Annotated in this window: 110 protein-coding genes and 1 tRNA gene (2 of these 111 running past the window's edge); 55 read left to right on the top strand and 56 right to left on the bottom strand. The window is 61.0% G+C overall.

The window, feature by feature from the left end; genetic code table 11:
* The 5 genes from Q1A91_RS09630 to Q1A91_RS09610 all read left to right on the top strand — a co-directional run.
* Positions 1-301, top strand: the final stretch of a protein-coding gene (locus Q1A91_RS09630; RefSeq protein ID WP_299876092.1) for an aminotransferase class I/II-fold pyridoxal phosphate-dependent enzyme. 842 nt of this gene lie to the left of the window's left edge; 301 of the gene's 1,143 nt are visible here — the last part of the coding sequence; its start codon lies beyond the left edge, outside the window; it ends in the stop codon at positions 299-301.
* A 66-nt stretch (positions 302-367) separates the two neighbouring features.
* Positions 368-1,576: an N-acetylmuramoyl-L-alanine amidase gene (locus Q1A91_RS09625; protein WP_299876090.1), complete on the top strand. Its 1,209-nt coding sequence runs from the start codon at positions 368-370 to the stop codon at positions 1,574-1,576.
* A 96-nt stretch (positions 1,577-1,672) separates the two neighbouring features.
* Entirely contained in the window at positions 1,673-4,225 is a 2,553-nt protein-coding gene (locus tag Q1A91_RS09620; protein ID WP_299876088.1) for a penicillin-binding protein 1A, read from the top strand.
* 88 nt (positions 4,226-4,313) lie between these two features.
* The gene (gene prfB / locus Q1A91_RS09615) at positions 4,314-5,438 is read left to right on the top strand and encodes a peptide chain release factor 2 (protein WP_299876086.1); all 1,125 of its coding nucleotides are present in this window, start codon (positions 4,314-4,316) and stop codon (positions 5,436-5,438) included.
* Between the two features lie 81 nt (positions 5,439-5,519).
* Entirely contained in the window at positions 5,520-6,929 is a 1,410-nt protein-coding gene (locus Q1A91_RS09610; protein ID WP_299876084.1) for an amidase, read from the top strand.
* Here the strand turns inward: Q1A91_RS09610 and Q1A91_RS09605 are convergent.
* The 3 genes from Q1A91_RS09605 to Q1A91_RS09595 form a co-directional block, all read right to left on the bottom strand.
* Positions 6,922-7,164: a hypothetical protein gene (locus Q1A91_RS09605; protein ID WP_299876082.1), complete on the bottom strand. Its 243-nt coding sequence runs from the start codon at positions 7,162-7,164 to the stop codon at positions 6,922-6,924. The two genes, Q1A91_RS09610 and Q1A91_RS09605, sit on opposite strands and share 8 nt — an antisense overlap.
* Complete coding sequence (locus Q1A91_RS09600; RefSeq protein WP_299876080.1) at positions 7,161-8,321, bottom strand: aromatic ring-hydroxylating dioxygenase subunit alpha; 1,161 nt, start codon at positions 8,319-8,321, stop codon at positions 7,161-7,163. Before Q1A91_RS09600 ends, Q1A91_RS09605 begins: the two co-directional genes overlap by 4 nt.
* A 116-nt stretch (positions 8,322-8,437) precedes the next feature.
* On the bottom strand, positions 8,438-9,238 hold the full coding sequence (locus Q1A91_RS09595; protein WP_367278662.1) for a helix-turn-helix domain-containing protein: 801 nt from the start codon (positions 9,236-9,238) through the stop codon (positions 8,438-8,440).
* Between the two features lie 230 nt (positions 9,239-9,468).
* On the opposite strand from Q1A91_RS09595, the gene Q1A91_RS09590 reads away from it, so the two are divergent.
* On the top strand, positions 9,469-9,840 hold the full coding sequence (locus Q1A91_RS09590) for a hypothetical protein (protein WP_299876078.1): 372 nt from the start codon (positions 9,469-9,471) through the stop codon (positions 9,838-9,840).
* Positions 9,841-9,898: 58 nt separating this feature from the next.
* Here Q1A91_RS09590 and ilvN read toward each other — a convergent pair whose 3' ends face one another.
* From ilvN to Q1A91_RS09570, 4 genes are all read right to left on the bottom strand, one after another.
* Positions 9,899-10,459 carry an acetolactate synthase small subunit gene (gene ilvN, locus Q1A91_RS09585; protein WP_299876076.1) on the bottom strand — a complete coding sequence of 187 codons (561 nt, stop codon included), beginning with the start codon at positions 10,457-10,459 and terminating at the stop codon, positions 9,899-9,901.
* Between the two features lie 71 nt (positions 10,460-10,530).
* On the bottom strand, positions 10,531-12,282 hold the full coding sequence (locus Q1A91_RS09580; RefSeq protein WP_299876075.1) for an acetolactate synthase 3 large subunit: 1,752 nt from the start codon (positions 12,280-12,282) through the stop codon (positions 10,531-10,533).
* Positions 12,283-12,598: 316 nt separating this feature from the next.
* Complete coding sequence (locus Q1A91_RS09575) at positions 12,599-13,258, bottom strand: response regulator transcription factor (protein ID WP_299876073.1); 660 nt, start codon at positions 13,256-13,258, stop codon at positions 12,599-12,601.
* Positions 13,255-14,697: a cache domain-containing protein gene (locus tag Q1A91_RS09570; protein WP_299876071.1), complete on the bottom strand. Its 1,443-nt coding sequence runs from the start codon at positions 14,695-14,697 to the stop codon at positions 13,255-13,257. Before Q1A91_RS09570 ends, Q1A91_RS09575 begins: the two co-directional genes overlap by 4 nt.
* A 251-nt stretch (positions 14,698-14,948) precedes the next feature.
* Between Q1A91_RS09570 and Q1A91_RS09565 the strand changes: the two genes are divergently transcribed.
* The 4 genes from Q1A91_RS09565 to Q1A91_RS09550 all read left to right on the top strand — a co-directional run bounded on the left by Q1A91_RS09565 (position 14,949) and on the right by Q1A91_RS09550 (position 20,117).
* Positions 14,949-16,037 (top strand): TRAP transporter substrate-binding protein, encoded by a 1,089-nt coding sequence (locus tag Q1A91_RS09565; protein WP_299876069.1) that lies wholly within the window; start codon positions 14,949-14,951, stop codon positions 16,035-16,037.
* A gap of 216 nt (positions 16,038-16,253) precedes the next feature.
* Positions 16,254-17,135, top strand: coding sequence for a C4-dicarboxylate ABC transporter permease (locus Q1A91_RS09560; RefSeq protein ID WP_299876067.1), 882 nt, complete (start codon positions 16,254-16,256; stop codon positions 17,133-17,135).
* A complete protein-coding gene (locus tag Q1A91_RS09555; protein ID WP_299876065.1) occupies positions 17,135-19,489 on the top strand; it encodes a TRAP transporter large permease subunit in 2,355 nt (784 codons plus the stop codon). Before Q1A91_RS09560 ends, Q1A91_RS09555 begins: the two co-directional genes overlap by 1 nt.
* 163 nt (positions 19,490-19,652) lie before the next feature.
* On the top strand, positions 19,653-20,117 hold the full coding sequence (locus Q1A91_RS09550) for a DUF6404 family protein (protein ID WP_299876063.1): 465 nt from the start codon (positions 19,653-19,655) through the stop codon (positions 20,115-20,117).
* A gap of 56 nt (positions 20,118-20,173) precedes the next feature.
* On the opposite strand, the gene Q1A91_RS09545 is transcribed toward Q1A91_RS09550, so the two are convergent.
* From Q1A91_RS09545 to Q1A91_RS09530, 4 genes are all read right to left on the bottom strand, one after another.
* Entirely contained in the window at positions 20,174-20,995 is an 822-nt protein-coding gene (locus Q1A91_RS09545; RefSeq protein ID WP_299876186.1) for an arginyltransferase, read from the bottom strand.
* A gap of 71 nt (positions 20,996-21,066) precedes the next feature.
* Positions 21,067-21,504: an RDD family protein gene (locus Q1A91_RS09540; RefSeq protein ID WP_299876060.1), complete on the bottom strand. Its 438-nt coding sequence runs from the start codon at positions 21,502-21,504 to the stop codon at positions 21,067-21,069.
* Positions 21,505-21,574: 70 nt separating this feature from the next.
* Complete coding sequence (locus Q1A91_RS09535; RefSeq protein WP_299876058.1) at positions 21,575-21,985, bottom strand: DUF2852 domain-containing protein; 411 nt, start codon at positions 21,983-21,985, stop codon at positions 21,575-21,577.
* A gap of 136 nt (positions 21,986-22,121) precedes the next feature.
* Positions 22,122-22,598, bottom strand: coding sequence for a YbaK/EbsC family protein (locus Q1A91_RS09530; protein WP_299876056.1), 477 nt, complete (start codon positions 22,596-22,598; stop codon positions 22,122-22,124).
* 28 nt (positions 22,599-22,626) lie between these two features.
* On the opposite strand from Q1A91_RS09530, the gene Q1A91_RS09525 reads away from it, so the two are divergent.
* The 5 genes from Q1A91_RS09525 to Q1A91_RS09505 all read left to right on the top strand — a co-directional run bounded on the left by Q1A91_RS09525 (position 22,627) and on the right by Q1A91_RS09505 (position 28,311).
* Positions 22,627-25,425 (top strand): glutamine-synthetase adenylyltransferase, encoded by a 2,799-nt coding sequence (locus Q1A91_RS09525; RefSeq protein WP_299876054.1) that lies wholly within the window; start codon positions 22,627-22,629, stop codon positions 25,423-25,425.
* Complete coding sequence (locus tag Q1A91_RS09520; protein ID WP_299876052.1) at positions 25,422-25,694, top strand: hypothetical protein; 273 nt, start codon at positions 25,422-25,424, stop codon at positions 25,692-25,694. Before Q1A91_RS09525 ends, Q1A91_RS09520 begins: the two co-directional genes overlap by 4 nt.
* A gap of 159 nt (positions 25,695-25,853) precedes the next feature.
* Complete coding sequence (locus Q1A91_RS09515; protein ID WP_299876050.1) at positions 25,854-26,462, top strand: DUF6778 family protein; 609 nt, start codon at positions 25,854-25,856, stop codon at positions 26,460-26,462.
* A 74-nt stretch (positions 26,463-26,536) separates the two neighbouring features.
* Complete coding sequence (locus tag Q1A91_RS09510; RefSeq protein WP_299876049.1) at positions 26,537-27,760, top strand: RSP_2647 family RNA methyltransferase; 1,224 nt, start codon at positions 26,537-26,539, stop codon at positions 27,758-27,760.
* The gene (locus tag Q1A91_RS09505; RefSeq protein WP_299876047.1) at positions 27,757-28,311 is read left to right on the top strand and encodes an RSP_2648 family PIN domain-containing protein; all 555 of its coding nucleotides are present in this window, start codon (positions 27,757-27,759) and stop codon (positions 28,309-28,311) included. Before Q1A91_RS09510 ends, Q1A91_RS09505 begins: the two co-directional genes overlap by 4 nt.
* Before the next feature lie 25 nt (positions 28,312-28,336).
* Here Q1A91_RS09505 and Q1A91_RS09500 read toward each other — a convergent pair whose 3' ends face one another.
* The 6 genes from Q1A91_RS09500 to Q1A91_RS09475 form a co-directional block, all read right to left on the bottom strand.
* Complete coding sequence (locus Q1A91_RS09500; protein WP_299876045.1) at positions 28,337-29,020, bottom strand: M48 family metalloprotease; 684 nt, start codon at positions 29,018-29,020, stop codon at positions 28,337-28,339.
* An 81-nt stretch (positions 29,021-29,101) separates the two neighbouring features.
* On the bottom strand, positions 29,102-30,259 hold the full coding sequence (locus Q1A91_RS09495) for a cytochrome P450 (protein ID WP_299876043.1): 1,158 nt from the start codon (positions 30,257-30,259) through the stop codon (positions 29,102-29,104).
* 23 nt (positions 30,260-30,282) lie between these two features.
* Positions 30,283-31,470: a VWA domain-containing protein gene (locus tag Q1A91_RS09490; protein ID WP_299876041.1), complete on the bottom strand. Its 1,188-nt coding sequence runs from the start codon at positions 31,468-31,470 to the stop codon at positions 30,283-30,285.
* Positions 31,471-31,480: 10 nt separating this feature from the next.
* A complete protein-coding gene (locus Q1A91_RS09485) occupies positions 31,481-31,654 on the bottom strand; it encodes an apolipoprotein acyltransferase (protein WP_299876039.1) in 174 nt (57 codons plus the stop codon).
* A 15-nt stretch (positions 31,655-31,669) separates the two neighbouring features.
* Positions 31,670-33,028 (bottom strand): DUF2927 domain-containing protein, encoded by a 1,359-nt coding sequence (locus Q1A91_RS09480; protein WP_299876037.1) that lies wholly within the window; start codon positions 33,026-33,028, stop codon positions 31,670-31,672.
* 273 nt (positions 33,029-33,301) lie between these two features.
* Positions 33,302-34,141 (bottom strand): MoxR family ATPase, encoded by an 840-nt coding sequence (locus Q1A91_RS09475; protein ID WP_299876035.1) that lies wholly within the window; start codon positions 34,139-34,141, stop codon positions 33,302-33,304.
* 133 nt (positions 34,142-34,274) lie between these two features.
* Here Q1A91_RS09475 and dksA point away from each other — a divergent pair, with 133 nt between their 5' ends.
* Entirely contained in the window at positions 34,275-34,730 is a 456-nt protein-coding gene (dksA, locus tag Q1A91_RS09470; protein ID WP_299876033.1) for an RNA polymerase-binding protein DksA, read from the top strand.
* An 82-nt stretch (positions 34,731-34,812) separates the two neighbouring features.
* Positions 34,813-35,979, top strand: a complete 1,167-nt coding sequence (locus tag Q1A91_RS09465) for an FAD-dependent monooxygenase (protein ID WP_299876031.1) — start codon at positions 34,813-34,815, stop codon at positions 35,977-35,979.
* Positions 35,980-36,192: 213 nt separating this feature from the next.
* On the opposite strand, the gene Q1A91_RS09460 is transcribed toward Q1A91_RS09465, so the two are convergent.
* On the bottom strand, positions 36,193-37,242 hold the full coding sequence (locus Q1A91_RS09460; protein WP_299876029.1) for an ornithine cyclodeaminase: 1,050 nt from the start codon (positions 37,240-37,242) through the stop codon (positions 36,193-36,195).
* Between the two features lie 12 nt (positions 37,243-37,254).
* A complete protein-coding gene (gene rocF / locus Q1A91_RS09455; RefSeq protein ID WP_299876185.1) occupies positions 37,255-38,175 on the bottom strand; it encodes an arginase in 921 nt (306 codons plus the stop codon).
* A gap of 106 nt (positions 38,176-38,281) precedes the next feature.
* Here rocF and Q1A91_RS09450 point away from each other — a divergent pair, with 106 nt between their 5' ends.
* A complete protein-coding gene (locus Q1A91_RS09450; RefSeq protein ID WP_299876027.1) occupies positions 38,282-38,707 on the top strand; it encodes an Lrp/AsnC family transcriptional regulator in 426 nt (141 codons plus the stop codon).
* Here the strand turns inward: Q1A91_RS09450 and Q1A91_RS09445 are convergent.
* Both Q1A91_RS09445 and Q1A91_RS09440 read right to left on the bottom strand, forming a co-directional pair.
* Positions 38,704-39,171 (bottom strand): disulfide bond formation protein B, encoded by a 468-nt coding sequence (locus Q1A91_RS09445; protein ID WP_299876025.1) that lies wholly within the window; start codon positions 39,169-39,171, stop codon positions 38,704-38,706. The two genes, Q1A91_RS09450 and Q1A91_RS09445, sit on opposite strands and share 4 nt — an antisense overlap.
* Entirely contained in the window at positions 39,168-39,746 is a 579-nt protein-coding gene (locus Q1A91_RS09440; RefSeq protein ID WP_299876023.1) for a VTT domain-containing protein, read from the bottom strand. The genes Q1A91_RS09445 and Q1A91_RS09440 overlap by 4 nt, the downstream gene beginning before the upstream one ends.
* A gap of 141 nt (positions 39,747-39,887) precedes the next feature.
* On the opposite strand from Q1A91_RS09440, the gene Q1A91_RS09435 reads away from it, so the two are divergent.
* Both Q1A91_RS09435 and Q1A91_RS09430 read left to right on the top strand, forming a co-directional pair.
* Positions 39,888-39,971 (top strand) — tRNA-Leu (locus tag Q1A91_RS09435).
* Positions 39,972-40,828: 857 nt separating this feature from the next.
* Positions 40,829-44,083 (top strand): tandem-95 repeat protein, encoded by a 3,255-nt coding sequence (locus Q1A91_RS09430; RefSeq protein WP_299876021.1) that lies wholly within the window; start codon positions 40,829-40,831, stop codon positions 44,081-44,083.
* Positions 44,084-44,362: 279 nt separating this feature from the next.
* Here Q1A91_RS09430 and Q1A91_RS09425 read toward each other — a convergent pair whose 3' ends face one another.
* The 3 genes from Q1A91_RS09425 to Q1A91_RS09415 all read right to left on the bottom strand — a co-directional run bounded on the left by Q1A91_RS09425 (position 44,363) and on the right by Q1A91_RS09415 (position 47,933).
* Entirely contained in the window at positions 44,363-44,962 is a 600-nt protein-coding gene (locus Q1A91_RS09425; RefSeq protein WP_299876019.1) for a nucleotidyltransferase family protein, read from the bottom strand.
* A 28-nt stretch (positions 44,963-44,990) separates the two neighbouring features.
* On the bottom strand, positions 44,991-47,408 hold the full coding sequence (locus tag Q1A91_RS09420; protein ID WP_299876017.1) for an FAD-dependent oxidoreductase: 2,418 nt from the start codon (positions 47,406-47,408) through the stop codon (positions 44,991-44,993).
* A 117-nt stretch (positions 47,409-47,525) separates the two neighbouring features.
* Positions 47,526-47,933 carry a universal stress protein gene (locus tag Q1A91_RS09415; protein WP_299876015.1) on the bottom strand — a complete coding sequence of 136 codons (408 nt, stop codon included), beginning with the start codon at positions 47,931-47,933 and terminating at the stop codon, positions 47,526-47,528.
* 191 nt (positions 47,934-48,124) lie between these two features.
* On the opposite strand from Q1A91_RS09415, the gene Q1A91_RS09410 reads away from it, so the two are divergent.
* Complete coding sequence (locus Q1A91_RS09410) at positions 48,125-50,548, top strand: FAD-dependent oxidoreductase (protein ID WP_299876013.1); 2,424 nt, start codon at positions 48,125-48,127, stop codon at positions 50,546-50,548.
* A gap of 439 nt (positions 50,549-50,987) precedes the next feature.
* On the opposite strand, the gene Q1A91_RS09405 is transcribed toward Q1A91_RS09410, so the two are convergent.
* Both Q1A91_RS09405 and Q1A91_RS09400 read right to left on the bottom strand, forming a co-directional pair.
* A complete protein-coding gene (locus Q1A91_RS09405) occupies positions 50,988-52,061 on the bottom strand; it encodes a Hint domain-containing protein (RefSeq protein ID WP_299876011.1) in 1,074 nt (357 codons plus the stop codon).
* 191 nt (positions 52,062-52,252) lie between these two features.
* Positions 52,253-52,357 (bottom strand): transporter associated domain-containing protein, encoded by a 105-nt coding sequence (locus Q1A91_RS09400; protein WP_299876009.1) that lies wholly within the window; start codon positions 52,355-52,357, stop codon positions 52,253-52,255.
* Here Q1A91_RS09400 and Q1A91_RS09395 point away from each other — a divergent pair.
* Positions 52,347-52,505: a hypothetical protein gene (locus Q1A91_RS09395; RefSeq protein ID WP_299876007.1), complete on the top strand. Its 159-nt coding sequence runs from the start codon at positions 52,347-52,349 to the stop codon at positions 52,503-52,505. The genes Q1A91_RS09400 and Q1A91_RS09395 overlap by 11 nt on opposite strands.
* A 25-nt stretch (positions 52,506-52,530) precedes the next feature.
* Here the strand turns inward: Q1A91_RS09395 and Q1A91_RS09390 are convergent, their stop codons facing one another.
* From Q1A91_RS09390 to Q1A91_RS09370, 5 genes are all read right to left on the bottom strand, one after another.
* Positions 52,531-53,520 carry a hypothetical protein gene (locus Q1A91_RS09390; protein WP_299876005.1) on the bottom strand — a complete coding sequence of 330 codons (990 nt, stop codon included), beginning with the start codon at positions 53,518-53,520 and terminating at the stop codon, positions 52,531-52,533.
* A gap of 111 nt (positions 53,521-53,631) precedes the next feature.
* The gene (locus tag Q1A91_RS09385) at positions 53,632-54,939 is read right to left on the bottom strand and encodes an HlyC/CorC family transporter (RefSeq protein WP_299876003.1); all 1,308 of its coding nucleotides are present in this window, start codon (positions 54,937-54,939) and stop codon (positions 53,632-53,634) included.
* Positions 54,940-55,056: 117 nt separating this feature from the next.
* The gene (locus Q1A91_RS09380; RefSeq protein ID WP_299876001.1) at positions 55,057-56,022 is read right to left on the bottom strand and encodes a site-specific tyrosine recombinase XerD; all 966 of its coding nucleotides are present in this window, start codon (positions 56,020-56,022) and stop codon (positions 55,057-55,059) included.
* A complete protein-coding gene (locus Q1A91_RS09375) occupies positions 56,019-57,581 on the bottom strand; it encodes a hypothetical protein (protein ID WP_299876184.1) in 1,563 nt (520 codons plus the stop codon). Before Q1A91_RS09375 ends, Q1A91_RS09380 begins: the two co-directional genes overlap by 4 nt.
* Before the next feature lie 3 nt (positions 57,582-57,584).
* Positions 57,585-57,734: a hypothetical protein gene (locus Q1A91_RS09370; RefSeq protein WP_299875999.1), complete on the bottom strand. Its 150-nt coding sequence runs from the start codon at positions 57,732-57,734 to the stop codon at positions 57,585-57,587.
* Positions 57,735-57,814: 80 nt separating this feature from the next.
* Here Q1A91_RS09370 and Q1A91_RS09365 point away from each other — a divergent pair, with 80 nt between their 5' ends.
* The gene (locus tag Q1A91_RS09365; protein ID WP_299875997.1) at positions 57,815-58,411 is read left to right on the top strand and encodes a shikimate kinase; all 597 of its coding nucleotides are present in this window, start codon (positions 57,815-57,817) and stop codon (positions 58,409-58,411) included.
* Positions 58,404-59,519 (top strand): 3-dehydroquinate synthase, encoded by a 1,116-nt coding sequence (gene aroB, locus Q1A91_RS09360; protein ID WP_299875995.1) that lies wholly within the window; start codon positions 58,404-58,406, stop codon positions 59,517-59,519. Before Q1A91_RS09365 ends, aroB begins: the two co-directional genes overlap by 8 nt.
* Here aroB and Q1A91_RS09355 read toward each other — a convergent pair.
* Positions 59,516-59,941, bottom strand: coding sequence for a GNAT family N-acetyltransferase (locus Q1A91_RS09355; RefSeq protein ID WP_299875992.1), 426 nt, complete (start codon positions 59,939-59,941; stop codon positions 59,516-59,518). The two genes, aroB and Q1A91_RS09355, sit on opposite strands and share 4 nt — an antisense overlap.
* Before the next feature lie 6 nt (positions 59,942-59,947).
* Positions 59,948-60,454 carry a single-stranded DNA-binding protein gene (gene ssb / locus Q1A91_RS09350; RefSeq protein WP_299875990.1) on the bottom strand — a complete coding sequence of 169 codons (507 nt, stop codon included), beginning with the start codon at positions 60,452-60,454 and terminating at the stop codon, positions 59,948-59,950.
* 205 nt (positions 60,455-60,659) lie between these two features.
* Between ssb and Q1A91_RS09345 the strand changes: the two genes are divergently transcribed.
* Entirely contained in the window at positions 60,660-61,256 is a 597-nt protein-coding gene (locus Q1A91_RS09345; protein ID WP_299876182.1) for a lytic transglycosylase domain-containing protein, read from the top strand.
* Positions 61,257-61,414: 158 nt separating this feature from the next.
* Positions 61,415-61,927 (top strand): hypothetical protein, encoded by a 513-nt coding sequence (locus Q1A91_RS09340; protein WP_299875988.1) that lies wholly within the window; start codon positions 61,415-61,417, stop codon positions 61,925-61,927.
* 37 nt (positions 61,928-61,964) lie between these two features.
* Here Q1A91_RS09340 and Q1A91_RS09335 read toward each other — a convergent pair whose 3' ends face one another.
* The 5 genes from Q1A91_RS09335 to miaA all read right to left on the bottom strand — a co-directional run bounded on the left by Q1A91_RS09335 (position 61,965) and on the right by miaA (position 68,809).
* Positions 61,965-64,055, bottom strand: coding sequence for an ABC transporter ATP-binding protein (locus Q1A91_RS09335; protein WP_299875986.1), 2,091 nt, complete (start codon positions 64,053-64,055; stop codon positions 61,965-61,967).
* A 108-nt stretch (positions 64,056-64,163) separates the two neighbouring features.
* Positions 64,164-65,630, bottom strand: coding sequence for an ABC transporter permease (locus Q1A91_RS09330; protein WP_299875984.1), 1,467 nt, complete (start codon positions 65,628-65,630; stop codon positions 64,164-64,166).
* 10 nt (positions 65,631-65,640) lie between these two features.
* A complete protein-coding gene (locus Q1A91_RS09325; protein WP_299875982.1) occupies positions 65,641-66,729 on the bottom strand; it encodes an ABC transporter permease in 1,089 nt (362 codons plus the stop codon).
* A gap of 307 nt (positions 66,730-67,036) precedes the next feature.
* Positions 67,037-67,831: an AraC family transcriptional regulator gene (locus tag Q1A91_RS09320; RefSeq protein ID WP_299875980.1), complete on the bottom strand. Its 795-nt coding sequence runs from the start codon at positions 67,829-67,831 to the stop codon at positions 67,037-67,039.
* An 84-nt stretch (positions 67,832-67,915) separates the two neighbouring features.
* Complete coding sequence (gene miaA, locus Q1A91_RS09315; protein ID WP_299875978.1) at positions 67,916-68,809, bottom strand: tRNA (adenosine(37)-N6)-dimethylallyltransferase MiaA; 894 nt, start codon at positions 68,807-68,809, stop codon at positions 67,916-67,918.
* Between the two features lie 89 nt (positions 68,810-68,898).
* Between miaA and pyrH the strand changes: the two genes are divergently transcribed.
* From pyrH to lpxB, 14 genes are all read left to right on the top strand, one after another.
* Positions 68,899-69,630, top strand: a complete 732-nt coding sequence (pyrH, locus tag Q1A91_RS09310; protein WP_299875976.1) for a UMP kinase — start codon at positions 68,899-68,901, stop codon at positions 69,628-69,630.
* A 105-nt stretch (positions 69,631-69,735) separates the two neighbouring features.
* The gene (locus Q1A91_RS09305) at positions 69,736-70,401 is read left to right on the top strand and encodes a hypothetical protein (RefSeq protein ID WP_299875974.1); all 666 of its coding nucleotides are present in this window, start codon (positions 69,736-69,738) and stop codon (positions 70,399-70,401) included.
* Between the two features lie 174 nt (positions 70,402-70,575).
* Positions 70,576-71,139, top strand: a complete 564-nt coding sequence (frr, locus tag Q1A91_RS09300) for a ribosome recycling factor (protein WP_299875972.1) — start codon at positions 70,576-70,578, stop codon at positions 71,137-71,139.
* Positions 71,140-71,241: 102 nt separating this feature from the next.
* On the top strand, positions 71,242-72,009 hold the full coding sequence (gene uppS / locus Q1A91_RS09295; RefSeq protein ID WP_299875970.1) for a polyprenyl diphosphate synthase: 768 nt from the start codon (positions 71,242-71,244) through the stop codon (positions 72,007-72,009).
* 11 nt (positions 72,010-72,020) lie between these two features.
* Complete coding sequence (locus Q1A91_RS09290; RefSeq protein ID WP_299875967.1) at positions 72,021-72,815, top strand: phosphatidate cytidylyltransferase; 795 nt, start codon at positions 72,021-72,023, stop codon at positions 72,813-72,815.
* Between the two features lie 2 nt (positions 72,816-72,817).
* Positions 72,818-73,993 carry a 1-deoxy-D-xylulose-5-phosphate reductoisomerase gene (gene dxr, locus Q1A91_RS09285; RefSeq protein WP_299875965.1) on the top strand — a complete coding sequence of 392 codons (1,176 nt, stop codon included), beginning with the start codon at positions 72,818-72,820 and terminating at the stop codon, positions 73,991-73,993.
* Between the two features lie 4 nt (positions 73,994-73,997).
* Entirely contained in the window at positions 73,998-75,353 is a 1,356-nt protein-coding gene (gene rseP, locus Q1A91_RS09280; RefSeq protein ID WP_299875963.1) for an RIP metalloprotease RseP, read from the top strand.
* 146 nt (positions 75,354-75,499) lie between these two features.
* Positions 75,500-75,625 (top strand): hypothetical protein, encoded by a 126-nt coding sequence (locus tag Q1A91_RS09275; protein WP_299875961.1) that lies wholly within the window; start codon positions 75,500-75,502, stop codon positions 75,623-75,625.
* Positions 75,626-75,875: 250 nt separating this feature from the next.
* Positions 75,876-78,134, top strand: coding sequence for an outer membrane protein assembly factor BamA (bamA, locus tag Q1A91_RS09270; protein ID WP_299876180.1), 2,259 nt, complete (start codon positions 75,876-75,878; stop codon positions 78,132-78,134).
* A gap of 3 nt (positions 78,135-78,137) precedes the next feature.
* Positions 78,138-78,734, top strand: coding sequence for an OmpH family outer membrane protein (locus Q1A91_RS09265; RefSeq protein WP_299875959.1), 597 nt, complete (start codon positions 78,138-78,140; stop codon positions 78,732-78,734).
* 66 nt (positions 78,735-78,800) lie between these two features.
* Complete coding sequence (fabZ, locus tag Q1A91_RS09260; RefSeq protein ID WP_299875957.1) at positions 78,801-79,271, top strand: 3-hydroxyacyl-ACP dehydratase FabZ; 471 nt, start codon at positions 78,801-78,803, stop codon at positions 79,269-79,271.
* A complete protein-coding gene (lpxA, locus tag Q1A91_RS09255; RefSeq protein WP_299875955.1) occupies positions 79,268-80,050 on the top strand; it encodes an acyl-ACP--UDP-N-acetylglucosamine O-acyltransferase in 783 nt (260 codons plus the stop codon). Before fabZ ends, lpxA begins: the two co-directional genes overlap by 4 nt.
* The gene (locus tag Q1A91_RS09250; protein ID WP_299875953.1) at positions 80,047-80,847 is read left to right on the top strand and encodes an LpxI family protein; all 801 of its coding nucleotides are present in this window, start codon (positions 80,047-80,049) and stop codon (positions 80,845-80,847) included. The genes lpxA and Q1A91_RS09250 overlap by 4 nt, the downstream gene beginning before the upstream one ends.
* Positions 80,844-81,995 (top strand): lipid-A-disaccharide synthase, encoded by a 1,152-nt coding sequence (gene lpxB, locus Q1A91_RS09245; RefSeq protein WP_299875951.1) that lies wholly within the window; start codon positions 80,844-80,846, stop codon positions 81,993-81,995. Before Q1A91_RS09250 ends, lpxB begins: the two co-directional genes overlap by 4 nt.
* Before the next feature lie 111 nt (positions 81,996-82,106).
* Here lpxB and mnmA read toward each other — a convergent pair whose 3' ends face one another.
* On the bottom strand, positions 82,107-83,249 hold the full coding sequence (gene mnmA, locus Q1A91_RS09240; RefSeq protein ID WP_299875950.1) for a tRNA 2-thiouridine(34) synthase MnmA: 1,143 nt from the start codon (positions 83,247-83,249) through the stop codon (positions 82,107-82,109).
* Between the two features lie 133 nt (positions 83,250-83,382).
* Here mnmA and Q1A91_RS09235 point away from each other — a divergent pair, with 133 nt between their 5' ends.
* From Q1A91_RS09235 to Q1A91_RS09215, 5 genes are all read left to right on the top strand, one after another.
* Positions 83,383-83,670: a DUF1153 domain-containing protein gene (locus Q1A91_RS09235; RefSeq protein WP_299875948.1), complete on the top strand. Its 288-nt coding sequence runs from the start codon at positions 83,383-83,385 to the stop codon at positions 83,668-83,670.
* 113 nt (positions 83,671-83,783) lie between these two features.
* Complete coding sequence (gene ctrA / locus Q1A91_RS09230; RefSeq protein ID WP_299875946.1) at positions 83,784-84,491, top strand: response regulator transcription factor CtrA; 708 nt, start codon at positions 83,784-83,786, stop codon at positions 84,489-84,491.
* Positions 84,492-84,572: 81 nt separating this feature from the next.
* Positions 84,573-86,693 carry an NAD-dependent DNA ligase LigA gene (gene ligA / locus Q1A91_RS09225; protein WP_299875944.1) on the top strand — a complete coding sequence of 707 codons (2,121 nt, stop codon included), beginning with the start codon at positions 84,573-84,575 and terminating at the stop codon, positions 86,691-86,693.
* Positions 86,690-88,780 (top strand): ATP-dependent DNA helicase RecG, encoded by a 2,091-nt coding sequence (recG, locus tag Q1A91_RS09220; RefSeq protein ID WP_299875943.1) that lies wholly within the window; start codon positions 86,690-86,692, stop codon positions 88,778-88,780. Before ligA ends, recG begins: the two co-directional genes overlap by 4 nt.
* A gap of 97 nt (positions 88,781-88,877) precedes the next feature.
* On the top strand, positions 88,878-89,006 hold the full coding sequence (locus Q1A91_RS09215; RefSeq protein WP_299875941.1) for a hypothetical protein: 129 nt from the start codon (positions 88,878-88,880) through the stop codon (positions 89,004-89,006).
* 187 nt (positions 89,007-89,193) lie between these two features.
* Here Q1A91_RS09215 and Q1A91_RS09210 read toward each other — a convergent pair whose 3' ends face one another.
* Positions 89,194-89,643 carry an iron-sulfur cluster assembly scaffold protein gene (locus tag Q1A91_RS09210; protein ID WP_299875939.1) on the bottom strand — a complete coding sequence of 150 codons (450 nt, stop codon included), beginning with the start codon at positions 89,641-89,643 and terminating at the stop codon, positions 89,194-89,196.
* A 73-nt stretch (positions 89,644-89,716) separates the two neighbouring features.
* Between Q1A91_RS09210 and hisI the strand changes: the two genes are divergently transcribed.
* Complete coding sequence (gene hisI / locus Q1A91_RS09205) at positions 89,717-90,061, top strand: phosphoribosyl-AMP cyclohydrolase (protein WP_299875937.1); 345 nt, start codon at positions 89,717-89,719, stop codon at positions 90,059-90,061.
* A 3-nt stretch (positions 90,062-90,064) separates the two neighbouring features.
* On the opposite strand, the gene gluQRS is transcribed toward hisI, so the two are convergent.
* From gluQRS to Q1A91_RS09185, 4 genes are all read right to left on the bottom strand, one after another.
* Positions 90,065-90,922, bottom strand: a complete 858-nt coding sequence (gene gluQRS / locus Q1A91_RS09200; protein ID WP_299875935.1) for a tRNA glutamyl-Q(34) synthetase GluQRS — start codon at positions 90,920-90,922, stop codon at positions 90,065-90,067.
* The gene (locus Q1A91_RS09195) at positions 90,919-91,533 is read right to left on the bottom strand and encodes a methyltransferase domain-containing protein (protein WP_299875933.1); all 615 of its coding nucleotides are present in this window, start codon (positions 91,531-91,533) and stop codon (positions 90,919-90,921) included. Before Q1A91_RS09195 ends, gluQRS begins: the two co-directional genes overlap by 4 nt.
* A 38-nt stretch (positions 91,534-91,571) precedes the next feature.
* Positions 91,572-92,909, bottom strand: coding sequence for a methylenetetrahydrofolate--tRNA-(uracil(54)-C(5))-methyltransferase (FADH(2)-oxidizing) TrmFO (gene trmFO, locus Q1A91_RS09190; protein ID WP_299875931.1), 1,338 nt, complete (start codon positions 92,907-92,909; stop codon positions 91,572-91,574).
* 319 nt (positions 92,910-93,228) lie between these two features.
* Complete coding sequence (locus Q1A91_RS09185) at positions 93,229-94,014, bottom strand: enoyl-CoA hydratase (RefSeq protein WP_299875929.1); 786 nt, start codon at positions 94,012-94,014, stop codon at positions 93,229-93,231.
* Positions 94,015-94,071: 57 nt separating this feature from the next.
* Here Q1A91_RS09185 and Q1A91_RS09180 point away from each other — a divergent pair, with 57 nt between their 5' ends.
* The gene (locus Q1A91_RS09180) at positions 94,072-94,506 is read left to right on the top strand and encodes a PaaI family thioesterase (protein ID WP_299875927.1); all 435 of its coding nucleotides are present in this window, start codon (positions 94,072-94,074) and stop codon (positions 94,504-94,506) included.
* Positions 94,507-94,520: 14 nt separating this feature from the next.
* Here Q1A91_RS09180 and Q1A91_RS09175 read toward each other — a convergent pair whose 3' ends face one another.
* Both Q1A91_RS09175 and Q1A91_RS09170 read right to left on the bottom strand, forming a co-directional pair.
* The gene (locus Q1A91_RS09175) at positions 94,521-95,396 is read right to left on the bottom strand and encodes a phytanoyl-CoA dioxygenase family protein (protein ID WP_299875924.1); all 876 of its coding nucleotides are present in this window, start codon (positions 95,394-95,396) and stop codon (positions 94,521-94,523) included.
* A gap of 250 nt (positions 95,397-95,646) precedes the next feature.
* A complete protein-coding gene (locus Q1A91_RS09170) occupies positions 95,647-95,877 on the bottom strand; it encodes a DUF1127 domain-containing protein (RefSeq protein WP_299875922.1) in 231 nt (76 codons plus the stop codon).
* Between the two features lie 96 nt (positions 95,878-95,973).
* On the opposite strand from Q1A91_RS09170, the gene Q1A91_RS09165 reads away from it, so the two are divergent.
* From Q1A91_RS09165 to rpsI, 3 genes are all read left to right on the top strand, one after another.
* Positions 95,974-97,407 (top strand): PLP-dependent aminotransferase family protein, encoded by a 1,434-nt coding sequence (locus Q1A91_RS09165; RefSeq protein WP_299875920.1) that lies wholly within the window; start codon positions 95,974-95,976, stop codon positions 97,405-97,407.
* 151 nt (positions 97,408-97,558) lie between these two features.
* Positions 97,559-98,020, top strand: a complete 462-nt coding sequence (gene rplM, locus Q1A91_RS09160) for a 50S ribosomal protein L13 (protein WP_299875918.1) — start codon at positions 97,559-97,561, stop codon at positions 98,018-98,020.
* A 2-nt stretch (positions 98,021-98,022) separates the two neighbouring features.
* Complete coding sequence (gene rpsI / locus Q1A91_RS09155; RefSeq protein WP_299875916.1) at positions 98,023-98,529, top strand: 30S ribosomal protein S9; 507 nt, start codon at positions 98,023-98,025, stop codon at positions 98,527-98,529.
* Positions 98,530-98,730: 201 nt separating this feature from the next.
* Here rpsI and Q1A91_RS09150 read toward each other — a convergent pair whose 3' ends face one another.
* Genes Q1A91_RS09150 through metA form a run of 4 tightly spaced genes read right to left on the bottom strand, consistent with a single transcriptional unit; the run spans position 98,731 to position 102,152 of the window.
* Positions 98,731-99,348: a TetR/AcrR family transcriptional regulator gene (locus Q1A91_RS09150; RefSeq protein WP_299875914.1), complete on the bottom strand. Its 618-nt coding sequence runs from the start codon at positions 99,346-99,348 to the stop codon at positions 98,731-98,733.
* The gene (gene ppk2 / locus Q1A91_RS09145; protein WP_299875912.1) at positions 99,341-100,210 is read right to left on the bottom strand and encodes a polyphosphate kinase 2; all 870 of its coding nucleotides are present in this window, start codon (positions 100,208-100,210) and stop codon (positions 99,341-99,343) included. Before ppk2 ends, Q1A91_RS09150 begins: the two co-directional genes overlap by 8 nt.
* Before the next feature lie 50 nt (positions 100,211-100,260).
* Positions 100,261-101,223 carry an alpha/beta hydrolase gene (locus Q1A91_RS09140; protein WP_299875910.1) on the bottom strand — a complete coding sequence of 321 codons (963 nt, stop codon included), beginning with the start codon at positions 101,221-101,223 and terminating at the stop codon, positions 100,261-100,263.
* 8 nt (positions 101,224-101,231) lie between these two features.
* Positions 101,232-102,152: a homoserine O-succinyltransferase gene (gene metA, locus Q1A91_RS09135; RefSeq protein ID WP_299875908.1), complete on the bottom strand. Its 921-nt coding sequence runs from the start codon at positions 102,150-102,152 to the stop codon at positions 101,232-101,234.
* A gap of 248 nt (positions 102,153-102,400) precedes the next feature.
* Between metA and Q1A91_RS09130 the strand changes: the two genes are divergently transcribed.
* On the top strand, positions 102,401-102,940 hold the full coding sequence (locus tag Q1A91_RS09130) for a hypothetical protein (RefSeq protein ID WP_299875906.1): 540 nt from the start codon (positions 102,401-102,403) through the stop codon (positions 102,938-102,940).
* A 31-nt stretch (positions 102,941-102,971) separates the two neighbouring features.
* Here Q1A91_RS09130 and Q1A91_RS09125 read toward each other — a convergent pair whose 3' ends face one another.
* The 5 genes from Q1A91_RS09125 to guaA are packed head-to-tail and all read right to left on the bottom strand — an operon-like array spanning position 102,972 to position 107,517.
* Positions 102,972-103,823 carry an ATPase gene (locus tag Q1A91_RS09125; protein WP_299875904.1) on the bottom strand — a complete coding sequence of 284 codons (852 nt, stop codon included), beginning with the start codon at positions 103,821-103,823 and terminating at the stop codon, positions 102,972-102,974.
* Between the two features lie 31 nt (positions 103,824-103,854).
* Positions 103,855-104,769 carry a DMT family transporter gene (locus Q1A91_RS09120; protein WP_299875901.1) on the bottom strand — a complete coding sequence of 305 codons (915 nt, stop codon included), beginning with the start codon at positions 104,767-104,769 and terminating at the stop codon, positions 103,855-103,857.
* Between the two features lie 41 nt (positions 104,770-104,810).
* On the bottom strand, positions 104,811-105,674 hold the full coding sequence (locus Q1A91_RS09115; protein ID WP_299875899.1) for a DMT family transporter: 864 nt from the start codon (positions 105,672-105,674) through the stop codon (positions 104,811-104,813).
* Positions 105,671-105,949: an antibiotic biosynthesis monooxygenase gene (locus tag Q1A91_RS09110; protein ID WP_299875897.1), complete on the bottom strand. Its 279-nt coding sequence runs from the start codon at positions 105,947-105,949 to the stop codon at positions 105,671-105,673. The genes Q1A91_RS09115 and Q1A91_RS09110 overlap by 4 nt, the downstream gene beginning before the upstream one ends.
* Positions 105,940-107,517 (bottom strand): glutamine-hydrolyzing GMP synthase, encoded by a 1,578-nt coding sequence (gene guaA / locus Q1A91_RS09105; RefSeq protein ID WP_299875894.1) that lies wholly within the window; start codon positions 107,515-107,517, stop codon positions 105,940-105,942. Before guaA ends, Q1A91_RS09110 begins: the two co-directional genes overlap by 10 nt.
* A gap of 269 nt (positions 107,518-107,786) precedes the next feature.
* Here guaA and Q1A91_RS09100 point away from each other — a divergent pair, with 269 nt between their 5' ends.
* Positions 107,787-109,325 (top strand): trimethylamine methyltransferase family protein, encoded by a 1,539-nt coding sequence (locus tag Q1A91_RS09100; protein WP_299875892.1) that lies wholly within the window; start codon positions 107,787-107,789, stop codon positions 109,323-109,325.
* Here the strand turns inward: Q1A91_RS09100 and Q1A91_RS09095 are convergent.
* Positions 109,318-109,641 (bottom strand): DUF6477 family protein, encoded by a 324-nt coding sequence (locus tag Q1A91_RS09095; protein WP_299875890.1) that lies wholly within the window; start codon positions 109,639-109,641, stop codon positions 109,318-109,320. The genes Q1A91_RS09100 and Q1A91_RS09095 overlap by 8 nt on opposite strands.
* 232 nt (positions 109,642-109,873) lie before the next feature.
* On the opposite strand from Q1A91_RS09095, the gene Q1A91_RS09090 reads away from it, so the two are divergent.
* The 3 genes from Q1A91_RS09090 to lipA all read left to right on the top strand — a co-directional run.
* Positions 109,874-110,980 carry a DUF6456 domain-containing protein gene (locus tag Q1A91_RS09090; protein ID WP_299875888.1) on the top strand — a complete coding sequence of 369 codons (1,107 nt, stop codon included), beginning with the start codon at positions 109,874-109,876 and terminating at the stop codon, positions 110,978-110,980.
* Positions 110,981-111,065: 85 nt separating this feature from the next.
* The gene (locus Q1A91_RS09085) at positions 111,066-111,521 is read left to right on the top strand and encodes a hypothetical protein (protein WP_299875886.1); all 456 of its coding nucleotides are present in this window, start codon (positions 111,066-111,068) and stop codon (positions 111,519-111,521) included.
* A 197-nt stretch (positions 111,522-111,718) separates the two neighbouring features.
* Positions 111,719-112,341, top strand: partial view of a lipoyl synthase gene (lipA, locus tag Q1A91_RS09080; RefSeq protein ID WP_299875884.1) — the 5' portion only. Its footprint extends 328 nt past the window's final position; only the first 623 of its 951 coding nucleotides appear in the window; it begins with the start codon at positions 111,719-111,721; its stop codon lies beyond the right edge, outside the window.

The raw sequence follows: 112,341 nt of genomic DNA, 5'->3' as shown, positions 1-112,341 counted from the left end.
CAACATGACCGTCTATCACGCAAATCGTGATCTGATGATTGCGGGGCTTAAGGACGCAGGGTTCACGGATATCGCGCCACCGGATGGCGCTTTCTATGTTTATGCGGATGTGTCGAAGATCACGGATGACAGCCGCAGCTTCGCCGCTGAAGTGCTTGAAAAGGCGGGCGTTTCCGTGACGCCGGGCTTGGATTTTGATCCCGTGCGGGGGCATCAGACGCTCCGGTTTTCCTATGCCCGCAGCACTGCGGATATTGAGGAAGGTCTGGCGCGGCTCAAGGCGTTCATGGCCGCGCGGTAACGCTGGATTGGGCGCCTGAGACCTGATACCCTTCATGCCAACAACTTGCGTAAAGCGGGGACAGGCATGCGGGCGATCCTTCAACTGGTGGTGGCATTCATTTTTTGCGCGCAGATGGCTGCGGCGCAGGATCTGACGGCGCTGGCGCGGGTGGATGCGGCGCGCAGCTCTGTCACCGATGGCTGGTTTGGCAAGACAACGATTGAAGTGGGGTTAAGCCAGGGTGTCCCGTTCCGGGTGTTTCTGCTGGATGATCCCGCGCGTCTGGTGGTTGATTTTCGCGAAGCTGATTGGGCGGCTGTCAGGGCTGATGCCTTGTTGCCCGCACCCGGACGGGTTGCAGAGGTCCGCTTTGGCGCGTTTCAACCGGGTTGGTCGCGTCTGGTGGCGGATTTGTCCGTGCCGATGCTCCCGCGTGAAATCGGGATGCCCATTGATGACAGCAGCGGGCAGGCCCTGTTGCAGATCATGCTTGAAGAGGTTTCGGCCGAGGAATTTGCCAAGGCCGCAGGCGCGCCGGTCGATCCTGCCTGGACAAAGGCTCTGACCCAGCCGGCCCGCAAACCGGATGACGGGGTGTTTACCGTGGTGCTGGATCCCGGTCACGGGGGCATTGATCCCGGCGCGGAACGTGAAGGGGTGAATGAAAAGGAACTGATGCTGAGTTTCGCGCGCGAGTTGCAGGAGGCGCTCAGGCGGAGCGGGGTGGAGGCGGTGCTGACCCGCAATGAGGATGTGTTTGTCGCCCTCGAACGGCGCGTGGCGATTGCCCATCAGGTGGAAGCGGATCTGTTCATCTCGCTCCATGCAGACAGCCTGACGCAGGGCGGGGCCAAGGGGGCGACGGTCTATACCCTGTCGGATGAAGCGAGCGACGCCGCCACGGCGCATCTGGCCGCGCGCCACAACCGGGCTGACATCATTGCGGGTGCGGACCTGACCGGGTCCGACGATCAGGTGACAAGCGTCCTGCTTGATCTGGCGCGGCAGGAGACCGAGCCACGGTCCGACGCATTGGCACAGGCGCTGGTGGCAGAGATGACGGCAGCGGGGGGGCCGATGAACCGCAGACCGCTCAGAAATGCAGGTTTCTCGGTGCTGAAGTCGGCGGATATCCCGTCGGTGCTGGTTGAAGTGGGGTTTCTGAGTTCGGACCGCGATCTGGCGAATGTGCGCGATCCGGTGTGGCGGTCGGTGATGGTAGGCGCGATGGCGGATGCGATTCTGAAATGGCGCGATCAGGATGCCGCACGGCGCGCGCTGGTGCGGCAATGACCTGCGCGAAGAATGGCCCAATCCCCGTCATACGTGTTTTGACCCTGCCGTGCGGAGACCATATATAGATGTCATATCTTGTGAGGGTTTAGAGCTGTGTTTCGTTTCATCCTGTCGTTCTTTGGCGGCATCTTTACCACCCTGACCATGGGCATCTTCATGGTGGCCCTGACTGTTGGTGCGGTGTTCTGGATGTATGGCCGTGATCTGCCCAGCCATGAGAGCCTGGCGCAATACACGCCCCCCACAATCAGCCGGATCTATTCGGGTCAGGGTGACCTGATTGATGAATTCGCCAAGGAGCGTCGCTTGTTTGCGCCGGCAGACACGATCCCGCCGCTGGTGAAACAGGCGTTTATCTCGGCCGAGGACAAGAACTTCTATCAACATGATGGCTATGACCTGCGCGGCATTGGGGCTGCGGCCGTGGATGCGGTGCGATCACGTGGGCGGGACGTGCGCGGGGCCTCGACCATCACGCAGCAGGTGATGAAGAACTTCCTGCTGTCCGGGGACCGCCGTGCGGAGCGCAAGATCAAGGAGATCATTCTGGCCGCACGTCTGGAGCAGACCCTGGATAAAGAGCAGATCCTTGAGCTCTATATGAACGAGATTTTTCTCGGCCAGAACTCTTACGGTGTGGCGGCGGCCAGCCAGACCTATTTCAACAAGACCCTTGGCGAATTGGCTCCGCATGAGGCGGCGTTTCTGGCCTCCTTGCCAAAGGCACCCTCGGACTACCATCCTGTCCGCCGCAAGGAACGTCTGATGCAGCGCCGCAATTTCGTGCTGCGGGAGATGAACGAGAACGGGTATATCTCGGACGCGGTCTATGCCGAGGAAAAGGCGCAGCCGCTCCGCTCTGTTCAGAACGGGGACTTTGAAAGCTTCAAGGCGGAACTGCCGCCGCGCGACTACTTCACCGACGAAATCCGCCGTCAGTTGAGCCGTGACTTTGGTGAGGGGGAGTTCTTTACCGGCGGTCTGACCGTGCGCGCGACCATCGACAATGAAATGCAGCCTATTGCGGCCAATGCGCTCCGGCGACAGTTGGAGCAGTACGACCGGGGCCGGGGCGTCTGGCGCGGCACACGGCAGACGCTGCCAGCAGAAGCACTGGAGACCGAGGAAAGCTGGCGCGCCGCGCTGGCGGACCTGCGGGTGCCCCGCGACATTGATCTGGAAAACCAGTGGTATCCGGCGGTGGTGCTGGAACTGGGCAGCAATGACGCGCGGATCGGCATTGAAGGGGTTGAGGATGACGAGGACGGTCATTGGATCCCGGCCAAGGACGTTCAGTGGGCGCGCAAGCTGAACGAAGACGGATCGCTGGGCCGCAAAGCGCGGGTTGCGGGCGATCTGGTCAGCGTTGGCGATGTGGTGCTGGTGCGCCGGATGACGGCGGACGACGGCGGGGAGTTTATCCGCTGGACCCTGCGTCAGGTACCCGAAGTGCAGGGCGCGTTTGTCGCCATGGACGTGGACACGGGCCGGGTGATCGCCATGCAGGGCGGCTTTTCCTACCAGTCGAGCGTGTTCAACCGCGCCACGCAGGCCAAGCGGCAGCCGGGGTCGAGCTTCAAACCGTTTGTCTATGCCTCGGCCTTGGACAGCGGCTATTCGCCTGCGACCATCGTTGTGGACGCCCCGATTGAGATCAACACGCCGCAGGGCGTGTGGCGGCCCAAGAACGCGTCGAACCGGTTCTATGGCCCCACGCCGTTGCGCACCGGAATTGAGCAATCGCGGAACCTGATGACCATTCGTCTGGCGCAGGAGGTCGGGATGGATGTGGTCGGCAGCTATGCCGAGCGGTTTGGCGTTTATGACGACCTGTCGCCGGTTCTGGCCAATGCGCTGGGATCGCAGGAGACGACGCTTTATCAGATGGTCAGCGCCTATGCGATGTTCGCCAATGGCGGGGAGCGGGTGCAGCCCACGTTGGTGGACCGGGTGCAGGACCGCTATGGCCGCACGGTCTATCGCCATGATGAACGGATCTGTAACGACTGTCAGACCGCGAGCCTGGCACCGGGTGTGGCGCCCAAGATCATCTCCAACCGCGAACGGGTGATGGACCCGGTGACGGCGTATCAGCTGACGTCGATGATGAAGGGCGTTGTGGACCGGGGCACGGCGCGCAAGGCGATCAATCTGGGCGTGCCTGCTGCGGGCAAGACGGGCACGACCAACGATGAGAAAGACGCCTGGTTTGTGGGCTTCACCAGCAACATCGTGGCGGGATGCTATATCGGTTTTGACACGCCGCGCCCGATGGGCCGGGGGGCAGGCGGTGGTGCGCTTTGCGCGCCGGTGTTCCAGCGGTTCATGAGCCAGGCGGTGAAGAAATACGGCGGTGGGCCATTCGAAGTGCCGCAGGATTGTACCTTCATCAAGATTGACCGTTTCACCGGTGCCCGGCTGAGTGATGCCGCCTCTGGCGACAACGTGGTGGCGGAATGCTTCCGTTCTGGTGAAGAGCCGATCTTTGGCATCATGTTCGACGGTGGCTTTGCCATGGGGGCGGATTTGCCGCTGGTCGAGGAAATCGGCGGCGGCGCACGTGAAGTGACTACATCGACCGGCCGCAAGGCGACTGTTGGACCGAAGGCAAGCTTTGGCACGCTGTCCTCAGGTGGGTTGTATTAACGCGCAGGCGGGGTGAACCCCACCCGACGGGTTGTTCGCGCGGCGGTGCTGGTCTATCTCGGACAAAAGTAGTTTCGAGGCAGATACCATGCGTGCAGAGGCACAGAACATCGCAGATCAGATCGGCAAGTCGCTGGAGTTGCTGGCCCAGCGGCTGGACGTGGAGACGGCTTCGCACCGGTTGGAGGAGTTCAACGCGCGGGTGGAGGACCCCAACCTGTGGGATGATCCTGATGCAGCGCAAAAGCTGATGCGCGACCGGCAGATGCTGGTGGATGCGATTGCGACCTATGAAGGCATCAAGCAGGACCTCAATGACAACATCGAGCTGATAGAGCTGGGTGAGATGGAAGAAGACGACGAAGTCGTGGGCGACGCTGAGGCGGCGTTGAAGGCGCTGGCGGAGAAAGCGGCGCAGAAGGAACTTGAAGCCTTGCTGGACGGCGAAGCGGACGGCAATGACACCTTTCTTGAGATCAACTCAGGTGCCGGCGGCACGGAAAGCTGTGACTGGGCGGCGATGCTGGCGCGGATGTATACCCGCTGGGCCGAAAAGAAAGGCTACAAGGTTGAGTTGCAGTCGGAGAGCGCGGGCGAAGAGGCGGGCATCAAATCCGCGACCTACAAGATCAGCGGGCCCAACGCCTATGGTTGGCTGAAGTCGGAAAGCGGCGTGCACCGGCTGGTGCGGATCAGCCCGTTTGACAGCGCGGCAAAGCGGCACACCTCCTTTACCTCGGTCGGGGTCTATCCGGTGGTGGATGACAATATCGAAATCGAAGTGAACCCGGCGGACATCCGCATTGATACCTATCGGTCCTCCGGGGCAGGCGGGCAGCACGTAAACACGACCGATTCCGCTGTGCGTATCACCCACGCGCCCACGGGCATTGTGGTGACGAGTTCAGAGAAATCCCAGCACCAGAACCGCGACATCGCGATGAAGGCGCTCAAAAGCCGTCTATATCAGATGGAGCTGGACCGCCGGAACGCCGCCGTGAACGAGATGCACGAGAACAAGGGCGACGCGGGCTGGGGCAACCAGATCCGGTCCTATGTCTTGCAGCCCTATCAGATGGTCAAAGACCTGCGCACAAACTTTGAAACGTCCGATACCAAGGGCGTGTTGGACGGAGACCTTGACGGGCTGATGGGCGCAACACTGGCGCTGGCTGTCAGCGGAAAGAGCCGGGCCGAAGCACAGGGCGAGTAACGCCGGTCTCTGGCCGGTGCCCGCGTGAGCGGGTCGGAAATACCCCTTGCCACTTTTGAAAGCGGTTGATTTAGTCCAGCAATGGATATTCTCAACATGAGCGCCCTTGAGCAGTCCTCTGCGATTGAACGCAAGACACTGGGCGTCGCTGAATTGATGCAGGCCACGCTGGACCGGATTGATGCGGTCAATGGCACTGTGAATGCAATCGTATCGCTGCGCGATCCGGATGACCTGATGGCAGAGGCACGGGCGGTGCAGGATGCGCCGCGCAAAGGCTGGCTGCATGGTATTCCGATTGCGATCAAGGATCTGGCGAATGCCAAGGGGTTGCCCAACTCGGGCGGCTCACCCTTGTTTGCCGATCAGATCGCGCAATACGATGAACCTGTGGTCAAACGGTTGCGGGACGCAGGCGCGCTGATCATCGGCAAGACCAATACGCCGGAGTTTGGATTGGGCAGCCACACTTTCAACCCGGTGCACGGGTTGACCCGCAACCCCTATGACACCTCCCGAAGTGCCGGAGGCTCCTCTGGCGGGGCGGCAGTGGCGCTGGCCACGCGGATGCTCAGCGTGGCGGACGGGTCAGACATGATGGGTTCGCTGCGCAACCCGGCGGGATGGAACAACGTCTATGGTGCGCGGCCGACGTGGGGGTCTGTGCCCTCGGACCCGCGGGGGGATGTGTTCATGCACCAACTGTCCACCTCTGGCCCAATGGCGCGCAACCCGGCTGATCTTGCGATTTTGCTGGATACGATCACCGGCCCTGACGAACGCCAGCCCCTTGGCAAGATGCCCGGTCAAGCGGTGCCGATGCTGGCGCAACCCCTGCCGCAGCAGCGCATTGCCTGGCTGGGAGACTGGGGCGGCGCGCTGCCTTTTGAGGATGGCATTCTTTCGCTGAGTGAGGCGGCGATGACCCAGATGGCAGGGCTAGGCCATCTGGTCAGCGCGCTGGACGCCCCGTTTGATGCGGATGAGATGTGGGAGAGCTGGATCACCCTGCGCTCGTTCTCGGTCGCGGCGGGTTTGCATCCGATCTATGCCGATCCGGAAAAGCGCGCATACCTCAAGCCGGCCGCGCAATGGGAGGTGTCACGGGGCGTTTCCATGTCAGCGATGGATTTGCACCACGCCAGCCTGTCGCGTTCCGACTGGTTCCGCAAGACCAGCGCGTTGTTTGAGGATTTTGATGTGCTGGTGCTGCCCTCTGCGCAGTGCTGGCCGTTTGACGCGACCCTGGATCACCCGACCGAGATTGCCGGCGTGACGATGGACACCTATCACCGCTGGATGCAGGTGGTGATCCCGGCCAGTCTGGTGGGGCTGCCGGTGATCAATATCCCCATCGGTTTCGGGGAGAACGGTCTGCCCGCCGGGCTGCAACTGATTGGACCGCGCGGCGGGGCCGGGCGGTTGCTGCAACTGGCGCAGGACTGGCACAAAATGACCGATTGGCCAAACAAGCGTCCCCCCGCTATCTGAGCGGCGGTCGGGGTGGACCCAGCGGGGCCTCGCGGCCCATCTCGATCAGCCGCGCGCGCAGGGCGTCGCGGTCGGGATGGTTGATCTCCATCGCGAAGACATGGGCGTGGGTCAGGTAGAACGCCACAGCCTCTGTGTTGTTCGCCTGTGCGGCGGCCTGTTGGTAGAGCGTGACCAGACTGGCTGCATCGCCCTGTGCGTGGGCGTGCAGCAGGTCGGCGTCAAGTGTGCTCACTCAGCTGCTCTTGGGGTGGCGCGGGCGCGCTCCAGCTGGGCCGCGACCCAGTCATGGAACATATGTGTGGGCCCGTCCATCGCCGGAGAGAACCGCCCGCCATCAAAGATCGGCGCATGACGTCCGCGCTGCATGCCTTCCACCACAAAGACGTCTTCGGTGAAGACTTCCTTCCACTGAACCGCATTGCGAACGCGCAGGTCTTCGTCTGTCTCAGAGGACGCGTAATAGATGTTCACATGTTCCAGCGTCTGTTCGGTGCTCTGCGGTACCAGAATGATGGAGTAGGCGTGATCGCGGTGCACCCCCAGAAGGACGTTGGGATAAACGGTGATGTATTCAGCCGCCGTGTCCCATTTGTCGGACAGGTCGGCAAAGTCCGGGAACGTCGTGCCCGCTTCGTCTTTCAACTGGCGGTAGACCAGCGTGCCCTGGCCTGAATACTTCAGCGGCGCTTCGATGTGGTAATGGTCTTCGAGCCGGGAATAGCTGTTGAGACCGGGATGGACCCAGGGCAGGTGATAGCTTTCGCAGTAGTTCTCAACCGCCAGCTTCCAGTTGCAGGCCACATCCAGCGTGAAGCTGCTTTCCGCGCCGCCGTGGTGCAGGGGTTTGTCGAATTCAGCCCAGCGCGCCAGCAGGTCGGCATGCACTTCTTCAAAGGGCAGGGCGGTGCCGGAGACGTTGATATAGATCACATCCATCCAGATGTGGCTGCGGATTTCGATGAGGCCCAGCAGGGCGCGGTCGATGCCTTCGTGGGTGTTCTGGCCGGGGCCGCCCACATGGGGCGTGCTGACAAGGCGGCCATCGGTGGAATAGCACCAGCTATGATAGGGGCAGCGAATGGCCCCTTCGATGCGCCGGGGTTCTTCGATCAGGATCATGCCACGGTGACGGCAGGTGTTCTGGAAGACGCGAACGTTGTCTTCGCGGTCACGCACAATGAAAAGCGGCATGCCAAGGAATGTCAGAGGCACCGCATCGCCCACTTCGGGGACATCAGCGGCAACGGCAAGACCCGCCCAATTGTCAAACAGGACCGCATCGCGTTCCTCCGCAAAGGTCGCGGGATCGATGTAATGGGCGTTGGGAAGACCGTTGGCCTTGGCAATGGGCTGGCGCACGGCGCTCAGATCAGTGGGGTGATCCTGCATGGCTGTCTCCTGTTCCTTGTGCGGTCCAGCCTAGCGGCCTCGCATGGGCCTATGCCCTTCATCCGCGACATCGACTTTTTCAGGGGCGACATGTTGTTCAGGCGCATGCGGGCCGGTCAGGCGAAGGGAACCTCAACCCGTAACAATCTGCGATGGAAGGGCGGCAGCTCATCTGCGCTGCAATAGCCTGCTGCGCGGGCGGCAGGCAGGACAGGGGCCATCTCCCTGCCGAGGTATTCATAGACCAGACGGGTTGCACGCACCTCGCCGGTGACCTCGGGAACGGTGCGGGTGACATATCCAACCCAATAGTTGTTCTCAAAGGATGCAACCCGGCTGAGGTAATTGAACGAGCATGTCATCGCATTGTGGCGCGATACGAACAGGCCGATGCCGTCTTCCTGCTGCATGACAAGGCCGCGATACTCCCGCGATTTGGGAGAGATTGGCAGCGCCTGCAATTGCATCGCCTCGCGGGTTTCAAAACCGCGCATGCAGGTGGTCTTGCCCTGTCGGCTGACATGCACCAGCGCGGTCATGAAGACGGTCTGCTTGACAAAGCTGCGGCGGGAGAAGCGGTAAAATCCGGTGGGAAAGATGTCTTCGGGCACGTCCTGCGCGCCTGCGCCAACATACTCCCGCAAGAACGGATTGCTGATCGGATCGTCGGTGTTGGCGATCTTGTCAACCGGTTCAAGCAACACGCGACCGTCAACATCGAAGAAGGCGCAGATGCGGGCCAGCACATCAGGGCGGGGAAAACTCTCTCCGCTGAGGTAACGGTTGAACTGGGTGCGGTTGATGTTGAGCTGTCTGGACAGGTCAGAGATCGACGTGTACCCCGCAGCCAGCCGCCGCAGGTTCGCGCCAAACATGGCGCGCAGTTCGGCCGGAGAAGACTGCTTTTGCGTGATCAATGTGTTAGGATTCTCTTTACCACTCTTGCTTAAGTAGAACCACGCGATCACTTTCCGTGCTAAGGTTTTAGCATGACGCTTGAGTGCTACGAAGCTGACGCTAAAGCGCAACAAGTGCCCTTGTCAACGACACAAAATACGCGGGATCTGGATCATAAAACCCATATCCTTCCACACCGCGTTGTTGATAACGTCCACTAATACGAAGAAAAAGTTGCAGGTGACGTAGAATGATTGGTGTTGTGCTTTGGAGCGATCCTGACGGGAACTCAGCCGTTTTCTGGTGTGAGGATCAGGGCGATCTGGCCTATTTTGAGCGGACCGGCGATGTTTTCGTTGGCGGGTCGCTGTTTGTGGCCGGTGACATGGTGCAATTCGACATCCGCTATGACGGCAAGATGCGCTGCGCGATTGAACCGCGTCTGCTACAGGAACAGGTGTGTCAGAGCCTGCCGTCGCGGTTGCGTCAGACGGCGCAGGCGCAGCCATCACAAACGACCGGCACCACGGGGCAGGCCACAGGCCGGTCCGCGAAGGTGGTGCCATTTGAAGGGCGCAGGGCAACAGCTGCAAAACCGCAACTGCATGCTGTCAAAGCCTGATCAGGCGTGGCCCCCCGGAGCCTGATCGCGCGTCTTCAAATTTTCCAGCCTGCCGGGGTCAGTCGCCCCGTGACAGCGCCGCAACACCCGTCCGCGCAACCTCCGTCAGGCCAAGGGGCCGCATCAGGTCCGCGAAGGCGTCGATTTTCTCCGGCGCGCCGGTGATTTCGAAAATGAAGCTTTCCAGCGTGCTGTCGACCACATTGGCGCGGAAGATATCCGCCAGCCGCAAAGCCTCGACCCGGTGATCGCCTTTGCCTGCGACTTTGAACATGGCCAGCTCGCGTTCGACCGATGCGCCTTCAACGGTCAGGTCATGCACTTCGACGACCGTCACGATCCGACCCAGCTGCGCCTTGATCTGCTCAATCACCTGCGGCGTGCCGGAAGTGACGATGGTGATGCGGCTCAGATGCCCGGTGTGATCCACTTCGGCGACGGTCAGGCTGTCGATGTTGTAGCCGCGCCCGGAGAACAGGCCAATGACACGGGCCAGCACACCCGGTTCGTTTTCGACCAGCACGGCAAGGGTGTGGCGTTCAACAACGTCCGAGAAGTTGGGCCGTAGGTTATAGGCGGAGTGGCTGGTGGCGCCTTTTTTGATTTTTAGGGCTGACATGTTTCGTATCCTTCATTTCCTGCATCGGAAATTTTGAAAATTTCCGTCCGTTTTCTTTCAAAGAAAACGATTTAGACCAACACCTTCCCCTCAGCATCAATCGCCGTGGACGTGTCCACCTCACCCATGATCATCTCATTGTGCGCCTTGCCCGAGGGGATCATCGGGAAGCAGTTTTCGTGCTTTTCCACCAGACAATCAAAGATCACCGGACCATCGTGGTTCAGCATCTCCATGATCGCGTCGTCCAGGTCGTCGGGGTCCTGACACAAGATGCCCTTCGCGCCAAAGGCTTCGGCCAGTTTCACGAAATCGGGCAGGGATTCAGACCATGACGACGAATACCGCTCCCCGTGCAACAGCTCCTGCCACTGGCGCACCATGCCAAGGCGTTCGTTGTTCAGGATGAACTGCTTGACGGGCAGATTGTACTGCATCGCCGTGCCCATTTCCTGCATGTTCATCAACCACGAGGCTTCGCCGGCCACGTTGATCACCAAGGCCTCAGGGTGCGCCATCTGCACACCGATCGAGGCGGGGAAGCCGTAGCCCATGGTGCCCAACCCGCCGGAGGTCATCCAGCGGTTGGGGTCTTCGAACCCGAGATACTGCGCGGCCCACATCTGGTGCTGGCCCACTTCGGTGCAGATATAGCGGTCGTGATCCTTGGTCAGGGCCTCAAGCCGCGCCAGCGCGTATTGGGGTTTGATGACCTTGCCCTTCTGGGTGAACTTCAGGCAGTCCACGCTGCGCCATTCGTCGATCTGTTTCCACCACTTCGCGACAGCCTCGGCATTGGTCTTGCGGCCACGGGACTTCCAGACCTTCAGCAGGTCTTCGAGCACATGGCCCACGTCGCCCATGATCGGGATGTCGACGCGGATCACTTTGTTGATCGACGACGGATCAATGTCGATATGCGCCTTGATGGACTTGGGGCTGAAGCGGTCGACCACGCCAGTGATCCGGTCGTCAAAGCGGGCGCCGATGTTGATCATCAGATCGCAGTCGTGCATCGCCATGTTGGCTTCATAGAGCCCGTGCATGCCCAGCATGCCGACCCATTTGTCACCAGACGCGGGATAGCACCCCAGACCCATCAGAGTGGATGTGATCGGGAAACCTGTCGCCTCCACCAATTCACGCAGCAATTGCGAGGCACCGGGGCCGGAGTTGATCACCCCGCCGCCGGTATAGAAAATCGGCCGTTTGGCTTTTTCCATCGCCGCCACAAGTTCGGTGATCGCTTCCAGATCGCCTTTCAGCTGCGGCTGATAGCGGGAAGTGGAGCGGGCCTTGGGGGCATAGGTGCCGGTGGCGAATTGCACATCCTTGGGAATGTCCACCAGCACAGGGCCGGGACGGCCCGAGGTCGCCACGTGGAACGCCTCGTGGATCACACCGGCGAGTTTGTCGGTCTCTTTCACCAGCCAGTTGTGTTTCGTACAGGGGCGCGTGATGCCCACGGTGTCGGCTTCCTGAAAGGCGTCAGAGCCGATCATGAAGGTTGGCACCTGACCCGTCAGCACCACCAGCGGGATACTGTCCATCAGCGCGTCCGTGAGGCCCGTCACCGCATTGGTCGCACCGGGGCCGGAGGTCACCAGCACAACGCCGGGCTTGCCGGTGGCGCGGGCGTAGCCTTCGGCGGCGTGCACGGCACCTTGTTCATGGCGCACAAGGATGTGCTTGATGGAGTTCTGCTGAAAGACCTCATCGTAGATGGGTAGGACAGCGCCGCCGGGATATCCGAATACGGTGTCGACACCTTGATCGATCAAGGCTTGGACGATCATTTTGGCTCCGGTCATTTGGCGTGTCATGGTCTGTCTCCGTCGGGCAGATGGTGTTGTGGTCGTTCGTTACGTTTACGCATAAAAAAGCCCCCGGTTGTGAAACGGGGGCGCATGGGTCTGATTGTGGTCAACCGTTACCGGCCCATGCGCGTGGTTCCTACAATGACGACTAGCGTGGTCATGAATTCTTGCTCCTTCAGCGTGCGGCGACATTATGAGCGGCTTGCGGGAGCGTCAACAGGCAATTCAGCGAAAAATGTGTCCGCGGGGCGGAAAATTGCGACATATTGTTGCGTCTGACCTGTGTTGCTCGACATTTTCGTGAATTCAGGCCGGTGTCAGATCAGAAATCGCCACCGGTGCCCTGTAACACACCATGTTCCATCGCATAGCGCGTCAGCCCTGCCGTGCTGGAGATGCCCAGCTTGCGTTTGATGTTCTTGCGGTGGGTTTCGACCGTGCGGACAGAGATATCGAGGACATTCGCCACTTCCTTGTTCGACTGCCCCTGTGCCAGTTGCAGCAGGATGGTCTGCTCGCGTTCGGTCAGGGCCTCGCGGGCGGGGGTGTCCTTTGGCGCGATGGAGCCTTGCGCGCCTGTGCAGAGATAGCGCTGCCCGCTCATCACGACGTCGATGGCTTTCTTGATCTCATCGGTGGGCACGTCTTTGAGCAGATACCCCATCGCCCCGTGGCTGAGCGCGGAGGAGATGTATTCTGCGTTGTCGTGCATCGACAGGATCAGCACGCGGGTGTCGGGGCGGTGTTCCAGCACAATCTCGGTGGTGCTGAGGCCGCCCATCTCCGGCATGTTGAGGTCCATAAGAATTACGTCGGGGGCCAGCGTCTCCAGTTGGTCAATCACCGCGCGGCCATTGCTGAGGGTGCCAATCACGCAGATGTCGTCATAGCTTTCGAGGATGGACTGGATGCCTTCGGCCACCATCGGGTGATCGTCAACGATCAGGACGCGGGCCGGGGAGGGATCGGGCAGGGCGGTCATTCGGCAGCTACTTTCGGGTTTGCTTTGGGGGCGGGAGCGGATTTGCTTTGCGGAGTGAGCATATGGCTGAGCGGAACCGTGGCTGCAATGGTTGTCCCGCCGCCCTGCGTTTCCGAAATGTCGAGCCGCCCGCCCAATTGTTCCATCCGTTCCTGCATATTGCGCAGTCCAAGACCGGCTGAGCCGCGCGCGTGGTTCTTGTCTGCCAGCCCGCGTCCATTGTCGCTGATCCTCAGCGTGGCACCCTTGCGGTGGCCACGGATGTCGACGGCGACATGGGTCGCGCCCGCATGTCGTTCGACGTTGGTCAGCGCTTCCTGGGCGATCCGGTACAGCGCGATGCGCGCGTCATTGTCCAGCCGGTTGCGGAAGACCACCGTTTCAAAGGCGCAGGTGATGCCGGTGCGGGTGGCGAAATCTTCGGTCAGGGTCTTGATCGCGGGGCCAAGGCCCAGATCATCCAGCACGCCGGGGCGCAGATCACGGCTGATCCTGCGGACTTCGGTGATGGCTTCGCCCAGCGAGGCGATACCTTTCTCAAGCGGCTCCTGCGCGCCGTCCTTGCCGCCGGCCAGCCGCAACCGGGTGTTTTCCAGCGCATATCTGACGCCGACGAGGATCTGGCTGATCCCGTCGTGCAATTCCCGCGCAACGCGTCCGCGTTCCTCTTCCTGCGCGTCAAACACCCGTTGGGTGAGGCGTTTCAACTTGGCATCGGCCAAGCGGCGTTCGCGCAGGTTGATCAACATGCCGGTGCCAAAGACCACGAACAGGGCGGCGAGGGTGATGGCGCCGATATAGACAAAAGTGCGCTGAATGCGGGTTTCCACATCCGCGCGGGCCGCCGCGACCGATGCCAGAACGTCATCAATGAACACGCCTGTGCCCACCGCCCACTGCCAGGACGGGAAGGAGGTCACATAGGTGATCATCCGCGCTTCTTCACCAGTGGTGGTCTTGGGCCAGAGATAGCTGTGAAAACCGGCACCGTCGCGCGCAATGCGGATCAGTTCATCGACAACGGGCGTGCCTTCGCTGTCGGTCTCTCCGCTGCGGTTGGTGTTGATGCGGTCGGTCTGACGCGGGCTGACGAGCGCTGTGCCATCGTAGTCGTAGACAAAAAACTGGCCTTCCTCGCCAAAGATCATTGCAGAAAGAATCTGGGCGACCTGCGCTTTGGCGGCACTGTCATCGGGGGCGGCGTTGCCGTAGATGAAGTAGAAGCCGTTGCGGGCCTGGGTGACGTAATTGCGCAACTCGGCCTTCTTGGCCTCGATCAACTGGTTTTCCAGCAGACTGATCTCCCGCTCCGCCAAGGCGCGCGATTGCAGGGCGACGACCACGGCGATCATCGCCACCGCCACAATCAGCGGCACGGCAGCCAGCAGCGTCAGCTTTTGGGCATAGCTGAGGGCGAGTTGGGGCAGGCGACGTAACATACCTTTGATTCGATACGCTGAAACGGGCGCGAATCAAAGTCTCTCGCCCTCTGGACGGCTTTGGGCAGTGGACAATGCGCCAATATCCGGGGCAATACTGGAAAAAATCAATAAAAATCGGGTGGATGCGCCTCCCTACGCAGTAGTTGGTATTCCCAATTGCAAAGCTGGCGCTACTGTTACGCCACTGTAATCGTGCCCGTGCGCCATGGAAAATGGCGAAGCGGGACTTCCTTGGGAGGAAAACACCTATGGATCGTCGTTCATTTCTGAAGACATCTGCGCTTGGCGGTACGGCCGCTGCAGCATCCACACTGGCAGCCCCTGCATATGCAGCAGGCCACCGCACCCTGACAATGGTCACATCCTGGCCGCGCGGCTTCGCCGTGCTGGACGATGCGGCGACATATCTCAACACCATGGTTGATGAGATGTCTGACGGCACGCTGACCATCGACAAGAAAGCCCCCGGCGAGTTGGTCGGCGCGTTCGAGGTTTTTGACGCGGTATCTTCTGGTCAGGCCGATATGTATCACTCCGCTGACTACTACTTCATCGGTCAGCACCCTGCCTACGCCTATTACACAGCCGTGCCTTTCGGCGGCACAGCGCAGGAACTGACAAACTGGTACCACCACGGTGGCGGCCATGAGCTCCACAATGAGCTGGGCGAAGTCTTCAACCTGAAGTCCTTCCTCGCGGGTAACTCCGGTTCCCAGTCCGGTGGCTGGTTCCGCAATGAAATCGGCTCTGCGGCTGACTTCAATGGTCTGAAGTTCCGTATGCCCGGTCTGGGCGGCAAGGTGCTGGGCAAGCTCGGCGCATCCGTGCAGAACATCCCCGGTGGTGAACTCTATCAGGCGCTGTCTTCGGGTGCTCTAGACGGTCTGGAGTGGGTTGGTCCCTTCGCGGACGAACGCGCGGGTTTCCAGGAAGTTGCCAAAGTCTACTACACAGCGGGTTTCCACGAGCCAGGCTCCGGTCTTGCGGCTGCGGTCAACCTTGATGTCTTCAACGAGCTGTCCACAGCGCACCAGAAGATCATTGAGTATGCAGCGATGGCGACAACCCACGTGCAGCTGGCACAGACGCTGGCCAACAACGGTGCCGCACTGGGCCGTTTGCAGCAGCAGGGTGTGAAAACCATGCAGTTCTCCGATGATGTGTGGGATGCCTTCGGCGCCGCCTCTGCCGAGGTGATGGACGAAAACATGGGTGATGAGCTGTTCGCCCGGACACGCGAGAGCTTTGAAGCGTCGCTGACGTCTTCGGCTGAGTGGCTGTCCAAGTCCGACGCCTTCTATGTTGAGCAGCGTGAGCGCGTGCGCAACAAGGCGTAAGCCTTTCTAAAGACACGTGTTGAGGGCCGCATACCAGCGGCCCTTGACGCACATCAAAAACGGCCATCGGGAGAGGCCGAATAAGCGTGCAACAACAGTGCGCAGCCCAATAAACAGGGGGGAACACCAATGGCAGATGACGTGGTATGTGAGGGATTTTTCCGTGCAGCTGAGGGCGCAAAGCTCAGCTGTCTCGACAAATTCCAGGACAGCGGCATGGTCCAGTTTGTTTTGGGCAATCTGCTTGAGGCACCTTACAACTTCTTCGCGGCGCTGTTTCAGCCGCAGTTGTGGTTGAACTGGTCCAACCCCGAGGCGCTGATGCGCTTCATCTACTACGGTGGTTCGGTTGAGTTCTTCTTTGTCTGCGCGATGATGCTGGTCATTCTTACGGCAGTGGGCATATGGAAGCGGTCGGTGATGTGGGGCTGCGTGCGCGGCCTTGAGGGGTTTGGCAACTTCATGGGCCGACTCTTTGCCTGGGCGGGCCTGATCATGGTGATCCAGCAGATCATCATCGTGTTCATGCAGCGGATCTTCACCCGACCGGATATCTCCATCGGCTTTGGTATCCCGCTGCAATTCGACATCTCGTGGTTCGCAGAAGAGTTGAAGCTTTTCAACGCCATGGTCGTCTGTCTGTGCGTGTCCTACACGTTCATTCAAGGCGGGCATGTGCGGGTGGACCTGTTCTATGCCGGGGCCAAGTTCCGCACGAAAAAGATCGTCGACATGTTCGGCGCGCTGTTTTTCATGATCCCTTTTGCAGTGGTGACATGGCTTTACGGGTGGTTCTTCATGTGGCGTCATCTGGTGACACCGAACCCCTCCGCCTCTGACCGATTGGAGCTTTTGCTGCGCAAATCGCGCCTGTTGAAGTGGAATGTGGAGACGATCGGCTTTTCGCCAAACGGCTTCAATGGATACTTCATCTTCAAGGTGCTGCTATGCATGTTCTGCGTGATGGTGATCCTGCAAGCCATCGCATTGTTCTATCGCAGTTGGTGCGAGATGCGCGAAGGCGAGGATTCTGCGGGCAAATACCTCGACAAGGACACGTTGGGCGAAGGCGAAGAAGCCTATGAGGGGACACACTGATGTTTTTTGGTCTTGATGGGGTCGAGGTTGGCCTGATTATCGTATTCATCTGCCTTTTTGGCGGTATCCTCTCCGGCTTCCCGGTGGCATTTGCCATTGGGGGTGCGGGCATCATTTCCTTCGGGATCATTGCGGCCATGGACAGCGCGGGTTTGCTGATCCACGCGGCGATTGATACCGGGTCGCAGGCCTACCGCGATCTGGTGAATTCCGGGATAAAACCCGATACCGTCTCGATCTTCAGGTATCCGGAATTGCCGCGCATTGCGGAGCCTGTCTTCCCATCAGGTTGGGAAGTGGCCCTGGACCGCAACGTGTCCTTCATCGTGAACCGCATGAATGAACGTGTGCTGGCCGGTCAGTCGATTGAGACGCTGCTGGCGGTGCTGATGTTCGTTCTGATGGGCATCACGCTCGAACGCTCCAAGATCGCTGACGATCTGCTGACCACCATGGCGAAGGTCTTCGGACCACTGCCCGGCGGTCTGGCCGTGTCGGTTGTGGTTGTGGGGGCGTTTCTGGCGGCGTCCACCGGCATCGTGGGGGCGACGGTGGTGACGATGGGCCTGCTGGCCCTGCCGACCATGCTGCGCAACGGCTATTCGCCCGAGATTGCGACCGGGGTCATTGCGGCCTCCGGCACGTTGGGGCAGATCATTCCGCCGTCGATTGTGATCGTTCTGCTGGGGACATTGGCCGGTGATCTGTATTCCGCAGCACAGGAAGCCCGCGCGCAGACGGCGGGCTGTACGGATGCGCTGACGCTGCTGGGTGAACCGGCGGTGGTATCTGTGGGCACGCTCTTTCAGGCGGCCTTGCTGCCGGGGATCATGCTGGCGCTGCTCTATGCGCTTTATGCCTTTGGCTATGCGTTGTTGAACCCGGACAAGGCGCCAGCGGTTGAAATGGGGTCCACAAACTCCGAGCCGATCACCCGCGGCGAAGCCTTCACATGGTTTCTTGGTGCGCCTGCCTTGCTGATTGTGGGCACGATCCTGCTGGGCAACCTCAACGTGGTGGGCAGCCAGAGCACGACCATCTCCAGCTTCTCTGATATCGGGCAGGCGGCAAGCCTGCGCACGAACGTCAGCGAGGAATGCAAAGCGTCGATGATTGACCTGCATGGTCAGGACAAGTGGGACCGTGCGGTTGAAGAGCAGAAGGTCATCGACGATGCCGGCGGTCTGGCGCAATCCGAAAAACTGAGCATTGAGGCATTGGAAGAGCGTCTGGCCGATAAGATCAGCAGCGCCGCACCCATCGGAACGGGCGTTGCGATCCTGATCGTGATGATGGGCCTGTTCATGACCACCGCGCGCGGTGTGTCGCCTTCGTCAGAAACGCGCCCGCTGATCATCGGGGGTATCGGTCTGGTGCTGATGGCGCTGGTGGATATTGTGGTCGTTGGACCAACCATGTCTGCAGGGGTCACCTGCGTTGTGATGGCCGTGCCGTTTGCGCTGGCGATGTATGGCGTGTTCTACGCCACGCGGCTCTGTGCCGCGAATGAGCTCATTCGGGTGGTCTTTCCACCACTGATGCTGATCGTGGCGGTGCTGGGCTCCATCCTTGGCGGTATCACCAACCCGACGCCCGCAGCGGCGCTGGGGGCGGGTGGTGCGATCATGCTGGCGGCGTACCGCAAGCTCAAGGACGAGGACCGGTCGCCGAAGGTGATCATCTGGTCAACGCTGGCGATCATTGTCTGCATCCTTGTGGGCGTGAACTTTGATCTGCGCATCAATCAGGACGATGTGGGCTTTGAGAACTGGGTGGCGTTCTTCATCGCCTATGGTGCCTACCTTTACGCGATCTTTGGTCTGCTGTTCTCCTGCTACATCCTGTATACCTCCGGTGTGCTGACGCCGGTGGTGCGGGAGACGGCCAAGGTCACCTCGATGGTGTTTACAATCCTCATCGGGTCGCAGCTTCTGAACCTTGTGGTGATCAGCTTTGGCGGGGAACACTACATCCAGCAGTTCCTGAAGTCGTTTGATAACGAATATACAGTGTTCCTGCTGGTGATGCTGGTGCTCTTCGTGCTGGGCTTTGTGTTGGATTTCCTTGAGATCATCTACATCGTTGTCCCGATTGTGGGGCCGGTGATCTACGGCGGGTCGTTTGATCCCAAGTGGGTGACGATCATGATCGCGGTGAACCTGCAAACCTCGTTCCTGACGCCGCCCTTTGGCTTTGCGCTGTTCTATCTGCGCGGCGTCGCCCCGGCGAGCGTGACAACAGCGCATATCTATCGCGGGATCGTGCCCTTCGTGCTGATACAGGTGGCAGGACTCGCGGTGCTGTTTTTCCTGCCGGGCATCGTGACCATCGTGCCAGACCTCATTCCGAACTAGGAATCGACGAAAAACCGCCGATACATCGGCAAGAAATGGCCACTCCATCCGGGGTGGCCATTTTGTTTTGAACCTTTACCAACTCTCGCAACAAAGACGTCAGAATTTTGCCCGGTTTCACCGCTACCTCTGCCTGCATGAACCGCATCCGTCGAGAAAACGCATGAGCGATCGCAATCTGGAGGCCCGTCTGAGCCGTCTGAATGCGCAGGCCGCTGCCCCCAAGAAGGCGCGGCTTGAAAAGCCTGTGAAGATGGACCGGCACCAGAAGCGCCGGGACCGGCTGGCGCGCGCGTTGCGGCTGCTGAACGAGGCCGGCGTCAGAGGCAACTATGCCTATCCCTTGCCCTTCCGGCTGTTGTCGAAGGTTGGCTACATCCTGAAGCCGCTGCACTTTCACTCCTGGGCCAGCTTGACCATCTTTGCGATGGCGATGTTCACCGTGATCTTTCTGGGGGCTGTGTCGATTGCCAATGCGATTGGTTACATGCCGGCTCCGCTGGCGCGGGTCATTGAAGTGGGACCTGCGATGTTTCTTGGTGTGAACATCGGGTTCAGCGTCACCTTCGCCGCGATCTACAAACGCAAGGCTGAGCGGATCGGCTTGCCCCGCTGGCGGGAACTCTAAACAGCCAATCCAAAACCTGAAGCACTCAGTTGCGCAGAAAGGCCCCGTGATACGCCTCAGCGGCTGCGCGGGCCGACATCCGGTAGCGAGATATTGGCAACCTGTTCGGCAATCGGATCGTTGCTGAGTGGGTGCTGCTTGAGCTCGAACGTCTCGGGATCTTTCAGCTTTTGCCACGCCCCGCCCATGTAGACCTCCAGCCCGGCAAAGTTGGCCTTGTACCCCATCTTCTGGCTGCCGGGCACCCAATAACCCAGATAGACGTAAGGAAGGCCCGCTGCACGGGCGATTTCCACATGATCGAGAATGATGTAGTTTCCAAGGCTCGCCCGTGGGCGGTCAGGGGTGTAGAAGGAGTAGACCATGCTGACCCCGTCCCCCAGCACATCTGTCAGGCAGACGCCAATCAGCTCTCCGCTTTCGATGTCGTGGTATTCGATCACGCGGCTGCGGATCGGGGTTTCCTCGATCATGGCGGCGAATTCGAAGACATCCATATCCGCCATGCCGCCATCTGCGTGACGGCTGTCGAGGTATTTGCGGAAGAGGGCGTATTGGTCTTCGGTCGCCCAGGGGGAGGTGGCGCGTCTGTTCAACCCCTCGTTGCGCTTGATGGTCCGCTTTTGGCTGCGCGACGGCGCGAATGCGGAAACATCTATTCGGGCTGACAGGCAGGCCGCGCAATCGGCGCAAGACGGCCGATACAGAACATTCTGGGAGCGGCGAAAACCCTGCGCTGAAAGGCTGTCGTTCAACTCAGCCGCGTTTTCCCCTTGAAGGGCCGTAAACAGCTTCCGCTCCATCCTGCCCTCCAGATAGGGGCAGGGTTGTGGGGCAGTCACGTAAAACTGCGGGGTCAGGGGCAGACTGTGGCGCATGGAATCCGTTCCGGTTTCGCAAATGATAGCCATGCCGGACCCTTGCGCCAAGGGTGCTTTTAATAAAATGGTTACGTTCTTTGGCGCCGGTTCATCGGGACGGTGCCAAGGAACATGTCCGTGAGGCCCTGCGCCCGCGCCGAGGTGCACATGAACACAATCGAAACAACCTGAACGATGGTCAGTGTCACCGACAGACTATACCCTAGCGTGTGCAAAAAAGCGAGGCCGAGGCTCAGCGGCTGGTCCTGTGCATCGCGGATTTCCATGGACATGATCCGCATGCCCCATGTGGCCGATCCATTGGCCAAGGTGATCACCCGGTAAGCAAAACCAACCACGATCAGCAGAAAGCCGAAAAAGAAAATGCCGGTGAATGCAGTGAAGGGCACGATCAGCACACAGATCAGGGCGATCAGACCGGTGTCAATCATCCAGGCAATCAGACGTTTGAAGGGGACGCCTTCGTAAAACTCAGGCTGGTGATGAGGATCGGGAGATGCGGTCATGGGTCTTTCTCAATGTTGTGCCTCCCGGCGGAAAACCGGGAGGCGGGGGAGACGCTGGTGCAGCCGGGGCTTACGCCTCCGCCGTGTCGTCGTTCTTGCGGGCACGTTCGTCCATGAACTGGTCAAACTCTGCCTTGTCCTTGGCTTCGCGCAGGCGGGCCAGGAAGCTTTCGAAGTTGCTCTGCTCTTCTTCCAGACGGCGCAGCGTGTCTTCTTTGTAGGCGTCAAACGCGGCGTTGCCGGTCTTGCTGGTGGACATCATCGAACGGGTGCGCCGGGTTGCGCAGGATTTGCCAGAAAACATACGTTTGCTCCAGATCATGTAAGCGAGAAGGGCGAGGCCGACTGGCCAGAAAAGGATAAAGCCGAGGACCATCGCGGCGATCCAGGCACCTTTGCCTTTGTCATCCAACCAACGCTCGGCGCGGGTCAGCCAGCTGTCGCGCGGTGCATAGCTGTGGTCTTGGGTCAGAGTGGTCATGGTCAAGCCTTCCAGTTGGTCAGGCCTGTTTCGCGGCCCGGTGTGAAGTGAGAGGTCTTATGTGAATGCCTTTCACATCAATCAAAATGGCCATTACCCGCCGCTTTGCAAGAGATGATGTGAATAGTTTTTACATTTATTTTGAAAGCGATTTGAATTCAGATACTTGCGCGCCTGAGATCTGTAGCATTTCTTGTGGCGGAAGGCCAAAAACATGATGCGGCGTGCCCGCGGCAGCCCAGATTTGATCGAATTTGAGCAGCGTTTCGTCAAACCACGCACGGCATGGTGTCAGATGCCCGACAGGGGAAACCCCGCCAATCGCAAAGCCGGTTTGCGCGCGCACAAGGGCCGCATCTGCCTTGCCCAGTGGGGCGCCCGCAAGGTCCGCTGCACGGGCCAGATCGACCTGATTGCCGCCAGCGGTGATAAAAAGAACGGCTTCTTCGATGTCTATGGTTTGCAGCACAATCGACTTGGCGATCTGATCCACCGTGCATCCCAGGGCGGTCGCTGCATCCTGTGCCGTGCGGGCGAGGGCGGTTTCACGCACATCGACAGGGACTCCGGCGCTTTCAAGTGCAGCGCGGACACGTTTCAGGCTCTTGCTCATGGCGCGACACTGTCGCAAAGCTGGGGGCATGACAATGCCTCTCGCCGCTCAGATCACCCGCACGCCCCGCCGCTTTGACGATGCCCTTGCCGTTGAGGCGGAGGCACAAGTGCCAGACCTGCCGCCGGAGTTGCGTGCGCTGGTGGGCGGAGCGGCGTCCTGCGCGCCTTATCTGGCGGCTTTGATCAGCAAGGAGGCTGCGTGGCTGCAAGACGCCGTCGCGGCACCGGCGGCGGCGGTGGCGGCGGTGATCGACACCGCGCGCCACTATGAAGGGGCCGATCTGGCGGATGCGCTGCGGCAGGCCAAGCGCCGGGTGGCCCTGATGACAGCGCTGGCGGATCTGGGCGGGGCTTGGACGTTGGAACAGGTCACCACGGCACTGACCGATTTTGCCGATGCGGCCTGTCAGGCGGCCTTGCGCGCAGGCCTTGGCGCGCAGATCAAGCGGGGCAAGCTGCCCGGCATGACGCTGGATGATCTGGCGGATGCGGCGGGCATGGTGGTGCTGGCCATGGGCAAGATGGGCGCGGGGGAGCTGAATTATTCATCCGACATCGACCTGATCTGTCTTTTCGACGAGACGCGGTTTGAAGCGGACGATTTCCACGATGCCCGCACCGCCTTTGTGCGTGCCACCCGCGCGATGTCTGCCACATTGAGCGATCTGACAGCCGAGGGGTACGTTTTCCGCACGGACCTGCGCCTGCGCCCGGACAGCGGTGTCACGCCGGTCTGCATGGCGATGGAAGCGGCGGAGCGGTATTACGAATCCCTTGGTCGCACCTGGGAAAGGGCAGCCTACATCAAGGCGCGCGCGGCCGCAGGCGACATCGCGGCGGGCAACAGGTTTCTCAAGACCCTGACGCCGTTCGTCTGGCGCAAGCACCTTGATTTCGCGGCCATTCAGGACGCCCACGACATGCGGCTGGCGATCCGCGCCCACAAGGGTCTTGGCGGGCCGATCACCCTGCCGGGGCACAACATGAAACTGGGGCGCGGCGGCATTCGGGAGATCGAGTTTTTCACCCAGACCCGCCAGTTGATCGCCGGAGGGCGCGATGTCGATCTGCGTGTGCGCGGCACCTGTGACGGCTTGCGCATACTGGCAGAGCGCGGATGGGTGCCACAGGATGCGGCAGAGACGCTGGTGGATCACTATGCCGCGCACCGCACCGTCGAACACCGGCTGCAAATGCTGCGCGACGCGCAGACCCACGATCTGCCGCAAAGCGCCGAAGGGTTTGCCCGGCTTGCGGCCTTCATGGACAGCGATGTGGACGATCTCAAAAAGGATCTGCACCGCAGGCTCAGTGCGGTGCATGATCTGGCAGAGGGGTTCTTTGCCGGGTCTGGCGCGCAGCCGACGGCGGCGCCTGCGGCGTCCCATGCGTTTGATGAAACGGTGCTTGACCGGTGGCTCAGCTACCCGGCACTGCGCAGCCCGCGCGGCGCGGCGTTGTTTGAGCAGCTCAAGCCCGACCTGCTGGCGCGGCTGGCGCAGGCCTCCAAACCAGATGAAGCGCTGCTGGCGTTTGATGGTTTCCTGTCCGGCTTGCCTGCGGGGGTGCAGCTTTTCTCGCTCCTTCAGGCCAATCCGCAACTGGCTGACCTGCTGATTGAGACGATCAACACATCGCCCGCCCTTGCCGCGCATCTGTCGCGAAATGCAGGCGTGTTTGATGCGGTGATCGGGGGGGATTTCTTCTCTGACTGGCCGGGAGAGGGGGAGCTGACCAGACTGCTGGCCGCACACCTTGAAGAGGCGGGGGATTATGAGACGCGGCTGGATGAAACCCGACGCTGGGCGCGCGAATGGCATTTTCGGATCGGGGTGCACCTGCTGCGCGGATTGACCGGGCCTGCGCAGGCAGGTCGGCAGTACGCTGATCTGGCCCGCGCGGTGCTGGCAGCCCTGTGGCCCGTCGTGGTCGATCAGTTCGCCACCCGCCACGGGCCGCCGCCCGGACGGGGGGCGGTGATCCTTGGCATGGGATCGCTGGGGGCAGGGCGGCTGACGGCGACCTCTGATCTGGATATGCTGGTGATCTATGATCCGCAGGATCAGGACATGTCCGAGGGGCCGCGCCCGCTGGCCACGCGGCTTTACTATGCGCGCCTCACGCAGGCGATGATCACCGCCATGACAGCGCCGATGGCGCAGGGCAAACTCTATGAGATCGACATGCGCCTGCGCCCCTCTGGCAATCAGGGGCCGGTGGCCACGGCCCTGAACAGTTTCGAGAACTATCAGAAATCCGAAGCCTGGACGTGGGAGCATCTGGCGCTGACCCGCGCGCGGGTCGTTGCGGGACCGCAGGCGCTGGGGGCGGATGTCGAGGCGCTTTGTGCCACGATCCTGTCCTTGCCGCGCGCAGGCAATGACATCCTGTCCGATGTGGCCGAGATGCGGGAGAAGATCGCCGCCGCCAAAAGCCCTGTGGGCGTGCTGGATGCCAAGATTGGCAAAGGACGGATGCAGGACATCGAGCTTTTGGCACAGGCCGGTGCACTGTTGACGGGCACAGCCGCGCATCAGATTTCGGAGGGGCTCGCCTCAGCACAGGAGGCAGGTGTTCTGACGGCTGATGAGGCCGCACGGCTGACAGCGGCCTATGACACCTGCTGGGCCCTGCAATGCGCCGGGCGGCTGCTGTCGGCGGCACCCGTGCAGGGCAGCGATCTGGGGCAGGCGGGGGCAGCGTTTCTGGCGCAGTCGCTTGAATGCGACACCCTGAGTGCTCTGGAGGCGCGGATGGACCAGCATTACGCCCAAGCGGCCGGGATCATCGATGCAGCGCTCAATGCACGGAACGATGCACCATGAACAAAGGCACTGAAACCGACCCCAAGGGGCTGATCCTTGAAGCCTACCGGATTGAAGGGATCACACCTGCGGAATGCCGCACGATCTTTCTGGATTGGGCGCTGAGCCTGCCGCTGGAGCAGGACACCGGCTCCAGCATCCGGGTGTTGCTGGATCAATATGCCGGTTCGGCCCCGGATCATCCCATGTCTGCTGTTCTGACCGAAGGCCTGACCAGCATGGCTGCGCCCAGGCGGCGCGGCGGCTGGCGCAGCCGCGCGCGGAACTGATCAGGGGTCAATCACGCCCTAAACAGGGCAGCCTGTCCTTGGTATCGGCATGAAAAAGGTCTGAATACACACACCTTTTGGCGCAATCTCGCCCTATTCTATCTGCAATGGTGGTTCCAATAGACATGTGGATTTCGTCCACAAACTGGGAGAACCCAAATGAAAACTCTTCGCCTGATCGCAGCCCTTGGCCTGGGAGGCATGGTTGCCGCCTGTGGCGCTGCCCCTGATGTTTCAACCACTTCCGTTGCACTGGGTGCCGGGGATCCAGCCCTTTCTTTCCAGCAAGAGGCGGTGATGCCCTCGATGGACGTCACGGGCATCAATGTCCGGGTGCCGCAGTCGCTGACCGTGACCGAGGCAAATGGTTATTACCCGCGTGCTGATATTGTCTGGCGCGGTGATGATCTGGGCGACCGCCGCCAGCAGGTCAAGACGATCTTCGAAGAAGCCTTTACCAGCGGCACCAGCACCATGAACGGGGATCGTCCCGTGATTGTCGATGTGCAGGTCAAACGCTTCCACTCTCTGTCAGAGCGCGCGCGGGAGCGCGTGGGCGGTGTGCACAACATGGAGTTCTTCCTGACCGTCTATGATGCAAAAACCGGTGATGTTGTCCTGCCGGCGCGGCTTGTCGAAGCCAACCTGCCCGCATTGGGCGGTGTGGCCGCCATCGAAGCGGTGCAGCGCGGCCAGACCCAGCGCGTGCGGGTGACCACCTATCTGTCCTTGGTCATTCAGGACGAATTGCGCAAAAGCCCGGTCTGATTTGACATGATCTGATCCGGCAAGGGTCACAACGGACCTTTCGCACAACAGATGAAACGGCTAGAGGGGGCGCTATGACAGCGCCCCTTTCCCCATCCCCCGACCCATCTGACGCCCTGCCGACCGTCCGGCTGATGCCCAAGGCCAATGCGCGGGCCATCCGCCATGGATTTCCCTGGGTCTATGCCAACGAAATGGTCACCGACCGCCGCACCCGCAAGCTGGCAGCAGGGACCATCGCGCGGCTGGAGGATTCCGCCCGCCAACCGCTGGGCCTCGTGGCGCTGAACCCTGACAGCAAGATCATCGCCCGCATGCTGGACCGCGATCCGGACGCGGTGATCGATCAGGATTGGTTTGAGCGGCACATATCCCGCGCCTTTGCCCTGCGCAGCAAGCTGTATGACGCGCCGTTCTACCGCCTGATCCATGCAGAAGCCGATGGCCTGCCGGGTGTGATCATCGACCGTTTTGGAGACACCTGCGTCGTGCAGCCCAATGCCGCGTGGTCGGATGTGCGTATCGCGCCGCTGTGTGCAGCGCTGCAAGCCGTGACGGGCGTGGCCAATGTGCTCAAAAGCGCCAGCGGTCGGGCGCGGTCTTTGGAAGGGCTCGACGATCAGAACATGGTGCTCGCAGGTGTTGCGCCGGATGCACCGGTGCAGGTTCCGATGAACGGTGCGATCTATCTTGCGGACCTGACAGGGGGCCAGAAAACCGGGTTGTTCTTTGATCAGCGTCCGAACCATGCGTTTGCGTCAGGGTTCGCCCGTAAGGCGCGGGTTTTGGATGTTTTTTGCCATGTCGGTGGGTTCTCTCTTGCTGCCTTGGCGGCAGGAGCGGCGCAGGCTTTGGCGGTGGACGGATCGGCTCCGGCTCTGGCGCTGGCGGCGGGTGGGGCCGAAGCCATGGGCATGGCTGACCGGTTCGAAACCCGGCAGGGGGATGCGTTTGAGGTTTTGGCCGCTCTCAAGGAAGAGGGCGCGACATTTGATCTGGTGATCTGCGATCCACCCGCCTTTGCACCTTCGCGCAACGCCGCTGAGGCAGGTCTGCGCGCCTATGAGCGGGTGGCACGGCTTGCTGCGCCGCTGGTGGCGGAGAATGGCACGCTGGCGCTGTGTTCGTGCTCTCATGCGGTGGATATCACCCAGTTCCGCGGCGCCTGTGTGCGCGGCATCGGGCGGGCGGGACGTCATGCGACGTTGCTGCATACGGGTTTTGCAGGCCCCGATCATCCGCAATTGCCGCAGCTTGCTGAAAGCGGCTATCTGAAGTCGCTGTTCTTCCGGGTGTGAGCGGCCCGCGCGTTCTTATCGACGCCTGCGTGCTGTATCCTACGGTGATGCGCGAGGTGGTGCTGGGGGTGGCACGGGCGGGGGCCTTTGAACCCATTTGGTCAGAACGCCTGCTGGAAGAATGGGCACGTGCCGCAATCAAGTTGGGTGCCGAAGGCGAAGCGCAGGCACGGGCGGAGATTGCCCTGCTGCGTCCAGCATGGCCACAGGCGGAACGGCCCGCAGCGCCGGGCGTTGCCGCGCGGCTGTGGTTGCCCGATGAAAACGACATTCATGTGCTGGCTGTCGCCGTCGATGCCGGGGCGGACATGATCATGACGCTGAACGCCAAGGATTTCCCACGCGGAACATTGGCGGAAGAGGGGCTGACGCGCGTCGATCCGGACAGCTACCTGATGCAGCTCTGGCCTGAACATGAGCAGGCGATCCGCGCCGTGGCCGAGAACGTGTTGGAGACCGCGCGCACCTTGTCCGGCACGGATTGGGAGATGCGGGGTTTGTTCAAGAAAGCCCGCCTGCCACGTCTGGCCAAGGTGCTTTCACGGGATTAATATCGCGCCGTAAGGCTCTGATAAATCACGGTTCCCATTTTGCCTCTAGCCGTTTTAGCGCTGTAATACGCTCCTCCGTCTTGGGATGGCTCAAGAGCCACGCAGGTGCCGTGCCATGGTTGCTCTGCGTGAGGGCTTCAAGCTTCTTGAACAGCGAAATCTGTGGCGCGACACCGATCCCGGCTTTGGTCAGCAACGCTGCGGCATAAGCGTCGGCTTCATATTCATCACTGCGTGACAGCCGTGCCGCCAGAAGCGTGGTCAGCATATTGGCAATCCACACCCCGACAAATGGAATGAAGCGACCCAACACCATCGCCAGCGCCGTGCGCATTGCGTTCTGGCCTGAGAAGTCGATCATCCGCCGGCGCGAATGCCCCAGAGCGACGTGGCCCAACTCATGGGCGATCACGCTGGCCAGTTCCTCAGCCGTGACGTCACCCGCTCTGAACTTCTTGTAGAATCCGCGTGTGATGAAAATCCGCCCGTCGGGTGCTGCAAGGCCATTGACCGGCTCGATCTCATAGATGTGCACCTTGATGCGCGGCAGATCCAGCGCGGTGGCCATCTTGTCGCTCAGTTTCTTCAGCACCGGATCGGCGAGCACGGTGGATTTCGCATCCAGTTCCTTCGCCGTCCGCCAGGCGGAGAAGCGGTACATGATGAGGCCGTAAGCGACGGCCAGCAGGATGGGAAGAACGCGGATCATGTCATTGAATATGGGGGCGAAATGCCTGCGGGCAAGCGGGGGAGGGTGGTATTTGACAAAGGATGACGCAGGCCGGGGGCGCTACCATGTGACGGGGACGTGGGTTGGGCCCCGAAACGCCCAGCCGCGGAAAGGGACAGGACCAGCCAGCGCAAGTGCTGGAAAACGCGCAAGGATCATCGGCACGGCGTATTCCGCCACCAAGGTGCGCGCGGCTGCTGCACCGGCGCAGAAATGCGGCCCTGCGCCAAAGGGGATCGCGGCCGACGTGTCGCGGGTCAGATCGAATTGATCCGCGTTTTCAAACACTTCCTCGTCCCGGCAGGCAGAGCCAACCATCAGGAAAACCCGGTCGCCGACCTCAAACGTCACGCCTTCGACGGTGTCTTTTGAGGCCACCATACGGGGGATCATCTGGATCGGGGCCACAAACCGTGCATACTCCGTGAAGGCACTGACATAGTTGACCGTGCCATCCTCCAGATGCGCGCGTTGGTCGGGATTGCTCAGCAGCGCCCACAGGAGGCCAGCGATTGCGTCGCGCGGCTCATTCTGGCCACCGCCGATGATGACCTTGACGTTCGCCCCGATGCTGGGCCGGGGCATGCCTGCGCGGTCCAGCACGCTGAGGATCGAAGGGTCAGGCGTTGCACGCAGTACGGCCAGCCGCGCATCAATGGCCTCATCCACAAAGGCCGCTTGCGCAAAGCCTTTGCGGTCCACCTCCGGGTCGGCGATGTAATTGGCCACCGCATCCAGCATCTCCTGACTGGCACGGTCCATCTGGGCGGGCGAGATGTTGGTCAGACCCGTCATCGCACAAAGTGCGGCACCAGAGACCGGCATGGCAAATTCCGTCACCAGATCGCAGCCCCCCTGCGGGGCCAGCGCGTCCAGCCGCGCCGCGACAATCTGTTTGAACTGCGGCGCCCAGTGATCGGCCACGGTGCGGGGGCTGAGCGCGGGAAAGAGCGCGCGGCGTTCGGCCATATGCCCGTCGCCATCCTGTCGCATCATGTTGAGGCCCATGATCTTTTCCATCAGCCCGCCGGGCTGGACGGAGGAAAACACATGGATGCGCTTTTCTTCCCGATGGATATCGGCACGGCGGGTGATCAGCGTGGCGTTCAATTCCGGCACATAGGTGATTGGGGCCGTGCGCCGCATCTGTGCCAGCTCAGGGTAGGGATCCACCGCAAAAGCAGCAGGGTCGATGTGGGTGATGGGGGCGTCAGACATGGGGCGCAGCCTACGCGGGATGGTTAGCGCGTCAATTCCTTAATGCCGCGCGACAGGCCTTCGAGTGTCATGGGCACCATGGCGTCAGGGCCAAAGATCTCCTGAATCATGGTGATCGACTGGGTGTAGTTCCAGTATTTCTCCGGCACCGGATTGATCCAGAGGTTGGACTTCCACTGATCCCGCGCGCGTTGCAGCCAGACCGATCCGGCTTCCGCGTTCCAATGTTCATTCGCGCCACCGGGGTAGGCGATTTCATAGGGTGACATCGACGCGTCACCGACGAAAATACATTTATAATCAGGGCCATAGGTGCGCAGGATTTCATGCGTCGGCAATTGCGCGTCCCAGCGGCGGCGGTTGTCCTTCCACACACCTTCGTAAAGGCAGTTGTGGAAATAGAAATGCTCCATGTGCTTGAACTCCGCCGAGGCCGCGCTGAACAATTCCTCAACCACCTTCACATGCGGATCCATCGATCCGCCGATGTCGAGAAATAACAAGACCTTGACCGCATTGCGCCGCTCTGGCCGGGTTTTGACGTCCAGATAGCCGTGTTCCGCCGTGGCGCGGATCGTGCCGTTCAGATCCAGTTCATCATCCGCGCCGTCCCGCGCCCAGCGACGCAGGCGTTTGAGCGCCACTTTGATGTTGCGCGTGCCCAACTCCACCGTGTCATCGAGGTTCTTGAACTCTCGCTTGTCCCAGACCTTGACCGCGCGCTGGTGGCGGCTTTCCTTCTGGCCCACGCGCACGCCTTCGGGGTTGTAGCCATAGGCCCCGAAAGGAGAGGTGCCCGCGGTGCCCATCCACTTGTTGCCCCCCTGATGGCGGCCCTTCTGTTCTTCCAGACGTTTCTTCAGCGTTTCCATGAGCTTGTCGAAGCCACCTAATGCTTCGATCTCGGCTTTTTCTTCCTCTGAGAGGTGCTTCTCGGCCATCTTCTCCAGCCACTCACGGGGGATGTCGACGGCTTCCATCACCTGATCAAAGCTGATTTTTTCCAAACCCTTGAAGGCGGCCGCGAAGGCCTGATCAAATTTGTCGATGTTGCGTTCGTCTTTCACCATCGAAACGCGGGCGAGATAATAAAACGCCTCCACGTCATAGGTTGCCAATCCCGCGGACATGCCATCGAGAAACGCAAGAAACTCCCGCATGGAGACGGGAACCTTGTGGCGGCGCAATTGATCGAAAAAGGGCAGGAACATAGGCGCAATCCTATCCGGCGAGGAACAGGCGGTCCACCAGCACCGTGATGATCAGACCTGCCAACATGAAGGCAATGCCGTAACCTGCTGCATATTGGGCAATATCCTTGCGATTTCCCTGCCGTTTACGCGCGGTCTGCCCGCCAATGACGGCCCCGATGAGGCCCATAATAATCACGATCATTCGGTCGGTCCCGCTCTATCCGTTGCGCGGGCTGAGGGCTGCAATTTCACGCAGCTTGGCCCGCACTGCCCAGTCTGGCCCGAAGCCGTATCGCGCCCAGCCGATGCTGTCCAGCCTGACGCGGCGCGCCTCTTCGACGCGGCCTTCAAGGGCGAAGGCTTCGGATCGGATCAGCAGCAGCGTGGCGAGCAGGGCCGCGTTTTCCGCCTGCTCTGCGGTTTTGAGGTGACTTTTGGTCAGGCGCAGGGCTTCGGCGCCATCACCACGGGAGACGGCGTAGGCGGCCATTTGGGTGGCCGTATAGGCACGGTGCAACGCGGTGCCGGGGTTTGCATTGTAATAGCGGTTGGCCCGGTCGTAGTGGTCCTGCGCGGCGGTCGGGTCCTTGATCTGCAACACCCGGCCCATGGTGTAATGGGCAAAGCCGCGCCGATGATCGCGCCAGCCTGCGCGGGTGGCGATGCGCAGCCCGTCCTGAGCTGCCTTATAGCGTTCGCTGTAGCTCGTTGCCCGACCCAATGCGGTTTCAATTGCCGTGCTCCAGCTGCGCGGCGTGGCCGTCGTGCCGCGCTGTGGCCGGCCTTCGCCTGCGGGGTTTAACCGGGCGAGGATGCCGGGCAGGGCGGCGGCGGTCTGTGCCTCTGTCATGCCGGAGCGCAGGGCCGGGTCGTAATAGATCCGCAGGATCAGCATGTCGAAACCGGTCAGGACCGTATGAACATTGTCGTCATTGAACACTGAATCCGGCAGGCGGTAGAGGTCATTGAGCGGGCCAATGGCTTGGGCAAGCTCTTCGTGGAGGCAATCGCGGACTTCTTGCGGGCTGGCGTCATAGGGCAGGAAGATCGCCAGTTGGCTGCGGTCTTGCAGGCGGGTCCAGTCGGTTTTCGCTTGCCGCCGGGCGATGCGGTACTCATTCAGTGAACTGACATTGGGGGCCACAAAACACGCGGCCTGCGGGAGCATCTTCTGGATGTCCCGGCGGCTGACGGCTTCGATGGTGATATGGGCTTTGCCCTGACGGGTGCGGCGAATGTCGATGCCTGCCTCGCGGCGCAGGCGCGCGGTCAGGCTGGCGAGGTCGGAGGCCAGCGTGGCAGGCGGTTTGCCGGTCACGGCCACATTGATCGGCCCGTCAAAACGTGTGAGCACGGGCAGCTTGCGCCCGCTCTCCATCCGGAAAGAAAGCTCCAGAAAGTCGCGGGCCAGGTCCGCATTGGCGCGCACGGGGGCCGTGGTCGGGGTGGCCGCAAAGCGCTTCATCGGCGGCAGCGTGGTGTCGGCGATGCGGGCGCGGGTGGCGACATCGGGAGCGCTGGCGGGCACACAAGCGCCCAGCATCATCACAGCCGTGAGGGCAAGTGCTGCTTTCATGCGGACACCGCCCGCGTGTCGTCAGCCCCGAAAGCATTGATACCATGTGATTTTACGCGCAATTCGGGCGCGGTTGTCGATGTGTTCTGCACTGCCTCAAAGCCCTTTGATGAGCGTTTGTCGCGGGTTGGCCCGCTGATGGAAGCAGTAAACGCCAATTGTCTGGCGAGGGACAGACAGCCCCGTCAGCCGCAGGCGAACCGCGGCCTATTGGTCACAGATTGGGGGTGGCCCAGAGCGGCAAGTCTTCCCGTTTCACCAAATGGTCGCAGGTTAACGCTGACCCCGCGCCATGAAGGCGAGCCGTTCGAACAGATGCACATCCTGTTCGTTCTTCAACAGCGCCCCATGCAGTTTGGGCAAGGCAGAGGTGCCGTCCTTCTTCAGATCCGCGGCATCCATGTCTTCGGCCAGCAGCAGCTTCAGCCAATCGAGCACTTCGGAGGTGGAGGGTTTTTTCTTCAGCCCCTGTTGCTCACGGATTTCGTAGAATTGTGTGAGCGCTGTGGTCAACAGGGCTTCCTTGATGCCGGGGTGGTGGACCTCGACGATCTTCTTCAGCGTGTCCATCTCGGGAAAGCGAATGTAGTGGAAGAAACAGCGGCGCAGGAAGGCGTCGGGCAGTTCCTTTTCGTTGTTGGAGGTGATGATGACGATGGGGCGCTGGCGTGCCTTGATCGTCTCGCCGGTCTCGTAGACGAAGAATTCCATCTTATCGAGTTCCTGCAACAGGTCGTTTGGGAATTCGATGTCGGCCTTGTCGATTTCATCAATCAGCAGGACGACCTTCGCGTCCGCTTCAAACGCCTGCCAGAGCTTGCCCTTGCGGATGTAGTTGGCAACATCGTGGACACGTTCTTCACCCAATTGGCTGTCGCGCAGGCGGCTGACGGCGTCATATTCATAAAGACCCTGTTGCGCCCGCGTGGTGGATTTGATGTTCCACTCGATCATCTTGAGGCCCAAAGCAGAGGAGACCTGGCGCGCCAGTTCAGTCTTGCCGGTGCCGGGTTCCCCTTTAACGAGTAGGGGCCGCTCCAGCGTGACGGCGGCATTGACCGCGATGGTCAGATCATCTGTTGCGACGTAATCTGCGGTGCCCTGAAATTTCATGTGCTTTCAATCCTCTGTCCTGCGCGGCGTTCTCAGGGGCTTTAACCAAAAATCAAAGGGATTGTGTAGTGACAAAAGGATGACGCTAGGGTAGAGCAGCCGCAATGAACGATCTCGGGGAGTGAGGTCTGCTATGACAGAGCTGAAGACTGTTGAGGGACAAGACATGAAGCAAGAAGTATTCTTGCCGGACGATTATTCGCCGGCCGAAGATGAACCGTTTATGAACGACATGCAGCTTGCGTATTTTCGCCGCAAACTGCTGAACTGGAAAGCAGAGCTGCTGGCAGGCAGCCGCGACACCATCGAAACCTTGCAGGACGGCACCCGGAATATTCCGGATGTGAACGACCGCGCCTCGGAAGAAACAGACCGGGCGCTTGAGTTGCGCACGCGGGATCGCGCGCGCAAGCTGGTGGGCAAGATTGACGCTGCCATCCGCCGGATTGACGAGGGGGAGTTTGGTTATTGTTCGGTCACGGGCGATCCGATTTCGCTGAAGCGTCTGGACGCACGGCCAATTGCCACCATGAGCCTTGAGGCACAGGAAAAGCATGAGCGCCGCGAAAAGGTTCACCGCGACGACTGATGTGGTCTGACATGTAATACGGCTTGACGCCGGGGTTCGGGAATGTGTCCGGGCTCCGGCGTTTTTCTTGGGGGGACAGGTTTTGGTTTCAAATGCGATTGTGATCGGCGGCGGCATTGGCGGGCTGGCTGTAGCTGCGGCTTTGGGACAGCGCGGCGTGGCGGTAACGCTGCTGGAGCAGGCCCCGGCGATTGCCGAAGTGGGCGCGGGGTTGCAGGTCAGCCCGAACGGGCTGGCCGTGTTGCGCGCCCTGGGGGTGGAGAGCGCGTTGGTGAGCCGTGGCGCGGTGCGCGGGCAGGCCGTGGTGTTGCGCAACGGGGGGGACGGGGCGCAAGTGGCACGGCTGGATCTGGCGCGGCTGCGCAAGGATCAGCCCTATTACTTCATGCACCGGGCCGATCTGGTGGATGTGCTGGCAGGGGCGGCCAAACGCGCCAATGTGAGTTTTGAAACGAGCGCACAGGTGGCCAGCATCAGGCCTGGACCGCTGCCGCAGGTTCAGATGAGCGATGGCGGCACCCGGCGGGCGGAACTGGTAGTGGCCGCTGACGGCATCCATTCCGTGGCGCGCCCGGTGTTGAACGGGGCGGACAAAGCCGTGTTCTCAGGTCAGGTGGCATGGCGCGCGGTGGTGCCCAACAGCTTTGGGCATCCTGATGAGGCGCATGTCCACATGGGGCCGGGCTGTCATCTGGTCAGCTATCCGATGCGGGCTGGGCGGGTCGTGAATGTGGTGGCCGTTGAAGAGCGCGAGGACTGGGCCGCAGAAGGCTGGAACCATCCGGGCGATCCCCTGGAGATGAAGCGGGCGTTTGCCTGTCTGGGCGGCATGGCGGCAGAAATGGTGTCGGCGGTGGCGGATGTGACGGTCTGGGGGCTGCATCTGCATCCGGTCGCGGAAGTCTGGGAACGCGAGGGCGTGGCGCTTTTGGGCGATGCGGCCCATCCGACGCTGCCGTTTCTGGCGCAGGGGGCGAATATGGCGCTAGAGGATGCCTGGGTGCTGGCGAAGACTTTGGCGGGAGGTGGCGATCTGGCGGCGTATCAGCAGGCCCGGCGCAAGCGGGTCGTGCGCGTGATCAAGGCGGCGGAGAAGAACGCATGGCGGTATCATTTGCGGCCGGGCGTGATGCGGTCGGTGTCGCATCTGGGGCTGAAAGTGATGAGCCGTGTTGCACCGGGGCGGATGATCGGGGCATTTGATTGGCTCTATGGGGTGGATGTGACCAAGGGGGCTCATCGGCGCTGAAGCGCTTCTTCGCTTTTTATCAGGGGGCTCTGGCTCACCATCCCAGAGGGGCTGGAGACACCATCACTCGATCCCTGCCATGACAGAAGTCGATCTGCTTCCCAAGAAGAATAGCCGTCTCCCGCAAGCGGGGCCCTCGGCGATTCTTCTTGGCAATCAGCTCGCCTTCCGTCCTGTCTGTGCTCAAGCGACGGTGGCTCCAGCCCAGAGGGATTACGGTTTGGCGCGCGCGAGCATGCCGTAGAGGTCGCGCGGGTCGTCGGGGTCGGCGAGCAGGTCGAGGGGGTGGTAGAAGGGGGTGCCTTCGATGTGGGTGCGGACGTAGCGCAGGGCGGAGAAATCCTCGATCGCGAAGCCGACACTGTCGAAGAGGGTGATTTGCGCAGGATCGATGCGGCCGGTGGCAGCGCCGGTAAGGACTTCCCAGAATTCGGTGACCGGGTGGTCATCGTCCAACTGCTGGATCTCACCTTCGATGCGGGTTTGTTCGGGGAATTCGACGAAGATGTCCGCGCGGTGGAGGATCGCAGGGGCCAGTTCGGTCTTGCCGGGGCAATCGCCGCCGATGGCGTTGATGTGCACGCCGGCACCGATCATGTTGTCGGTGAGGATCGTGGCGTATTGTTTGTCCGCGGTGCAGGTGGTGATGATCTGCGCGCTGAGGATGGCCTCTTCGGCGGTTGTGCATTCCACCACACGCAGGCCGGTGCCTTTGAGATTGGCCGCGCATTTGGTGGTGGCGGCAGGGTCGATGTCATAAAGACGGACTTCCTCGATCCCCGCGATGGCCTGCATGGCGAGGGATTGAAATTCCGATTGTGCGCCACTGCCGATCATCGCCATGACCTTGCTGTTTTTCGGCGCGAGGACACGGGCGGCCAGCGCGGAAGTGGCAGCGGTGCGCAGGGCGGTGAGCAGGGTCATTTCAGTGAGCAAGACAGGATAGCCGGTCGCAACGTCTGCCAGCAGGCCGAAGGCGGTCACGGTTTGCAGCCCGTCGCGGGTGTTGGAGGGGTGACCGTTCACGTATTTGAAGCCGTAGACGTCGCCATCCGAGGTCGGCATGAGTTCGATCACGCCTTGCTCGGAATGGCTCGCCACACGCGGGGTCTTGTCAAAGAGCGGCCAGCGGCGGAAGTCTTCTTCGATGTTGTCGGCGATGCCGCGCAGCATGTCCGCAAGGCCGATGTGGTGCACCAGTTGCATCATGTGATCCACGGAGACGAAGGGGACGAGGGCTTTTTCAGAAGGGGTCAAAGGCATGGCGATGTCCAATCAGTAGGCGCGGGTGGGGCGGTCGAAGACGCGGCGGCCAAGGGCGGAGGCGACAAGGTCGACCATCAGCGTCGCGGTGCGGCCGCGTTCGTCGAGGAAGGGGTTGAGTTCGACAAGGTCGAGGGATGTCATCAGCCCGCTGTCGTGGAGCATTTCCATGACCAGGTGCGCTTCGCGCGTGGTTGCACCGCCTGGGACGGTGGTGCCGACGGCGGGGGCAATGGCAGGGTCGAGGAAATCCACGTCGAGGGAGACGTGGAGGAGGGCGTTGGCCGCCGCCGCGCGCGCAAGGAAAGCGGCAAGGGGGGTGGCGATGCCGCCTTCGTCAATCTGGCGCATGTCGATGGTTTCCACGGCGGTGTTTTCCAAAGCGGCACGTTCGGCTGCATCAACGGACCGCAGGCCGAGCATCATGATCTGGTCATGTGGAAGGGGTGCGGGCAAGGCCGGAAAGCCGTCGAACCCATCGCGTCCTGTGAGATAGCCCAAAGGCGTGCCGTGCAGGTTGCCGCTGTCGGTGCTGTCAGGCGTGTGAAAGTCGCTGTGGGCGTCAAGCCAGAGGACGAAGAGCGGGCGGTTCTGGCGCGCGGCGTGGCGCATCGCGCCCAGCACCGTACCTGCGGCGAGGGCATGATCGCCGCCCATGAAGATGGGCAGGGTGTCTGGCATGGCTGCCTCGGACGCATCGGCAAGGGCGGTGGTCCAGGCGATGCACTCTTCAAGGTCCACCAGCTTGGGATGCGGGCGCGGGGTGAAGGGGCCAGGCGTGACGTTGCCGTGGTCGGTGACCTGGTGGCCGAGGGATGAGAGCGCATCCGAAAGCCCTGCGGTGCGGAAGGCGTCGGGGCCCATCAGGCAGCCACGGCGGCGTTTGCCGCAATCCATAGGCGCGCCGATCAGTTGGATGTTCTGGGAGGTAATGGCGGTGTCCTTTTGCGTTTGGGCAGAGATAGCGGGTGCAAATGGTCATCGACAAGCGATCAGATTGCACATATTGGGTGCTGATTGAACAAATTGGAATGTTGGTATGGACGATACGGACGAACGGCTGATCGCGGCGCTGAAGCATGATGCCCGTATGGCGCTGTCGGATCTGGCGGCCCGGTTGAACCTGTCGCGGGCGACGGTGCGCAACCGGATGGCCAAATTGCAGCAGTCGGGGGAGATTGTGGGGTTCTCCGTGGTGACACGGGCGGATGTGCAGGCTGATCCGGTGCGGGGCCTGATGATGATCGGCATCGAAGGGCGCGGGGCGGAGCGGATTATCCGGCAGCTGGGTCAGATGGCGGAAGTGCGGGCGGTGCATTCCACCAACGGGCGCTGGGATGTGATTGCGGAGATTGGCGCGCGGACCCTGGCGGATTTCGATGCGGTGCTGTTTCGGATCCGGCGGCTGGACGGGGTCGCGCAGAGTGAGACCAACCTGCTGCTCAGCACACGGAAGGCAGTCTAGGTGCGCGCGCGGGCAGCAGCGATCCAGAGGGCGGCGAGGGCGAAGGAGATCGCCGCGTTCCAGCCAGCCATCGACAGACCCAGCATCGACCAGACGACTTCGTCGCACATGACCATGGCGACTGGGCCTTCGGTGGACAACAGGTCTCCGCCCGTCATGCCGCCCATGTCCAGACCGCCGCCGGAGCAGGAGGAGGGGCCGGGCCAGAACCGCCATTCGACACCAGCGTGGTAGACGCCGATGGCGCCGGTGGTGGCCGCCGCAAGCGCGCCGAGCCAAGCGAGAGAGGCTTGGCGCAGGGCAAGGGCCGCGACACCGATGATCACAGCCGCCGCGTGGGGCCAGCGTTGCCACAGGCACATCTTGCAGGGCAGCAGCCCGCCGATGTGTTGGAAGCCGAATGCGCCCAGCAACAGGGCGGCAGAGCCAAGGGTGGCAAGCAGGATGAGGGTACGTTGGGTCATAGGACTTTTACCGCTGCGAAGCCTGCGATCAGCAGAACAATGAAGAGAGTGAACATCAGGCCCAGACGCTTTTCGATGAAATCGCGGATGGGTTCGCCGAATTTCCACAACAGGCCCGCGACAAGGAAGAACCGCAATCCGCGCGCGAGGATGGAGGTGGTGATAAACACGCCCATCGGCATGCCGGTCCAGCCGGACATGATGGTAATGACCTTGTAGGGGAACGGCGTGACCCCAGCGGTCAGCACCGCCCAGAAGCCCAGGTCGTTGAAGCGGGTGGCAAACTCCGCCATCGCATCTCCTTTGCCAAGTGCGGCAAGGATGGGTTGACCGAGCGCTTCATAGGCGAAGGCGCCGATGGCGTAGCCCAGCAAGCCGCCCAGCACCGAAGAGACCAGCGCGACGCCCGCGATCAGGAACGCGCGGTTTGGGCGCGCAATGATCATCGGGATCATGATGATGTCCGGCGGGATCGGGAAAAACGAGCTCTCCACAAAGGCGACAACCGCCAGCGCCCAGAGGGCGCGCGGGTGTTCGGCCAAACTCAGCGTCCAGTCATAGAGGCGTTTGATCATGGCGGGCGGGTCCTATTCGGGTCGGCGCAGGGACACCACGCAGCGGCAGTGGGGTCAAGAGCGGATAGCGCCGCCGTGTCAAATTGCTCTTGTGAGGCTTCGCCTGTCACGTTAAACCGCCCGGACAATCCATGTGGTTGTGCCCAAGTGGCGGAATGGTAGACGCAGGGGATTCAAAATCCCCCGCCGCGAGGCGTGCCGGTTCGAGTCCGGCCTTGGGTACCACAGGATCCGGCGGCATCTCTCGCCTGATCCGGGATCGCGGCGTATGAGCGCCCGGCGTTGCCGCAAATTTTCATTTGATTCGACGAGAATGTGGCGGCGTGTTCACGCTGATTTGCATCAGTTTGCCTGATTTTCCGTCATTGGTGCGCATTTGCGAACAAGTTCGCGGCAACTATGGCAAGAAGATGCCGCACAATTGGGCAGGATTTGGGCGCTCCGACTGTTTCCCAGCATTGGACAATCTGTGGATGTGTCGCGTCACCGGTTTCTTCCCCATTTCTGTTAACATCTTATAAACCAGCCTAAAGAAGGTGTTTGCGTCCTTTCCCCACGGAAACAATCAGAGCGGAATGCGCGCATCGGGCCGCGCGTTGCACGCAATGGTGGTGTGCCTGATCAGGGCATAATGACAAGTTTCCGACATTTTTCCCTTTGTTTGAGAGGTCCTGCTGGGTATTCATAGCCTTGCCCAACTGGGGGGCATTGAAAGTAGGTCATGGGGGCGACCGCATTTTTTGCGCATCGGATGATGCGGGAGACATGTGTGCGCCGTAGTGTTTACGACCGTATTCATGGGAACCGAAGGGGACTTCGGTGTCTGCTGCCCGTTGTTGGGGCCACTCCCGTCTGACTTGCGTTCAAAGTGCGTGTCGCTCTGGCCTGTTGCCAATGCGTCCAAGGGATAACGAGTTTGATCGGAGTGATGAGATGAAGAACGCGACCTGCATACAGACGATGGCATATTGTGTCCGTCCGCTGTCGGGTTCGGTCATCGCATCGGTCGATGTACATATTGCACCACTGTCAAAGCCGGCTGTGCCGCGCACCGCGTGCAGCCAGCTTTAGGAGTATTTTCCATGATCAGAACACTTGATTTCAACGCATTTGCCGCAGGCACTGTTGTCGACACCGAATACGCAGACGAAGGCGTGACCATCTCTGCCATTGGTGGCTCTGGTCAGGCGATGATCTTTGACAGCGCCAACCCAACGGGGGGTGATGACGATCTGGCATCCGACACACTAGGTGGCCTGCTGATCATTTCCGAGGATGGCGACAGCAGCGATCCGGATGACTACTATTGTGGTGGGACAATCGCCTTTGATTTTGACGGTCCTGTGACCATCAAGGCACTGACCTTCAAGGATATTGAAGAGACATCCGGCGACGGCACCTACGTGCGGTTCCTGGACGACGAGGGCAATGTCATTGACGAGCAGTTCATTGATCCCACAGGTGACAATGGCGAACGCACGGTGCAGTTCGACGTGCCCGGTGCAAGCCGGTTCGAGGTGGTCCTTGCCGGTTCCGGTGCGATTGATAATCTGGTGTTTGACGATACCGCAGCACCTGTTGCAAACGACGACACGGCTGAGACGGATGAAGACACAGAGGTTCTGATCCCTGTTCTGGACAATGACACCGACCCAAACGGTGACCCGCTGACGGTGACCGAAGCAACAAGCCCCGACGGCACGGTTGAGATCACGCCGGACGGTCTGGTCTTTACACCTGCGGAAAACTTCAACGGCGACACCACAATCACCTATACCATCGACGATGGGGATGGCGGCACAGATACGGCTGTGGTCAATGTGGTCGTGAACCCGATCAACGACGCGCCTGTGGCGGTCGATGATGCGGATGAAACAGACGAAGACACCGCCATCACCGTGAACCTGCTGGCCAATGATTCTGACGTGGACGGCGATCCGCTCAGCGTTGTGTCCGCGAGCGTTCCGGCCGAGCAGGGCAGCCTTGTCGACAACGGCGACGGCACCGTGACCTTTACGCCGGCGGCGGATTTCACCGGTGAAGCGACGATCTCCTATACGATTTCCGATCCCGAGGGCCTGGAAGACAGCGCCGTCCACACTGTGACTGTGGCACCTGTCGCTGACGCGCCAAACGCCGAAGACGACACCGCGGAGACGGAAGAAGACACGCCCGTCACCATCGATGTTCTGGCCAATGACAGCGATCCCGATGGCGACCCGCTGACCATCACGGAGGCGACAAGCCCCGATGGCACCGTGGAAATCACGCCTGAAGGTCTGGTGTTCACGCCAGCCGAGAACTTCAACGGGCCGACCACGATCTCCTACACCGTCACCGACCCTGACGGGAACGAAGACACGGCAGTCGTTGATGTGACCGTTACACCTGTAAACGACGCCCCTGATGCGGTCGATGATGCAGATGAAACGCCTTCGGCGACACCTGTCACGGTTGATCTGCTGGCCAATGACACAGATGTGGATGGCGACGATCTGAGCGTTGTGGAAGCCACGGTTCCTGCCGATCAGGGCACGCTGGTCGACAATGGCGACGGCACGGTGACCTTCTCTCCTGCGGCCGGGTTCGTGGGCACGGCGACCATCGCCTACACCATCACCGACGAAGAAGGTCTGACCGACAGTGCGGTACACACCGTTGAGGTCGCAGCGCCTGTTCGGGACGGTTTTGTCGATGGCGGCGATGAGGGTGATCTGATTGATGAGGATTACCTCGGCGATCCCGATGGCGATCTGATCGACGCAGATGACGCGATCCTGCCCGGTACCGAAGGGGACGATGACTTTGTCCGCGCCGGTGGCGGTGACGACACCGTGGAAGCGGGTCAGGGCAATGACACGGTTGAAGGTGGAGAGGGTGACGACATCATCAACACCGGCAACGGGTCGCTGGCGCCTGATCTGGGCTATCCCGACGCGGATACCGATGATCTGGGTTTTGACCCCGATGTTGATCCTGAAAACGACCGCGATTCAGTAGATGGCGGCGCGGGCAATGACACCATCTCCACCGGTGACGACCGCGATACCATCGATGGTGGCACCGGCGCGGACGTGATCGACGGCGGCATTGATGATGACCTCATCGACGCAGGCGAAGATGACGACCGTGTTGTGGGTGGCGAAGGCAACGACAGCATTCTGGGCGGTCTGGGTGATGATACGCTCTATGGCGGCAACGACCCCGATCTGGGCCTTGATGTGCTGGACATTCCAGACGTGCCAACGGCGACCAACCCGTTCTCTCCTGACCGCAACCCTGACAATGGTCAGGACACCATTGACGGTGGCGAAGGCGACGATGTGATCTTTGGCGCGGACGACGATGACGTCCTGCTGGGCGGCGCGGGGAACGACACCATCGACGGCCAGGTGGACGACGATGACATCGACGGCGGCACCGGAGACGATGTGTTGCTGGGCGGTCAGGGCGACGACACCATCGCAGGTGGCGACGGCAACGACGACATCCAGGGCGGTGAAGGCGATGACGTTCTGTCCGGTGGTGCTGGCGAAGATGTCTTCTCTGACGTGAACGCCGGCGACGTGGTCGATGGTGGTGACGGTCCGGTAGACAACGACACGCTGGATCTGCGTGGCTCTGCCCCTGAAGGCGGCTCACTGGCGGTGACCTATACCTCCGCCGATCTTGAAGACGGTATCGTCAATTATTTTGACGAAGACGGCAACGATGCCGGGTCTCTGGTCTTTGAAGAGATCGAGAACGTCATCCCCTGTTTCACCCCCGGCACGCGGATCGCGACGCCAAAGGGTGAAGTCCGGGTGGAAGACCTGAAAGTCGGCGACCGGGTGATCACCCGCGACAACGGCATGCAGGAAATCCGCTGGGTGGGTGCACGCGACATGTCCGGCGCTGAGCTGGAAATGGCGGCACACCTCAAGCCTGTGCTGATCCGTCAGGGCGCGCTTGGCAACGACCTGCCCGAGCGGGACATGATGGTCTCCCCCAACCACCGGGTGCTGATTGCCAACGACAAGACAGCGCTGTTCTTTGAAGAACGTGAAGTGCTGGTCGCGGCAAAGCATCTGACCCACATGGAGGGTGTGGACGTGGTGGATGTGTCCCACACCACCTACATCCATATCCTGTTCGACCACCATGAGGTGATCCTGTCAGACGGCACCTGGACCGAAAGCTTCCAGCCGGGCGATATGTCTCTGGCCGGGATCGGTGCGGAACAGCGTGATGAAATTCTGGAGCTCTTCCCTGAGCTTGCCACGAAACAGGGCATCGACGGTTACACGTCGGCCCGCCGGTCTCTCAAGAAGCATGAAGCGAAACTTCTCACGAAGTAAGCGCTACATGTGACCCTTGAGGCGCGCGTTCGGGGGAACGCGCGCAGCAATATGCAGCTGTTGCTCTGTCTTTGAGATAGCGGCAGACCGGGAAACGAGGTGGGAAACTGCCTCGTTTCCTTGGTTTGTCTGGGGGCTGCTATTCTCGAAACGTCTGTCTTCCAAATGGTCTAAAAAACCCCACCGGAGGTCTGAAATCTCTTTTGGTGCTCCAAAAGAGATTTTAACGCTCCGCGGGGGTTTTTGAGAGCCATTTGGAAGGGGCGGCGGGCGTTTGTGTCAGCGGCGGGCGGCGCGCCATGCGGCCCAGGCTTCGGGGGTGTCCAGATCCGTGAGGGCGCGGGTGCCGGGGAGGGGGATGAGGGCTGTCCGCGCGGTTTTGATCAGGTCTTTTGCGCCTTGATCGCCGGTGAGCGTGGCGAGGGCGGCGAAATGGCTTTGATCGAAGACGATGGGGTGGCCGGGTTTGCCTGCCTCCGTCGCACCGCGCCAGATGGTGTGGGTTTTGTCCTGCGATGCCTGTGCAACGGTGATCAGATCCTCGGTGGTGAGGTCGGGCAGATCGGCGAGGCAGATCATGGCTTTGGTTGTGCCCGGCGGCAGGGCTTTGATGCAGGTGCGGATGCTTTCGCCCATGCCTTCGGCGGCATCGGGGACGGGCAGACAGAGAATTTCGAGATCTTTCAGGGTGGTGTAACGGGGATGCGGCGGGGACGGCAGGGCTGCGATAATGGTGCCGCTTGTGGCGGCGCGCAGCATCTCGGCCAGGCGGCGGAGGAGGGGCTGGCCGTCAATCTCCTCCATCAGTTTGTCGGTGCCGCGCATGCGGGCGGAGGATCCGGCAGCAAGCAGGATGATGGGAAGATCAGGGTGGCTCATTTGTGCAGTCTAGGCGGTGGGTGGGGGATTATCCACGCGTGACGTTGCCTTCGGGATCAAAGAGCGTTGTGGTGATCAGTGTGGCGGGGCGCATGTGGCCGAGGATTTCAATCTCGACCTGCAGACCTTCGGCCGCAAGTTCGCGGGGGACGAAGCCCAGAGCGATGGATTTACCCGCGTGGTGGGAGTAGCCGCCGGAGGTACAGAAGCCGACAACTGCGCCGTCGCGCCAGATGGGTTCGTAGCCGTGCACATCGGCGTCGTCTGTGGCGACTTCGAACGCAACGAGGGTGCGGTCTGGCGGGGTGGTGCGATCCGTTTCTGCGGCGGCGCGGCCGATGAAATCGGTGTTTTTCTTGAAGCTGATGAAACGGTCAAGGCCGGTTTCGGCGGCGGTGTAATCGGGAGAGAATTCGGCCATCCAGGAGCCGAAGAACCGATCCAGCCGCAGGGACATCATGGCGCGCATGCCGAAGGGGGTGATGTTGTGTTCTTGACCTGCGGACCAGAGCGTGTGCCAGAGGTGGCGTTGATCCATGGGGTCGCAGTAGATCTCGAACCCGAGGTCTCCGGTATAGCTGACGCGTTGCACGGTGCAGGCGACCTGGCCGATGGTCATTTGAGCCACGTCAAGGAAGCGCATGGTGGTGACATCCGTGCGTGTGCAGGCGGCAAGGACGTCGCGGGCGCGGGGGCCTGCGATTTGGAAGCCGGTGCGTTTATCGGATATGTTTGAAAGGGTTACGCTGTCTTCTTGATGTTGTTGGAGCCAGCGGAAGTGATAGGCTTGGCTGCCGTAACTGGCGGTGAGTTGGAAAGTGTCCTCGGCCAGGCAAGAGACGGTGAAATCGCCGATGAGTTTGCCTTTGGGCGAGAGCATGGGGGTGAGGGAGAGGCGTCCGGGTTGGGGAATGCGACCGGCCATGATCCGGTCGAGCCACGCGCGGGCGCGCGGACCGGTGACGCGGTACTTGCCGAAGTTTTGCAATTCGTTGATGCCAACGCCGCTGCGCACGGCTTGCACTTCCCGCGCGGTGGCGGCGAAAGCGTCGGAGCGGCGGAAGGACGGGGTTTCATAGGTCGGCTCATCGCCGTGCGCGAAGTAGTTTGGCACCTCAAGCCCGTATTGCTGGCCCCAGACGGCGCCCATATCGCTGAAGATGTCGTACATCGGCGTGGTGCGGTGGGGTCGCGCGGCGGGGAGTTCTTCGTTCGGGTAGGCGACGGAGAAGCGTTTTTGGTAGTTCTCGATGACTTTGGGCAGGGTGTAGCCGGGTGTGATCCAGTCCCCGAAGCGGGCCACATCCATCGCCATCACGTCGCGTTCCGGCTCACCTTCGATCATCCATTGCGCCAGCGTGAGGCCCACGCCACCGCCCTGGGAGAAGCCGGCCATTACACCGCAGGCGGACCAGTAGTTGCGCATGCCCGGAACGGGGCCGACGAGGGGATTGCCGTCGGGGGCGAAGGTGAAGGGGCCGTGGATGACATTCTTGACGCCTGCGCGTTCCAGATCGGGGAAGCGTTTGTAGGCGAAGTTGATGCTATCTTCGATTTTGTCGAAGTCGTCTTGCAGCAGGTCCTGTCCAAAGCTCCATGGGGTGCCATCAACCGCCCAGGGGCGACAGGTTTGTTCGTAAAAACCGATACATAGGCCTTTGCCCTCCTGACGGAGGTAGCTTTCGCCGGCGGGGTCCATGACATGGGGGTGCTCGCGGCCCTCGGCCATCATCTCTTCGATCAGGGGCACGTTTTCGGTGACGAGGTACTGGTGCTCCATCGGGTGCAGGGGAAAGTAGACGCCCGCCATCGCGCCCACTTCACGCGCCCAGAGGCCGCCGGTGTTGACGACATGTTCGGCGTGCACGGTGCCTTTGTCGGTGACCACGTCCCATGTGCCGTCGGGGCGCTGGTTGGTTTCGGTCACCATGCAATGGGTTTCGATCGTGGCACCGCCCATGCGCGCGGCGCGGGCGTAGGCGTGGGTGGTGCCAGAGGGGTCGAGGTGACCGTCAAGCGGGTCATAGAGCGCGCCGATCACGCCGTCGAGGTTGGTAACCGGGGCAATTTTGGCAATCTCTTCGGGGCCGACGATTTCGGTGTCCAGCCCCATGAAGCGGTGTTTGGCGCGTTCGGCCAGCAGCATGTCGAAGCGGTCCTGATTGTCCGCCAGCGTCACGCCGCCCACGTGGTGGAGGCCGCAGGACATGCCGGTGATTTCCTCCAACTCCTTGTAAAGACGAATGGTATAGCCCTGAAGGGCGGCCATGTTCGTATCGCCGTTGAGGGTGTGAAATCCCCCTGCGGCATGCCATGTGGAACCGGAGGTGAGTTCCGAGCGCTCCAGCAGCAGGACGTCGGACCAGCCCAGCTTTGTCAGGTGATAGAGCACAGATGCGCCGACAACGCCGCCGCCAATGATTGCGACACGGGTGGTGGTTTGCATGGGCTGTGCTCCTGTAACGCTTACAGCGCTACAGTTGCGATTTGGCAAATGCGCCGCTGGCCCAAAAACGACAGGATGTGACGTTTTGCGCGGGCGGCGCGGATGCGTAAGTCGGCGTTACCGCAGCACGTGGACCGCGCATTGCGCATGGCGCACCACGCGGGCGGCGGTGGAGCCGAGGAGGTAGTCTTGCAAACCCGGCCGGTGGGAGGCAATGACGATGCAGTCGCTGTTGTTGGCCTTGGCGAACTCCAGAATACTGCGTCCCGAGTGCCCCATGATCAACGCAGCCTTGGCGCCGGGGATGTCCGCAACCTCGGCCTTCAACGCCGCTTCGAAATCCGCATGCTGTTTCTCCCGCATGCCTTTCTCAAGCTGCTGGGTCACATAGGCTGGCAGCTCTTCCATCACATGCAGCGCCGTGATGGTGCCGCCGTCTTCGAGCAGCCGCTTGGCGATATCAAAGGACGGGCCGGTCGGATGTTCGTGATCCAAAGCGATGGGCACAAGAATATTGCTGTACATGTCTTTCCTCCATTTAGAGACACCGTAGCGCGTTGCGCGCCGGGTGTATTTGACCTGGATCAAGATGCCACAGCAGGGGGCCTGGCAACAGGCTTGTATCACTGCGACTGAAAATGTCGCCAATGGGTGATCTGATCGGTCACGCAAAGGTCAGTATGGGCGCCAGGCACATCTGAACAGGATCAATTATCATGCGTACCCATGCCCAGGCCGTTGTCATCGGAGGTGGCGTCATTGGCTGCTCGATCCTGTATCACTTGACCAAGCTGGGGTGGACGGATGTCTGCCTGCTGGAGCGGGATGAGTTGACCAGCGGGTCCACCTGGCACGCGGCGGCCAACATTCACGGGTTGCATGACAACAACAACATCACGCGCATTCAGAACTATACGATGGACCTGTACAACGCGTTGGAAGCGGAGACCGGGCAGTCCTGTGGCGTGTTCCAACCCGGATCGCTCTATCTGGCGCAGACAGAGGCGCGCGAGCATCAGCTGCGCCTTCAGGCAGCCAAGGCGCGGTACTACGACATGGCCTTCAGGGAAGTCAGCCGGGAGGAGGCGGAGGCGCTGCATCCGTTGGTGGATTACGATGGCATCCGCTGCATCATGTTTGAGGAAAACGGCGGGAATGTGGACCCCTCGGGCGTGACAAACGCCTATGCGGCGGGCGCGCGGCAGAACGGGGCGGAGATCATCCGGTTCTGTCCGGTCACCGGGACGGAGCAGCAGCCCGACGGTACGTGGATCGTGCGCACGACCAAGGGCGACATTGCCTGTGAGTGGGTGGTGAATGCCGCCGGGTTGTGGGGGCGCGAAGTGGCGGCGTTGGCAGGTGTTAAGTTGCCGCTGCAACCGACGGAGCACCAGTATTTCGTGACCGAAACCATTGCGGAGATTGACGGGCTGGACCGGCGCTTGCCTTCGGTGGCGGACCGGGACGGGGAGTATTATCTGCGTCAGGAAGGCAAGGGGCTGCTCGTGGGCGCCTATGAGAAGGACTTGCGCTTCTGGGCGGAAGACGGCACGCCGCAGGGGTTCGGGCATGAGCTTTTTGCCGATGATCTGGAGCGGATCGAGGACAATATGATGCGCGCGATTGAGCGGGTGCCTGCGGTAGGCACGGCCGGCATCAAGCGGGTGATCAACGGGCCGATGATCTGGTCGCCGGATTCGAATGTATTGTTTGGCCCGGTGCCGGAATTGCGGAACTACTTTTGCTGTAACGGGATCATTCCGGGGTTCTCGCAGTCGGGTGGCATGGGGTTGCTGGCCGCCGACTGGATCGTCAAAGGCGAGAGCCGCTATGACATGTTTGCCTGGGATGTGGCGCGGTTTGGCGATTGGGCCGATGCGGCCTTCACCAAGGCGCGGGTGGGGGATCAATATGCCAACCGGTTCAAGATCCACTTCCCCAATGAGGAGCGCGCCGCAGGACGGCCGATGCGGCAGCGGCCTGCGTATCAGGCGCAACGGGATTTAGGGGCGGTGTTTGGGTTGAACTATGGCTGGGAGCATCCGCTTTATTACGGCCAACCCGTGGGGTCGGAGGACGTCACTGAAGGGTTCACACGCCAGGGGTGGTGGGATCAAGTGGGCACCGAATGCCGGATGCTGCGCGGCCGGGCGGGGATCATTGATATCTCCAACTTCGCGAAGTATCGCGTGGCGGGGCCGGGGGCGGAGGATTGGTTGAACGGATTGTTTGCCAACCGGATGCCGAGCGATGTGGGCCGGTCCTGCCTGACGCCGCTGATTGGCGTGAACGGCGGGATTGCCGGGGATTTCACGGTGACCAAGCTGGACGAAGAGGAATTCTGGATCTTCGGGTCTGGCATGGCGGAGCGGTATCACCAGCGGTTCTTCCGTGCGCTGCCGTTGCCAGAAGGGACGACGTTTGAAAGCCAGACGGAGGCCATGTGTGGGTTCAATGTGGCGGGGCCGAAGTCGCGCGAGATGTTGCAGCGGCTGACCAATGCCTCGCTTGATGGCGCGGATTGGGGCTTCATGCGCTCTGCGTGGATTGAGCTTGCAGGTGTGCGCTGTCTGGCGCTGCGGGTGAGTTTCACGGGCGATCTGGGCTGGGAGCTGCATTGCGCTGAAGCCGATCAGGGTCGGCTCTTCGCGGCGCTTATCGCAGCGGGGGCGGAGGTGGGTGCAGGGCCTGTCGGGTCACGCGCGTTGATGTCACTGCGGATTGAAAAAGGGTATGGATCCTGGGGCCGTGAGTATTCGCCGGAGTATTGGCCTCAGGAAGTCGGGCTGGCGCGGCTGTGCAAGATGGACAAGGCGTTTTTGAACAAGGAAGCGGTTGCGGGGACATTGGCGCAGGACGCGCGGGAGACGCTGGTGGTGCTGGCGCTGGATGCCACGCAGACAGATGCCTCCAACGCGGATGCCAGCGGGGGCGAGCCGATCTTCAGGGACGGCAAAGGGATTGGCCGCGTGACCTCTGGGGCCTACGGGTATTCGGTGGGGCAATCGCTGGCGCTGGGGTTTGTCAGTGGGGTTGAGGCGGGGGAGACGGTGCAGGTGATGGTGCTGGGGCGGGCGCATGACGCGGTTGTGCTGGCCGAACCGCCATTTGACCCCAAGTGCGCGCGGTTACGGGGGTAGGGACGGCTGTCATTTGCCCACAGGGAATATTGGCGGGAATGTCGGGTTTGAGCCCTTCTGACCAAGTTTCTGCGGCGCGGTGAATGGCTGGACCTGACGATTCGACAAAAGGAATGCCACAAAAGGTAGAAACGTCTCCACGCGTTTGTGCGCCTCAATCTCTCATTCGTTTCCGCAGTCAGCCTGCTGCAACAAAGCGGCCAAGTGAGGCGGATTAAAGCATAATGCGAAATGCTTGAGACACCGCATATCACCTAACGCGTTGAAATCTTTGATTTCAGGCAGCGTTAGGTGATTCAGGTTTTGGGTTGGTTGCTCTCATACTGCTTTCGCGGGCCGAAAGCAGATGCTGTGAAAGACCGGGCGCGCACGGACCAATGAACAGTTGAACGTGGTGTACCACCGTAGGGTTCGAATGTGACTGCTGGCTTGCAGCCCCTCAACGCTGAGCCGAGCGTTCACGAGGCGCACCGCGCTGCACGATTTCGTGATGGTTTGAAGTGTGGCGGCGAACGAGATTGCTTATTTTGCTGCGGAATGCCTCGCCGGATTGGGCCGCTGGATGCAGCACCATTTGGTCTGCCAGGCCAGGATGACATTCTGCGATGTCTTCGTAGTCTTCGCGACCGAGCAAATTCAATGACTGTTCGCCCAGATACATGGTCTCTACGAAGGTGCCGTTCGCATTCACCAGCTCATGCGTCTCGCACAGGATATGCACGTAGGTCACGCCAGAGTCGGGCAGGTATTGCTCAACTCCAGCCACACCCAAGAGCTTCTTGGCTGGGATCATGATCTCCGCCTGTCCGGTCATACGCTCGATGATCGGCGAAGAGACGAGCACGCGGTGCTGAGGCGAAACGACCAGAGGGGTTGCCGGTATGCCGTGACCCAGAGCGCCCGCCGCAATCAAGATTGGGCGGGACCGTGGGTGCAAGACGAGAGACTGATAGTCCATTGCCCTTGACCCGCTCCACAGGATCTCTTTCAGACCGTTGTCTCGGGTATGAACTCTGTCGCCCGGCTTGATCGTCTCGACTGCAATGGGCCCCTTGCAGGTTTCGATCAGTGTTCCCGCTGCAAAGCACACGTAAAGATTGCTGTAGCTTGTCGCAGGAACGGAATCGATAGATGACAGGGTGTAGGTCTCACCCCCCTGAGGCTGAAAATCAAAGGTGAAGGCTTCGATGTCCGAAAGATTGGCAGTGTTCTTCGAAATGGCATACATATTGCCAACGGTTGTGCCGCTCGAATCCTTGATTTCATAAGCATACTCTGGGTTGACCAGGCTTTCGTTCACGCTGACACCGTCGATTGTTCCCGTGATCCGGTTGTCGACAAAACCATGGTCGCCGAATGAGCCGCTGAAGCTGTCGTTATCCTGGTAGTCGACCAGGTCCCCCCCGCCAGTGAAGGTGAAGGTCTCCCCGACGAGATCGTTTTCCGTGCCCGTTTGCGACAGGCTGGGGAAAATATCGTTCCATGAGAATACAAGTAGTGAATAGTTGGCCAATATAACCCCTCCAAAATGGACAATCGGAATTCATCCGATGAGAGGTTCGGCATAAATGCCAAAAATGAAGATAGAGTTAGGCCGTATGACGGCCCGTTTGTGACATTCCTGAAAGAATTTAGAGGAAAGCTGACACCGGCAAGGCATCAGTCATAGGGGGTTGGGTCCGCCCGGCCGCCGCTCGTTTCCCCTCACAACGGCCTGATCTTCAACTGCGTGATCCGGTTCCCATCCCGCGCCATGACCTCAAAACGGAAGCCATGGAAGCTGAACACCTGACCCGCCGTGGGGATCATCTCGGTTGGGCAATCGCTGGCGCTTGGGTTTGTCGCCGGGATTCAGGCGGGGGAGACGGTGCAGGTGATGGTGCTGGGGCGGGCGCATGACGCCGTGGTGTTGGCAGAACCGCCTTTTGATCCTGCCGGCGCGCGGCTGAGGAGGTAGCCATTGGGGACCACGCCTCACGCCACTAACGTTGAAACAGATTGCCAAAGCCATAGTTCTGTATCTTGCGCCGCTCCGCCCTCAGGACAGAGAAATCGTACCGGGGCTGCACAACGGAGGCCTGAAACAGCCAGGCCAGTTCCGGCCGATCCTTCGGCTCGGAATACAAAAGTTTGGCATTGGCTGAGATGTCTTCCATGAGCTTGCCGTTGATCTCCCGACCGTTCACCTCGACCTTGCAATAGGTGCCTGTAGAGGTGCCTGCGACAGCCTCCATCTCCTTGGGCGATGTGGGTGTGAACCGGCACCCATAGCGGCCAACTATTGTCAGGTTGCCCGGCACGGACGTCATCATGCAGGTCAGGGTTGCGGGGATTTCGCAGATGCGTCGGTTGCGACGCATGATCAGAAGGATCAGCAGGGAATATCTGATACCGACCGCGATGATCAGGACCAGCATAAGTGAGGCAAAGAGCGCGCCGAGAAGCCGAAAGTTGAATTGTTCGTCCAGATAGGCCCGTTGCGAAGCGGATAGCAGGCCTTTGTTTTGCAACGCATCTTTCAACCGATCTCCGACGCGAGCAGGCCGGTCTTCGGTCCGGAGTTGAGCGTTGGTTTGTGTGGCCGGGATCGGTCTGTTGATGTCTCCGTCCTGATAGCAGGCGGTGTTGACGATCCTGCGGGCGGACCTGAGGTCTCTCTCCATTCTTGGTGTGAAGGTGAAACCGTCCGCGTCGGCAAACTGTGCGGCAAGACGCAACTGGGTGAGAAAGTTCCGCAGATCACCAAAGGCGCTGCCCTGACCGGATCGGCGCAGCAGCAACAGGATCTCATCGTTGTTCATGTTCTTGATGGTGTGGTTGAGCGCATAAAGCGCCTCGTCGGTGATGGTCTGATTGGGGCCAAAGGTCTGTTCCGCCAGATCAATGGAGCGCAGCAAACTGTCACAATTGGCCTGGGCCGACGTGCACAGAGCCATCCACAGCAAAGCCAGCGTGAAGAGAATCGTGCGCATGTCCATGTTTGGTTCGCCGTTTGGTCCGGCTTCAGGACCGGTTTCGGCGCACCCTAGGGCAAGAAAGTTCTTGTGCTGTTAACGCGGCAGGGCAAATGCACAGTTATTGCGTTACAATGGCCGGATCTTGAGTTGCGTGATCCGGTTCCCGTCCCGCGCCAAGACCTCAAACCGGAACCCATGAAAACTGAACACCTGACCCGCCGTCGGGATCATCTGCGCCTCGTGGATCACCAGACCGGCAAGCGTATTGGCTTCCTCATCCGGCAGAGACCAGTCGGTCGCGCGGTTGAGGTCGCGGATGGTCATCGCGCCGTCGACCAGATAATGGCCGTCCTCACCCGGCGACAGCATATGATCGCCGTCGGGGTCGAACTCATCCGTGATCTCGCCCACGATTTCCTCAAGGATGTCTTCCAGCGTGATCAGACCCTGGAGCGAGCCGTATTCATCCACCACCAGCGCAAAATGCGTGCGGCGGCGCAGGAACTGGCGCATTTGCTCGTCCAGGGTTGAGGTCTCCGGCACGAAGTAGGGCTTCATCGCGACGGTGGAGACGTCAAAGTTCTTGAGCGCTGCTGCATCGCCGTCAGGACCGCCGATCAGTTTGTACATGGCGCGCAACAGGTCCTTGGCGTGGATCACGCCGATGATGTTTTCGGGATCGTCGCGGTAGACGGGCAGGCGGGTGTGGTTGGATTGCAGACATTGCGACAGGATTTCCTCAGGCGGGCTGCCTGCGTCGATCATCTCGATGCCTGAGCGGTGGAGCATGATTTCCTCCACCACACGTTCGCGCAGGTCGAGCGCGCCCAGAATGCGGTCACGGTCTTCTTTTTCGACCACACCTTCGGAATGACCCAGTTGCAGGGCGCCGGCGATCTCTTCGCGCACGGCAAGGATGTTGCTGTCGGGATCAATATCGACACCAAAGATTTTCAGCACCCCACGCACGAAGTATCGCACGGCGGTCACGATCGGGGCAAAGACCTGCACCACGATGCTGATCGGCAGCGACACCATCGAGGCCGCCCGTTCCGAATTCGAGATGGCATAGGTCTTGGGCAGCACTTCGGCAAAGATCAGAACCAGCAGGGTCATCACCAAGGTCGCCAGCGCCACGCCGCTTTCGCCGAAGAGGCGGGTAAAGAGCGCTGTGGCCAGCGATGCGGCGAGGATGTTCACCAGGTTGTTGCCCAGCAGGACAGAGCCAATGAGGCGTTCGGTGTCTTCCGTCAGCCGCAGCGCGCGGGTGGCCCCGCGTGAGCCCTTGTCGGCCTGCACCCGCAGTTTCCCGCGAGAGGCCGCTGTCAGCGCGGTTTCCGAGCCGGAAAAGAACCCGGACAACACAAGGAGACACAAGATGATACCTGACGAGATCCAGAATGCCCCATCAAGCAGAGTGGTGCTGTCTTCCATGTGTGTCTGTGACCTTTTCCTATTGTGTTACAGGGTTATGGGCATCGCGGGCTTTGCAATCAAGGGCTGCGCGGTGATCTGTGGGCGGGTGCAGGTGCGGGGACACGCTTTGTGTCCTTAACTGTCAGTGGCTTTTGCCTTGCGGTCGCTGCCCTGCGCCAGCGGATGGTGGTCCAGAACCAGCTCGCTCAACCGTTCTTCCAGGACATGGGTGTAGATCTCGGTTGTGGCCACATCCGCGTGCCCCAGCATCGTCTGGATCGCCCGCAGATCAGCGCCATTGGCCAGCAAATGCGTGGCAAAGGCATGGCGCAGCGTATGCGGCGTCACCTTGGACGGCTGCACGCCTGCGGCAACCGCGAATTCCTTGATCAGCAAATAGAACCGGTGCCGGGTCAGATGTCCGGACTTCCCGCGAGAGGGGAACAGAAACCGGGAGGTTGGCAGTTTCTTGGTGCGGGCCAGCGCGTCCTGCCGGTCGCGGTCCTCCAGCCATTCTGCAAGTGCTGTGCGGGCAGGCGGGGACAGCGGCACCATGCGTTCCTTGCCGCCTTTGCCGGTGATCAGCAGCAGACGCGGATCACCACGGGTGGCGGAGATGGGCAGGCTCACAAGCTCGCTCACCCGCATCCCGGTGGCATAGAGAAGCTCCATCAGGCAGGTGTTGCGGATCTGGTCGGCTTTGCTGCGCCCGGAGTTGCGCGCGGCGTCGAGCAGTTGGTCGACTTCTGCCTCACTGAGGATTTTGGGCAAGCGCTTGTCCTGACCCGGACCGGAAATCTGGATCGCGGGATTTTCGGTGCGCAAGCCTTCTTCAAAGGCAAAGCGGTAAAGCTGTTTGATCGCCGACAGCCTGCGGGCGCGGGTCGATTTGGCAAGGCCCTGTGCATCGCAATGCACAAGGTAGTTCTCCACATCCGCCCGGCTGGCGCCCGCGAAGTCCTGTCCATTGCGGCTCAGGTACGCCTGAAAATCCTTCAGGTCACGACCGTAGGCCAGTTGTGTGTTTGTCGCGGCTCCAAGTTCAGCCGCCTGCGCTTCGAGAAAGGCAGATATCCAATGGGCGGTATTCTGACCTGTCATGTGGGCCGCTCCAGTATCAGAACCTGTAGGGCCGCGCGGCGCGCGGTGTCTTCCAGCCCCAAGGCGCGCAGAGTGGTGAGCGCGTCGCGCAGGGTGCCGGGATCGCCCCGCGCGCCTTCATGCAAGAGCGCGAGCGTTTTGAGCACCGTCTCTCCCAAACGGTTGTTCTGCGCGCCCGAGATGAGGCGCGCGGGTGCTTGCGCGTCCTTGAAGGCATCAAAGATCGCGGCGGCAAGGGGCACATCGGGCCTGCGGCCGGATGTCTCTCCCCTGGCGATCTGGGTCAACAGATCGGATGTGCCGGTTGAAATGGTCTCATAGGCGGGGGACAACAGGCCCATATCGCGGGCGATACGTGCGCTGGTGCCCGTCAGCTCAATCTGCGCCAGACGATCGGCAAAAAGCGTGGCAAAGGGCACTTCAAGCTCGGCCTGGCGCATTGCACGCCAGGCGCGGGGCAGGGTTTTCGCGATGGCCTCGCTGCTGCCGGTTTCCAGCGCGGTCTCGAACCGTTGCAAGGCGGCGACCCGGTCCCAGACCCCACCGGAGGCGGCCGGATCGCGGTCGGTATAAAGACCAAGCAATCGGTTGTCAGGCAACGCGCCCGCACGGGTCAGCCGTTCGGCGGCTTCAAGCTGGGCTTTCCAACCGGCCAGATCACGCAGGTCTGCCACGGCATAGGGCCTTGGCAGCATCCGGGTCGGTTTGGGCTCCCCGATGGATTCGAACAGACGGAAGCTCAGCGGGTCCATCTCGCGCGGATCGGGCAGGGGGCGCGCGTCTTCGAACACATCCGGATGCAGGAAACGGTCGATCAGGGCCAGCTTCGCCTCCGGCATCAGGTTCAGCGCCTGAGCCGCACCAAAGGTCAGTGCGGCGTCTTCCCATCTGCTGGCGCGCGCGTCGCAGAAAATGCGCGTGCCGTAGTCCCGGCTGAGGTGGGGCGCAGTGCCCAGCAGTGCGCAGGCGCGGTCCTCCGTCCCGGCAAGCAGGCTGATGCGCATGTAGAGATCAAAATGCGCCGGTGAGGTGGTCACCCCGGCCTGTTCGATCAACGACAACGCAGGATCAAGCGCGCCGGCCTCCAGCAGTTTTGAGACCCGCGCCAGCGCCAGCCCATCGCCGGCGGTGGCATTGCCACCCGGCGCCTTGGCTTCGGCCAGCAGGATTGTAAACAACAGCGATTGTGCGGCGGGCAAATTGAGGTCAGGCAGGCTTTCAATCAGCTTGATCAGCGTGTCAGGATCACTGCCGAACCACAGCGTATCGGGCAGGCCCGTCACTGTTGCGGGCACCAGACCAATCTGGCGCGGCCGCCCTTTGCCCAGAGGTTCGACCGTAACTGCGGGAATGCTGCCACTGCTGGTGACCGCAGGCTCTGTAGGCGGGGCAGGTTGGGCTGTGGCCAGACTGTCTTGTGTCCCCAGCCAGTCGATCACTGACAAGGGGCGATCAACCGCAGGTTCTGCCGTTTGCTGCGCAGTGACACCGGGTGCTGCAAACAGACCCAAAGCCGACACACAAAATGCCCGAGGCAGCGCTGCCGCGCGATGCAGCATCACTTAATCCTCCGTCAGGGTCACAGGTTCGCGTGTCTCAACTTGCGTGGGCGCGAAGTCAGCCCCGAAGAAGGGTCCGACATAGGCATATCCGACAAGGCCAATAAACCCCAGTACTGCAAGGTATATCAACAACTTGATTAGTCTTCCCATCGGTTTTGCCCGTGTGTTTCTGCCCGCATTGAACAACATATATATGGCCTTTCCTCCAATATCACGTCATTCAGAAGAAAATGAGAGAAATTGAGCAATCCATGGCCGACGCAGGACCACATGACCGCCGCTTCCATCTGAAAAAGACGGTGGCGCTTGTCGGTATGATGGGGGCGGGCAAGACGGCGGTGGGGCGTGCGGTGGCGGCCAAGCTGCAGGTGCCGTTTCTGGACAGCGACGCGGAGATTGAAGCCGCCGCAAACCTCAGCGTGCCTGAGATATTTACGCGGGACGGTGAAGCCTTCTTTCGCAGGCGGGAGACGGAAGTGATCGCGCGTCTGCTGAAAGAGGAGCGGGGCATTCTGTCCACCGGCGGCGGCGCGTTTCTGGCGGAGGAAAACCGCGCAAACATTCATGCCAAAGGCGTGGCGGTGTGGCTGGATGCGGATCTTGATCTTTTGTGGAACAGGGTGCGCCACAAGGACACGCGCCCCTTGCTGCGCACATCTGATCCCCGCGCCACGCTGGCCGCGCTCTTTGACGTGCGCAACCCGGTGTACGCTCTGGCGGATCTGTCGGTGAAATGCGGGGCAGAGCTGACGATTGATGACATGGCCAACCGGGTGATCACCTGTTTGCTCGGCCGTGCGGATGTGTTGGAGGACCGCGATGCGTGAAACCGTAGATGTTGATTTGCCCGGACGCGCGTATCAGGTCCGCATCGGGCCGGGACTGATTGCGGAGGCGGGCGCGCAGATTGCACCATTGCTGGCGCGCAAGCAGGTCTGTGTGGTCACAGACACCAATGTTGCCGCTCTGCATCTGGAAGGCCTGCGTGCCGGGTTGGCGATGGCAGGGATTGAGATGACCGCGCTGACCCTGCCTGCGGGAGAGGCCACCAAAAGCTGGCCCCATCTGTGCGACACGGTCGAATGGCTGCTCGACCAGAAGGTAGAGCGGGGCGATGTTGTGCTGGCCTTCGGGGGCGGTGTCATTGGTGATCTGGTCGGATTTGCCGCCGCGATCCTGCGCCGGGGTGTGCGCTTTGTGCAGACCCCCACCTCCCTGCTGGCGCAGGTCGACAGTTCGGTCGGGGGCAAAACCGGCATCAACGCGCCACAGGGCAAGAACCTGATCGGGGCGTTTCATCAGCCGGCACTGGTGCTGGCAGACACGGGCATCCTGTCCAGCATGGCGCAGAGGGATTTTCTGGCCGGGTATGGCGAAGTGGTGAAATACGGGTTGCTGGGCGACGCTGCGTTCTTTGAATGGCTTGAAGCAAACGGCCCCGCGCTTGCTTCCGGTGATCCCGCGCTGCGGGTGGAAGCCGTGCGCCATTCGGTCCAGATGAAAGCCGACATCGTCATGCGGGACGAGAAAGAGCATGGGGACCGCGCGCTTTTGAACCTCGGCCATACGTTCTGCCACGCGCTTGAAGCCGCGACCGGCTACAGTGACCGGCTTTTGCATGGGGAAGGCGTCGCGGTGGGCTGTGCCTTGGCTTTTGAGCTGTCCGCGCGCATGGGGCTGTGCCCACAGGAAGATCCCAGCCGGGTGCGCGCCCATCTCAAGGCGATGGGGATGAAGACAGATCTGTCTGATATTGACGGGGATTTGCCGGATGCAGCGGCTCTGCTGGACCTGATGGGGCAAGACAAGAAAGTGGTGGCCGGACGGTTGAATTTCATTCTGGCCCGTGGGATCGGGCAGGCGTTTGTGACCAATGAAGTGCCCCATGAGGCGGTTTTGGGCGTTCTGGAGGACGCATTGGCAGCGCGGGGCTAACCCCGCCGCAGCACCATCCCCGTCTTGTCCTCCGCCCCGAACCCCATTGCCTCATAAAACCCGCCTGCGCCGCGTTTCTGTCCGGTCAGCAGCATGATCTTGTAGGCCTCCGCCGCCCACGCGCGGTCAATCGCGCCCTGCATCACCAGACGTCCCACGCCCTTTCCCCGGTGTGCGGTCGCCGTGACCACGTTTTCGATCAAGGCATAGGGGCGGGCACCCCAGGTGACATTTGGCAACAGATGCAGGGTGACCATGCCGATAATGCGCTCTGCGTCCTCTGCGCCGACGACGCAGGTGCCGGGATGGCTCAGGACCGCAAGAAAAGCCGCCCCGTCGTCACAGGGCGGCCCAAAGGTCAAATCGGAATAGAGGCTCAGCGCATCGGCGGTGTCATCAACTGTCAGCTCCCGGATGCGCATGGCGGATCAGAACGGGATTTCGTCGTCCAGATCGCGCGACCCGCCGCCGCCACCCTGACCGCCGCCGCTACCCTGGCTGGGGCCGCTGTCATAGCCGCCGCTGTCATACCCCTGATCATGACCGCCGCCGCTGTAACCGCCGCCACCACCGCCGCTGCCATCGCGGCTGTCGAGGAATGTCAGTTCGCCCGCGTAGGGGCGCAAGACCACCTCGGTTGAATAGCGGTCCTGACCGGACTGATCCTGCCACTTGCGGGTTTCCAGCTTGCCTTCGATGTAAACCTTCGACCCTTTGCGCAGGTATTGTTCCGCCAGCCGCACAAGGTTTTCATTAAAGATTGCAACGGTGTGCCACTCGGTCCGTTCCCGACGCTCCCCGGTGTTCCGGTCTTTCCAGTTTTCAGAGGTCGCAATGCGCAGGTTGCAGACCTTTCCGCCGTTCTGGAACGAACGCACTTCCGGGTCGCGTCCCAGATTGCCGATAAGGATCACTTTGTTCACTGAGCCGGCCATGTTGCCCCCCTTTTAGATCAGTATTTTTGGCGACGCTGCGAATCCACCACAGCGCGTTTGGCGCTTTATATCTGCCTGTTCATGGCTGAACCATGGTTAACAAATCGTTTCGCATGATTTGCCGCGTAGCGGATTGAATTCAAAGGCTGGCGCATTGGCGCATTTTTGCTATATGATGCGCGAGACTTGGGCGGAGGCATTGTGGATGCGTAGAACTGCACAGGCGGCATTGGTTGCTGTGTTGGCCGGAGGGGCTGTCCTCTCGGGTGCGGCAAGTGCGGATGTTTTCTCCTCCAAAAGCCGGCAGACGCTGTTCAATTCGCAAAAAAAGCTGCTCGATAGCCGCGCGGCGGCGCAGTATTCCTCCTCCGTGCGGTTGAAGCCACCCTCCGTGATCACACCCAGCAAATGGAACACGCCGAAATACACGGGCAAATATCGCGGGCAATACCTGAACATGGCCAAGGATGCCGCACAGCGGCACGGCGTGCCGGTGGACCTGTTCCTGCGCCTTGTCCAGCAGGAAAGCGGCTGGAACCCTGCGGCGGTGTCTCACAAGGGGGCCATGGGGCTGGCCCAGTTGATGCCTGCCACAGCCCGCAGCCTGCGTGTGGACCCCAAGGATCCTGCACAGAACCTTGAAGGGGGCGCGCGCTATCTCAAGCAGCAGTTCAAGACATTCGGGTCCTGGCGGCTGGCACTGGCGGCCTACAACGCCGGCCCCGGTGCGGTGCGGAAGTACGATGGCATCCCGCCGTTCAAGGAAACCCGGAACTATGTGAAGGTCATCGCAGGCAACTAACCAACTGGTTACGCATGGTTTTTCAGGACTGATGGCGGGTCGCCGCTCAAACCGCCTCTCTGTCAACGGAACTTTCCACGATCCAACTTTGTTGATGCTCCGAGCCTGCTGTCCAGAGTTTGGACGGGCGGCACCGCTCAGACAAAAGGAGTATGATGATGTTGAATGTGATCAAGACAACTGCCCTTGCAGCCACGGTAAGCACCTTTGCGCTGGCCTCCTTCGCCGCCGCTGTAGAGACCCCGCCTGTCGCGGAAGTGACCGTTGAAGTGTCTGCCCTTGCCGCGCAGGACAGCAACGCGGCGCGGGTCTATGAGACAATCACCACCGACCTGGCCCAGGCCATTTCTGACCGGGTGACCCTTGGTACGGGCGAAGACAGCTATGACATCAGGGTCAACATCCGCAAAGTGGCGCTGGACGGCGATACGCTGGCGCCGAACGGTGATGCGTTCAACCAGCTTGAGGGGGTGGTCGTGTTGAACGGACCCAACACCGCCTCCGGGAACGAAACTTTCCCCGTGCGGATTTCCGCCATGACAGGAGAACAGGTCGTCCCCGCAGGCTTTATCGGAGTGCGACCCGGTACGGATGACTTCTACGACGCGATGATCGTCAGCTTTGCCGAAAACGTGGCAGAGCAACTGTCCGGCGTCTACACAGGCGGCTGACAGCGCACCCGTGGCGCGCAGGGCTGCCTGCGCGCCGCTACTCAGCCGCGACGCCGACTTCGATCACCGGTTCCATCTGGTCGAGCTCCGCATCAGGCAGGTGACATTTGATCTGATGTCCCGCAGCCAATTGCCGGATCGGCGGCACTTCTTTCTCGCACAATCCGCCGGCAACCTTGTCCTTCCAACGACACCGCGTCTGGAACGGACAGCCGGGGGGCGGGTTCATCGCTGAGGGAATATCGCCTTCGAGTACGATGTGCTTTTTCTTCACCGATGTGTCGGCAATCGGCACCGCCGACAACAGCGCTTCGGTATAGGGGTGGTAGGGCGGAGAGAACACCTGATCGGTATCGCCCAATTCCACCACATGGCCCAGATACATCACCATGACCCGGTCGCTGAGATAGCGCACGATGCTGAGGTCATGGGAGATGAACAGCAGCGTCGTCTTCTGCTCACGCTGGATCTCCATCAACAGATCGGTCACCGCCGCCTGCACGGAGACATCCAGCGCCGATACAGGCTCATCCGCCACCACGATCCGCGCGTCCCCGGCAAAGGCGCGGGCAATGCCCACCCGCTGCTTCTGACCGCCTGACAATTGCCGAGGCATGCGTTCCGCAAACTCCCTCGGCAGTTTCACCAGATCCAGCAGTTCCAGCATCCGCTGCCGCCGCTCACCCTCGTTCTTGCCGATTTTGAAGATCTCCAACGCACGGATGATCTGCCGGCCCACGGTCATCGAGGGGTTCAGCGTGTCAAAGGGGTTCTGGAACACCATCTGCACATCCGCCACGTTCTGGGTGGTGCGGTCCTCAATGGGCACATCGCCGATGTTCTGATTGTCCAGCAGGATCTGCCCTTCGGTCGCGGTCTCCAGCCCCATCAACACCTTGGCAAAGGTGGATTTCCCACACCCGGATTCGCCCACAATCGCCAGGGTCTCGGATTCGCGTGCCTCAAACGACAGCTCCTCATTGGCCTTGACCACCTTGGTGTCGCCTCCGCCAAACATCGCATTGGCCGCCACCTGATAGTATTTCTTCAGCTTGTCCATCTTCAGGACAACGCGCCCGATCTCTCCCTTGGTCTTGACGTCCGCCAGTTCCAGCGGCGCGTTCCAGTCGATCTCGTCAAACTTCACACAGCGCGAGGCATGGCGGTCATTGCCGGGCACATCGCGCATGGCGATGTTGCCCTGATCACAGCGACCCGCTTCGAAATAATCACACCGCGGGCCAAAATTGCAGCCCGGCGGGCGTTCGTGGGGCAGGGGGAAGTTGCCGGGGATCGCGACCAACGGCCGCGCGTTCTTGTCCGCACCGGGCAGCGGGATCGAGCGGAACAGCGCCTGCGTATAGGGGTGCTGCATGGTGTCGAACACATCTTCAATCGACCCACGCTCGACCGCTTCACCGGAATACATCACGCAGATGCGGTCGCAGGTTTCCAACACCAGGCCAAGGTTGTGGGAGATAAACAGCATCGACGTGCCGTATTTGGTGCCCAGCTCCTTGACCAATTGCACCACAGCCGCCTCCACCGTCACATCCAGCGCGGTGGTCGGCTCATCCAGGATGAGCAGCGACGGCTCTGACATCAGCGCCATGGCAATCACGATGCGCTGCTGCTGGCCGCCGGACAATTGGTGCGGATAGGCGTCCAGAATACGCTTGGGGTCCGGCAGCTTCACATCCGTAACCACCTGCAACGCACGGTCATAGGCCTCTTTCTCGGACATGCCCGCATGGATCATCGGCACTTCCATCAACTGCTTGCCGATCTTCATCGCCGGGTTCAAAGATGCCATCGGCTCCTGATAGATCATCGCAATCTCGGAGCCGCGAATGTCGCGGAGCTCATCATCGCTCATCTCTGCCAGATCACGGCCCTTGAACTTGATCGAGCCGCCCACAATGCGCCCGTTCTTGCCCAGATCCTGCATGACCCCCAGCGCCACAGTGGATTTCCCGCACCCGGATTCACCCACAAGCCCCACAGCTTCGCCGGGTTTGACCGCGACGGAAAAGTCCATCACCGCCGGGATCTCCCGCAGCCTTGTGAAAAATGAAATCGACAGCTTGTCAATTTCCAGAATGGGACCGTCATAAGCCTGTTTAACCATCAACCTTCTCCTTTTGGAGCGCCACGAGGGCAGGGCACTGCCCCTCTTTTCTCTATAAATATCCCGGAGGTCCGGAGGCAGAGCCTCCGAAAATCCCTCCCTCTCGTCCTAGTCGCGCAAGCTCTCTTCGCGCAGACCATCCGCGAGCAGGTTCAATCCCAACACCAGCGTCAACAAAGCCAGCGCTGGCGGTATCAACGGGTGAACATAGGCACGGATCAACTGGCGACCGGTATTGATCGTTGTGCCCCAATCAGGGCTTTCGGATTCCAGCCCAAGACCAAAGAACCCCAAAGTGCCCAGAAGGATCGTGGTGTAGCCAATGCGCAGACAGAAATCGACGATCAGCGGCCCGCGTGCGTTGGGCAGTATCTCCCAGAGCATGATGTACCACGGACCCTCGCCGCGGGTCTGGGCGGCCGCCACATAATCGCGGGTCTTGATATCAAGCGCCAGGCCCCGCACGATCCGAAAGACCGTGGGTGAGTTGACAAAAACCACCGACACAAAGACCACCAGAATGCTGGGGTCGATGTCAAACCCGTCCAGAAATCCCGGCAGACCCGGTATCTGGTAGCTGCCTGCATCCACGATATTGCCCTTGGTGCTGATCAGCGACAGATACAACCACCCCAACGCCCCCAGCACGACAATCAGCAAGGGGGTGCGGAAGGACGGCTGGGTGTAGTACCGCGAATTCAGCAAGATCCCGATGAAGATCAGCGGGAAGACAAACAGAAAGGCCGCCATATAGTTGGGAATGCCGGTCTGCACAATCTCCGGGGTGACCAGCAGGTAAAACAGCAAGATCACCGGAAACGCGAGGATCAGGTTGGCCAGAAAGCTCAGGAAGGTGTCCAGCCGCCCGCCATAGTAGCCTGCGGGCAGGCCCAGCGTGATCCCCACCATAAAGGCAAAGAGCGTCGCAAGCGGGGCAATCTGCACCACAACCCAGGCCCCTTTCAGCAGCCGCGAAAACACGTCGCGCGCCAGGTTGTCACCGCCAAGCAGATACCATTGATACTCCCCTTCGTCGGGACTGCGCATGGGGGTGCCGGGCAGTTTGTTCTTCATGCCGGACACCTGGCTGAGCGTGTCATGGGTCGTGAGCATGTCAAACACGCCCGCCATAATGCCGGTAAAGACCCAGAACATCACCAGCGCAAAGCCAATCATGCCCACGGTGCTGTCAAACAATTTGCCGTAAAGGCCGAGTTTGCGCTTGTAGGTGATCGACACGGCAAATGTGACAATCAGCGCGATCCACACCGGCACCATCTGGCGGGACATCCCTCCCAGTATGCCCGCACCCGTGCCCATGAGGACGCCGCCGACCAGATAAACCGCCACCAGCGCGATCACCGCGTAGAACAGATAGCTGGTGATCATGCCGACAAAGCCCTGCGCGCCGCTGTCGCTGGCCATGGTGCCATCCGAATGGATGGCGCGGGTGGTGCCAGAGGGCACAAACGACAGCGCAATCTGCACGACGATGGAAACGGCCAGCAGGATCAGCGCAACCGTGAAGATATAGTTCAGTCCGCTCAGGGACCCGGTCCATGTCAATGGTTCCATGTTCAGCCCCTCAAGAAATACGAATGCGTGGATTGAGATAGACGTAGCCGATGTCCGAAATCAGCTGCGTGACCAGCACCACAATCACTGAAATGACCGACACCGCCAGCAAAAGCTCAATGTCATTGTTGGCCGCTGCCTGTACCAGCAGCCAGCCAAAGCCCTTGTAGTTGAACAGCGTCTCGACAATCACGACGCCGTTCAGAAGCCAGGGGATCTGCAACATGATCACTGTGAAGGGCGCGATCAGCGCGTTGCGCAGCGCGTGTTTCATCACGATATCGGAAAACTTCACGCCTTTCAGCCGCGCCGTGCGGATGTATTGCGCGGTCATCACCTCGGTCATTGAGGCCCGCGTCATCCGTGCAATGTACCCCATCCCGTAGAGCGAAATCGTCAACACCGGCAAAAAGAAATTCCAGAAAGTGGCGTTTTCCATTGCCGAGGTGGCAGAGCCCAGGAACAGCGTCTTGCCATCAATCCAGCCCATGTCCGCAAGCCAGGGCGAGACCCCGAATTTCGAAGAGGCCAGCAGCGCGATGAAGATCACGCCGGAGACATATTCCGGTGTTGCTGTGGTCGCGATGGAGAAAGTCGACAACGATCTGTCCAGCTTTGACCCCTCCCGCATGCCCGCCAGCACCCCGATGATCAGGGCCGAGGGCACCATCAGCAACAGAACACACAGCATCAGCTTGCCGGTCAGCGCCAGCCGGGTCAGCACAGTGGCGCCGACCTCATCCTTGAAGACGGTTGAGAACCCCCAGTCGCCCTGCAACACGCCGCAGCGGGTGGGGCGGTCTTCCTCGGGCGTGCCAGCCAGGAAGCATCGCCCGAAGGTGTCCGCGGGATCCTCCCCTTCGGTCACCCAGCCGGGCATCACGCCCAGCCACTGGCCGAATTTGACGGGCAGGGGCTGTAAATAGCCCCGGTCGCCCAGAAAGCTGGCCACGGCTTCGTCCGACATGCGGAAGTTGCCCTGGTTCTTGGCGAGCTTTTCAAGGTTTGGATAGAGATTGGTCAGCCAGAACACGATGAACGTCAGGCACAAAGCCGTCAGCAGCATCACGCCCAGGCGGCGTAAGATAAATAGTCCCATTCAGCGCCCCTGTTGGTGGCTAGGCGGGGTGACCCCGCTCTTTTTATGCGGCCTTTGGCCTGCGCTTATGTGCCGGATGTACATCCGATCATTGTGTTCTGGAGAGCGTTATTCAGCGCGGATGTAAAGGCAATCGCCAAAATTTCCAACGCTTTGCGGCCCGGTTGAGCCGCGTTTCCCGTCCCCCTGTCGGGCCATGTGGCAACAGATAGCGACGAAGGTCAACGGGAAGTTCCGGCACAAATATGCCTTTTTGCGACATGTCGATGGCGCGAAACCGACCATGTGGCTGGCAGATGAGGTGTTGTCAGACCCCGGCGCGGCGCAGCTTACCCGGCGTCATGCCGGTGTGTTGCTGAATGAACCGCGTGAAATACGCGGCCGAGCCAAAGCCAAGATGCCGTGCGATGTTCTGGGCGGGCTGATCGGTTTCGGTCAGCAATCTGCGGGCTTCAAACAGGCTGCGTTCTGTCAGCAGTTCTGCCGCCGAACGCCCCGTTGCCGTCTTCAAGGTGCGGGTCAGGTGGGTGGGGGTTACCCCCAGTCCCTGGGCATAATCCGCCATCGGCGCGCCCGAACGGTAATGATTGGGGATCAGGTCACAGAATCGCTTCGCCAGACGCCCTGCGGCATTGCGCGGATCGGGGATATGTTCTTCGAGCATGATCTGGCGCCGCAGCCAGACGGACATCAGCGCGGCATGGGCTTCCAGCGCATCCTGATGCAAGGGGCGGGCCTGTTGCAGTTCGCGCTGCGCGGTTTCAATCAGGGTGGTCAGTTCGGATTGGACCTGCACGTCGCGTATGCGCAGATGGCGCGGAATTTCCGGCAGGCGCAGCGGCGTGCCATCCGGGATGATCACCGCTTGCCCAATCGCCTGTCGCCCCAGATCCAGTGCAAAAAGCGAACCTGCGGGGATCCAGAGCGCGTTATGCGCCCCCAAGCCCCGCCGGAGCCCATCAAACAACATCCGACCCTGTCCGCGGGTGATCCAGATCAGCAAATGAGAGGGACGATCATGCGCCAGTTGCAAGCGCCAGTCCTGCCCGCCAGACAATTGTGCAAGCGTGCAGACGTGAATATCAGACGTATAGGACGACAAGACTGCTTTTATCCGTTTTTTTATAGTATGGGCCTGTTTATGCCCATATTGGTTTTGCAATAGTCGGATAAAGTCAAAGACAATTTAAGGGTTTCGGGCAGTTTCAGGCTGGAACTGATGCCAATCGGCCATTTTGCTGCGCGCCCAGGTGCGCTGGCGTTTGGCGAACTGCCGCGTTGCGATCACGGTTGCTTCGCGGGCGGCGTCCAGCGTCATGCGGCCTTCCAGATGCGCCATCAACTCAGGCACGCCAATCGCACGGTGGGCGGGCAGGGCAGGGTCATAGGCCGCCTGCATGGCCGCCACTTCTTCCAGTGCGCCTTGTGCCAGCATCAGATCAAACCGCCGTGCGATGCGGGCGTTCAGCCAGTCGCGCTCCACATCGAATGAGATGGGGTAGGTATCGCCAAGTGGCAAAAGCGGCGCGCCGGTCTGTGCCTGCCAATGGGCCAATCCACGGCCCGTTGCCTGCAAAACCTCCCATGCCCGTTGCACCCTCGCACGGTTGTCCAGATCGATGTTCTGCGCGGTCTGCGGATCAAGACCGGCGCGCAGCCTGTCCAGCGGTAACCCGTCGGCTTCCAGCCGGACGGCATCCGGCGTCTGCGGGATCTGCGCGAGCCCCTGGGTCAGCGCCGCGAAGTAAAGCCCCGTACCGCCGGTGATGATGGGCCGCTGATCCCGCTTGAGCACCTGTTCAACCTCGCGAAGCCAATGGCCGGTCGAATAAGAATCGGTCGCTTTGACGTGCCCGTACATGAGATGTGGCGCGCGTGCTTCATCCTCCTCCGACGGGCGGGCGGTGATCACCCGCCAGCAGTCATAGACCTGGCTTGCATCGGCATTAACGATCACGCCGCCCTGCCGATCGGCGATCTCCAACGCCAGTGCAGATTTGCCCGAAGCGGTCGGCCCTGCAATCAGAACGGGTTGTTGCGGCGAAACAGCGCTCAGAATCGCAGAAAAAGCGTGTGACAACGGCGTTCCTTCCCATCCTGCGCATTGAACCTTTGCTCCATTTGCGACAGTTTGCGCGCAATTGGAACCCGCCGCAGGAAAGGTCTCACATGCCGCAGGATACAGTCGCCCCCTCTTTCAAACGTGTGATGCTGAAAATCTCGGGGGAGGCGTTGATGGGGGATCAGGGATTCGGCCTGCATCCGCCCACCGTTCAGCGCATCGCGGCAGAGGTCAAATCTGTCCACGATCTGGGGGTCGAGATCTGCATGGTCATTGGTGGCGGCAACATCTTTCGCGGGCTGTCCGGCTCGGCTCAGGGGATGGAGCGGACAACGGCGGATTACATGGGCATGATCGCCACGGTGATGAATGCGCTGGCGATGCAATCCGCGCTGGAAGCCGAAGGCATCCACACCCGCGTGATCAGCGCCATCACCATGAATGAAGTGGCAGAACCCTATATCCGCCGCCGCGCCGTCCGCCATTTGGAAAAGAAACGGGTCTGCATCTTTGCCGCAGGCACTGGCAACCCGTATTTCACCACTGACACCGCCGCCGCCCTGCGTGCCAATGAGATGTCCTGCGAAGCCATTCTGATGGGCAAGAACGGCGTCGATGGTGTCTATGACAAAGACCCCGCGAAACACGATGATGCCAAACGTTATGACACGGTCAGCTATGATGACGTGCTGCAAAAGCGCCTTGCGGTCATGGATGCTTCGGCCATCGCGCTGGCGCGGGACAACAATTTGCCGATCATCGTCTTCTCGCTTGATGAGCCGGGCGGTTTCCGCGGCATTCTGGCGGGTGAGGGGACGTATACGCGCGTTCAAGGGTAACGGCGGTCCCTCCAAAGCTTCAGTGGCTGCAAAACGCCCCTGATTTCATCGAAAATATGTCATGGTTCCCTGCGATGGTCCTGCTGTTGATGCAGGGAGCGTGTGATGGAAGACCGATATCTTCAGACTGTGTACCGTGTCGTGGCGCATGTGACGGGATATGATGTCACCGCATTGCGCCCGGACACGCGGTTTTCTGATATCCTGTCAGAGGAAGAGCAGTTCCACGAGATATACGAAGAATGCTGCGCCGCGCTGGATGTGCCCTTGGCAGGCATCATCAACTCGATGCCGATGTACCGCCAGAAGGTCGGCGATGTGATGCTGAACAGTTGGCGCAACCTTGCTGCCTTCAGCACGCAGGCGCAGGCACTGCTGGCGAAGTATGATGTTCCAATTGAAGATGAAACAATGGCCAGCCTTGCGGAGAGCATGCGTCAGGGCATCTATGTCTCAAGCGGCAAGTTTTGCCCCCCACAGAATCCACCGCGCAGCAAAACCTATGTCTTGGGATGGACCGCCGGATTGTCCATCGCGTCCATTGCGGTTCCTTTCGCTTTCACCCTGCTGCCCTGCAATCCGGTTTGTTCCGACTGTACCCTTTCCACATGGTCCCAGATGCAGGAAATGCTGCCGGTCTCACTCGGGATCCTGGCGTTTGTGCAGGCAATAGCGTTTGTACCGGGGCTCTACGGTATCCATACGGAGAAGACCAAACGACCGCCCTTGCCTGACCAGGACCATGCCGCTAGCCGCGCAAACGAAGTGTAGCAGAGCAACCTTCGGCTGAAAGGCCGCATTCTTCTGCTTATGGTGCGCCTCTGTGCGGGGTTCGTAAAGGTCTCTGCGCTACCTGCATGAAAGCCCACTTTCATTCCGCTTGCGTAATGCTCTATATCTAGGCGAACGCCGACTAAAACGGCATGTACTACAGGATAAGACCTTATGTCAGACGACTTCATGCTTGATACCGACGACCTTGAGCGTCGCATGAACGGCGCGCTCGGATCGCTGCGCACTGAATTTGCATCGCTGCGCACGGGCCGCGCGTCGGCCTCCATGCTGGAGCCGGTGATGGTGGATGCCTATGGCTCGATGACGCCGATCAATCAGGTGGGCACCGTCAACGTGCCTGAGCCGCGGATGGTGACAATCAACGTCTGGGACAAGGGTCTGGTCGGCAAGGTTGAGAAAGCGATCCGCGAAAGCGGGCTGGGGATCAACCCACAGCTGAATGGCACAATCATCATGTTGCCCATCCCTGAGCTGAACGAGGAACGGCGCCGGGAGCTGACCAAAGTTGCGGGGCAGTACGCGGAAAACGCGCGCGTCAGCATTCGCAACATCCGCCGCGACGGCATGGATCAGATCAAGAAAGCCAAGGCCGATGGCATGTCCGAAGACGACCAGAAGTTCTGGGAGACGGAGATGCAGGACATGACAGACAAATTCATCGGCCAGATTGATGAACAGCTGGAAACCAAACAAGCCGAGATCATGCAGGTCTAAGCAGTCATGGGACCGCCTCCAAAACCGGGGCGGTCTTCTTTTTTGGGGCGGCACCCTTTGTTTTGTGTTCCCCGGCAGAGTGAATGGTAAAGAGAGCAGCCCATGAGCACCGCGTCAAAACCCACCGCCCCGGCGTCCGATCCTTCTCAAGAGGTGGCCGTACCGGCAGGCGGGCCGCGTCATGTGGCGATTATCATGGACGGCAACGGCCGTTGGGCCACGCAACGCGGCCGTCCGCGTCTGTTTGGTCACCATGCCGGCGCACGGCGGGTGCGTGAAGTGGTGGAAAGCTGTCCTGAGTTTGGGGTTGAGTATCTGACGATTTTCGCTTTCTCCACCGAGAACTGGAAGCGCACGCAGGTTGAAGTGGCCGGTTTGATGAGCCTCTTTCGCCGCTACATCACCAAGGAGACGCGATCCCTGCGGGAGTTCGGCGCGCGGGTGCGGTTCATCGGGGACCGGGTGAAGCTCGACAAAAAGCTGATCCGCCTGATGAATGAGCTGGAAGAAGCCACTGCCCATAATGACAAGGTGAACCTGACCATCGCGCTGAACTATGGCGGTCGGGACGAGGTGGCACGCGCCACACAGCGGCTGGCGCAGGATGTGGCGGATGGCAAGCTGGACCCCGCGCTGGTGGATGAAGAAACGCTGCCAAAGTATCTGGACACCTACGTTTTACCCGATCCTGATCTGGTGATCCGCACCAGTGGCGAAGCGCGGATTTCGAACTTCCTTCTGTGGCAATCGGCCTATGCGGAGTATGAATTTATTGATACGCTCTGGCCTGATTTCACCCGCGAGGAATTTGGCCGGCTTTGTGCAGCCTACGGCGGGCGGGAACGGCGCTTTGGCGCGGTGAAGACCTGAGGGACGGCAACATGGCAAAATCGGCGGAGCAGTGGTCAGACCTCGGCGCGCGCATGGGGGCGGGGGCCTTCATGGTTGTTGTGGGGCTGATCGGCATCTGGCTGGGCGGGCATGTGTTTCATGTGCTGGTGGCGCTGATCTGCGGGATCATGGTCTGGGAATTGGGCGGGATGCTGCGTCCGGGCGCGCGTCATGTGCAGTTGCTGATGGGCGGCGTCACGGGTGCGGTGATGCTGCTGTCGATCTATTTGCCCGTTGGTCTGGCGATGCCCTTGCTGCTTTTGCCGGCGTTTTATGGCTTCAGCCAGTTGGAGCAACACCGCACCATCTTCATGAGCTTTACCGTACTGATCCTGCTGGCCGGCTACGGCATGATGCAGGTGCGCGATGACATGGGGTTTGGCTGGCTGTTGTGGCTGGTGCTTGTTGTGGTGGTCACGGATGTGGTGGGCTACTTCGCAGGCCGCACTTTCGGCGGGCCGAAGTTCTGGCCTGCGGTCAGTCCGAAAAAGACATGGTCAGGCACCGCTGCGGGCTGGATCGGGGCGGCGCTTGTTGGCCTGCTGTTTTCGATCAACTCAGGCATCGGCGTGCAGCTGATCGGCATTTCCATCGCCGTTTCAATGGCGTCACAGATGGGCGACATCGCGGAATCGGGCATGAAGCGGAAGATGGGGGTCAAGGACAGCTCAAACCTGATCCCCGGCCATGGCGGGTTGATGGACCGGTTTGACGGCATGCTCGGCGCCTCTGTGTTCCTGCTGATTATCGGGCAGTTCATCGGCTTTCCGCCAGGACTGGGCTGATCATGCGGCGGGTCAGTGTGCTGGGGGCGACAGGCTCCATCGGGCAGAACACCCTTGATCTGATCGCGCGGGCCCCGGACGACTATGACGTTGTGGCCCTGACCGGCGCGTCAAATATTGCACAGCTCGCGACGGATGCTGTTGCATTGAAAGCAGAGGTCGCCGTGACCGCGCGCGAGGATCTGCTGGACGATCTGCGCGATGCGCTGGCCGGATCCGGCGTCACGGCAGCGGCAGGTGCGCAGGCGATCACCGAAGCTGCATCGCGGCCCGCTGATTGGGTCATGTCCGCGATTGTCGGGGCAGCAGGGCTGGCACCGGGTCTGGCGGTTGCGGCACAGGGCAACACGACGCTGGCGCTCGCCAACAAGGAATCGCTGGTTTGTGCCGGTCCCCTGCTGCTGGAAACGGCGCGGGCGGCCGGGGCCAAGATCATGCCTGTGGACAGCGAACATTCCGCGATCTATCAGGCTCTCATTGGCGAAGACATGGACGCGGTGGAGCGGATCATCATCACTGCCAGTGGCGGCGCCTTCCGGGACTGGCCCCTTGAGAAACTCGCCGAAGCGACCTTGGCGGAGGCCTCCAGCCATCCCAACTGGGACATGGGGCAGCGGATCACCATCGATTCTGCGTCGATGTTCAACAAAGCCATGGAAATCATTGAAACACGGGAGTTTTTCGGCGTTCGCCCCGATCAGATCGAAGTGATCGTGCATCCGCAATCAATGATCCATGCGCTGGTGGGGTTCAATGACGGTGCGCTGATGGCCCACGTCGGCCCGCCCGACATGCGTCACGCCATCGGCTTTGCCCTGCACCATCCTGCACGCCAGCACTTGCCTGTCGAACGGCTGGATCTTGCGGCCATTGGCCAACTGGATTTCCGCGCCCCCGATGAGGTCCGCTGGCCTGCGTTGCGGCTGGCACGGGAGACGCTGGAACGGGGCGGGATGATGGGCGCTGTGTTCAACGCAGCCAAGGAAACGGCGCTGGACCGTTTTATCGCCGGTGACCTTGGATTTACCGAAATGTCACAGGTTGTGGCGCAGACTTTGGACCACATGAACACACACTGCGACCATATTGATGCCAAGATGACCCTTGATAACGTGGGCCGAGTAGACCATCTGGCACGCAAGGCGGCAAAAGCCGCTGTTGTCAAAAGAGCAGGGTAGCACATTGGATACAGTCGGGCTTTTGCCGCAGTTTGGTGGCGTCATATGGACGTTGGCCGCTTTCGTCATCGCACTGTCGGTGATCGTCGCGATCCATGAATACGGCCACTACATCGTTGGCCGCTGGACAGGGATCAAGGCGGATGTGTTCTCGCTCGGGTTTGGACCGGTGTTGTGGTCGGGGACAGACAAACACGGCACCAAATGGCAGGTCGCGGCGCTGCCTTTTGGCGGCTATGTGAAGTTTGCAGGCGATGCGAATGCGGCTTCCGGCAAGGATGAAGCAGCCATGGCGGCTGTTGCGGATGACCCAAATGCGCTGCGTCACACGATGCACGGTGCGCCTTTATGGGCGCGGACGCTGACCGTTGCGGCGGGGCCTGCGTTCAATTTTGTCATGTCGATCGCGATATTCGGCGCGATTGCCTATTCCGTCGGTGTGCAGCGCGATCCCCTGACGGTGGGAGAGATGCGGGACATGCCGCAGCTGTCGCAGCAGGGGCTGCAATCGGGCGATGTGATCGAAGCCATCGAGGGGAAGGCGCTGCCGCCTGCCGCTGATACGGAGGCACGCACGGCTCTCTTTGCAGCGCTGCCCGTGGCTCCAGAATTAACCTATGATGTGGTCCGCGACGGCACAGCGATGCAGGTTTCAGGCCCGTTTGTCTCTCCACCACTGGTCACGCAGGTCTTGCCGCGCTCTGCGGCGTTTGAAGCCGGGTTGCGGCCCGGTGACGTGATCACGCAAATCGCAGGAGAGGACATATTCGCCTTCAACCAACTCAAAACCGCCGTGGAAGGCGGGGACGGCAGCGCGCTTGCGCTGACGGTCTGGCGCGCAGGCGAAAGCCGCAGTGTGTCGATGACGCCCAAAGCCACGGATGTGGAACAGGACGACGGCAGCTATCAGGTGACCTACCGGATCGGAATCGTCGGCGGCTCCGCTTTTGAGCCTGCAACAGACGCGCCGGGTATCGGAGAGGCGATCACCAGCGGCGTGGCGAACACATGGCGCATCATCACCGGCTCCATTTCCGGGCTGGGGGCGATGATCGGCGGACAGATCAGCACCTGTAACCTGAGCGGCCCGGTGGGGATCGCACAAGCCTCCGGCGCAATGGCGAGCCAGGGCGCGCAGTCCTTCATCAATTTCATTGCCGTGCTCAGCACTGCTGTCGGTTTGCTCAACCTCTTCCCGATCCCGGCATTGGATGGCGGGCACCTGGTGTTCTATGCCTATGAGGCCGTGACCGGGAAGCCGCCCAACGATACCGCCTTGCGTATTCTGATGACCATCGGATTGGCACTGGTTCTGTCCTTGATGGTTTTCGCCCTAGGAAACGACATTTTCTGTCCATGAATTCAGACCGTTAAGGTGGTTCCGCCGTCTTCCCTCGGGCGGACCACTCATATCGCGACAGTTGAAAATGCCCAGAAAAAGCCACAATTCATCGCAAACCTGCCGCAATGGACTGCTATTACTGCGCCAGCAAAAAGGAGCATTCCATGCAGACCCTACAGAATTCTTATCGCGGGCTTAGCTTCCTGATGGAACTGAACTGGGATCGCGCGCTCTACATCTTCACAATCGCGCTTGCGCTGGCTGCCGGGGCATTTGTCGGCTCCCTCTGACGGGTACACAGGTCGCCACCGCCACTTCATGATGTTTCAATGATGTAACCCACTGCTGAATGTAGTGGGTTTTTCGCTTTCTTGGTTTTGACAAACTGCTGCAACCTGCGTACTCAGGATGCAAATGGTGTCTTAAGAATGGGTATAAACCATGAGACTGAGGAACGGGGGCGGTGAACCTTCCATGCGGGCAACGAAAACTCTTTTTGGAAATTTGATCAGAAGCACATCTGTTTGTGCATTGATGTCAATGGCTTGGGTGGCGCCAGCAGCGCCAGTTTGGGCGCAGGATTATCAATTCAACAGCGTTGAGATCAATGGCAACAACCGGATCGGCGACAGTGCGATCCTTGCGCGTGCCGGAATCGGACGCGGGCAGACGGTCACGGGCGGTCAATTAAACGACGCTTTCCAGAATCTGCAGAACTCCGGTCTGTTTGAAACCGTCGCGATTGAACCGCGTGGCAGCACGCTGGTGATCACGGTGACGGAACTGCCAACGATCAACCGGATCAGTTTTGAAGGCAACCGGCGCATTGACAGCGATGTGTTGGCCCAATTGACCGGTTCGCGTGAACGCAGGGTCTTTAACCCATCACAGGCCGAGACAGATGCCGCCGCCATCGCTGAAGCCTATAGCAATGACGGTCGGATTGCCGCCCGTGTCCAACCGCGGATCATCCGCCGGGATCAGAACCGTGTCGACCTGGTGTTTGAAATATTCGAAGGCGACAATGTTGAGATCGAACGGCTGAGCTTTGTCGGCAATCGGGTCTATTCTGACCGCCGTCTGCGCCGTGTTCTTGGCACCAAGCAGGCAGGATTGTTCCGCCGTCTGATTCGACGCGACACATTCGTGGAAAGCAATGTCGAGGCGGATAAACGGCTGTTGCAGGATTTCTATCTGTCGCGCGGCTACATCGATATGCGCACCGAAGCTGTTAATAGTGAGTTGACCGAAGAAAGGGATGGATTCTTCGTCTCCTACAACATCACCGAAGGTCAGCAGTTCAAATTCGGCGAAATCAACCTGGTGTCGGAGATGAACGGCGTTGATGCAGCGGTCTACCGTGACCTGGTCAAGGTGCGTTCAGGGGTGGTGTACTCACCGACGCTTGTTGAAACAGACATTGCCCGGCTGGAACGTCAGGCCATCCGCGATGGCATCGACTTCATGCGTGTCGAACCACGGATTGAGCGGAACGAACGGTCACAGACGCTGGATGTCACCTATGTGCTCAGCCGGGGGCCGCGGGTCTTCGTTGAACGCATCGATATTGAAGGCAACACAACCACGCTGGACCGCGTTGTCCGACGTCAGTTTGACAGCGTTGAGGGCGATCCATTCAACCCGCGTGAGATCCGTCAGGCCGCGGAACGCATTCGTGCATTGGATTACTTCTCGACCGCCGAAGTGAACGCCCGCGAGGGCAGCAGCGAGGAACAGGTCGTTGTCGATGTCGATGTGGTTGAACAACCCACCGGTGCATTGACCTTTGGCGGGACATTTTCGAACAACGACGGCATTGGTGTCGTGGTCAGTTTCCGTGAAGATAACTTTCTCGGGCGCGGTCAGAGGCTTCGTCTGGATCTATCAACTGCCGAAGACGCACGGCGGTATGGGGTCTTTTTCGAAGAGCCCAGTTTGCTTGGTCGTGATGTCGCGTTTGGTCTTAACCTGAGCTATTCAGAGACGGACAGTTCATTCGCCACCTACGATACCGAAACGCTGATCTTCCAGCCCGCACTAACCTTCCCGGTAAGCGAATTTGGGCGTTTGCAGCTTCGCTATACCGCTGAAAATCTTGAGGTTACCGGTCGCGACATCGTTGTGAACGGCAACACGGTGCAGGATGATATTGATGCGGGCGCGCAGTTGTCCTCCTCAATCGGATATACCTACACCTATGACACGCGGTTGGGTGGTCTGGATCCAACCTCTGGTGTTCTGTTTGAATTCTCTCAGGATTTTGCAGGTCTTGGTGGTGACGCCAACTATGTCAAGACAGTTGCGAAAGTTGTCGGAGAGCGGACGTTCCTGAACGAGGAACTGACCTTGCGTGCAACCCTTGAGGGGGGCGCATTGGCCTGGTCCAGCGGTAACAACCGCGTTGTTGATCGTTTTCTGCTGGGCCCATCTTTCATCCGCGGGTTTGAACCCGGCGGGATCGGCCCCCGCGACACCAGTGGCCCGGAAACAGATCCGCTCGGGGGTAATCTTTATGTTGTCGCACGGTTTGACGCACAGTTCCCCATTGGCCTACCGGAAGAGTATGGGATTACGGGGGGTGTCTTCTACGATGTCGGCAACCTTTGGGACCTTGACGATGTGAACCTGAATGGAGGCAACATTCAGGGAGAGGGCGGATCTTTCCGTCACGTTGTGGGCGTGTCGGTCTATTGGGACACACCGTTGGGACCGTTGCAGTTTAACTTCTCCAAAGCACTGAAAAGCGAAGACTTCGATGAGGAGCAGAGCTTTGAGGTCACCTTGCGCACCGAGTTTTAAGTCATGACTCGGGCCTTGGCCCTTGTGACAACGGCGCTGGCACTGACCTTGGCTGGTGCGCATCAGTCAGGTGCGCAACAGCAGCCAGGTGCGACGACAGGTGCGGGTATCGGGTTTGAACGCGGCACCATCATCAGCCCGGTGCTCACGATAGACTCCGAACGGATCTTTGTTGAGAGCGACTTCGGTCGCCGGGTTGCTGAACAGATCGAAGCGCAAAGCACTGCGCTGGCCACGGAAAACCGCCAGATCGAAGCGGCGCTTGAGACCGAAGAGCGGGAACTGACCGAAAAGCGTGCGGAACTGTCCCCGGAAGACTTCCGGGAGCTTGCCAATGCCTTTGATGAAAAGGTTCAGGAAATCCGCCGGGCGCAAGCGGACAAGGGCCGGGCGATCAACACCATGCTGGAAGATCAGCGCGAAGTGTTCCTGAACGCGGCCGCTCCTGTGTTGGAACGCCTGATGCGGGACGCGGGTGCTGCGGTGATCCTTGAGCGACGGTCGGTCTTTGTCAGCGCCAACGCGATTGATATCACCGATGATGCGATTGCCCTGCTCAATACCACGCTGCCGCCCCGGGAACCCACGCAGGACCGCTGATCTGCTTGCCGCAGGCGGCGCAACTTGGTAGCCCCTTGGGGTGAAATATCCGCTAAGGACCGACCCATGACCGAAGATTTGAAGCGCGCCGATATCCTGACCATTCAGCGCATCCTGCCGCACCGCTATCCCTTCCTGCTGGTCGACAAGGTGGAGGAGATCAACGGCACGCAATCTGCTGTGGGTTACAAGAACGTCACCATGAACGAGCCGCATTTTCAGGGGCATTTCCCCGGATCCCCCATCATGCCCGGTGTGACCATTGTGGAGGCGATGGCCCAGACGGCGGGGGTGATGATCGGCGTGGCGCTGGATCAGCTGGATACGAATATGCTGATCTACTTCATGTCGATTGATAAGTGCAAATTCCGCCGCAAGGTGATCCCCGGCGATGTGCTGCGGATGGATCTGACGACGCTGCGTGGCAAACCCGGCGGCAAGGTCTGGCGCTTCTCTGGCGTGGCGACGGTTGAGGGTGAGATGGCCGCAGAGGCTGAATTCATGGCGATGCTTGATCTGCCCAAGGCCGACGCATGAGCAACATCCACCCCTCTGCCGTGATTGAAGACGGCGCACAGATTGATCCCACCGCGCAGGTGGGCCCGTTCTGTGTGGTCGGGGCTGAGGTGGTGTTGAAGGCGGATGTGGTTCTGAAAAGCCATGTTGTGGTGACCGGGAGGACAGAGGTCGGCGAGGGGACGGTGATTTTCTCCTTCGCAGTGATTGGCGAGATCCCGCAGGACCTGAAATTCAAAGGCGAAGCCAGCCAGTTGGTGATTGGCGCGCGCAACCGTATCCGTGAGCATGTCACGATGAACTGCGGCACCGAAGGTGGTGGCGGGGTGACGCGGGTGGGCGACGATGGATTGTTCATGGCAGGCTGTCACATTGCCCATGATGCGATCATCGGGGACCGGGTGATTGTGGTGAACTCCGCTGCTGTGGCGGGGCATTGCGTGATTGAGGATGATGTGATCATCGGCGGGCTGTCGGGCATTCACCAATGGGTGCGTGTGGGCCATGGCGCGATCATTGGCGCGGTGACGATGGTGACCAATGATGTCATTCCCTACGGGTTGGTGCAGGCCCCACGGGGCGATCTGGACGGGTTGAACCTTGTTGGTTTGAAACGGCGCGGCGTGGCAAGGTCGGACATCACCGCACTGCGTGCGGCATTTCAGATGCTGGCACAGGGGGAAGGCACATTTCACGACCGCGCGCAGCGGCTGCGCGATGAAACCTCCAGCACCTATGTGCATGAAATCGTCGACTTTATCATGGCCGACACAGGCCGCCATTTCCTGACGCCGAAATGACGCTGGCGCTGATTGCAGGGCGCGGGCATCTGCCCAGCGAGGTGGCGGAAGCACAGGATGTCCCACCGTTGGTGTGCGCCTATGAAGGCGTCGATCCGGAAGGGTTGACCGCTGATCTGACATTCCGGCTGGAGACGCTGGGCACGCTCTTGGTGCAATTGGGCGAACTTGGTGTGACACAGGTGTGTTTCTGTGGCGGGATCGACCGCCCTCAGCTCGACCCGTCAAAACTGGATACGGAGACGATGGCACTGGTGCCGCTGTTCCAGAAGGCGCTGGCGGCAGGGGACAATGGGGCGTTGCAGATCCTCAAGGAGATTTTCGAGCAGACGGGTTTTTCCGTGATCGCGGCGGATCAACTTGTGCCCGATCTTGTCGCGCCGCCCGGTGTCCTGTCTGAGGCCTGGCCCGATGCGCAGATGCGCCGGGATGCCGCGCGGGGCGAAGCGGTGCTGGCCGGGCTGGCGCCGCTTGATATCGGGCAGGCTTGCGTGATTGGCAAGGAGCAGGTTCTGGGGGTTGAAACGATGGGCGGCACGGATCACCTGCTGTCCACCCTGCCGCCTGTGGCGCGCACCGCGAATGCCATTCTGTGCAAAGGCCCCAAAGACGGGCAGATCCGAGAGATCGACATGCCGACCATTGGCCCCAATACCATCACGGCCGCCCATGAAGCGGGGCTGGCAGGGGTGATTGTGGATGCGGGCGATGTGATCATCCTCGATTCCGACCGCTGCGCGCAATTGGCGGATGATCTGGGTCTGGTCCTCTGGTCCCGGCGCGGGGGCGAGGGGTGAAGGTTTTCATCCTTGCGGGAGAGCCTTCGGGCGACCGGCTGGGAGGGGCGTTGATGGCGGGGCTGAAGGCGCTGCACCCCGATGTGTCCTTTGAAGGGATTGGCGGGCCTGAGATGGCCGCTCAGGGGCTGACAAGCCGCTTTGACATGTCGGAACTCAGCGTGATGGGGCTGGCGGAAATCCTGCCGAAGTATCGCGCACTCAAAGCACGGATTGCGCAGACGGCACAGGCGGTGCTGGAGATGCAGCCGGATGTGCTGATCACCATCGACAGTCCTGACTTCTCCCTCCGGGTGGCGAAAATCGTCCGCGCGGCGTCCTCCCTGCGCATTGTGCATTATGTGGCACCAACGGTCTGGGCCTGGCGTACGGGTCGGGCGGCGAAGATGGCGCGCTGGGTTGATCATGTGCTGGCGCTGTTTCCGTTCGAGCCGCCCTATATGGAAGCGGCCGGGATGGAGTGCGATTTTGTGGGTCATCCGGTGGTGGCGGAACCGCAAGCCAGCGCAGAGGGTGTTGCCGCGTTCCGGGCACAGAGCGGGATCGGAGATGCGCCCCTGCTGCTGGTCCTGCCGGGATCGCGGCGCAGCGAGGTGTCGCGTCTGGCCCCGGTGTTCGGGGCGGCGGTGGCGCGGTTGGTGAAAAAAAAGCCAGACCTGCGCATTGTGGTGCCTGCGGCGGCCCCGGTGGCGGAGTTGGTTGCAGAAGTGACAGCAGATTGGCCCGGCACACCGCTGGTGCTGGATCCCGGCAAGATGCCGGGGGAGACCTTTGCGCCCTTGAAACGCGCGGCGTTTGGCGCGGCGGATGTGGCCTTGGCGGCCTCCGGCACGGTGTCGCTGGAACTGGCGGCAGCGGGAACGCCGATGGTGATTGCCTATGATATGAACTGGCTCAGCCGGCAGATCATCGGGCGGATGGTGAAGGTGGATACGGTGACGCTGGTCAATCTGGTGTCGGAGACACGGGTGGTCCCGGAGTTCATTGGCAACCGGTGTCAGCCGGGGTTGATCGCTAATGGGGTGCTGGGTGTGTTGGAGGCACCTGATGCGCAATGGGATGCGATGGCCGTGACGATGGACCGGCTGGGGCTGGGGGGAGAGGCGCCCGGTTTGCGGGCGGCGCGCGCGGTTCTGCGCCGCATGTGATGGCGCGGACGCACTTAAGCGCGACATGATTCTATTTTTTGGATGAGAGGCGCTGCCTCTCAAACTCTCCGGGTTTTTTGAGCCATTTGGAAGGGGAAGGGGGCGTTTGGATCAGCCTTTGTGAATCCAGCCGCCGCCGAAGATGCGTGTGCTTTCGGTGTCGTAGAACACGCAGGCCTGACCGGGGGAGATGCCTTCTTCGGGCGTCAGGAGTTCGACAGTCGCGGTGGTGTCGGTGATCGGACGCAGGATGGCGTCGCGCGGGGGGCGGGTGGAGCGGACCTTCACGCTGAGGTGCCATTCGTCCTGGGACGTCAAGGGGGCATCTCCCAGCCAGTTGATTTCGCGCACGGGCACGTTGCGGGTGGCGAGCATGGATTTGGGGCCGACGATCACTTGTTTTTTGTCCGCGTCGAGTTTGACCACATAAAGTGGGTCGGCAAGGCCACCGATGCCAAGGCCCCGGCGTTGGCCGATGGTGTAGTGGATGACACCCTCGTGCTGGGCGAGGATGTTGCCATCGGTGTCGACGATGTCACCGGGGTCAGCCGCCTCCGGGCGCAGTTTGCGGATCACGCTGGCGTAATCGCCGTTGGGCACAAAGCAGATGTCCTGGCTGTCAGGTTTCATCGCGACGCTGAGCCCGTATTTGGCAGCCAGCGCGCGGGTGTCGTCCTTGCTGGGCAGGTGGCCCAGAGGGAATCGCAGGAAGGCGAGTTGTTCCGGTGTGGTGGAAAACAGGAAGTAGCTTTGATCACGTGACGCATCAGCCGCAGAATGGAGTTCTGCGCCGCCTGCACCTATCTTGCGCTGGATGTAATGCCCCGTGGCCATGCAGTCCGCGTCGAGATCCTTTGCCGTTTCCAGCAGGTCCTTGAATTTCACCCGTTCATTGCAGCGGATGCAGGGGACGGGGGTTGCCCCCGCAAGGTAGCTGTCCGCGAATTCATCGATCACGGCGTCTTTGAAGACGTTTTCGTAATCCAGCACGTAGTGTGGAAACCCCATGTCTTCGGCGACCCGGCGCGCATCGTGGATGTCGATGCCGGCGCAGCACGCGCCTTTCTTGGCCAGTGCCGCTCCATGGTCATAAAGCTGCAGCGTGACGCCGACCACATCATAGCCTTCCTCGGCCAGCATCGCAGCCACGACGGAGCTGTCCACGCCGCCGGACATGGCCACAACCACCCGGGTGTCGGCAGGGGCCTTGGCAAAGCCGAGAGAGTTCAGCGGCGGTGTCTGATCGAGGGGCATGCACGTCTCCGACGGGGATAAGCGAGGTGGTTTGGTGGAAATATAGGAAAATCCTATTCACTCACAAGGGGGAGCTTCACGGGGCATTAAGCCAAAAAGGTCAATGTGGCCAGACCTTAGCCGGGATGAAGATATGTATCTCAAGAAAGTTGATGGCCCCCGATCCGTGACACTGGCGGATGGCACGATCATGTCGCAGGCCGATCTGCCGCCGCCAGACACGCGGCGGTGGGTGGCATCGCGCAAAGCCGCCGTGGTGCGGGGCGTGGGCTATGGTCTGATCAGCCAGGGAGAGGCGCTGAGCCGATACGGTATTTCGGAGGAGGAATTCTTTGAATGGGTCCGCGCGGTGACCGAGCATGGGGAGGCGGCGCTGAAAGCCACCATGTTGCAAAAGTATAGACAACCTAAAGCAGAGTAGTTGTGGACAACTTAAAGTTGTTCTGATAAAAAGGTAAACATCAGTAACGGGTGGTTAACCTTTTTTGGTCACGATCCTGAGCGACACCAATGACCCCGACCTCGGAGAAGACTATGCGTGTACTACTCGTCGAAGATGATCCCACCACCTCCCGCAGCATCGAGTTGATGCTGACCCATGCCAACCTCAACGTCTATGCGACGGATCTGGGGGAGGAAGGGATCGATCTGGCAAAGCTATATGATTACGATTTGATCCTTCTGGACCTCGATCTGCCTGATATGAACGGGCATGAGGTGCTTCGGCAGCTGCGGCTCAGCCGGATTGAAACGCCCATTCTGATCCTTTCGGGGTCGGATGACACTGAAAACAAGATCAAGGGATTTGGCTTTGGTGCCGATGATTATCTGACCAAGCCTTTCCATCGGGAAGAACTGGTGGCGCGAATCCATGCGATCATCAGGCGGTCGAAAGGGCATTCTCAATCTGTCATCGAAACCGGACAGATCGCTGTCAACCTTGATGCCAAGACGGTCAGCGTGGACAACCAGACCGTGCATTTGACCGGCAAAGAATACCAGATGCTGGAGCTTTTGTCGCTGCGCAAGGGGACCACATTGACCAAGGAAATGTTCCTCAACCACCTTTATGGCGGCATGGATGAACCGGAACTGAAAATCATCGATGTGTTCATCTGCAAGCTGCGCAAGAAACTCTCTGCCGCGACGGGGGGAGAGAACTATATCGAAACGGTCTGGGGACGGGGCTATGTGCTGCGCGATCCGGAACCGGCAGCACTCGATCTGGTTGCTTCTGCCTAAGTCCCACGCTGAAATCTGCTAGACCTGACCCTTGGCGCGGCCTATCTAGGCGGTGCAAGGGAGCAGGCGGGGGCAGGGCGTGTGACAGCTGAAATCGCAGTCGAAAAGCTGAGCGAAGCGGAAGCGCGGGCAGAGCTGGCGCGGCTGGCGGATGTTCTGGCCAAGGCAAATACGGCCTATCATGCCGAAGATGCCCCGGCGATGGATGACGCAGGCTATGACGCGCTCAAACGCCGGAATGCGGCGATTGAAGCGCGGTTCCCTGACCTCAAACGCGATGACAGTCCGACCGATCAGGTGGGTGCTGCCCCCTCGGACGGTTTCACCAAGGTCACCCATGCTGTTGCGATGCTGTCGCTGTCGAATGCTTTTGATGCGGAGGATGTGCAGGAATTTGACGGGCGGGTCCGCAAATACCTGGGATTGTCCGCCGATGCGCCCCTGGCTTTCACCGCTGAACCGAAAATCGACGGGCTTTCGCTGTCCCTGCGGTACGAACAGGGCCGTCTGGTGCAGGCCGCCACCCGTGGGGATGGCGCCGTGGGAGAGAACGTGACCGCCAACGCGCGCACGATTACCGATATCCCGGCCGAGATCACAGGTGCGCCGGAGGTGCTGGAAGTGCGCGGCGAAGTCTATATGAGCCACGCGGATTTCGAGGCGCTGAACAGGCGACAGACCGAACGGGGCGGCAAGACCTTTGCCAATCCGCGCAACGCGGCGGCGGGCTCTCTGCGGCAGTTGGATGCGCAGATCACCCGCGCGCGGCCGCTGAGGTTCTTCGCCTATGCCTGGGGCGCGCTGTCTGCGCCGCTTGCCGACACGCAAAAGGGTGCGATTGACCGTCTGGCGGATTTTGGGTTTTCAACCAATCCGCTGACCGCGCTGTGCACCTCCAGCGATGAGATGCTCGCGCATTATGCGCACATCGAAGAGCAGCGCGCGACACTGGGCTATGACATCGACGGTGTTGTCTACAAGGTTGACGATCTGGCCTTGCAGGAACGCCTTGGCTTTCGTTCCACCACGCCCCGTTGGGCGGTGGCGCATAAATTCCCGGCAGAACTGGCCTGGACCCGGCTGGAAGGCATCGACATTCAGGTCGGGCGCACGGGTGCGCTCTCTCCGGTGGCCCGGTTGCAGCCCGTCACGGTCGGCGGGGTCGTGGTTTCCAATGCGACGCTGCATAACGAGGATTACATCAAGGGTCTCGACAGCAAGGGGCAGGAGATCCGGGGGGGCAAGGACATCCGCGTGGGCGATTGGGTGCAGGTCTACCGCGCGGGTGACGTGATCCCCAAGGTGGCGGATGTGGACCTGTCAAAGCGCCCCGCCGATGCAGCGCCTTTCGTTTTTCCCGACACATGCCCCGAATGCGGCAGCGATGCCATTCGCGAACCGGGTGACGCGGTGCGGCGGTGCAGTGGCGGGATCATCTGCCCGGCGCAAGCCGTGGAAAAGCTCAAACACTTCGTCTCCCGCGCCGCTTTTGACATCGAAGGGTTGGGGGACAAGCAGGTTGAGCAGTTTCATATCGATGGCTGGATCGCGGAACCGGCGGATATCTTCACGCTCCGGGATCGCTATGGCAGCGGCATGCAGCAGCTCAAGAACCGGGAGGGCTGGGGAGAGAAATCTGCGCAAAACCTCTTTGATGCCATTGAGGAAAAACGCAAAATTCCACTGGCGCGGGTGATCTTTGCGCTTGGCATTCGGCACGCTGGCGAAGCGGCTTCCAACCTTCTGGCGCTGCATTACGGCACCTGGGCCGCGTTTGAAGCGGCGATGCAATCGGCGGCCGGGCAGGAGGGGGAGGCCTGGGAAGATCTGATCGGTGTGGATGGCATTGGCGCGGTGATGGCAGATTCGCTTGTAAATGCCTTCGCGCAGGAGGCCGAGCGTGCTTCCATCGACCGGCTTGTGGCCCATCTGGACATCGCGGAGGCCAAACGCGCCGATACTTCTGGCAGCCCCGTGGCAGGCAAAACCGTCGTCTTTACCGGAACCCTGGAAAAGATGACGCGGGCCGAAGCCAAGGCGCGGGCGGAACGGCTGGGGGCCAAGGTCTCCGGCTCGGTCAGTGCCAAGACCGATATTCTTGTCGCGGGGCCCGGTGCCGGTTCAAAAGCCAAGAAGGCCGCAGAACTGGGGATCGAGACTTTGGATGAGGAAGGCTGGCTCACCCTGACCTCGGGCGCATGAGCGGACGGCCGGAGCCGCTGTTTCCGCTCTTTGCGGGGCTTGAAACCCTGCCGGGCGTCGGGCCGAAGACCGCGCAACTCTTCCCGCAATTGCGGGTGGAAGCGCCGCGCGACCTGCTCTTCACGCTGCCACAATCGGGCATTGACCGCGCGCTGCGCAGATCGGTCAAGGATGCGCCCCTGCCGGGCACGGTCACGGTTGCCGTGACCATCGGCACCCACCAACCGCCCCGCAACAAAGGCGGCGCCTACCGCATCCATGTGACTGATGCGGAGACAAGTTTTCAACTGGTCTACTTCCACGCCCGCGGCGATTACTGGAAACGACAATTGCCCGAAGGATCGCGCCGCGTGGTCTCGGGCCGGGTGGAATTGTTCGATGGCATCCCCCAGATGGTCCACCCCGATCATGCCGTGGCGGAGGAGGAGGCAGGCGACATTCCCGCGTTTGAGCCAGTTTATCCCCTGACCAGCGGGATCACGCAAAAGCTGATGTACAAGGCCACCCGCGCCGCGCTTGATCTGATCCCGGATATGCCGGAATGGATTGATCCCAATCAGAAATCCCAATCCGGCTGGCCTGATTTTGCCGATGCTGCCATCGCTGCACACAGCCCGCAATCGCTCAATGATCTGAGCGTGGCGTCGGTGGCGCGCGAACGCCTCGCCTATGACGAATTGCTGGCCCATCAGATCACCCTCGCGCTCGCCCGGCAGACAGAGCGTCACAAGCCCGGACGGGCCACAACCGGTGATGGAGCGCTCCAGAAACGGGTGCTCAGCGCCTTGCCGTACAAGCCCACCGGCGCGCAGACCCGCGCGATTGCCGAGATCACGCAGGACATGGCCGGCAGCCAGCGCATGAACCGCCTGTTGCAGGGCGATGTGGGCGCGGGCAAGACGCTGGTGGCCTTCATGGCCCTGCTGCGTGCAGTCGAAGGGGGCGGGCAGGGTGTGTTGATGGCCCCGACCGAGATCCTCGCCCGTCAGCATTTGCAAGCCCTGCAACCCCTCGCGGAAACGGCGGGTTTGGTGCTTGAGATCCTCACAGGCCGGGACAAGGGGAGCGAGCGGCAGGCCAAGCTGACCGCCCTTCAGCGGGGCGATATTCAACTGCTCGTCGGCACCCATGCGGTGTTTCAGGCCGATGTTGCCTTTGCCGATCTGCGCCTTGCGATTGTGGACGAACAGCACCGCTTTGGCGTGCGTCAACGGTTGGAGCTGGGCCAGAAAGGGCAGCGGGCGGATGTGCTGGTGATGACGGCAACGCCTATTCCACGCTCCCTCGCGCTGGCGCAATATGGCGACATGGACGTGAGCGTTTTGGACGAAAAACCCCCCGGACGCCAGCCGATCAAGACTGCGCTGGTCAGCACCGACCGCATCGACGAAGTGATTGACCGTCTGCGCGCCGCCATCGCGGAAGGCCGCCAGTGTTACTGGGTCTGCCCCTTGGTCGAGGAAAGCGAGATCAGCGATCTGATCGCGGCAGAGGACCGTTTCAAACGGCTGCGCGCGGTGTTGGGCGAAGGGGTGGTGGGCCTTGTGCACGGCCAGATGCCCCCGGCCGAGAAGGACGCGGCCATGCGCGCCTTCCAGCAGGCGCAGACGCAGGTCTTGGTTGCGACCACGGTGATCGAAGTCGGCGTTGATGTGCCCAATGCCACGATCATGGTGGTTGAACGGGCAGAAACCTTCGGTCTGGCGCAGTTGCACCAGTTGCGTGGCCGTGTGGGGCGCGGGCAGGGCGCGTCGACCTGCCTGCTGATGTTCCAGACCCCGCTGAGCGAGACCGGCCGCCACCGGCTAGAGGTGTTGCGGGGCACCGAAGACGGGTTTGCCATTGCGGAGGCCGACCTCAAGATGCGCGGCACCGGTGATCTTATCGGCACCGCGCAATCAGGGGTCCCCCGTTTCCGCGTCGCGGATCTGGAAAAGCAGGCCGGGCTGATGGCCGTGGCCCAAAGTGATGCGCGCAAACTGCTGGGCGATGATCCGAAACTGCACAGCGACCGCGGTCAGGCGGCGCGCTTGCTGTTGTGGCTCATGCGGCAGGATGAGGCGATTCGTTTGATTTCAGTTGGTTAAGTCCATTCGTTCCATTTTGTTCACGAATGTTCTCAAAAAGTTCTTTACACAGCGTTAAAGAAATGAGAACAAAGGAGCAACAAAGACGGAGGCACCCATGACAACGCTCAAAACCCTGAAGACCATCGTAACCCGGTCCCACGACACGCTGTTGCAGGATGCTGTTGGTGCCGCCGCGCTTGTGGTCATGCTGGTTGTGGGGCTTCACCTGCCCAATCTGATCTGAATTCTGCCCGCTTTCTCGTGCCGGTCTGTTCCTAGCATCCGTCCCAAATTGATGCTGCCGAACGACACTGCCTGTCCTTTCGGTTGGGGTCTGCCGCCCCACCGCTGACCGGGTCCCACACGAGAAACGCTTCCCTGCGCCGCCATCCATCCCGGATGTGCGGCGCTTTTTTTTTCAGGTCAGTGCTTTAGTGTGTCGGTGCCTGGGCTGTCTGCATCGCCTCAGTGATCGCCTCAATGCTCAGCAGGATCGAGGCGTGGCGGTTTTTGTACTCCACCGCAGGGCTCAGCACTTCGAACCCCTCAAATGGCGCATCGGGCACCGGCCCGCCGTCCTTGAGCATCGCGCGCAACTGATCCCGCGCCTTTTCAATCTGGGGCAGCGTGGCGCCTGTGGCCGCGCCGCCGGTCACCGCAGCGGCTGCCTGCCCCAGGGCACAGGCTTTCACGTCCTGACCCAGTTCCGCGATCCTGCCGTCCCGCACCGTCACATCCACAGTCACCGTGGAGCCGCACAAGGGCGAACGCCGCTTGACGGTCGCATCGGGTGCTTCCAGACGGCCCAGATGGGGAATATCCGCCGCAAGCGCCAGAATGCGCGCGGAATAGAGTTTTATCAGGTCGGTATCGCCGGACATGGCTGTTCCTTTTCTCGCGTTGCCCTTACATAAACCTCATCATCCCAGATGCAAAATTTTTCAGTGAGGTGCCATGCCCTTTGATCCCGCAACGCTGACGTATAACGACGCAGGCCTGATCCCCGCCATCGCGCAGGACGCGACGAACCATGAAGTGCTGATGCTGGCGTGGATGAACGCTGAAAGCATCGCGCGGACGCTGGAAAGCGGGGATGTCACCTATTGGAGCCGCTCGCGGCAGGCGTTCTGGGCCAAGGGCGCAACCAGTGGCAATGTGCAGCGGCTGGTGGAACTGCGCTATGACTGTGATCAGGATTGCCTGCTGGTGCTGGTCGACCAGACCGGGCCTGCCTGCCATACCGGGCGGCGGAGTTGTTTCTATACGGCGGTGAAGGACGGCGAAGCGGTTGAAGTCTAGCCGCTAGAGGCTTGTCATTGCGCGCACTTCGTCTGGCGTGCGCCCTTCCGCACGGTAGAGCGCAATCGCCCGCGCATCATCCCGTTTCGCCAGCCGCTTGCCGGTCTCATCCCGGATCAGCCGGTGGTGGTGATAGACAGGTGTGGGCAGATCCAGCAGGCGTTGCAGAGGGACGTGGATCTTGGTGGCGTCAAACAGGTCCTCACCGCGCACGACATGGGTGATCTGTTGCGCCGCGTCATCCACAACCACCGACAGATGGTAGGACGTGCCCATGTCGCGGCGGGCCAGAACGATATCTCCGACGCCATGGGTCAGGTCCGTTTCCGTGATCGGAACCGGTGAACCCGCGTCCATCTTTCCTGTTTCGGAGAATGACAGCGGCTCATCCCCCAATTCCGCCAAGGCCGCCCGCATATCGAGCCGCAGAACAGCCTCTGCTGGACGCGGACCCGACCGTTCAGCCGCCGACCTGCACGTGCCCGGATAGACAATGCCATCCGGCCCCATCGCAACCCCCTCCTGCGGAGCGGAGAGCGCTTGTTTGATGTCGGCTCGCGTGCAGGTACAGGGATAGAGCAGCCCGCGCGCCCAAAGTGTATCCAGCGCGGCGTCGTAGGCCGGAAGCCGGTCGGATTGCCGCATCACCGGGGTGGGCCAGTCCACGCCAAGCCACTGGAGATCGTCATAGATTTGCTGCTCCCACGTATCCCGCGCGCGGCTTTGATCGATGTCTTCGATGCGCAGCAGGAAGGTGCCCCCGGCGGCTTGCGCCATGTCATAGGCCAGAAGCGCGGAATAGGCGTGGCCAAGATGCAGCGGGCCTGTCGGCGACGGCGCAAACCTCGTGCGGAATGTCACCGTTTTTCAAGGACGTAGACGGCGGCTTTCAACCCGATCCCCGGCACATGATCGCCGTGTTCCCGAAACAGCAGACTGGCCGCACCGCAGTCGGTCCATTCTGATATGCGGGCCTCAAACGCCGGGTCTTCCAATGTGTGATCATTGAAGGAAAACAGAAAGATACCGCCGGGTGCTAATCCATGCATCAGAGTATCAAACAACGCCAGTGGTGCCGCACCCGCGCCGATCACGCCAATGGCGGCGATGGTGGCATAGGTGCCGGGCGTGAACCCCAAAGGCGCATCCGGCTCGATCTGGGTCAATGTGCGGTAGACGTTCTTGCCCGCGGCCTGGGCAATCATCTCTGCTGACAGATCGACGCCGTCGATGACCTCAAACCCCGCCAGTTTCAACGCCAGCCCACCAAGCCCCGTGCCACAGCCGAAATCGAGGATCGGCAGGCTGCGGTCGGTCTGGACATCCGCCAAAGCGGCGGCACAGCGGGACGGTGTGACATATCCGTTTTTGGCCAGCTCCGTCTCGTAACTGGCTGACCACGCATCATAAAGAGCGCGCGTCTCGGATGCGTTTCGGGCGGCGTAGACTTTGTTCAGGTATCCATCAGACATGGGCGGAGCGTAGAACCGCAGCGCGCACCCGTCCAGTATTAACCGTTTAGCCAGTTCTGCCAGTCGATTTTCGCGCGGTCCGTGTAGGCCTTGTAGCGGTCCTTGCGTCCGCGTCGACCGCTCTTGAGCCCTTCGACAGGCGGAAATAGCCCAAAGTTCACGTTCATCGGCTGGAAGGTCTTCGCATCCGCGCCCCCGGTGATGTGCGTGATCAGCGCGCCAACCGCAGTCGTGTCAGGCGGCGGGCCAAGGGGCGCGCCCTTGATTTCTGCCGTGGCGAGGCGTCCGGCCAGCAGGCCCATCGCCGCACTTTCCACATATCCCTCAACCCCGGTGATCTGCCCGGCAAAACGGATGTTGGGCTGGCTGCGCAGGCGCATCTGGTCGTCCAGCAGCGTGGGAGAATTGATGAATGAGTTGCGGTGAATGCCGCCAAGCCGGGCGAAACTGGCGTTCTCCAGGCCGGGAATCGTTTTGAAAACATCCTTTTGTGCGCCGTGCTTCATCTTGGTCTGGAAGCCCACGATGTTGTATAGCGTGCCCAGCTTGTTGTCGCGGCGCAGTTGCACCACCGCATAGGCTTTGACGTCCGGCTGGTGTGGGTTGGTCAGGCCCACGGGTTTCATCGGACCAAAACGCAGCGTCTCACGGCCGCGTTCGGCCATCACCTCAATCGGCAGGCAGCCGTCGAAATACGTCGCTGTCTCCCCCTCACGAAACTCCGTCTTGTCGGCGGCCAGCAGCGCGTCGATGAACGCCTCGTATTGGTCCTTGTCCATCGGGCAGTTGAGGTAGGCGGTGCGCTCCTCCTCCGTCTCGCCCTTGTCATAGCGCGATTGCATCCACGCCTTGGACATGTCGATGCTGTCGAAATAGACGATGGGCGCAATGGCATCGAAGAACGCCAGCGCATCCGCGCCGGTGGCGGCGGCAATCGTTTCCGCCAAAGCGCCAGAGGTGAGCGGGCCCGTTGCCACAATCCAGGGGCCGTCTTCGGGAAGCGTGGTGATTTCGCCATATTCAATCGTTACATTTGGATGCGCAATCAGCGCGTCCGTGACCGATTGCGCGAACAGATCACGGTCCACGGCCAGCGCCCCCCCGGCAGGCAGGCTGTGTTTGTCGGCCATCTGCATGATCAGCCCACCGGCCGCGCGCATCTCCCAATGCAGCAGACCCACGGCGTTCTGTTCATTGTCATCGGACCGGAAGGAGTTTGAACACACCATCTCGCCCAACAGCCCGGTCTGGTGGGCGAAGGTTTCCACATGCGGGCGCATTTCATGCAGGACCACAGGCACGCCTGCCTCCGCCGCTTGCCATGCTGCTTCTGATCCGGCCATGCCGCCGCCGATGATGTGGAGTGTCTGTGTCATGCCCGCGATGTAGGGGAGCGGACCGAGCGGCGCAAGAACATCCGCGCGGGCAGGGTGCCGCAGGCGGCCCCTGACAACGGGCCTTGGAGGGCACCCGCGTCGCGGAGAGAGGGGAGAGAATTTGGAGGGGTGATTTTTGGGGTCGCCAGTGCAGGGACGGTCGATCAGTGAGAGGCTGACCTGGAGGGACCTTCTGCAGATGGCGACCCAAAATCATCGTGAGCCATGTGCTCTGACACAAACGTGCCCCAATTGCGTCAGATTTGCCAGAGGAAAGACATAAACAATCCAGCGCCGAATCGGAAACAGTGCGCGCGGCCTATTGCTCCCAGGTCGGGTCGCGCTTTTCGAGAAAGGCATCAATCCCCTCGCGGGTATCCTCACGCAGCATATTGGTCACCATCACGTCGCCGGTATAGGCATAGGCCTCGGCTGTGGGCAGTTGCAGCTGGTTGTAGAACGCCTCTTTCCCGATGCGCACGGCCGCACCCAGCTTGCCGGCGACCTGATCGGCCAGCGCCGCAGTTTCAGCCACCAGAGCCTCCATCGGCACCACGCGGTTCACCAACCCCAGCGCCTGGGCGCGGGTGGCATCAATGAAATCGCCCGTGGTCAGCATCTCAAACGCCTGTTTGCGCGGGATGTTCCGGCTGAGCGCCACCATCGGGGTTGAGCAGAAAAGACCGATGTTCACACCATTCACGCCAAACCGCGTGCCTTCCGCCGCCACGGCCATGTCACAGGTGGCCACCAACTGGCAGCCCGCAGCGGTGGCAATGCCATGCACTTGCGCGATCACCGGCTGCGGCATCGACTGGATGCGCGCCATCACGCGGCTGCACCGCTCGAACAGATCCTTGAAGGCCGCGGCACCGCCGTCCTCGTTCTGGCGCATCGCCGTCATCTGGCGCAGGTCGTGGCCTGCACAAAACGCCTTGCCTGTGCCCGACAGGGTGACAACGCGGCAGGTGGGGTCAGTTGCAAGATCATCGAGCGTCTCCTGCAAGGCCGCCAGCATCTCATCTGACAGGGCGTTCAAACGCTCCGGCGCGTTCATCGTCAGATGTGTGACGGCACGTTCTTTGTCCACTTGCAGTATTGTCATCTTGCTCCCCCTTGCGATCCGGTCCAATTCTAGACCCGCTTGGTGAGGGAGAACAAGATGGTCGCAGAACCAGTTATGACGGCGCAGGAACTTGAGGCGTTCATGCAGGAGGTGTTTCAGCAGGTTGCGGATGATTTTGCAGTGGATGACGTGGGTCCGGGCGAAGTGACCATGCGTCTGAAAACCGCCGAGAAACATCTGCGTCCCGGTGGCACGGTATCCGGCCCCTCGATGTTCGGCCTTGCGGATGTGGCGGCCTATATCGTCACGCTTGCGATGATCGGCCCGAAGGCGCTGGCGGTGACCACAAACTGTTCGATTGATTTCATGCGCAAGCCAGAGGCGGGCAAGGATTTGATCGCCAAGGCGCGGCTGTTGAAGCTGGGCAAGCAGCTGTCGGTGACGGATGTGCTTTTGTACTCCGAAGGCAAGGCGGAGCCTGTCGCCCGCGCAAGCCTGACCTATGCGATTCCGCCCCGGTCCATGGGGTGAGGCGGGGCCGCTTCCTAATAGATCGCACTCTGACTTTTTGCCCCTGCCATCATCACCTTGGCCTGCTCATCCCGGATTTCCGCGTATAACGCCATGCTCGGCCCATCAAACAGGGCTTCGGGAGGGGCGTAGGTGATGAAACTGGCGTCGCTGACAGCACCCCGTGCCAGGATCGCGTAGTCCTTGTTCCCGCCCGCCTTGCGCATTTTGGTGGAGACATATCTGATGGCGACACCGATCCGACGATCGTCGGATTGATTGGGGCCGGAGCCGTGGATGGTCAGGCCATGGTGCAAGCTCATGCACCCCGGCGCCAATTCAACCGGCACTTTGTCGGCATCGGCGACATCAACCGCAATTTCCTGTCCGCGTGACAAGAGGTTAAGCTCATCAAAGCTGTCCTCATGGGCGAGGATTTCGTTCTTGTGGCTGCCCTGGACGAAGTCCATGCACCCCGACGCGGTTGTCGCGGGCGACAATGCCAGCCAGGCCGTGAGGATATTGTCCATATCCCCCATGCCCCAATAGGCCAGATCCTGATGCATGGTCACGACGTGCTTGGTATGCGCCTCCTTGGTCAGAAACTCGACAGAATAGAGCATCACATCGGGTCCCAGCACGCCTTCCACGGCGTCCAGAATGGGGCCGTGCAAGCCAATCTCACAGGCCAGCGGCATGACCACCTGCGCGTTGACCCGCTTGTAGGTGTTGAGCGGCAAGGGCAATCCGTTATCAAGCCAAGTGCGTTCAATCTCCTCCAGCGCGGCGCGCCATGAGTGCGTTTGAGCGTCATCTGCGACCCGGATCGGGAAAAGGTAGCCGTCGTTCCAATAGGCTGACTTCTGCCGTTCTGTCAGGCGGCCATCTTGCAGGGCTACGCAGTCTTTCATCGCTCATCCTCCAAAGCACATGCTGTGTTTCAGCAGACTTTAGAACGCGGGGGGGTATCTAACCCAATTGCGACCCGGCGACATGTCGGTTTCCAGCTTTGGTGTCCCGGTGCGCACCCGGGGCAGTGGCCTTGGGCATCCGCTCGCATTGGTCAAGGTGCGGAAAGGGGGGGGGCCGATCGGTACGCACATAAAAAAGGGCCGGGAATTCCCGGCCCAGTGAAGAGGTCTGGCAGAAGCCACAGGGATGTTACGCCTGCCAGAACGCGCGAGAAGCCTCTGTACTTGCTTGCTCGGACGTCAGTCCCACGTCGCTCAGCTGCCAGGGTTCCAGCTGGATCAAGGCGCGGCGTGTGCGGTGGCGGATGCTCCATTTGGTGACGCAGACCGCAAAGGTGACCGCCAGTTTTGCCGCAAAGGGCAATCCCGGCTGGGACAGAATACCGAGGGTTTCGGTGGAAACGGATCTTGCGTGTGCCATGAGGAGTCTCCTTCTAAATGTATTGACACAATGTAACTTACTGCTACAAATTTATTGGTACAAAAAATGATATATGGCTGCTAGGAAAACATTGTCATGGATACAATTTGGTCATCTGACGCGCTGACCGGGGGTGGTCCCAAGTACAAAACAGTTGTGGGCATGATCCGCGACAAGATCACCAAAGGCGAATTGCAGACCGGTGCGAAACTGCCGCCGGTGCGCGAACTGGCCTGGAAATTGCAGATCACACCGGGCACCGTTGCGCGGGCCTATACGGTCCTGACGGACAGCGGGGTGCTCAGGGCTGAGGTCGGGCGCGGCACGTTTGTGGCCAGGATCGGCGCGGGACTTGGACGGTCCGCGCCCGATAAGCCCCTCAATCTGATCGAAGTTAACGTTGTTGAACACAACCACGCCACGGCCGATACGGACAACGTCAATCTGTTTTCCCCGCATTTGCCCAACGGCGGGCAGGCGCGTCTGATCCGCAGCGTTCTGCGCGACATCTCCGAAGATCCGCCTTCGGGCGTGATGCACTATCCGTCCCGCCGATCCGCCAAACCCGCGCGTGAAGCGATGGCGGGGTGGCTGCAAGATGTGCCAATCGGGCCGGTTGATGAGAGTGACATTGTATTGTCACACGGTGGGCAAAACGGCATCCTTCTGATGTTTCAAACGGTTCTGCGCGGCCGGCGCCCGATTGTTTTCGTGGAAGAACTCGCCTATCCGGGCTTTCGGCGGGCGGCTGAATTGGTACGCGCGGATATTGTACCAATCGCGATGGATGCGGATGGCATTCGGCCCGACGCACTGGCGCAGGCGGCTGTCGATCACCCTGAAGGCCAGATTCTGTGTACATCGCCAGAAGTCCATAGCCCGACATGCGGCTTTACGCCGATGGAGCGGCGTCTGGAAATCGTGGAGGTGGCGCGCAAGCATGACCTCCAGATCCTGGACGACGATTGCTACCGTATGGGTCGGGCGGAGGGGGAGGGGTATCGCTCTCTCGCGCCAGAAAGGGGGTGGTATGTCACATCCCTGTCAAAGTCCCTGACACCTGCCTTGCGGGTCGGCTGCGTGCTGGGCCCTCGGGGGGCGACAAGCGCGCTTCACCGGTCTGCGGAACATGGCTTTTTCGGGCTGGCGACGCCGCTGCTTGATCTGACGGCGGGGTTGTTGTCTCATCCGCAGCTTCCAGAGGTGATGGAAAATGCGCGGCGCGGTGTGGAACGCTATGTGAAGAGCGCGGTCAATGTGCTGGGTGCTTTCGATCTGCGCTGGCGGCGGGATGTGCCCTTTGTCTGGCTGGTGCTGCCACAGGGCTGGCGCGCAACGGCGTTTTGCCAAGCGGCGGAGAAGCGCGGCGTGCAACTGCGCGCGGCGGAAGAATTCGCCAGCCGCGAGTCCCAGACGCCCCATGCGGTGCGCATGGCCATCAACGGGAGCGTTTCGCTCGACAGTTTTGAAGCTGCAATGCACCGGCTGCGGGATCTGCTGGACAATCCGCCCGAACAGATTTCCGTTTGATTGGGGTATTATATTACCTAATTTTCAAGTGATTGTTTTTGCTGTATTTTGCGGCGTTAAAGGCGCTTGACCTGCGCAGGGGGGTGTTTATAACCCGCCCATCAATTGCGGCGTGTCTTGGCACGCCAGGAACACCACATGGGAAACCCAGATGAAAACCTTTTCTGCAACACCGGCAGACATCGACAAGAAATGGATCCTGATCGACGCGGAAGGCGTCGTTCTGGGCCGTCTTGCCTCGATCATTGCCACGCGCCTGCGCGGCAAGCACAAGCCCTCCTTCACCCCCCACATGGATTGCGGCGACAATGTCATCGTGATCAACGCCGAGAAAATTCAGATGACCGGCAAGAAGCGGGACGAGAAGTTCTATTGGCACACCGGCCACCCCGGCGGCATCAAAGAGCGGACCAAAGAGCAGATCCTTGAGGGCAAGCACCCCGAGCGTATCGTGACAATGGCCGTAAAGCGCATGTTGCCCGGCAACCGTCTGAGCCGCCAGATCATGACCAACCTGCGCGTCTACGCCGGTTCCGATCACCCCCATGAGGCGCAAAGCCCCGATGTTCTGGACGTCAAAGCCATGAACAAGAAAAACACCCGGAGCGCATAAAGATGGCTGATGAAATCAAAACACTCGAAGGCCTCGAAGGGGTTGTGACCACTGCGGAGGCGCCTGTCGCCGCTGCTTTCGTAACCGAAGAGACCATCACCCGTGAGCCGGTTCGCGACGACCTTGGCCGCGCCTATGCCACCGGCAAGCGGAAAGATGCGGTCGCCCGCGTCTGGATCAAGCCCGGTTCCGGCAAGGTCACCGTCAACGGCAAGCCGCAGAACGATTACTTTGCACGCCCCGTGTTGCAGATGATCCTCGCGCAGCCTTTCGGCATCACCAACACCGAAGGCCAGTTCGACGTTGTCGCCACGGTCAAGGGTGGCGGTTTGTCCGGTCAGGCCGGTGCGGTAAAGCACGGCGTTTCCAAAGCGCTGCAGCTCTATGATCCCTCCCTGCGCGGCGCGCTGAAAGCGGCAGGTTTCCTGACCCGCGACAGCCGTGTGGTTGAGCGGAAGAAATATGGTAAGGCCAAAGCGCGTAAGAGCTTCCAGTTCTCCAAGCGTTAAGCTTCTTCAAAACGTTATGGGAAGGGCCGTGCCGATGGGCGCGGCCTTTCTCGTTTGGTGCATCTGGTCAGACGGGCGCACGCGCGGCGGCGGATGCGTAAGAGATTTTAACCCTCCGGGGGGGTATTTTTAACCATTTGGAAGAGGGGGAGGGCAGCACCCATCACCGTCACCTGCCGTGAGAGGCGTCTGTTGAAAGCGTCATTCATCAGGGCGCACGAGGCCGAGGCCGCGCAGGTAGATCCCAATTCCCGTCTCCAGCAAATCCTCTGGCGGGAAGGGCGACGCGCGGCCCGGTGAGTTGCGCGCGAAGAGTTCGACCACCCCGTGGCTCATCGCCCAGATATGGGCGGAGAACATCGACGCCGGCGGGCGTTTGTCTTCCGGGATGTGCTGGCTCAGATCGGTCGCGGCTTTCTCCAGCACGCCATTGGCGCGGCCCGCGACGGCGGCCAGTTCCGGGGTGCGGTTGACCGAGACGCCGCTTTCGAACATCGCGATGTAATGGCCGGGGTATTTGCGCGCAAAGGCCAGATAGGCGCGGCCCGTGGCTTCAAACGCCTTGAGGGCGGAGGGTTGACCGGATTGATAGGCGTATTCCATCAGGTCGGCAAAGATACCGTAGCCCTGCAGCGCGGCTTCCGCGATCAGATCCTCGCGGCCGTCGAAGTGGCGGTAGACCGCGGCGGGGGTGACGCCGGCCTGTTTGGCGGCCTCCGACAGGGTGAATCCCATCGGCCCGCGCAATTCAATCAGCTGCAACGCGCCTTCGATCAGCGCTTGCCGCAGATTGCCGTGGTGGTAGCCGCGTTTAGGCATCCCAGATGTCCGGTCCACCGCTGATGCTGGTGTCAATCTCTCCGATCGCCTTGGCGTCTTTGCGTGTGTATTCAAAGGAATGCAGGACGATCCGCATCGCATTCAGCCGCGCGCGGCGTTTGTCATCGGAGCGGATTATCGTCCATGGGGCGTTGTCGGTATGGGTGCGGGTGAGGGTTTCGCGGATGGCGTCGGAATAGGCGTCCCATTTTGGCAGGCCTTTGACGTCAATCCCGCTGAGCTTCCATTGTTTCAACGGATCGCTTTCGCGCGCCAACATGCGCCTCAGCTGCGCGGCACGGCCGACGTTCAGCCAGAACTTGAACAGGTGAATGCCTTCGTCGACCAGCATGGTTTCAAAGGGCGGAACCTGCGTGAAGAAATGCGCGCGTTCCGCGGGCGTGCAAAAGCCGAAGACATGCTCCACCACGCCGCGGTTGTACCAGCTGCGGTCAAAGAAAACCATCTCCCCCTCGGTGGGCAGGTGTTTGATATAGCGTTGAAAATACCACTCTCCCCGTTCGGTTTCCGTGGGTTTGGACAGGGCCACGACGCGGGCGGCACGGGGGTTGAGGTTCTCGCGCAACCGGCCAATGGTGCCGCCCTTGCCAGCTGCATCACGGCCCTCGAACACCATGGCGATACGTGTGCCGGTGTCGCGGACCCAGGCTTGCAGCTTGACCATTTCGATTTGCAGTTTGGCGTATTCACGGGCGTAGACCTTGCGGGCCAGCCGTTCAGAGTGGGGAAATCCCGGTGTGATGATGTCGCCCTTCTCGGCGCGCATGATCGCGTGGCGGATCGCGTCGGGCGCGTCGTTTTCGTAGTAAGCGCTGATCGCACCATCAAAGGGCAGGTCCATCGCGGCCTCCATTCTGCTCGTCTTTACAGTAATATGGGATGTTAAGGGGCTTAACGCAAACCCGCGCGTGCAGCGGCCCGGTCAATGGCGGCGATGATGTCGTCCTGCGCGGTCTGTTGCGGCATATGGCCCTGACCGGGCAGCAGGGTCAGATTGCCGTTGGGCACATCGTTGACAAAGACCTTGGCGTGAATGTCGGCAGGCACCGTGGTGTCGGCAGTGCCATGCACCAGTTCGATGGGCATGGTCAGCGTGCCGTAGCGTTTCTGCATCTCGACCACATGGGGGCGCAGCGCGTTCACCTGCTGGGAATTGGCGCGGATGCTCTCGCGGCGCAGAGTCAGCCCGACGCCGAGGTGTTTTGCATATCCCTCCGGCGCGTCCTGTGGCGCAAAGACCGACCCGATGCTGCGCTCCACATATCCTTCGGGTAGAAAAGCCGTCACCATCGGGATCAGCAGCGCCCCGCCCAGTGTCGTGCCGCCCACGGTATAGGTGGGGCCCAGATCACCGGGCCAGGGTTCCGCGACGGCTGCGACCAGCACGAGGGCGGCGGTTTCCTGCGGACGGGCAAGGCCCCAGGCAATCGCGACGATCCCGCCAAAGGAATGGCCCATGACAATCGGGTTCCTGACGCCCAGCTTATCCGCCGCAGCGGCGAGCAGGCTGGCCTGTTCGTGGGGCGTTTCCTCTGCACTGTTCCACGCGCCGGCTTTGTCGGGCAGACGCCCGGTCCAGCCCAGGCCGGGGCGGTCGAAGAGGGTCACGCGGTACCGTTCTGACAGCTTTTGGGCGAAGCCCATGGTGAATTCGTTCAGATTGCCGCTGGCACCATGGATCAGCACCAGATCCGGCCCTGCGCCCATGGTTTTGTAATGCACCGGGACACCGTCCACGGTCACGATCTCTCCGGCTGGGGGGTGTGCGGCTTCGGCGGCTGCCTCATGGGCGCGGGCGCGCCATTGGATGACCACCACAGCGACGGCCACCAGAAGGAGGAAAACCAGCAGCATGCTCCGCATCAGTTCCCCCCGATCAGCGACATATCAAAGGGTGTGGATTGGTATATCTCATTGATCCAGTTGCCATACAGCAGATGCGCATGGGAACGCCACCGGTTCAGCGGTTGCTGTGCGGGATCATCGTCGGGGTAGTAGTTGCCGGGCACGTTGATTGGCGTGCCTTCGGCGATGTCGCGGTCGTATTCCTGCTTGAGCGTCTCGCTGTCATACTCAAAGTGATTGAAGACATAGAGCGCACGATGGGCGGCGTCCTCGATCAGGCAGGGGCCGACCTCGGCACTGCCCAGCAGGGTCTTGAGACCGGGCACGGCGTCGACTTCAGGCTGCCGGATCTCTGTCCAGCGGGACACGGGCATCACGCATTCGTCCGAAAATCCCCGCAGATAGGGGGAGGAGGGTGCGAGGTTGCGGTGCCGGAAACAGCCGAAGGCCTTGTGATCCAGCATGTGTTTGGGCACCCCGTGGAAATGGTTGATCATCGCCATCCCGCCCCAGCACACGCCGAAAGTGGAATGTACGTTGCTCTGGGTCCAGTCCATCACGCGGGTCAGTTCCGCCCAATAATCCACGTCTTCGAAATCCAGATGCTCAATCGGGGCGCCGGTGATGATCAGCCCGTCAAATTTCTCATCGCCAACCTCCTCGAAGGGGCGATAGAAGCTGGCCATGTGCTCAGCCGCAGTGTTGCGGGTCTTGTGATCGGACATGCGCAGCAGGCTCAGCTCGATCTGCAGGGGCGTGGCCCCGATCAGACGGGCGAACTGGTTCTCGGTCTGGATCTTCTTGGGCATCAGGTTCAGCAAGGCGATGCGCAGGGGGCGGATGTCCTGTCGGGCGGCCAGTTCTTCGTCGACCACCATCACTCCTTCGCGCGTCAGGACGTCGTAGGCGGGCAGGGTGGCGGGGATCTTGATCGGCATGGGAAGGGGTCCGTTTATCGTGAGGCTGTTAGATAGACCGCTGGTGGGGCGCTGCCAAGGGGGCGGTGCGGGTTTGCGCGCGACATCACCGGCATGTGTGCGGGTGCGGGGCGTCAAAAGAGATTTCGGGCCTCCGGCGGGGTTTTTTGAACCATTTGGAAGGGGCGGTGAGGCTTGTGTCTCAAAGAGAGGGGCCACATGGTGGGGGCAGGGGGCAGTCTATGATGCGGCAGGTCTGGTTGGTTTTGATGTTGCTCTGGCCTGGTGCGGGGGGGACGCAGGAGGATCCGATGGTGCTGCAACGCTGCATCTGGGCCTGTCTGGCGGATTCGCCTGGAGCGGCAAGCCTGCAATACAATCAATGTGTTGAGGCACGTTGTATCGCCAGCCTGCCGCAGCAGGCCTCCCCCCGGCTGCCGGACTTTCGCAGTGATTGGCAGGTGGGGTTGGCCAGCAATGGGGTGCACCATTATGCGGGCACGCAGGCTGAGCAGGGCTATGCGTTCAATTACTTCTGTACGCCGGGTGAGAGCTATTTCGTGCTGGCCGATGTGCCGATTGAAGCGGGGCAATACAGGATGCTGATTGGATCGGTGGAATATCTGGTGCCGTTTGACCGCGCGCGCGGGGCGCTGACGGTGGATATCCCACCCGGTTCGGCGTTCATGCAGGCCGTACAGCGGGGGCGGTGGCTGACCGTGCAGGACATGAGCCGCCGTCCTGTGATCCGGTTTTCGCTGGCCGGGGCGCGGGCGGCGCTGGAGGCTGCGGTGGCGCAGTGTTTCTAGTCACCTGGAATCGAAGTTCGATTCCAGGTGACTAGGGCAGGCAACCGGCGATCAGGTCGACGAAGTCCTGCTCACCGTCCAGTGCGGCGATCTGATCGGCGGTGATGGTCACGCCCCAGTGTGACATCGCTTCATAGCGCGGTTGGCGGTGGGAGAGCGCTGCGGCGTAGGTTTCGCGGATGAAGGCGTCAGGGTCCACGTCCGTTTCATTCAGGCTCTTGCGGTCAAGGTAGTCAGACCAGACGCTGCTGAGGAATTCGGGCTGGTAGGCCATGGGTTTGGGGGCGGCATCAAAGCGGCGGATCAGTTTTTCCTGATGGGCGGCGTCGCCTTTGATCCAGATCAGCAGGCATTCGCGGGACAGGGCCGTCAGCAGCGGATCTTCGGGGTCGCTGGCATCGACCCATTCGCAGATCGACCCGCCGGTGTCACAGATGAAGTGGTCATACCCATACAAGGTTTGCGCACGGCTGGCGAAATGGGCGGTGTCGTTCAGGGCCGCAATCTCCGCCTGGCGAAAGGCCTCTTGCCGGTTGGCGTATTCGGCCATGGGCAGCCCGCCTTTTGCCGGATCGCCCGGTTTGCCCAGCCAGGTGGCCACGGGATGCAGGTTCTCAAAGGTGATGTTGGAGCCGATGTAGATGCTGTCGCTCAGCAGCAGGTCGCGCAGGAAGGGGACCTTCATCGCTTCGGCCTTGGCATTGTCCGCGATGGTTTCGCCCAGATAGCGGGTGCCGATGCGGTAATCGATGGAATAGTGGAACCAGTCGCCCGAGCGGCGCAGCAGCCCTGCCAGATGGGTTTTGCCCAGCCCGGACATGCCAAAGACCAGCACTTTGCGGTGAGGGGCGACGCGCCAGGCGTCTGCGGTAGGGTAAAGCATGGACGGGGTCTCGGGGTAACTGCGGTTGGGCCTACCTAGCGCGCTTGGCCCACAGACGCCAGATGCGCCCGTCGAGGATGATCATGCCTGTGACCAACAGGCCAAAGCCTGCAAAGGCGGAAGCGTAGAGGGTTTCCTCCAGCAGCCACGCACCCAGCGTGATGGCGAAAGGCGGCACCAGCAGGGTGACCAGCATCAGGTTGCCCGACCCGGCCATGGCCAGCACGCGGTAGTAGAGCAGATAGGCAAGTGCGGTGGAGATCAGCCCGACATAGGCAATCGCGCCCCAGGTGCGCGGGGCCAGATCGAGTGTGATCGGCCCTTCGATCGCCCAGGCCAGTGGCAGCAGGATGACCGTGCCACCCGTCAGCATGCCTGCCGCCGCCACCAGAGGTGGTTGATCGCCCAGCCGTTTGCGCCCCCAGACGGAAGCCAGCGCATAAGACACCGTGCCCGCGATGACAGCCAGCTGCGCCAGCGCGCGCAGATCGAAATTGCGCAGGTTTTCCAGTCCGATGGCGGTGGCCACGCCGGCAAAACCAAGGGTGACGCCCATCACTTTGCGCGGTGTCAGACGTTCGTCGGCGAAAAAGAGCGCTGCCATCAGCACGCCGAAGATCGCCGTGGCGGCGTTCAGGATGGCGGTCAGCCCGCTGGCGATGTGCAATTGCCCCCAGGCCATCAGCCCAAAGGGGATGGCGTTGTTCAAAAGGCCCATCATCAGAAAGGCAAACCAGACGCGCGCATCCCGCGGCAGCGGCAGGCGCCGCCACCAGACCACGGCCCACAGCGCCAGCATTGCCCAGCCGACACGGTGGGCGACGACGGTCAGCGGGCCAAGCTCATCCAGTGCGATGCGGATGGCCGCAAACGACGCGCCCCAGATCGCCGCCAGCAGCAGCAATTCCATCCAGGCGCGGGAGGAGAGGGTTTTTTGATCCGTCATGAAGGTGCTCTAAACTGTCGCGTGGCTTTGCGCGATCCGGATCATGCGGTTTGTCGATTTTCCGACCAGATGTTGAGGTAGTTGCCTGCAAAGATCACCACGGCGCCAACAAACACCCAGATGTCCAGTGCCTCGCCGTAGACCAGCATGGCGATGATCGTAATGACCGGCAGGCGGACGAAGTCAAAGGGGGCCACCACCGCCGCAGGCGCGATGCTGAGCGCCTTTGCGATGCAGAAATGCGCCATCAACCCGCAGAGGCCGACAAGGACCAGCAGCGGCGTGCTTTGGGCTGTGGGCATGGCAATGTCGCCATCATATCCGGCAGCGAGGATGCCGAAGACCAGTTGCAGCAGCGTCAGGTAGAACATGATAGACGTCACGCTTTGGCGTTTGGTCAGCTTCTTGGTGAAGATGAACGTCAGCCCGAAAAAGATGGCCGAGGCGGCGGCCATCAACATGCCAAGGCTGACCGGGGTCATGCCGGGGCGGGCCACGATCAGGATACCTGCAAAGCCGATCAGGGCGGCCAGGGCGCGCCAGAAGGTCAGCCGTTCGCCCAGCAGGATCGCGGACAGCAGGATCACCCACAGGGGTGTGGTGAATTCCAGTGCGAAAACAAGCGCAAGCGGGGCGACAGTGACCGCATAGAACCACAGGTTCTGGCCGGTGAAATGCGCAAGGTTCCGGATGACATGAAGGCCCAGCGCATCCCGGTTGATTTGCCCCAGCGTGCCGATGTGCGCCGCGAGGGGCACCACGATGATCAAGCCGACAACGGAGCGATAGAGCATGATCTCAAACGTGTCGTACTCCGCCCCCAGCGCCCGCCCGGCCAGCGCCATCGCCGTGAATGAAAAGATCGCGCCCAGCATCCAGAACGCGGCGCGCAAGGTGACGTTCATGCGAGGCCGGTGATGGTGTAATTGCGTTCGATACCAGCGGTTTGCACGGCCCAGTCGCTGGCGCCCGCGCGGGTCTGATGGGCGTCAAAGGCGGCTTTGTCTGCAAAGGCCTCATCCACCTGCCAGACCAGTGGATCATCGGTTGGATTCACCTCAAATGACAGGCACCCCGGCTCGGCCCGCGTCAGGCGAATGTGGGTGTCGAGTGCGGCGCGCACGCGCGCGGCTTCATCCTCGGTCTTGCAGATCAACTGGCCGGTCAGGGTCACTCCCATTCGATGGTTCCCGGCGGCTTGGAGGTGATGTCATAGGTCACCCGGTTGATCCCCGGCACTTCGTTGATGATGCGCGTCGCCGTTTCGCCCAAGAATTCATGGGTGAAAGGATAGTAATCCGCCGTCATGCCATCGACGGAGGTGACCGCGCGCAGCGCGCAGGCGAAATCATAGGTGCGGCCATCGCCCATCACGCCGACGGTGCGCACGGGCAGGATGGCCACGAAGGCCTGCCAGATTTCATCATAGAGCCCGTGTTTGCGGATCTGGTCGATATAGACCGCATCGGCTTCGCGCAGGATGTCGAGTTTCGGACGGGTGATTTCACCCGGACAGCGGATGGCAAGACCGGGGCCGGGGAAGGGGTGGCGGCCAATGAAGGAGGGCGGCAGCCCCAATTCGCGGCCCAGCGCGCGGACTTCGTCCTTGAAAAGCTCGCGCAGGGGTTCGACCAGCTTAAGGCCCATCTTTTCCGGCAGGCCGCCGACGTTGTGGTGGCTTTTGATGGTGACAGACGGTCCGCCAGAGAAGGAGACGGATTCGATCACATCCGGATAGAGCGTGCCTTGCGCCAGGAAGGTCGCATCGCCGACCTCTTTGGCGTGTTTCTGGAAGACGTCGATGAAGAGCTTGCCGATGATCTTGCGCTTGGTTTCGGGGTCGCTGACACCGTCGAGTTCGCCCAGAAACAGATCCTGCTCATCCGCATGGATGAGCGGCATGTTGTAATTGTCGCGGAACATGGTGACGACCTCTTCGGCCTCCCCCTTGCGCAGCAATCCGTGGTCGACAAAGACGCAGGTCAGCTGATCGCCAATCGCTTCGTGGATCAACACAGCGGCAACTGAGGAATCAACGCCACCGGAGAGGCCACAGATGACTTTCTGGTCGCCCACCTGCGCGCGAATGGCTGCAATCGCCTCTTCGCGGTAGGCGCTCATCGTCCAGTCGCCCTTGAAGCCCGCCAGGCGGATGAAATTCTCATAAAGCTTCGCGCCATTGGGCGTGTGGTGCACCTCTGGATGGAACTGCACGGCGTAAAAGTGGCGGCTGGTGTCTGCGGTGATGGCATAGGGCGCATTGGGAGACGTGCCAAAGACCTCAAATCCGGGGGCGATCCTGCTGACGTGGTCCCCGTGGCTCATCCAGACCTGCTCACGGTCGGTGGCAAACCAGCCGTCCAGAAGATCGAGTTTGTTGTCGGTCGGTGCCACATAGGCACGCCCGAATTCCGCCGTGCCGCCGCCGCCGGAGATTTTGCCGCCTTCGACCTTGCCGCCCAGCATCTGCATCATCACCTGTTGGCCGTAGCAGATGCCAAGCACCGGTACGCCACGGTCAAAGACGGACGTCGGCGGACGGGGGGATTCGTCATGCACCACGGAAGCAGGCCCGCCTGACAGGATCACCGCTTTGGGATCAAAGGCATCAAGAAAGGCATCATCGACGGTGTTGAACGGGTGGATCTCGCAAAAGACGTTCAGTTCGCGCAAACGGCGGGCGATCAGCTGGGTGACCTGGCTGCCGAAATCGATGATGAGAAGGCGGTCATGGGAAAGCTCTGTCATAGGGCCTGATTAGGCGAGGGGGCGGGCAGGGACAAGAGGCCTTGCGATTGTCCGCAGCAGGATCGGAAGGGCGCAAGCGCCCTGATGGAGGCTCTGCCTCCAAACCTCAGGGTTTTTGAACCATTTGGAAGGGGCAGCGGCGTGTGGCGCACAGACGGGCGGGGGGTGATTGCATGTCGCTTTTCTCTGTTAGGGGGCGTTATCCGCGCGGGCGGCGGGGCGTGGCTGCGGTAGGAACGGTGCAGGAGATTTGATGCAAGGGGATCATCATGGCGGAAGCACGGCGCAGGGCACGGGGCGGCGGAGGGGCTGCACGGCGGGCGGAACGGTCGGCTGTGTCGTTTGAAACCGCACGGTTCATCGAACGCAACATTCCCAACTTCGAGGTGCTCACCGAAGAAGCTTTGCAGGTCATCGAGCACAATGCCGAGACCGTGCTGGAAGAGGTCGGGGTGAATTTCCTTGATAATCCAGCCGCGATCGCCCGCTGGCGCGATGCAGGCGCGGATATTGATGGCGAAAGGGTGCGCATTCCCCGTGGGCTGGCGCGTCAGCTTTGCGCCACGGCGCCCTCGTCCTACGTGCAGCATGCGCGCAACCCGGAGCGGAATGTCGAAGTGGGCGGGCGCTCTCTGGTGCTGGCGCCGGTCTATGGTCCGCCCTTTGTGCGCGATGCCGCAGGCGGGCGGCGCTATGCCACGATGGAGGATTTCTCCAAGTTCGTGAAGCTGGGGTATATGTCCAAGTGGCTGCACCATTCAGGCGGCACGGTGTGTGAACCCACAGATTTGCCGGTGAACAAGCGCCATCTGGACATGCTGCATGCGCATATGACGCTGTCTGACAAGCCCTTCATGGGATCGGTGACAGAGCCCAGCCGCGCGCAGGATTCCGTGGACATGTGCGGGCTCTTGTTCGGGGAGGATTTTGTCCAGCAGAACACCGTGATGACATCGCTCATCAATATCAACTCTCCGATGACGTTTGATGATGTGATGATGGGCGCGCTGGAGGTCTATGCGCAGAACAATCAGGCCTGCATCATCTCCCCCTTCATTGTCGGCGGGGCGATGGCGCCGGTGTCGGTCGCAGGCACGCTGACGCAGGTGCTGGCCGAAGCGCTGGCGGGGATCGCCTATTCCCAGCTGATCAGGCCGGGTGCGCCGGTGATCATGGGGGCTTTTGTGACGTCGATTGACATGAACTCGGGCGCGCCGACGTTTGGCACGCCGGAGGCCAGCCATATCACCTATGGCGCGGGACAACTGGCACGGCGGCTGAACCTGCCATACCGCTCTGCGGGGTCTTTCTGTGGATCGAAACTGCCCGATGCGCAGGCGGCCTATGAAACGGCGAACAGCCTGAACATGGGACTTCTGGCCGGGGTGAATTTCATGCTGCATTCCTGCGGCTGGCTGGAAGGCGGGTTGGTGTCCTCGTTTGAGAAGTTCGTGATGGACGCGGATCAGTTGGGGGCCTTGCACCATCTGGCCCGTGGTGTGGAGATGGACGAGAACGCGCAAGCCATGGATGCGATCCGCGAAGTGGGGCCCGGCGGCCATTATCTGGGCTGCGCGCATACCCAGGCCAATTTCAAATCCGCCTTCTGGAAGTCGGACCTGCTGGATTACAAACCCTTCGAGACCTGGGAAGATGAAGGCGCACGCGACACGCAGGCCCTTGCCACAGCGCGGGTGGAGAAACTGCTGGCCGATTACCAGCAACCCGCCCTTGATCCCGGCATCCGTGAAGCGCTTGATACCTATATCGCCCAGCGCAAGGCGGCGGAGCCCGACAGCTTCATGTAGCGGGGTGCGCGCCGGGTTTCGGCGCGCTGCCCGCCTGTGCGGCCCGCAACACCCGTGCTTCGCCCACCATCGCGATCAGCACATCGACATGACGGATCAGGCTGTAGCCGGCATCTGACGCGGTGCGCTGGTCTTCCAGACCGCTTTCAATGTCCATCAGCCGCATCAGCGCAGCCCCATGGCGGGGCAATGCGCCATAGCCCAACAGTCGTGGCAGATGGGCCGTTCGGTGATATTCCTGCGCGCCGATGCGCGCGGCGCGCATCATCAGGCGGGGCCGGTGCAGGGCATTGAGGCGGCTAAAGATGTCTTGCATGGGTGGTTCCTCGTTCAGGATAACTCAACTGCGGCGGGGATGCCGCACGCCGTGACCATTGCACAACCTGAACGGGTGTTGCGCATCTCCAATTTTCAACGCACGCCCCCTTCATCTCAGATTATCTCTTAGAAACAATGCTTACCGGCATGACGTTTCATTAACTTTCCAGTAACCAATGCAGCCTTAGGTTGTTTTTTCTGTGGATAAGTTTCAACAATGGTGAGTGGCGATGAACATGGTACCCGAGATGAATGACACCGAAACCTGGACGCCGACAGGCCTGCCCGACTGGGTCCCCGTTGGGACCGCGCGCTACCTTGCCCATACCGAATGGGGGCTGCCGATCCGGCAACTGGCGCGCGATGCGCAGTGTCATGCCTCCACCATCCTGCGGCAGATCCGCAAGGTTGAGATGCGCCGGGACGATCCGCTGGTGGATGCGGGGTTGCGTGCGCTGGGAACGTTGCACCGGCCCGCGCGCGCAGCAGATGCCGTGCCGACAGAGGCGGCGGCGCCTGAGATCGTGCCGGATCAGCAAACGCTCACGCTGGAAGCAACGCGGGTTCTGCGCCGCCTGTGCGAAACCGGTGCGTTGCTGGCGGTTGCGGCCGAAATGGAACGCGCTGTGGTGGTGCGGGATGCAGGCAGCAACGCGCCCACCCGCACTGCGGTGCTGAGCACGGCTGTCGCCCAGGCGCTGGCGCTCAAAAGCTGGATCGCCCCGGGCAATTCGGGCCGCATCGTGCGCTATCACATCACCGCGCAGGGGCGCAGCGCGCTTGCCAAGATGATCGACAAACAAGGGGGCGCGCCGGTCACCGCAGGTTTTGCCGAAGCGCAAGGCCAATTTGTGACGGAAGCTGAGGACGACCCGAATGCCCCGCAACGCGCACGCATGCGCTATTGTCTGGCCGACAGCCCGCTGATCGCGCTGGCCCGCAGGCGCGACCGCGACGGCAGTGCCTTTCTGTCCGACCCGCTGGTGCATGCCGGTGAACGCCTGCGGGAGGATTTTGAGCTGGCCCAGATGGGCACCGCGGTGACCCAGAACTGGGATGGTTTTCTGACCGCCGGCACCAGCAGGGGCAGGGGCGCGCGCGGGGGCGATGCCGCGTCAGAGGCCCGCGCGCGTGTCTCCGCAGCCCTTGGATACCTCGGCTCGGGCCTCTCGGACGTGGCGCTGCATTGCTGCTGCTATCTGGAAGGGCTGGAAACCACGGAAAAGCGGCTTGGCTGGTCGGCGCGGTCGGGCAAGATCGTCCTGCGCATCGCATTGATGCGCCTGCAACGCCATTATGAGGAAACCGAAGGGGCCAGTGGCCCCATGATCGGCTGACCCGCTCACCTTTGCGTGTTCTTGGCCGCTGGCCCCGTGACCTCCGCCGTCCTGTCGCATAGCAAGTGCAAAACAGGAGGGTATGATGCTGACACAGGACCAACGCGACGGGGCAGCGCTGCTGATCCTCAGACTGGGGCTGGCGTGGTTCATGTTCCTGTGGGCCATTCACAAGGTGATCACGCCCAAGCAATATCAGGGGCTTGCCAAGAACTTTGATGGCGTCACGCTGAGTTTTGAGCAGATCTATCTGATGGCGGGCCTGCAAATCACGCTCTGCCTCCTGGCCGCTCTCGGCCTCTTGCGGCCTTTCAGCTATGGCGCGCTGGCGCTGATGCACCTCTTCACTGTCACCCGTCGCTGGGAGGGGTTCCTTGATCCCTTCGCGCTCAATGACCGGGGGTTTCCCATTCACCGCAATCAGGTGATTGATCTGGCTGTCCTCGCCGCCTTCATCGCACTCCTGCTGCTGATGCACCGCGACCGCTGGAGCCTTTCTGCCCTGATCGCGCGCCGCAGCCGCCCCCGCTGGTGGCTCTGAGCCCCCCTCTCAGCCCCTTCCAAATGGTTCAAAAAACCCGGGAGTATGAGGGCTGGCCCTCATTCAACCCCTCCGCCCGCACAGGCCTGCGCGTTCAACAACCCCGGCATGCCAACCCTGCAACACTGCATTGCGCATACCGGGTCTTTTTTCAGCACACTCAAGATGCTAGATAGGCTGCAAGGACGGAGGCCCCCATGCGCGATTTGAAAATCCCCGAGCAGCGACACCCTGAAAAGGCCCGCAAGCCGGACAATGCACAGCCCAAAAAGCCAAGCTGGATTCGCGTCAAAGCGCCCGGCGGCAAAGGCTATGCCGAAACCGCCCGCATCATGCGCGACAACAAGCTGGTGACGGTCTGTGAAGAGGCGGGATGCCCCAACGTCGGCGAATGCTGGTCTCAGGGCCACGCCACCATGATGATCATGGGAGAGGTCTGCACCCGCGCCTGTACCTTCTGCAACATCGCCACCGGCAAACCGCCAGAGGCGCTGGACGTGTTTGAGCCGGGCCGGGTGGCCGATGCGGTGGCCAAGCTGGGGCTGAACCACGTGGTGATCACTTCCGTCGACCGCGACGATATTGAGGACGGCGGGGCGGATCATTTCGCCCAGACCATCCGCGCCGTGCGCCACCGCTCTCCCGGCACCACCATCGAAATCCTGACACCGGACTTTATCCGCTGCGGCCCCGAAGCCCTGGAGCAGGTGGTCGAAGCGCGCCCGGATGTGTTCAACCACAACCTTGAAACCGTGCCGGGCCTTTATCCCGAAGTCCGTCCCGGTGCGCGGTATTTCCACTCCCTGCGGCTGTTGCAGCG

Source organism: uncultured Sulfitobacter sp. (assembly GCF_947500075.1).
In the GTDB taxonomy this organism is placed as follows: domain Bacteria; phylum Pseudomonadota; class Alphaproteobacteria; order Rhodobacterales; family Rhodobacteraceae; genus Sulfitobacter.
This window is presented reverse-complemented; position numbering and strand designations above follow the sequence as displayed.

What these genes read in the sequence shown, in the direction of transcription:
- rplM (WP_299875918.1), top strand. Translation starts at nt 97,559, where the DNA reads ATGAAAACCTTTTCTGCAACACCGGCAGACATCGACAAGAAATGGATC.
- Q1A91_RS09250 (WP_299875953.1), top strand. Translation starts at nt 80,047, where the DNA reads ATGACGCTGGCGCTGATTGCAGGGCGCGGGCATCTGCCCAGCGAGGTG.
- hisI (WP_299875937.1), top strand. Translation starts at nt 89,717, where the DNA reads ATGCCCTTTGATCCCGCAACGCTGACGTATAACGACGCAGGCCTGATC.
- Q1A91_RS09420 (WP_299876017.1), bottom strand. Translation starts at nt 47,408, where the DNA reads ATGCAAACCACCACCCGTGTCGCAATCATTGGCGGCGGCGTTGTCGGC.
- Q1A91_RS09450 (WP_299876027.1), top strand. Translation starts at nt 38,282, where the DNA reads ATGGACGATACGGACGAACGGCTGATCGCGGCGCTGAAGCATGATGCC.
- Q1A91_RS09400 (WP_299876009.1), bottom strand. Translation starts at nt 52,357, where the DNA reads ATGATCCCCACGGCGGGTCAGGTGTTCAGCTTCCATGGCTTCCGTTTT.
- rpsI (WP_299875916.1), top strand. Translation starts at nt 98,023, where the DNA reads ATGGCTGATGAAATCAAAACACTCGAAGGCCTCGAAGGGGTTGTGACC.
- Q1A91_RS09445 (WP_299876025.1), bottom strand. Translation starts at nt 39,171, where the DNA reads ATGACCCAACGTACCCTCATCCTGCTTGCCACCCTTGGCTCTGCCGCC.
- Q1A91_RS09355 (WP_299875992.1), bottom strand. Translation starts at nt 59,941, where the DNA reads ATGCGCATCCGGGAGCTGACAGTTGATGACACCGCCGATGCGCTGAGC.
- Q1A91_RS09580 (WP_299876075.1), bottom strand. Translation starts at nt 12,282, where the DNA reads ATGACACGCCAAATGACCGGAGCCAAAATGATCGTCCAAGCCTTGATC.
- Q1A91_RS09195 (WP_299875933.1), bottom strand. Translation starts at nt 91,533, where the DNA reads ATGTCTGATGGATACCTGAACAAAGTCTACGCCGCCCGAAACGCATCC.
- ppk2 (WP_299875912.1), bottom strand. Translation starts at nt 100,210, where the DNA reads ATGGACCTGCCCTTTGATGGTGCGATCAGCGCTTACTACGAAAACGAC.
- Q1A91_RS09365 (WP_299875997.1), top strand. Translation starts at nt 57,815, where the DNA reads ATGAGAGAAATTGAGCAATCCATGGCCGACGCAGGACCACATGACCGC.
- Q1A91_RS09565 (WP_299876069.1), top strand. Translation starts at nt 14,949, where the DNA reads ATGGATCGTCGTTCATTTCTGAAGACATCTGCGCTTGGCGGTACGGCC.
- Q1A91_RS09490 (WP_299876041.1), bottom strand. Translation starts at nt 31,470, where the DNA reads ATGTTCCTGCCCTTTTTCGATCAATTGCGCCGCCACAAGGTTCCCGTC.
- ssb (WP_299875990.1), bottom strand. Translation starts at nt 60,454, where the DNA reads ATGGCCGGCTCAGTGAACAAAGTGATCCTTATCGGCAATCTGGGACGC.
- Q1A91_RS09590 (WP_299876078.1), top strand. Translation starts at nt 9,469, where the DNA reads ATGATTGGTGTTGTGCTTTGGAGCGATCCTGACGGGAACTCAGCCGTT.
- Q1A91_RS09530 (WP_299876056.1), bottom strand. Translation starts at nt 22,598, where the DNA reads ATGAGCAAGAGCCTGAAACGTGTCCGCGCTGCACTTGAAAGCGCCGGA.
- Q1A91_RS09095 (WP_299875890.1), bottom strand. Translation starts at nt 109,641, where the DNA reads ATGCAAGACATCTTTAGCCGCCTCAATGCCCTGCACCGGCCCCGCCTG.
- Q1A91_RS09305 (WP_299875974.1), top strand. Translation starts at nt 69,736, where the DNA reads ATGGAAGACCGATATCTTCAGACTGTGTACCGTGTCGTGGCGCATGTG.
- Q1A91_RS09375 (WP_299876184.1), bottom strand. Translation starts at nt 57,581, where the DNA reads ATGCTGCATCGCGCGGCAGCGCTGCCTCGGGCATTTTGTGTGTCGGCT.
- Q1A91_RS09510 (WP_299876049.1), top strand. Translation starts at nt 26,537, where the DNA reads ATGACAGCGCCCCTTTCCCCATCCCCCGACCCATCTGACGCCCTGCCG.
- Q1A91_RS09335 (WP_299875986.1), bottom strand. Translation starts at nt 64,055, where the DNA reads ATGGTTAAACAGGCTTATGACGGTCCCATTCTGGAAATTGACAAGCTG.
- Q1A91_RS09115 (WP_299875899.1), bottom strand. Translation starts at nt 105,674, where the DNA reads ATGAACGTCACCTTGCGCGCCGCGTTCTGGATGCTGGGCGCGATCTTT.
- ilvN (WP_299876076.1), bottom strand. Translation starts at nt 10,459, where the DNA reads ATGTCAGCCCTAAAAATCAAAAAAGGCGCCACCAGCCACTCCGCCTAT.
- Q1A91_RS09210 (WP_299875939.1), bottom strand. Translation starts at nt 89,643, where the DNA reads ATGTCCGGCGATACCGACCTGATAAAACTCTATTCCGCGCGCATTCTG.
- Q1A91_RS09170 (WP_299875922.1), bottom strand. Translation starts at nt 95,877, where the DNA reads ATGGCACACGCAAGATCCGTTTCCACCGAAACCCTCGGTATTCTGTCC.
- Q1A91_RS09575 (WP_299876073.1), bottom strand. Translation starts at nt 13,258, where the DNA reads ATGACCGCCCTGCCCGATCCCTCCCCGGCCCGCGTCCTGATCGTTGAC.
- Q1A91_RS09120 (WP_299875901.1), bottom strand. Translation starts at nt 104,769, where the DNA reads ATGACGGATCAAAAAACCCTCTCCTCCCGCGCCTGGATGGAATTGCTG.
- Q1A91_RS09290 (WP_299875967.1), top strand. Translation starts at nt 72,021, where the DNA reads ATGGCAAAATCGGCGGAGCAGTGGTCAGACCTCGGCGCGCGCATGGGG.
- Q1A91_RS09545 (WP_299876186.1), bottom strand. Translation starts at nt 20,995, where the DNA reads ATGCGCCACAGTCTGCCCCTGACCCCGCAGTTTTACGTGACTGCCCCA.
- Q1A91_RS09625 (WP_299876090.1), top strand. Translation starts at nt 368, where the DNA reads ATGCGGGCGATCCTTCAACTGGTGGTGGCATTCATTTTTTGCGCGCAG.
- Q1A91_RS09275 (WP_299875961.1), top strand. Translation starts at nt 75,500, where the DNA reads ATGCAGACCCTACAGAATTCTTATCGCGGGCTTAGCTTCCTGATGGAA.
- prfB (WP_299876086.1), top strand. Translation starts at nt 4,314, where the DNA reads ATGCGTGCAGAGGCACAGAACATCGCAGATCAGATCGGCAAGTCGCTG.
- Q1A91_RS09340 (WP_299875988.1), top strand. Translation starts at nt 61,415, where the DNA reads ATGTTGAATGTGATCAAGACAACTGCCCTTGCAGCCACGGTAAGCACC.
- dxr (WP_299875965.1), top strand. Translation starts at nt 72,818, where the DNA reads ATGCGGCGGGTCAGTGTGCTGGGGGCGACAGGCTCCATCGGGCAGAAC.
- Q1A91_RS09570 (WP_299876071.1), bottom strand. Translation starts at nt 14,697, where the DNA reads ATGTTACGTCGCCTGCCCCAACTCGCCCTCAGCTATGCCCAAAAGCTG.
- Q1A91_RS09345 (WP_299876182.1), top strand. Translation starts at nt 60,660, where the DNA reads ATGCGTAGAACTGCACAGGCGGCATTGGTTGCTGTGTTGGCCGGAGGG.
- Q1A91_RS09385 (WP_299876003.1), bottom strand. Translation starts at nt 54,939, where the DNA reads ATGGAAGACAGCACCACTCTGCTTGATGGGGCATTCTGGATCTCGTCA.
- Q1A91_RS09430 (WP_299876021.1), top strand. Translation starts at nt 40,829, where the DNA reads ATGATCAGAACACTTGATTTCAACGCATTTGCCGCAGGCACTGTTGTC.
- Q1A91_RS09370 (WP_299875999.1), bottom strand. Translation starts at nt 57,734, where the DNA reads ATGGGAAGACTAATCAAGTTGTTGATATACCTTGCAGTACTGGGGTTT.
- uppS (WP_299875970.1), top strand. Translation starts at nt 71,242, where the DNA reads ATGAGCACCGCGTCAAAACCCACCGCCCCGGCGTCCGATCCTTCTCAA.
- pyrH (WP_299875976.1), top strand. Translation starts at nt 68,899, where the DNA reads ATGCCGCAGGATACAGTCGCCCCCTCTTTCAAACGTGTGATGCTGAAA.
- Q1A91_RS09485 (WP_299876039.1), bottom strand. Translation starts at nt 31,654, where the DNA reads ATGATCGTGATTATTATGGGCCTCATCGGGGCCGTCATTGGCGGGCAG.
- Q1A91_RS09215 (WP_299875941.1), top strand. Translation starts at nt 88,878, where the DNA reads ATGACAACGCTCAAAACCCTGAAGACCATCGTAACCCGGTCCCACGAC.
- ctrA (WP_299875946.1), top strand. Translation starts at nt 83,784, where the DNA reads ATGCGTGTACTACTCGTCGAAGATGATCCCACCACCTCCCGCAGCATC.
- Q1A91_RS09600 (WP_299876080.1), bottom strand. Translation starts at nt 8,321, where the DNA reads ATGCAGGATCACCCCACTGATCTGAGCGCCGTGCGCCAGCCCATTGCC.
- bamA (WP_299876180.1), top strand. Translation starts at nt 75,876, where the DNA reads ATGGCTTGGGTGGCGCCAGCAGCGCCAGTTTGGGCGCAGGATTATCAA.
- Q1A91_RS09140 (WP_299875910.1), bottom strand. Translation starts at nt 101,223, where the DNA reads ATGCTGCTGGTTTTCCTCCTTCTGGTGGCCGTCGCTGTGGTGGTCATC.
- Q1A91_RS09550 (WP_299876063.1), top strand. Translation starts at nt 19,653, where the DNA reads ATGAGCGATCGCAATCTGGAGGCCCGTCTGAGCCGTCTGAATGCGCAG.
- Q1A91_RS09110 (WP_299875897.1), bottom strand. Translation starts at nt 105,949, where the DNA reads ATGGGAGTGACCCTGACCGGCCAGTTGATCTGCAAGACCGAGGATGAA.
- Q1A91_RS09410 (WP_299876013.1), top strand. Translation starts at nt 48,125, where the DNA reads ATGCGTACCCATGCCCAGGCCGTTGTCATCGGAGGTGGCGTCATTGGC.
- Q1A91_RS09130 (WP_299875906.1), top strand. Translation starts at nt 102,401, where the DNA reads ATGTTGCTCTGGCCTGGTGCGGGGGGGACGCAGGAGGATCCGATGGTG.
- Q1A91_RS09265 (WP_299875959.1), top strand. Translation starts at nt 78,138, where the DNA reads ATGACTCGGGCCTTGGCCCTTGTGACAACGGCGCTGGCACTGACCTTG.
- lpxA (WP_299875955.1), top strand. Translation starts at nt 79,268, where the DNA reads ATGAGCAACATCCACCCCTCTGCCGTGATTGAAGACGGCGCACAGATT.
- aroB (WP_299875995.1), top strand. Translation starts at nt 58,404, where the DNA reads ATGCGTGAAACCGTAGATGTTGATTTGCCCGGACGCGCGTATCAGGTC.
- mnmA (WP_299875950.1), bottom strand. Translation starts at nt 83,249, where the DNA reads ATGCCCCTCGATCAGACACCGCCGCTGAACTCTCTCGGCTTTGCCAAG.
- Q1A91_RS09525 (WP_299876054.1), top strand. Translation starts at nt 22,627, where the DNA reads ATGACAATGCCTCTCGCCGCTCAGATCACCCGCACGCCCCGCCGCTTT.
- Q1A91_RS09610 (WP_299876084.1), top strand. Translation starts at nt 5,520, where the DNA reads ATGGATATTCTCAACATGAGCGCCCTTGAGCAGTCCTCTGCGATTGAA.
- Q1A91_RS09125 (WP_299875904.1), bottom strand. Translation starts at nt 103,823, where the DNA reads ATGCTTTACCCTACCGCAGACGCCTGGCGCGTCGCCCCTCACCGCAAA.
- Q1A91_RS09535 (WP_299876058.1), bottom strand. Translation starts at nt 21,985, where the DNA reads ATGACCACTCTGACCCAAGACCACAGCTATGCACCGCGCGACAGCTGG.
- Q1A91_RS09515 (WP_299876050.1), top strand. Translation starts at nt 25,854, where the DNA reads ATGAAAACTCTTCGCCTGATCGCAGCCCTTGGCCTGGGAGGCATGGTT.
- Q1A91_RS09330 (WP_299875984.1), bottom strand. Translation starts at nt 65,630, where the DNA reads ATGGAACCATTGACATGGACCGGGTCCCTGAGCGGACTGAACTATATC.
- Q1A91_RS09235 (WP_299875948.1), top strand. Translation starts at nt 83,383, where the DNA reads ATGTATCTCAAGAAAGTTGATGGCCCCCGATCCGTGACACTGGCGGAT.
- Q1A91_RS09520 (WP_299876052.1), top strand. Translation starts at nt 25,422, where the DNA reads ATGAACAAAGGCACTGAAACCGACCCCAAGGGGCTGATCCTTGAAGCC.
- Q1A91_RS09175 (WP_299875924.1), bottom strand. Translation starts at nt 95,396, where the DNA reads ATGAAAGACTGCGTAGCCCTGCAAGATGGCCGCCTGACAGAACGGCAG.
- Q1A91_RS09325 (WP_299875982.1), bottom strand. Translation starts at nt 66,729, where the DNA reads ATGGGACTATTTATCTTACGCCGCCTGGGCGTGATGCTGCTGACGGCT.
- Q1A91_RS09440 (WP_299876023.1), bottom strand. Translation starts at nt 39,746, where the DNA reads ATGATCAAACGCCTCTATGACTGGACGCTGAGTTTGGCCGAACACCCG.
- Q1A91_RS09460 (WP_299876029.1), bottom strand. Translation starts at nt 37,242, where the DNA reads ATGCCTTTGACCCCTTCTGAAAAAGCCCTCGTCCCCTTCGTCTCCGTG.
- Q1A91_RS09180 (WP_299875927.1), top strand. Translation starts at nt 94,072, where the DNA reads ATGGTCGCAGAACCAGTTATGACGGCGCAGGAACTTGAGGCGTTCATG.
- Q1A91_RS09475 (WP_299876035.1), bottom strand. Translation starts at nt 34,141, where the DNA reads ATGAAATTTCAGGGCACCGCAGATTACGTCGCAACAGATGATCTGACC.
- metA (WP_299875908.1), bottom strand. Translation starts at nt 102,152, where the DNA reads ATGCCGATCAAGATCCCCGCCACCCTGCCCGCCTACGACGTCCTGACG.
- Q1A91_RS09495 (WP_299876043.1), bottom strand. Translation starts at nt 30,259, where the DNA reads ATGTCTGACGCCCCCATCACCCACATCGACCCTGCTGCTTTTGCGGTG.
- Q1A91_RS09555 (WP_299876065.1), top strand. Translation starts at nt 17,135, where the DNA reads ATGTTTTTTGGTCTTGATGGGGTCGAGGTTGGCCTGATTATCGTATTC.
- Q1A91_RS09185 (WP_299875929.1), bottom strand. Translation starts at nt 94,014, where the DNA reads ATGACAATACTGCAAGTGGACAAAGAACGTGCCGTCACACATCTGACG.
- Q1A91_RS09540 (WP_299876060.1), bottom strand. Translation starts at nt 21,504, where the DNA reads ATGACCGCATCTCCCGATCCTCATCACCAGCCTGAGTTTTACGAAGGC.
- Q1A91_RS09425 (WP_299876019.1), bottom strand. Translation starts at nt 44,962, where the DNA reads ATGAGCCACCCTGATCTTCCCATCATCCTGCTTGCTGCCGGATCCTCC.
- Q1A91_RS09150 (WP_299875914.1), bottom strand. Translation starts at nt 99,348, where the DNA reads ATGCCTAAACGCGGCTACCACCACGGCAATCTGCGGCAAGCGCTGATC.
- guaA (WP_299875894.1), bottom strand. Translation starts at nt 107,517, where the DNA reads ATGACAGAGCTTTCCCATGACCGCCTTCTCATCATCGATTTCGGCAGC.
- frr (WP_299875972.1), top strand. Translation starts at nt 70,576, where the DNA reads ATGTCAGACGACTTCATGCTTGATACCGACGACCTTGAGCGTCGCATG.
- Q1A91_RS09085 (WP_299875886.1), top strand. Translation starts at nt 111,066, where the DNA reads ATGCTGACACAGGACCAACGCGACGGGGCAGCGCTGCTGATCCTCAGA.
- Q1A91_RS09165 (WP_299875920.1), top strand. Translation starts at nt 95,974, where the DNA reads ATGGATACAATTTGGTCATCTGACGCGCTGACCGGGGGTGGTCCCAAG.
- Q1A91_RS09100 (WP_299875892.1), top strand. Translation starts at nt 107,787, where the DNA reads ATGGCGGAAGCACGGCGCAGGGCACGGGGCGGCGGAGGGGCTGCACGG.
- recG (WP_299875943.1), top strand. Translation starts at nt 86,690, where the DNA reads ATGAGCGGACGGCCGGAGCCGCTGTTTCCGCTCTTTGCGGGGCTTGAA.
- Q1A91_RS09380 (WP_299876001.1), bottom strand. Translation starts at nt 56,022, where the DNA reads ATGACAGGTCAGAATACCGCCCATTGGATATCTGCCTTTCTCGAAGCG.
- Q1A91_RS09390 (WP_299876005.1), bottom strand. Translation starts at nt 53,520, where the DNA reads ATGCGCACGATTCTCTTCACGCTGGCTTTGCTGTGGATGGCTCTGTGC.
- trmFO (WP_299875931.1), bottom strand. Translation starts at nt 92,909, where the DNA reads ATGACACAGACACTCCACATCATCGGCGGCGGCATGGCCGGATCAGAA.
- Q1A91_RS09480 (WP_299876037.1), bottom strand. Translation starts at nt 33,028, where the DNA reads ATGAAAGCAGCACTTGCCCTCACGGCTGTGATGATGCTGGGCGCTTGT.
- Q1A91_RS09560 (WP_299876067.1), top strand. Translation starts at nt 16,254, where the DNA reads ATGGTCCAGTTTGTTTTGGGCAATCTGCTTGAGGCACCTTACAACTTC.
- dksA (WP_299876033.1), top strand. Translation starts at nt 34,275, where the DNA reads ATGACAGAGCTGAAGACTGTTGAGGGACAAGACATGAAGCAAGAAGTA.
- Q1A91_RS09090 (WP_299875888.1), top strand. Translation starts at nt 109,874, where the DNA reads ATGAACATGGTACCCGAGATGAATGACACCGAAACCTGGACGCCGACA.
- fabZ (WP_299875957.1), top strand. Translation starts at nt 78,801, where the DNA reads ATGACCGAAGATTTGAAGCGCGCCGATATCCTGACCATTCAGCGCATC.
- Q1A91_RS09500 (WP_299876045.1), bottom strand. Translation starts at nt 29,020, where the DNA reads ATGATCCGCGTTCTTCCCATCCTGCTGGCCGTCGCTTACGGCCTCATC.
- Q1A91_RS09415 (WP_299876015.1), bottom strand. Translation starts at nt 47,933, where the DNA reads ATGTACAGCAATATTCTTGTGCCCATCGCTTTGGATCACGAACATCCG.